Origin of the sequence: Dielma fastidiosa (genome assembly GCF_003475485.1) — a bacterium.
GTDB lineage: Bacteria > Bacillota_I > Bacilli_A > Erysipelotrichales > Erysipelotrichaceae > Dielma > Dielma fastidiosa.
In genome coordinates this window covers 56186-145427 of the sequence record NZ_QRQL01000010.1, presented here as the reverse complement: position 1 = coordinate 145427, position 89242 = coordinate 56186, and the positions used below count along the sequence as shown (strand labels likewise).

The following is an 89242-nucleotide window of genomic DNA, read 5'->3' as shown; positions in this document are numbered from 1 at the left end:
CCTCCCCAGGTATTGAAAGAATGTCTTAAAAGGTATACTTTATACCACACTGAAGGAGATACAAAAAACAACTGTGAAAGTGCATAAAAAAGCCTGCGAGCCTTTACAAATGACTCAAAAATGCCTATAATGAAGGAGAAATATAGTGTCTCAAAAGGTATACTTTTCGAGACAGTAATACAAGATGTCGAATATTATCAAACCAAGTACAGTCTGGCTGTACTTTTTTAATGTTAGGCTGTTTTACTAAAATTCACACAAAAAAGCATAACCTTTAGAACCCTATTTCCGGTACTTTAGGTTATGCAATATATCCTCTTAATTAACGTCTTACAATATGCTCAGGCAGCACAACACAGCCGCTTTTGCCATGCTTAACCGCCTCGATCAATACCCCATGCGGATGTTCCTTATTTTCATCCCGAATCAGCTGCATGGTCTTCATTTCTAATTCAACTTTTCTTAAACCGCATAATAAATCCGTTAACCGGTCACAGCGGTGAACCAAATAAAATCTGCCGTTCTCTTTCAGACATTGACTCACTTTCGCCGCCAATGTTTCAAAATCCAAATTTGTTTCATGACGCGCGATTCGCTTGGCCAATGACTCATTCAGCTGATCTTCATGTGTAACCCTGAAATAAGGCGGATTACAGACAACAACATCACAGGGTTCACATTCAAACGCCGCCGCATCCGCACAGCAGATCATTGAATTAGTCAGTTTATGATATGCCAAATTCTTTTCCGCAAGCTCACAAGCTTCCTTTTGAATATCAACACCGATCAGCTTACCCTTGGTATATTGTGAAGCATAGAGTAACAAAGCCCCGTTATTGCAGCCAATATCAAGCACTGTATCATTCTCTTTGACACGCATAAAATGACCCAGCAAGGCAGTATCCGTATTCATCCTGAACATATCCCGGCGCTGATATAAATAAATATCAGTACCCGGCAAATAATCAAAACTAAGCAGGTTGTCCATTCACCCAAACTTCCTTACTAATATGATAATCAATCAAATCATGCAGCAGTTTGATCGACGCGTTTAATTCACGTTCATTCATTACTGTTACTGTCTCAAAGGTTTTCTTCATAATACTTGCAGACACATCATATTCATTACTCAGATACTGAGCCCACTGATCACTTGATTCCAGCTGCTTGCTGTTTAAAATACCTTCTACGATTACAATAGACACAATCTCACCATTCACAACCACAGGAATCGCCACTTTAATAATACCGGCATGACAAGAATAAATATATTCTTTTTTAGTTTTCAATATAATATCAATTGCTTCTGCCGCGCATTCTTCACATAGCTTCACTGCCTTTGTTGAAATCTTCAAACATTTACAAAAATAATTCTTTTCTGAAGGACTATTCAAATCTTCTTTATTCAATACCATGTAACTTCTTAAACCAGTAATTTTTTGATAATCATTCATTGCGTTCTGAATACTTTTGTTAATTTCCATATGAGCCCCCTTGCATTTAAGCTGTTTTTTTCCATCTCTTTTTATTCTATCAAATAAAGCGTCGTTTCTCAATGGCAATAGTATCTTTTATAAATCTAATTTTTAAGCTATAATAGCTTGTATAACTGAAAGAAGGTAAAATATGCAAAGCTTGATACAGCGTTATTTTGGTCCCAAAGATTTTTATCAGCGAACCGCGAGAGTAGCTATTCCGCTGGCTCTGCAGCAATTGCTTTCATCAGCCATGGGAATCGTCGATACCTTGATGGTATCCTGGATTGGCATGGTTACCGCCGTAGGGACTGCCGCTCAGATTGATACTTTATGCAGTATGATTGCCTATGGTTCAATTGGCGGTACCGGTATGTTTTCATCACAATTCTATGGAGCCAAAGACTATCGAAATTTAAAACGTGTTTTTGGTTTCTCCATTGTACTTGGTATGATCAATGCATTATTCTGGCTGGTGGTTTCCATGTTCTTTGGTGAATTTATCTTAAGATTCTACATGGATGATCCGCAAATTATTCAGAATGGACTTCTATATCTGAATATCGCCATGTTTTCATTTGTACCCAGCTGCATCAGTTTTGCATTCAGCTATATTTACCGCAGTATCCAAAAAGCATCAATTCCATTAAAGGTCAGTATTGTATCTATGCTTGTCAATGCCGGATTAAACTATGCCTTAATTTTCGGTGTCGGTCCGTTCCCGGAGATGGGTGTCCAAGGCGCGGCTTTAGGTACAGTTCTGGCACAATGCTTTGCGGTAGCTGTTTATACGATTCACGGCTTTATTACTAAACAGCCCTTTCTTGGTTCATTCACTGAAATGTTTAGCTTTGACCGCAGCTTTGTAATGCCTATTTTACGCAAAATTGCGCCGCTTATTTTTAATGAAACTTTATTTGGTTTTGGTTCCACTTTATTTGTCAAGGCCTTTGGCGTATTAGGCACACAAGCCATGGATGCCTATTATGTCGGCAATCAAATCAGCAATGTTTTTCTATTTGTAGTCTATGGCTATGGCAATGCGATTTCAGTTTTATTAGGCGGTATTCTCGGTCAGGGCAAGATTGAAGAAGCGCGCCGTGAGGGTGATTATTATTGTGGTCTGTCAGCGATACTGGCTGTAGTGCTCGTAACCGCGATGATTGTCTTCGCCGGTCCGATGGTTTCGATTTTCCAGCTTCAGGACCCGGTGGTTATTGGATATGCCGAAGCCTTGGTAATGGTATTCGCGGTTAAAATATCAATGCGGCTTTTTAATTTCATGATTTTCTCAGTGCTGCGCTCCGGCGGTGATTCAAAGATTATTTCCGTTCTGGACAGCGGCATCATGTGGGTAATCGGCATTCCTTTAGCGTTTATCTGTGTTCATCTCTTTAAGATGCAGGATATCGCCTTAGTATTCCTCGTTGTTCAATTAGAACAGCTTGTACGTCTGGTCATTGGCATGAAACGCTTTAACAGCGGCTTATGGGCCAATGATTTAACCTCCCTAATAGCATCATAGGTGATACCGATTGGCACCACCTATTTTTAAATTATTCAAATTGTCCTATAATGACGTTTACCCGCAGCAAATCAGCGGGTTTTATTTTAAGCGTCAGCCTCTCATTGCCGGTACCGCCAAAGACAAAATCATGCTTTAAAAGCTTTTTATCAAAAATACAATCAAGCCCTAAGCCTGCCAACGGAATCGTGCCAATATCATAACCGGTTTCTTCTTTAATCACTTTTCGATCAGCTAGTTTTAATTGTATAAAACCAAATTGACGCTTTAATTCATCAAAGTTCAGTTTACCATGCTGAAAAGACACAATACAGCCAAGCAAGCCCTTTTCACTTTGCAAGACCAACATTGGCGCGGCCTTTTCAATTGGATAATACTGCTTGGCATCAGCTGCTGAAAAAATCGGTTTATCTTGGGCGATCAATTCATAACAGCACTTATGCAGATCAAGAATCTGCTGGATTTCACCGATATTCATTAGTTAATTTGATTATATAATTCTTCAAAGCTGCCCTGCCACTTAACCTTGATTTCTTTGCCATGCTTATTAATCAGACAATCCGTAGTCAGATAACAGGGTACGCCTAATGTCTCAATGACACCGTCTTCATCAAGGTCATTGCCAATCATGATACAGTCTTCCGCCTGCAGCTGAAAACGATCCATGATTTCTTTAAAATAAGCAGGATTGGGCTTGCTGAAAGAACTGTTTTCATAGGTTGTAATCCATTCAAAATCCTCTGGATCACAGCCCGCCCAGCGAATCCGCTGTTGTGTCGCAATCCTTGGAAATAACGGATTGGTTGCCAGAATGACCTGATAACCCAAGGCTTTGCATTTCTTCACCATCGCGTCAGCTAATGGATTCTTGGCAGCTAAAGAAGCGCAGTTTTCAAATTCATGGGTATAAAATGACAAAAAGTCTTCTTCGACATCAGCGAGCTGATAATTGGAATATTGTGTAAACACATGCCAGAATACTTCCTCATTGGTTGCTGAACCATTATTTTTTATCATGGCTTCTAAACCAGCGCCTAAGCCCTTCATGACCCGCTCTACATCATAGCCCTTCTGTCCGAAGGTCTTACCTAAAAGCTTAAAATATGCTTTCACAAATTCATCGATATCCATATGCAGCAATGTGCCGTCTAAATCAAATAATACTGTTTTCATGCTGTTCCTCATTTCTTTTTAAAAAGATTATAACATAAAATCAGTCACTGTAAGCTGATCAATTCGATCAAATGCAGTTTTCATCTTATCAATTCCTAAGGTCATCGCAAAGCGTACAAAGCCTTCTCCGCTCTTACCGCTGTCATCTCCCGGCAGAACAAGAATATGTGCTTTCTTTAAAAGCCGCTCACAGAATTGCTTGCTGGTGCAGCCTGTTTGACGCACATCTACAAATAGATAAATACTTCCCTGCGGTTTTATGGCAGATAAATATGAACAGGCATTGATCCGCTCATATGCATAGCGGCAGCGCTTTTCAAATTCAGCTTTAAGCAAGGGCTGAATCTTATCCCGCAGCTGTAAGGCATGAATCGCAGCCCATTGCGAAGGTGCCGGTGCTGAATATACAATGGCATCATTGATCTTTCTGACAATCTGAATCAATGATTGATCCGCCGCGATATAGCCAATACGCCAGCCAGTCATGCAATAATCCTTGGAAAAAGAAGACACCGTAATAGTACGCTCCCGCATTCCTTGATAACTCATGATTGGCGTAAAGGCTGTTTCATATGAATAAAGCGTATAGATATCATCGGCAATCACAATCAGATCGTGCTGGATAGCAAAATCAGCCAGCTGCTGCATTTCATCATTAGAAAGGCACACACCGCTAGGATTGCATGGTGTATTCAATATCAAAGCCTTTGTTTTTTCACTGACACAGGCGGCAAGCTGCTGAATATCCAATCTGAAGCCCTTGTCTGGATCACTTGGACAGCTTACAACACGGCCGCCAGCCAGCTCCACCTGTTCCTTATATAATGAAAAATACGGCTCTAACAATAGTACCTCATCACCAGGATCTAAAATAGCCATTAAAGCCAATACCATCGCATGACAGCCGCTGGTGGTAATCATAATTTCCTCAGGTGTCACCTTTAAATTATAGGCTTCCGCATAAAACTCACCCAATAATTCTCTAAGCTGTAAAAGTCCCTGTGAATCTGTATAATGAGTCGCACCTGCTTTCACATCCTGAAAAGTTTGTTCAATGATTTCCTGATCGGTATTAAAATCCGGATCACCGATACTGAAGTTAATCAGATCTGCCATATGATCTGCCCCCTTGATCGCTTCAGCAATTACACTGCCTTCACAATTTTCTTGAAATCGTTTCGCAAAATGATATTTCTCCATAGTTCTGCCTCCAAAATACAACAAAAGCCCATCAAATTCCGATGGACTTCATTGTCTCATTGCTAATAATATAGCACAACCAATCATGCTTGTACAAGTTCTAATATTGACAATTATACGCATAAATGCTATATTTTACCCATAAATCATAAAATATGATTGAAAAACTGAAAGGATATAGCCCTTGGACATACACGAGCGATACGAAAAAAGAATCCTTTAAAGAAATCATGCGGAGCATGAATTTTTGTTTATTTCAGTTTTACATTTAATATAGGAGGATGATTATTCATCATGGAAGATGTACCCTTATCGAGTTTACTCATTGTTTTAATTCTCTGCGTTTTGTTTTCAGGTTTCTTCTCAGCAACTGAGACAGCCTATTCAACCTGCAACAAGATTCGTCTGCGTCAGATGGCTAACCGCGGAAATAAACGAGCAGAATCCGTTCTTGAATTCTGTGAGACTTATGATAAACTGATATCGACTATTCTCGTTGGCAACAACTTTGTCAACATTCTTGCTACTACTGTAGCAACCGTATTATTTACAGCTTTATTTTTAAATAATGGGCCATCCATTTCAACAGCTGTAATGACTATTGTAATTTTATTATTTGGTGAGATTACACCAAAAACCATCGCTAAAGAATATGCCGATGAGTTCGCAATGTTTGCTTATCCGCTGCTTAAATTTATCTTTGTGATTCTTACACCGTTTACCTTTATTTTTAATTTATGGCAGAAGCTTGTTATGCTGCTGTTTAAATCAAGTGACAAGCAGGGTATGACCGGTGAAGAATTAATTACGATGATTGAAGAAGTTGAAAAAGACGGCAACATTGAAAAAGAAGAAAGTGAATTGATTCGTTCCGCGATTGAATTCAGCGATGTTGACATTGAAGATATTTATACACCAAGAGTAGATGTTATCGCGGTTGATATTGATGATACATTAGATGAAATCACAGAAAAATTTGAAGAAAATCATTTTTCAAGACTGCCGGTTTATAAAGATACAATCGATAATATTATCGGTTTTATCCATCAGCGTGATTTCTATGAATTAGATAAAGAACATGAAGCACTGACCTCAATCATTCAGACACCATTATACTTGCCGCTTACAACACCGATTTCTGATGCCTTAAAACAGCTTCAAAAAAGCAAGGTGCATCTAGCGGTTGTCTGTGATGAATTTGGCGGTACAGCCGGGATTATTACCTTAGAGGATATTATTGAAGAGCTGGTTGGTGAAATCTGGGATGAACATGATGAAGTCGTCGATGAGATCATTCAGCTTGATGAAAAGACTTATAAGATTGCCGGTACAGCTAATATAGATGATATCTTTGACTTATTTCATCTTTATGAAGAAGATATTTATACTTCCAATACGCTGAGCGGATGGATTATTGAGTTTTTTGAAAAGATGCCGTCGGTGGGTGAAGAGTTTGATTTTAAAACAATGCATATTAAAATTCTTGAAGCTGATGACCGCAAGATTAAGTGGGTTCAGATCAATGAGCAGGAATCATTGGATGAAAGTGAAAAGAATGAAAAAGACTAAAAGCGCCGAAAAGCGCTTTTTATTTTGTGTTATTGATTATAAATATTTAACTTATTCAGCGTTCAATTTGCCGGCTTTCTTTCATCGCGTACATTTGGGCATCGGCCTTATTCAATAGCTCTTCATAGCGGCAGGCATCCTGCGGATAATCGGCACAGCCATAAGAAACGCCAAGAAATTTCAGCTTTCGCTTTTTAAATAGCGGCCATTCATAAACAGCTAAACGTTCCAGAATTTCAGTCTTATCACTTAATTGTCCAAGATAGATAAACTCATCCCCAGAGATGCGGTATATATTCTCTGAACCGCCAAACAGTCTTGATAGCTCTTCGCTGAATAGCTTCAGATACTGATCACCCTGAAGATGGCCATAGGTATCATTAATCTCTTTAAAGCGGTCAAGATCCATGAAAAGCAGGAAGAAAGCCGTATCCTCATGCAGACGCCTGTCTAGTTCAATTAAAAGACTGTTTCGGTTGCCAAGCTCAGTCAACGCGTCCCGCATCGCCAGTTTCTGCAGGGAGCCCACTGTTTCATAATTACGAACGGTATCATAAAGCAGAATATAGGTACGGTAACTGTTAACTAACAGAATTATCATAATCAGAAAATTAAATACGCCGCCAGCTTGCATAACTAAAGAGAAATTAACCATGACCGCGGTTAAAAACCAACTGATGCTTAATGATCGTAAAGAGCGGTATGTCTCCGCCGAGGTATGATGCAGGATATAAAGAAATTTATCCTGAACCAACCGCCAAAAGCGTCTGACCGTAAAAAGATAAATTACGGACTGCAAAGTAAGGGCTATGATTTCAAAATAGGCTTCATCAAACATCTTAGCGAAATTAACACTGATAGAAAAACAAAACATCGTATAAATCCATGAGGTACAAATTACAATAAGGATATAATCAATGGATTCTTCAAATACCCAGCCAGCGGGAATCAGGTATAAGAAACCAAAAAGCACAAACAAACCATTCCCATTGCCATAGATACCTAATGCCTTGATAATAAAAATCGCTGAAGATATTACCAAAAAGCTCCATAATACAAAAACAGCTATGACAATAGGTCTTGTCTTCTTACGTGTGCAGCACTTTCCGGTTGTAATCATATTGATGCAGATCATCTCTATAACCACCAGCATTTGCAAAATAAATTGTACCATGTGCATCAGCTCCCCTATTTACTTTAACTTATTTATTAAAATTCACCCGCCGGCATTCGGCAGTGTTTTTAGGCTTGCCAACAATTTTATCAAAATTCTTATGAGTATTTTTCTTTTTTGCCTGACGTACCTGTTCAAGCAATTCCTTAGCACTTTTCTTTTCCATTCTTTCACCTCCTATAATAAATATGGCAGAAACATGGTTGCCAGTCCCAGAAAGAAGAAGAAGCCGAGAACATCCGTTACCGTTGTCACAAAGACCGCGGAAGCTAATGCCGGATCAACATGCATCTTCTTTAATAAAAGCGGAACAAAATATCCAGCCATTGTAGCAGCAACCATGTTTAAAAACATCGCGACACCGCAAACTAAGCCAAAAATCATTTTCCCCTGAAAAATCAAACCAATAATACACATCAATAAACCAATCACAACACCGGTTATAAGACCGACACCCAGCTCTTTAAATAAGATGCGCCGGGCATTATCACCGGTCAGCTCACCCAACGCGATACCACGCACGATAATGGTCAAAGACTGGGTTCCGGCATTGCCGCCCATTCCCGTTACAATCGGCATGATGGTCGCTAAGGCGACAACCTGAGAGATCGTGCCTTCAAAAGCGCCGACCACAGAGGCCGCTAAAATGGCAGTCAGAAGATTTACCATCAGCCATGGCAGACGGGAACGAATTGACTCCGCCAGTGTGCCATCGACACGCTCTTCACCAGAGACACCACCTAATTGGTGAATATCTTCGGTATTCTCATCCTGAATGATCTGAACGATATCATCAACGGTAACGATACCCAGCATTTTATTTGTTTCATCAACAACCGGCATCGTCACAAAACCGTATTTTTCAAATTTATGGGCTACTTCTTCCTGATCCATATTCACATCAATCGATATGACATGGGGATTCGTAATTTCTGAAATTAACGTATCAAAGGGTGTTGATACAAGCTCTCTTAAGGAGATAACGCCCTTAAGAATAAAATTCCGGTCAGTAACAAATAAGTAATAGGAGGATTCCATCTCCTCTTTGATAGACTGCAGATATTCCAAGGTTTTCTTTACTGTCTTATTCTCCCAGATAGCAATAAATTCAGTAGCCATAATACCACCAGCGGTATCTGGATCATAAGCGAGCAGCTGTTTGACATCTTCCCTGTCCTCATCGCTCATCTTATTTAAAACATCGTCTAATTCTTCATCTTCCAAGGAACCGACTAAATCGGTTAATTCATCGGAAGACATTTCTTTTAATACTTCACTTTGCTGATAATCAGATAATACTTTTAAAATTTCATACTTTTCTTCTTCATCTTCCTCATCAATCAAGTCAGCCACAAAGGATTCCGGCAGCCGCTTTAAGATGGTTTCAAAATTAGCGTCATCATCCTCATGCAGAATTTCAAGAATATCAGCCGGATGGATGTGCTCCAATTCATGATTTAATTCTTCGCTGCTCCCCTTCAGCAACAATTCGCGAAGCAGATTTTTACTTTCTTCAGGTGTCACGTTTCCCTCTCCTATCTGAGTGTCCAGACCGTGATTTAACACCGGCTGGGTTTGCTCGTACTTAATTCATCTGGTTCAATTTGCAATCGCTCGGGTACTGACGCATCCATACCGGCCACCTCTTTTCCTTATCAACTTTTTTATTATAACACTTTTTGCTTTCGCTGAGAGTTTAAATTGCAGCTCCCCGCAGTCTTCTTAATTCTGAACTAAGCGCAAGCAGTCTTTTTTCTTCATAGTCCTGAGCCTTTAAATACAGAAAGGCTTCCATCAATGTATCATTCAATTTTTTAAGATTCTCTACCTTTGATGGATCAGCAGATTCACAGTTTTTCATTTCTTCCCGCAATTCATCAATAGCTTTAAAAAGACGATGATCTTTCATTACTTCATCAAAGAAATCAATGAAATACCAGTTGCGGTTATGTTCAGTCAGCATTGCCATTACGCCGCTGAAGCGGAAATGCTTTTTCAATTCATCGGCGAACTGATCTACCTCCGCATCACTCAGATTGGCAAACAAAAGCAGCTCCTCATCAAAATCTGATTCTGCCACCGGCCGATCCTCATATGGAAAATCAGGCAATTGCGCAACAGCGCCGATTTTCTGATTCAAAAGCCTTTCATTTAGTTTGACAATTGCGATATTTTGTTTTGCAAGCAGGCTTTCAATTACCTGTTCATGCTCCTTGCTTAAGTTATAGACACAAACTATTTTCTTCATATTCCTTTTCTCCTTCCCACCAGATGATTACCTCAACATCAAGCGCCATGCGAACCGCCCTTGCGGCTGCCGCTGTTTGTTTGCTGCAATGCGTTAACAGCAAGCAGGAAGCCGTTTTGTTAAACCGGCTGATCAGCTGTTTAGCTGCCTTGATGAAAGCCGCCTCATCGATTGGATCATTAATCTTACACTGACAATATTCTGCGCTGAATGCCGCCGGATATGCAGCCTCAGCAAAGCTTTGACCATAAGCGCTCATGGAAAGCACCGCGATACCTAATGTCATAAAGTCAACCAAGCTTGGTTCATGGTCACGATCAACCTTAAACGGGTGATTGTGATTCCCATCCGCTTCTATCAGCATCAGATCACAAAGCGGATAAAGCTGCCTTAAACATTCCTTTGTAAAGCCTGTAACACCACGCCGAGAGTCATGCACACAGGCAATGACATTTTCATGCATTAATGCCCTTTGAACTTGATTAATATCTTCCTTTTCAACAATCATGCAAGCCGGCCGCTCCATATGTACCGTTGTTGATACAAAGACTTTGCGATCCTTATATTTATCCATCAGCAGCCTGATCAGTGACGTTTTGCCGCCTGCCCCGATTACGCAGATACACTGACGTTTAATCATCAAAGTCGCAGCTCATCAATAGTTCCAGCTGAGCATCGGCATCCTTCAGCACCCGTTTAGACTGCTTGAGAATAGCCGCCTCCACACTGTTGCGCGCCAGCCGCCCATTGCCGCCGTCCCGGCCTTTTTCAAGCTGAACCGCCGCATAACGCTTCGCGAGCAATTCACACGCTTCATCATCGATAACATATCCTTTGCCTTTCGCAATGGAACAGGCGATTTGCACAAGCTCCTCACCAGTATAATCATTAAATTCAAGGATATTGGGAAATCTTGATTTCAAGCCGCTGTTTGCCTGCAGGAATTCATTCATCTCTTTCGTATAACCAGCCAAGATAACAACCAGATTATCGCGGTGATCTTCCATTTCTTTAACTAATGTATCAATCGCTTCATGACCGAAGCTGTCATCTTTACCCCTGACTAACGCATACGCTTCATCAATAAACAACACGCCGCCTAAGGCTGACTGAATAATTTCACGCGTCAGCGGAGCCGTATGTCCGACATATTTGCCAACCAGATCAGCCCTTGTCACCTCGACCAGCTGACCGCCGTTTAATACACCGATCGCTTTCAGATAACGGGCACAGATGCGCGCAATCGTCGTTTTACCTGTACCTGGATTGCCGGTAAAAATCATATGCATGCTTAACGGTGAGGTTTTTAAACCCTTGCTGCTGCGCAGCCGCTGTACATTCACATGATCTTCAATCGCATAAATATATTCCTTCACATTATCCAAGCCGACAATGCCGCTCAATTCTTCTTTAACTGAGCGCAGTTCTTCATCATTATCCATAGCTTTTATAAGCTCAATCACATCATCGCCGATGACCGCTTTTAAATCAGGCTCCGCTTTTAAAGTAACGGTTCCTATCTTTTCCGGATTCAGTAAAGCGAACTGTGACAAGGCCTTGTATACATCATCAAGCAGCTGCTGCAAAGAAGGCACACCTAAAGCAATACGATAATAAGTGGCTGCCGCCTGCATAAAGCTGTCTTCAAAGATTAAATCAAAACGCAGATATTTCATAGCCTTATGCTTTAATGCTAAACATAACTGAGCCAGTATCTGTTCAATGTCTGCCGCATCTAAAGCTTTAGTCACACATATATCATTCACGGAAGCCATAAATTCTCTGCCTAAGATAGAACCCAGCGATTCCGGCTTCTGTTCAGTGATAAATACTAAATATTTATCCTTAGCACTAAAACTTGATACCGCGCTTTTCACTAAAGCATTACCTGCTTCAACAAGAGAATCCTTTTGAATCGCATAACGCTTATTCAAAGGCGCACTGCCGCTGAAGGCCAATGATGCCAGCAGCTTTAAATAACCTGGATAGGCTTGTTCTAAATGTTCAAAGGCAATGATTGAGCCTTCCTTTTTTAAAGCCGTATACAAATCCTGAAGAAACAGCTTTTCTTCATTGCTGGTCGGATATTTACTCAAATCGATAAACGCGACTTCATCAACACTTAACAGCCGCTGTTTTTTCATCCCCTGAGCCATCAGCTTCAAGGCTGTATGCCGGCCGCTGCCTTTTAATGATCCGATAATAATATTATTTTTAACCTTGCCCTCACCCATGACTAAAGGCCGTTTAAAGGCTAAAATCAGCGCGTCAATAAAAGCGTCCTGACCAATCAAGGCATTCTTTAGCTCAGCTGCGATGCTTTGAAAACGCTCTAGCTCATTCACCGGCAGCGAATCCTCACTCACTAAACCAAAATCACGTTCAATTTCTTTATTGATCCGATCAAGATCCGCATCCAAAGTATGCAGCTTTAACGCTTCAATCTGCTCCTCATTGGATCGTATCAGCGCCTCTTTTTCTTTTTGTATCGTTTCCAGATATTGCTTGGCCTTAGAAGGTGTCGCAGCCGAAGCCGAACCTCTGATGTCCGCTAAAATATCATCAAAATCTTTTTTCATAATTTCACCAGCCTGTCGCTAAAATTGTATCACAATTCAATGGTTAAAACCACCGGTAAGCCATTCAATCATTGATTGATGCAAGCTTAAATGCTACACTTAAAGCTAGGTGATAAAGAATGAAAAATTGGGTTGGTTTCTTATTAAAGCACTATCGATTAAAGCTTAATTTCTCACAAAGCGGAGTCTGTAAGGGGATTTGTACGGTTTCTTATCTCAGCAAGATAGAAAATGGTACGGCCCAGCCCAGTGAGGAAGTCATTGAACAGCTGTTTAAGGCTTTAGGCATCAAATCATGCTGGAATGAAGCTGTTTTAAAACAAGGCGAGAAACTGCTTACCGCTTATTTTGATCAAGTCTTTCATAATGAAGATACAAGTGAAAGCTCTGAAGCGATAAGAGCTTGTCTGAAAGAAGCGGAAATCAATCCGCTGTATCTTGCTTTTAAGTTATTTGAAATACAGGAAGCCCAGCTTCAGCTCAATGTTGAAGCAATGAAAGAACAGCTGAATCAGCTGCAGCCCTTTATTGGCTTCATGGATGAAAAAATGCTTTTTGTTTATGAACTGCTGGTTGGCAAAGCGTTCAATGAAGAAGCGGAAAGCGCCTATTTGAAAGCGGATCAATTAAATCCATGCAGTATCTCCAAATTAAAGATAGCCTCATTGTATTATGAAAAAGGACAATTTCAAAAAGCTCTGCAATATTGTAAGAAAGCGTATGATCTGGCAGCTTATGAAGGAAATATATCTGTGATGAGTGAGGTCAGCATCATTGAGGGCGGCTGTTACTGTAATTTATATCAATTTGATCTTATGATTCAGACCTATGAGCGCTGTTTAAACCTTAATCGTGATAATTCTCATCTGCGCAGTGATATTAAGTATAATATCGGTGCGACTTATTTAGAAACTGGCTGTTATGAAAAAGCATATGAATATTTAATTGAGGCTGAGCCAGGACGGCTTGATCCGTTAAGCAAGTTTCTTACTTATCATAAATTATCCCTCGTTTTATATTATCTGAACCGGCACTCAGAAAGTTTGGATTATATTGAAAAAGCGGAAGCGGTTCTGAATGAAGAGCAGATTCAAGATCACTGTGAAGATATCTATGCGAAAATGATTCAGGTGGTCAGGATGATGTCGGAGGGTAAAATGAATGAGGAATATTTAAAGCTTTTGGAAGAAGTATATGAAGACTGCGGCAAGCGAATCATCTTTGGCTTCCAGCAATTTCATGGCCATATGCTGATTGATGCCTATAAGGCAAATCGGCGTTATAAAGAAGCCCTGCAGCTGGCGATGCAGATGCAGGAAATGCTGATGAATTTATAATTTTCCTAAAAATATAATTTTAAGTGTTTTAAGCACTATTTTATAAGCGCTATTTTCTCAAATATGCGCTATTTTTAATTACTTAAATGAATGCTATACTTTTCTTGCATAGAAAAGAGGGCATTTATGAAAAAGACTTTATGGACTAAAAATTTTACGATTATTACAATTGGTACGATTATCAGCTGTGTGGGCGGTGTCGCGATGAATCTGGCATTGGGTTTAGTCGTTTTTGACAATACAAGCTCAGCCCTGCTTACTGGACTTTATCAGGCATCGATCATGATACCTTCGATTTTACTGCCGATTTTAGTTGCCCCGTATATGGATTCACATAAGCGTAAACCCTTTATATTTGGCTTAGACGCATTGATGGGCAGTATCTATTTATTATTTGCCTTCTATTTGATGAAGCATGATTTCTCTTATCTGCTGTATATGCTGTTTGGCTTTGTGACTAACGGCATCAGTTCGATCTATTCTACGGCTTATAATGCATTCTATCCCGATTTGATCAGTGAAGGGTTTATGCAGAAAGGTTATTCTGTATCTTCTCTGATTTATCCAACGGTTACTGTCGTTACCGCGCCGCTCTCTACGATGATCTATGTGCAGCTGGGAATTCCTTTTCTGTTTTGTATTGTCGGCGGCTTATTGCTGCTGGCATCAGCTTTTGAATCACAGATCCGTATTGAAGAGAAGCAGGCCAGTGCGCAAAAATTTAACTTTAAAGCGTACCGGCATCAAATCAGTGAAGGGTTCAGCTATATGAAACAGGAAAAGGGACTGCGGAATATTTATTCTTACATGGCTATTACCAATGCCTGCGGCAATGGTACTGAGCTGATGACGATGACCTATTTCCAAACCGCGCCGGGGCTGACAACAACGATGTATGCGCTGCTGACCAGTGCGGTGACCTTTGGCCGAATGATCGGCGGCTTTATCCACTATGCGATCAAGATTCCCCAGCCGCTGCGTTATCCGATGACAGTATTTGTATATCGTATTTATCAATTCATTGACGGCATCGTTCTCTTTCTGCCCTATCCGCTCATGCTTGCCTTAAGAGCCTTATGCGGCTTCCTTGGTGTAAATTCCGCAACCCTGCGGGAAACCGCGGTGCAGTCGTATCTGCCTACGGAAATGCGCGCCAGAGTGAATTCCCTATTGAATGTCGCAATCAGTTTAATGGTATTGATTATGCAGCTGATTGTTGGTGTATTAGGTGAATTCCTGCCTTATCGCTTAGTCGCCGTCTTCTGTGCTGTCTTTGGCTTCATTTGCATCCAATTATTTGTTGTCAGAAACCGTAAGGATATTGAACCATTGTATGCTAATTCATAAATGGTTTGGCATTAAAAGATGAATCATTAAGAATTCCCGACATGCTTCAAATCACCAATTTTTAATGCCAAAGCAAAAAGGTGGTGTGCCAAATAGCACACCACTTTATTATTCGATATCTTATAAAAATGAAAGGCTCGCTTATTCTAATTCATTTTCATTAGAATCAATCACTGAATCATTCCCTGTATTATCCACATCTTGTTCAGTTGATTCATTTTCACTAGAATCGTTATTAGTTCCATTTTCAGGATTATTGTTATCTACATCCTGATCTGCCCCTGAAGATTCTTCTTTTTCTGATTCATCAGGTTGTGAAGGAATAACCGTTTCCTTAATTGCCACATTCTTAACGATTAAGCCAGTTTCTGGAACACGGTAAAACCACATATATCTTGCTGTTGTACAATCAGCTGTTTTTACCTCTGAATTATTTATCGTGAATTTAATGTTATTAAATTTGCCAATTTCAGTTCCATCTTCGGTTGTTACTACAAAAGTACCGGTTAAGTTTTCACCGCTGCCATCAATAATCCAACGAAGTGTATAGAAACCACTTTGAGAGATTTCAATAGTTCCTTCATGTTCAAAGCCAATAGAAGCAGTGAGCGTTCCTTCTTTAGACCAAATAAAGTCAACACACAATTCCGTATAGTAATTGCCATCTTTGTCATTTATACCAACTGAGACGCCAAATGATTCTCCTACCCCATATTGTGATGGATCAACTTTGACAGTAACAGCTTCATTAATAGTTCCTCCATCTACAATTGTTGAATGTAAATCCTTAGTCATAGGGCCTGTATATCCATTATTACTATCGGACCAATTACCCTTTGCAAACAAATAGTTTCCATCTTCTTGTTTTTCAATCGTGCTGCCATCCCATGCTTCCCATTCATAAGTCTTAACTTCAGGAAGTGTTGGCTTTGTTGTACTGCCGCCGCTTGAAGATCCGCCGCCAGTTGAGCCACCAGTTGAAGGTTTGTTTTCTTTTGGTGCTTCAGTTACATCTTTACCTGTTTCTACATCTTTGATTACTGTATCCTTACCAGCTTCTACACCATCAACATTGGCTTCTACCTTGTTGACAGTTCCTTTTCCATCGATGCTTACTGGTGCGTCAGCTGTCAATGTGCCTACCGTACTGCCCTTTGATACTTCAATGGCTGTATCCTTTGCACTTTCTGTTACTACAACATTCTTAACATCGGCATTTACCTTGATTTGAGTATCTGTTTTTACTTCAAGACTTTCTACCGGCGCTTGGATATCCACACTCGCATATGTCCGTGTAGTTACTTCCTGTGCCGGGACTTCAATCACGATTTCATCTTTGGTTGTTGACTGTACTTCAATCTTCTCTACTTCCCCTTTGAAGCTCTTATCAGGTGTTACCGCTGCTGTTTCTTCCAATACGATCGTCTTAACTTCTGTTTCGCCGCTTAATACGACTTCTGTATTTCTTGTCTGTGTGCTGATGGATTCGATTTTTGAATCAGTGATCGTTAATTTCCCGGCTGTCTTGTTGTCACCAATAACAACTAATTTACCTTTTACAGTTACACCTTTTAATTCTAATGCTTTCGCTGTTGTTACATCAACATACAGGTTGCCTTCAATGACTTCACCTTCTATTGCTTCTGGATCTGTTAATACTACGGATTTTGATTCAGCTAATGGAATAGCTTTGCCATCTTCAGTCAATTCATAACCGTCTTTGACATAATCTTTTGCCATAACACCGGTACCTTTAATATAATAGCGGGCACCGTTATCTTCTACCCAAGCATCTGCCTGCATGACACCGGATTCACCCATGAAATACCAATGTTCATTGGAAGCAATCCAGCCAGTACGCATTGCACCGTTATCATCGAAAGCATACCAGCAGTCATTGTCTTTGATCCAACCCTTAGCTATACTGCCATCTTCCTTAACATAAGACCATGTGCCGTTGTTATTGACCCATTGAGCCTCTGCTGCTCTGATTGGCATTGCTGCTGAACAGAGCATTGCAGCTACGACTAAAGCAGTCATCGCTGACTTTGTTTTGTTTGATTTCATTTTAATTACCTCCCCAGGTACTTTATTGAACCAGTGTCTCATAAAGTATACCTTATGCAACAGAATTACAGAAGCAAAAACAAGTTATAAAATGTCATAATTAGGCTGAAATCTGTTTACAATATATCAAAAACAACCTATAATGAAAGAGAAATCAGGTGTCTCATAAAGTATACTTTATGAGAAAATTCACACCTTCGCACAAATGATTAATATTGTATTTTTCTAAAATAAAAAGTACCTCTTATTACTAATTTGATAAGAGGTACTTTTATCTACCATTATATGAGCAGCTTTAATTATTATCCTTCACCTTTTTTATTCTTACGCAAGATATCCTGCAGTAAATGATAGAGATAATTCACATCCAGCGGTTTTGGGATAAAGCCATTCATACCGGCTGCCATTGCCGCTTCCACATCTTCTTTAAAGGTATTGGCGGTCATGGCCACAATAGGTATAACGGCCGCGTCTTTACGCGCCAGCGAACGAATCGCGCGGGATGCCGCTAAGCCATTCATTTCCGGCATCTGGATATCCATGAGGATCAGCTGATATGTATTTGGCTCACTGCCGCTAAATTCATCAAGCGCCTGTTTGCCATTGACACAGCGATGCACCTCAGCGCCTTGAATTTCAAGCAGCTGCACAGCAATATCAGCATTTAAATCATTATCTTCAGCCAATAAAATATTTACACCAGCCAGCACATTATTATTCAAATATTCATCCGCGTTGCTGCTTTGCTCTACCTCTGCACTCAGCGGCAGGATAATGGTGAAATAGAATTCACTGCCCTCATGCGGCTGACTGCTGACCTTCAGCTCACCGCCCATCATGGCAACAATACTGCTGCTGATCGGCAAGCCTAGTCCAGTTCCCTGACTTTTAGTGAAGCTGGCGCCTACCTGTTCAAAGCTTTCAAAGATTCGTTTCTGATCCTCTGAAGAAATGCCGATGCCGGTATCAGTTACCCTGAATGTAAATGCTGCTTCATTTTCAGATTGAGCGTCTTCACTGACACTCAGCGTCACAGAACCGCCTAATGGTGTAAACTTAAAGGCATTAGAAAGCAGATTTGTTAATACTTGCCGCAAGCGGAGAACATCACCAGTGAGATTGTTATGAACGACATCTTGTTTTAAAACATACGTTAAGCCCAAACGCTGAGCTTCAGTTTCCATCATTGTATTGATTTCACTTAACATGCGCTTTAAAGAGAAAGTTTCCTTTTCAAGTGTCAGCTTGCCGCTGTTAATCCGGCTCATATCGAGAATATCATTAATCAGATCCAGCATGTAATGTGAAGAGGCCCTCAGCTTTTCCAGATTGCGCTTCACATCATCCGGTACACCTTCCATCATATTAGTAAGATCAGTAAGCCCAAGCACCGCGTTCATCGGTGTACGAAGCTCATGGCTCATATGAGACAGGAATTCTCCCTTCGCTTTGCTTTCAGCTTCCGCCTGTTCTAAGCTGCTCTGCATCAGCGCCGCCCGCGTCCGTGCCCGGTTTACACCTAAAACTGCCGCTACCAGCACTAACAGAAATAATGAAAGCACCGCGATAAAGGTCATCGGATTGGCATAAATAATTTCCGTTAAAGACATTTGCGTATTACCGATAGAAATCATGTTTTGATCCAGAATCAACGATTTATCCTTTTCTGAAATACTGTTGATAGCTTTATTGATAATTGAAAGCAGATCAATATCAGCCGGCCGTTTCAGCGCAAAATTAAGATTGCTGCGATCATTCACTAAAGTCACCGGCACCACATTCGTAAAATGATTTCTTTGAATATCCTGTTCCAGACGCACCGCTAAACCATAGACAAAATCCGCACTGCCATTATTTACGGCCTTAAGTGCCTCCGTGATGGTTGGATAAGTCTGAACCTTGGCAGCAGTAATATCTGAAGGCAGTGACTGCCCTTCCACAATCGCACAAATTAAATCATTATCAGGGTAGGTAGAAGCCTTATTGCGCACCACGATGCTGTTCATATTTACATAGGGTGATGTCAAAGCCAGACCCGTATCAATGGACTCAGCTTCAGTGCCTAAGTAAAAGCCTAGCATATCAGCATTCCCCTGCTGAACCAGCTCAACCGCCTCAATATAAGTATCAGTATATACAAAATTAAATGTTAAACCTGTAAAATCAGCTATTTTCTCAAGAATATCAGGAATGATACCATTGTGAAGATCATCTTCCGATTCAAGACAGATCAGCGGATGAAACTTCCTCGGCAAAGCAACATTAACAGGTTCACGGTTTTGAATGTAGCTGCGTTCCTGCTCATTCAGTACAATATCAATCGATGATACAGTTGGAAAATGCTCTAAATAACAATTCTCACTAAAATTAGGATCAGAATCCAAAATTTTTGCCATTGCCATATTCAAGCCATCAAGAACTTCCTGATCACCCACTTGGGTTACGATATAAAACGGCTGTGAATCAAAAGCAGCCACAGTACGGAAACCATCCGGATCTTCAAAGCCATTGCCAAGCAGCAGATCAACCTCACCGCTTGCTAAATATGGATATAAATTACCGTCAATTGAAAGCTCCTCATAGCTGTATGCATGGAGTTCACATTCCAGATCATTGATTGTGAGAAACTCCTTCAATCGGCGGATATTTTCGGCTGCCCGCTCATATACACCAATCGTCTTGCCATTTAAACTGCGCAGATCAAAGCCATTGATTTGCTTGTCATCATAACGTGCAATAAGCACTGATTTGCTGTATCCTATATTAAAATCAGGATAAGCAAAATATTTCTCAAATCCCGGTGAATAATAAGTACCGCCCATTAAATCATATTTGCCTTCTAAGAATTCATCAACCATGTAATCGCCGTCAGTATCAATATATTCATATTCCCAGCCGGTATATTTGGCAATCTCATTCAGATAATCAACAACCAACCCCTGACGGCTGCCGTCTTCCGCGATTTCCGTAATCCCTTTTACCGGTGAAAAAGCAACCTTCAGCACCCTTGGCTGAGCCGCCGTTGGTACTGCATTGAATAATATAACTACGGTTACTGTCAGAAGTACAGCAATACCCCGTTTAATACGAATCCATTTGCCCATAGCGGTGTACACTCCTTTGGAAAAGACATCCAGCCACTGCAGATTCCTTTTTTTGACATTTAGCAGCCGCTTTTATCTATAATATAAATGATTAACCCCCATGTGTCAAGGTTTGCACAAGCTGCGCCAATGCTGAAAAAGTATGAATTATCCGCTGAAATAAAGATAATAAGACAAAACAAAAAAAGAGCTCATCATTGCTGATGAACTCTTTCAATAATCAATTTATTTAGCGTAAGCTGCCGCGTTTGCACCCGCAATACGTCCGAATACAACGATATCAGCAACTGCGTTGCCGCCTAAACGGTTGCCGCCGTGAACACCGCCAGTTACTTCACCAGCAGCGAATAAACCAGGAATGACATTGCCGTCTTTATCCAATACTTCTGCAGATGTGTCAATCTTCACACCACCCATAGTATGGTGAATACCAGGAGCAATCATAACTGCATAATAAGGTGCAGTATCAAGGTGATATTTAACTTCCGCTAAATCATCACGGCCAAATTCTGCATCTGTCTGCGCAGCGATATCAGCTGCCCAAGCATCCATAGTTTCCTGAAGCACAGCCGCGTCAACATTCATAACTTTAGCCAGATCCTCAATCGTATCAGCTTTAGTCATATAGCCTTTATTTACATAGCCCTGAATAACTGTAGAATCCTGATACATCGCATCATCAACGATCAGCCATGCAGTTGAACCAGGCTGAGCAATAACATTTGCTGATACAACATCACGAGTAAGAATTTCATTAGTGAAACGCTTGCCTTCATTGTTAATCAAAATTGCACCGTCACCGCGTAAGCTTTCGGTAATTAATGCACCGTTAGACTGTACAACGGTTGGGTGAATCTGAATTTGATCCATATCAACAAAATCAGCACCTGCTGCTTCCAGCATCTTGATGCCGTCACCGGTAATTGTCGGTGCATTCGTTGTTACATAACCTTTTAATTCAGGCTTATATTCAACAACCATATCTAAGTTGCCGCCGAAACCGCCAGTTGTAATGATCACTGATTTCGCGTTTACTGTCAGATTAGCAGTTTTAGATTCAGCTTTAACACCGACAGCCTGACCATCTTTCATGATGATTTCAGTTGCTTCTGTTTCAAGCATGATTTCTACGCCCTTATCCGCGCATGCTTTTTCCATAATTGGTACTAAATAGCTGCCTACAGATAAGATTTTACCATTTTCATCTAATGGACGATGAGAACGGCTCACACTGGCACCGCCAGCCTTACCAACGTCATTTAAGTGAGCGCCGATTGAATCCAGCCAGTCAATCGCTGAAGCTGAATTTTCAGCTAATGTACGAACTAATTCTTCATTATTCAAATTATGTCCGCCTGTCATTGTATCTTCTACAAATAGGTCCACTGAATCCTCAATACCAGCTTCCTTCTGATATTTTGTTTCAGCAGCGTTCATACCGCCGGTTGCTCTTGAAGTATTACCGCCAACCATCGGCGCTTTTTCAATAAGCAATACCTTTTTGCCTTCTTCAGCAGCTGTGATAGCCGCACTCATACCAGCACCGCCGGCACCAACGATAACAACGTCAACATCCATTGTTTTATCTTCTTTTTCTACTGGGCCGCTGACAACTGGCTTCAGGCTGGCAACATCAACACCCGCTGCCTCCAATGCCATTGTAACAGCCGCTTTAATCGCTTCTGAGCTTACCGTTGCGCCAGAAACAGAATCAACGTCTACTGACTGAGCGTCAACGATAGCCTGCGGCAATGTTTCAACCGCCTTGCTGCCGATACCTTCAGTTTCACTGTTTTCAGTAACCGTTACGGAATCGATCGCTTCATCGCTTAAAACAACCTCAACTTTTAAATCACCGCCAAAACCAGCAGCACTGCCTTCATAAGTACCAGCTTTGAAAGTAGCTCCATCACCAGTACCGCCGCCTGTTGAGCAGCCAGCAATAAGCATTGCTGAAACAGCTAAAGCGGCAAGTTTTTTGAACTTCATGTTCTATACCTCCCTATGTTAAAAATGTTTATCCACTTTTTAACAATCTCATTATATATAACCCTTCTTTAAATTTCAACTGCTTTTGATATATAAAATTGATATCCTGCCATAAATCAAAACAATACCAGATTTTAATAGAATAATGCCGTAAACATCACTGTCTACGGCATTCGTTCATTTGTTAACTATTGTCAGCTAACCGCGAACATGCGGCTACAAACCGTTCAACCTCAGCGGTAGTTTTAAAGCGGGCTAATACGACTACATCACCCATTGCCTCTGCCAGCACGGACGGCAGACGCCGGATATCCAAAACCGCTTCCTTAAATTCATCGCGGATATCCTGCAGCGAATATTGATAGCTTAAACAATCCTTGCGGCCCATAAAGACAGCTGAATATGGCCGCTCACTAGTCATGGATGTCTGATTGGTGACAATCATATCTGCCCATAGCTGATAGATATTAAAATCATTGGCATAATTAATCAGATCCAGCAAGAAACCACCCGGCGGACGCATGTTTACCTCCAAGCCTAAAACATCGCCCTGATTGCCAACCCCCGGCTGATCCTCACTTAACACAAAAAATTCAAAATGAAAGAAACGGCTGCGGGTATTAAAAGCGGCAACCGTTTTACGGCCAGCCTGCTTCAGCTCATCAGGCAGCGAAAGCCGTGAGTAACAGCCAATTCCCTGATGCTCATTCACCGCATCCATAATAGAAGCGGTATAGACATGAGAGGTCTCAAAAAGGATCTCTCCCCGCTCATTGACAATACCATCATAGGAAGTCACATCTCCCTTGATAAATTCCTCAAAAATCATCGCTTCATTAAAACCGGCAGCCACTAGGCTTCTCAGCTCATCCATCGAATTAATCTTATGCGTATTCCCGGCGCCTACACCAATATTGGGTTTCGCAATCAATGGGAAGCCTACCTGATTCGCAAAGGCCTCCAACTCTTCCAGATTCTCAGACAAACACCAGCGGGCAGTTTTCACACCCGCCTTCGCGTAATATTCCTTCATCCGCGACTTGCACTGATAGCCGTCAATGGCTTCCAGCTGTATGCCGGTTTGAATATTAAACTCCCGGCGCAGACGGGCATCCTGACGCAGCCAATATTCATTATTTGATTCAAGCCAATCAATCTTTCCATAACGATAAGTGAAATAACCGATAGCTTTTATCATCTCATCATAATTAGACAATGAGTCAACCCGATAGTATTCATTTAGGTTCTGTTTCAATTCTTCACTCAATGTTTCATACGGCGCGTCTCCGATACCGCACACATTGACCCCTAACCTTTTTAAGCCCTGACAAAACAGCCAGTAATTATCTGGAAAATTAGGAGAAATAAATACAAAATTCATGATTAATGCCTCCTTTGATGCAAATACAAATAATTCATGAAGCATGGGATTTCCTTTTCCCAGCTGGCTTCATTATGTTCACCCTCTACTTTAAGATTCAAATAAACCTGGCCTGGATGGATGTTTGCGATATTGATTAAAGCAGCGCTGTATTGGGCAAGGGATTGTTTAGAACGGCATTCTTTAGCACCCCAGCTGATATAAATCCTGGTATCATCCTGCAGCGTTTTGTTTACTTCTCGATCAAGGGCATCATTCATGCCAAAGATATGCGGAGAAACAGCGGCTGACAAAGCAAATACATCATTGTGATGCAGCACCGTATACAAAGCCATCAAGCCGCCCATTGAACTGCCGCCGACAGCTGTGTGCGCACGATCCGGCAAAGTTGGCAGCTCCTGATCAATCAATGGTTTTAATTCCTCACAGACCCATTTCATAAGCTGTTTGCCTTTACCCTTGATTCTGCTTTTCCGATAAGTGAAATCATAAGGTGAAAATTCTGAAAGCCGCTCATTGCCTTCATGATTGCATTCAATACCGACAATGATTAAATTCATTTTATTTTCATCCAGCCACTCCTTCAATCCCCAGCTTTTGCCATAGGTTGCTTCCTCATCATCAAACAGATTATGACCGTCAAACATATACATTACCGGATAACGCTTTTTACTGCGAAAAGCACCATCAGGCACATAGATATGCAGCATGCGGTTCAGATTAAAGGGGGTTATCAGCACTTCTTTCTTAATGATCATACACATTCCTCCAGCCATTTTATTTTAATTATTATAGCACGTTCAACCTCAATCAAAAGAAAAAATCCACTTTTAATAGCGGATTTCCCATCGATCATAATTTTCTTTATAATTATTCAGCACATATTCAATCCAGCGCTGATAAGTTTCTCCCTTGCAATACTGCTGCCATAAAGCATATGCCGGATCTGCCAGCATCGCATCCCGCACTTGATAGATTTCACCCTGCGCATAGGCCAGATAAAATTGTTCCATAAAAGTCTGCATCGCTTGAATATCCAGATCATCAAGCTGCTTAGAAGCAAGTGCTGTGCTGCCCATGCCGGCCGCTTTCGCCGCGCACAAATCGTATGAATACGTTTTAAAATTCAATAGCTTTTCATCTTGGCTTGCCTGCTTCACCGCCCACGCGGAAACATCAAGCTCTTTGCCTTCATAAGTAATTGTACGATCGGTACTAAAATCTAAAACGCCATAAATGTTAGGATAGTTTAAAAGCATATCACTGACAATTTCAGTGATTTCAGCATGCCCTAATGTCTTAGTCTGAATACTGCGGCCATGACGATGCCCGCTCAGATAAAGCGGTACGCCATAACGCAGCAGCAAATTAGCCAGCTCATCTGCCTTATCAATCATAAAGCTATTTTCAGTTCCCTGCATAGAATGACGCAGCAGATTATGATGAGAGATTCCCAATACATAAGCATTTGCCTGTTCAGCTTCTTTCAGCACCTTCTCGACCCACATTAAAGTATTATCACTTAAGTGTCCATAAGCCATTTGTTCCTCATTGGTATCCAAGGCCAAAAGCCAGCAGTCATCATTGATTTTAACAGCGTAGCTCAAGGAATCACGATCTCTTGAAAAAGCCTGATTAAAACCAAAGTCAGCATATATTTTTTCAAAATCAGCCGCTGAAGACTGCTGAAGATCATGATTGCCGGGCACAACATAAACATCAACACCCGCTGCCTTGATACGTGCCAGTTTTGCCGCCATCCGCTCATGATCGGCATAAGCGCCGACATTGCTTAAATCGCCAAGCAATATTAAAGCCTCAGGCTGATTTTCAATCGCTGTTTCACATAAGGCATCAGCAATCTCATCATTATAGACCATCTGGCCGACAATTGAGGCACTGACAGAACTCAGCTCCTTTTGATAATGCAGATCACTGGCAATCATCAGCTTAAGCTCATGCGCGGGCGCGGCGCTTTCGACAGCATTAATACTCCCGCAGCCGCATAATATACATAACAAACCAAGACATAACTTTTTCATACGATCCCTCTTTGGCATAAGCATACCATAGACCACATATTTTAGGTGCTGTTTTGCCCAGCATAATCTTTACGGTAAAGAAAAAGAAGCATTGCTGCTTCTTTAGTGCTTATTCTGCTTTCATACTCCGGATTGGATGCCGGATAACGGTTTTCAGCTTATCTGAAACACACTTACGCGGATCACTGAGATAGATCTCATGATGCCAGCGTGTTTCATTAATATCAGTACAATAGCCATTAGCCTCAAGGTACGCGTTCATTTTCGCTAAGGTTGCCGGTTCATCATCATAGGAACCCAAATGCATGCATTGCACACAGAGTCCTTCCTCATAAACCTTATAAAATAATTTACTGACATCAAGCTTGGGTTTCTTTGCATGAAGCATTTCGACAGCCTGATCAAATGCCTGTGCATCGATAAATTCAGGCAGACGGATCATCGAAACCCAGACAAACTGTTGTTTATCGATAGCATCATTCAATTCACCGCCATTCTCCCATAAGCCCTCCAGCGGCGGCACGACATAATCAAAATAACCGGCAAATAAGTGATCTGAGCGCTTGCTCATCTTAATCGTATACAAAAGACCATAAAGCAATTCTAAGGCATCTTTATAAGCCTTGGATGTATTAGGATCACCAGAGCCCTTCACCGCCGCATAAGCGATAGGCGGCAATGTAATAAGCGAAGGCTCGGTTTTAGGCAGATAAATGTCTTTACAGCTTTTCTTATAATCGACAATCATTTCAAAGCCCATCGCTTCAAGGTTGGAAAATATGCCTTCATTGAAGCTCTTGCCTGTTCTTCTGTTATAGTTGGATCAGCCTCAACACAGAATGGCACACATTGTTCAATCATCTCATCCATTGTGCACTGAGTAGTGAATTCACCATCCGCATAACAATACTCACAATAATCTTCACTCAATGTCCCATCCTTTTCCTTACCATAATTAGCGCCTTCCATCGGCATACCGCAGCATTGACAAAATTTCATTTTCATATCCTCACTTTCTTTCATGCCCTTATTATAAGTGATGACTGTGACACCCCTGTGTCATATTTTATTTTTTTGTTTTACTTTGATAAAGCTTTTCAATGCGCCGAATCAGCAGCGTATATCCGCGCAGGATAAAAGGAATCGCCGCCAGCAGCACGGCCAGCAAAATAAAGGATGTTAATCGCATCGGTGTTTCAATGATGTATGGCAGTGATAAAATCGACAAGCCAACAAATAAAGAGGCCATGACAGCTAAAAGGATTTTACGCATCTGACTTAACGGCAGACATGTAACCAGCAAAACCAACAAACCGCATGTGCCGGCGCTGACCATACAGATATATGAGGTATGGTCACTGGGAATTCCCATGATCATGCTCGCGCACACCGCCGCGATAATAATTGTGACATTGGTTAAACCACCCGGCAGCGCCCTAAGCAGCACGGTTTCCATAAACTTTCCGCGCACGCGGCTGGTAGAAGGCTCAAACGCTAAAATGAAGGAAGGAATACCGATGGTCAGCGAACTGATCAGCGTCAGCTGAATCGGTGTAAATGGATATGGGAAAGCAAAAAACATCAGTAAGACTGCGACTAAAAAGGAATAAATATTCTTAACCAGAAATAAAGAAGCAGAGCGCTGAATGTTATTGATAACCCTTCTTCCCTCTTCCAGAATCTTCGGCATTACCGTAAAATCAGAATCAAGCAAAACAAGCTGAGCCGCATGGGATGCCGCTTCACTGCCGCTGGCCATCGCAACCGAACAATCGGCTTCCTTCATGGCTAAAATATCATTGACGCCATCACCAGTCATCGCTACTGTATGTCCATTCTGCTTCAACGTCTGAATCAGCAGTTTTTTCTGTTTCGGAGAAACACGGCCGAATACAACGGTATCCTCAGCCGCCTGAATCAAGGCTTCATCATCAAGTTTAGAAGCATCTGCCATCCGATGCGCATCTTTAATACCGGCACGGCTGGCAATCTGCCTTACGGCAATCGGATTATCACCGGAGATTACCTTTAAGGTAACACCCTGCTGTTCAAAATAACTTAATGTCTCATTAGCATGATCACGAATCTTATCTGAGAAAAGCAGAAAGGCCAAAGGCTCATTCTCCTTCGCAAGCAGTAAAACCCGCTGTCCTTCTTCAAGATAACGATTGATTTCAGCTGTATAATTTGAAGCCAGTGAAGGAATTACATATTCAAAAGCTCCCAGTACAAAACGTCCATGCTCTTCAAAAGTCAGTGAGCTTAATTTGCGCTGTGAAGAAAAGGGCTGTTCATCAATCTTAACCCAGTCACTGGTATCATGCTTAAAAAATTCTTTGATAGCCTGCGCGGTCGCGTTATTATCCGAGGTATTGTGCGCCATGGCATTTAATATTTCTAAAATCTGCTTCTCTGGATGATGATCCAAAGCGATAATTTTTTCTAACAATAAACTGCCTTCTGTAATCGTACCCGTTTTATCAAGACAAAGCACATCAACCCGTGCCAGTGTTTCTATGCAGTACAGCTCATGAACCACAGTCTGACGTTTCGCCAAGCGCAGAATTGAAAGAGCCAGCGCCACACTGGTCAGCAGCACCAAGCCTTCGGGAATCATTCCAATCAGTGCCGCTACAACTGAAACCGCGGATTGCGAAAAGTCCTGATGCAGCAGCCAAGTCTGCTTAAGAAACATCAGTACGCCAATTGGAATAATCGCGATACCAATTCCCTTAACAAGCTTTCTCAGCGATGTCATCATCTCTGACTGAACGACTTTACTTTTACTGGCTTCTTTAATTAACCGTGATGCATAGGCATCAGCGCCGACACGAATCAAACGGGCACTACATTGACCGCTGATCACAAAACTGCCGCTCAAAAGCTCATCGCCGGCCTTTTTAACCAGCGCGTCTGCCTCACCAGTCAGCAAGCTTTCATTTACTTCAAGCTGTCCCTCCACAATTTGGGCATCCGCATAAATCTGATTTCCTGCCTCAAACACCACCAGATCATCAAGCACCAGCGCATGCGCATTGATTTCCTGTAATTCACCATCACGGATCACATGGGCCTTAGGCGCTGAAACGAGCCGCAGGGCATCTAAGGTTTTCTTGGCTCGAATTTCCTGAATAATACCAATGGATGTGTTAATGACAACCACAAACATAAACAGCATATTATGAAAAGACCTGGCAGCAATTAATATCAAGGCCAGTATACAAAAGATCAGATTAAAATATGTAAAGATATTATCCTTGCAGATATCCTTGATCGTTTTTGATTCCGGACGGATTTCCACATTGACCTTATTTTCATTTTCCCGCTGTGTAACTTCAGCCGCTGATAAACCTGTGAATCTAAATTTCTCTGTGTTCATTCAAATCCCTGCGCTTTCTATTTTTATTATAGCCCATTTTATAGCTTGCAAATGTTAAGAATTTCAAAAGATTTGTTTAAAAAAAAAAGTAATGCTGTTGCTTAATAATAAAAAAGCGTGATGTAAATCAACGCTTTTCATTTTACAGCTTCTCACCATTCGAGGCAATCACCTGCTTATACCACTCAAAACTTTTTTTCTTAGAGCGAGCCAGTGTGCCATGCCCTTCATCATCACGGTCAACATAGATAAAGCCATATCGTTTTTTCATTTCACCTGTGCCGGCAGAGATTAAATCGATGCAGCCCCAAGGCGTATAACCCATCAGCTCAACACCATCTTCATCAACAGCTTTTATCATCTCTTTAATATGCTCTCTTAAATATTCAATGCGGTAATCATCACAAATAGAACCATCGGCTTCAATTCGATCCATTGCGCCTAGGCCATTTTCCACAATAAACAACGGCAGCTGATAACGGTCATAGAGGTTGTTTAAGGTTAAGCGCAAGCCAACAGGATCGATCTGCCAGCCCCATTCACTGGCTTTCAGATATGGATTTTTAATTCCTTTCAGCATATTGCCGCCGCTCACTTGTTTATTCAAATCCGCTGACGCGACCATGCTCATATAATAACTGAAGCCAATATAATCGACCTTACCCTCACGAAGAATCGCATCATCTTCAGGTTCAGCAGCTAATTTGACACCCAATGCCTGCTGCATCTTCTTAGCCTTAGAGCTGTAATATCCACGCACCTGAACATCGCTGTAATAATACTGCATATCCATTGCCTGCATCTGTTTCAGCGCGTCAAGCGGATTGCATGTTTCCGCGTAAGTCTGCGGATAAAGCATCATCATGCCGATTTTAAAATCCGGATTGATTGCATGTCCCAGCTTGACGGCTTTTGCTGAAGCCACAAACATATGATGGGCAGCCTGCAGTGTTACTTGATGGAAGTTTTCATCAGTGCCAATACGAATACCAGCCGGTATTGCAGGATGCAAAGAGATGCAGTTAATTTCATTAAAGGTCATCCAATATTTTACTTTATCTTTATAACGATTAAAAATCGCTTCACAGAAACGCGTATAGAAATCAATCATTGAACGGCTGCGCCAAGAGCCGTATTTTTTCACCAAGCCATAGGGTGTTTCATAATGGCTGATTGTAACTACTGGTTCAATGCCATATTTCAGACATTCATCAAAAACCCGGTCATAGAACTGCAGTCCCAGCTCATTCGGTTCTTTTTCATCGCCTTGCGGAAAAATGCGCGTCCAGGCAATCGAAGTTCTGAAGCATTTGAATCCCATTTCCGCAAACATGGCGATATCTTCTTGATAATGATGATAGAAATCAATGCCCTCATGGTTGGGATAATAAACACCCTCCTGAATGCCGTCAGTGTAGATTCTTTCCTTATCCACAGCCCCGGCGCTCATGCAGTCCGCTGTACTGATTCCCTTGCCATCAACATTCCAAGCACCTTCAAGCTGATTGGCGGCTACTGCGCCGCCCCATAAAAAGTTTTCCGGTAATCGGCTCATCTTACATGTTCCCTTTCATTTTCTTATATACATCGATAAACTCTTGAGCTAAAATGCCAAAAGCTTCCGCGCTCATCAGCTGATCCTCAGCATGCATCAGCAATAAAGCAAATTCAGTTTTTTCACCATTCGCCTCATTTTGAATCAGCTGAGCATGCGCGTGATGTCCCTGAACAAAAAGCTCCTGTCCTTCCTCCAACAGCTTTGCCGCCTCATCAAAACGCTCTGCCTTGGCTGCCTGAATAGCTTCAATATACATTGAGCGGGCAGTGCCGACCGCGCTGATAATTTGAAAACTGATTAATTCAATACCTTCCATTTCAATCACCCAGCACTTCTTTGACCCGGCGGATCACCTTGGCACCGTCCATCGCGCCATAAGCAGCCATATCAATAGCTTCTACCGGACAGTTAGGACACTGTTCCTTTACCTTAGCCAGATTAAAACGAACCTGCGGCCCCAGTAAAACAATATCCGCCTCAGCGCCGTATTGCTTTGCTTCCGATACGGCATGAGCATCGATCTCACAGTCATACCCTTCACTTTCCGCATATTTTTTCATCTTTGTTACCAGCATGCTGGTACTCATACCGGCCGCGCATAATAATACGATTTTTCTCATTTTATTGTCCTCTAAATTAAGTTTCTTTCTCTTAAAAATGCTTCCATCTGTTTCAATGTATCCTCGTAACAGAATTTATTATCATTCTTGTCATAATTAAAAAAGCCATGCTCTTCGCCCTGATACAGCACCAAATGACAGTCATTGCCTGATTCCAATGCTTTTTGATGAAACAGAATCACACCCAAATAAGCGATTGGATCATTGCTGCCCTGCAGAATCAATGTTGGCGGAATTACGGCATCATCCAGCTTATGATAAGCTGAAAAATGCTGCGGATAAAGCTTGAATTCTTCACCCCATGCCTGCTTATAGGTTTCAACCTTATTTAACCCTGCCGCTTCCCCGTTGATCTGAACCATGATTTCCTTAGGCGAAATCTTCTTGATGTTTTGTTCACCAAAAAATAAGACCGGATTAAACAATACCTGAGCACATGGGATTGATGAATTTAATGAACACCAGCAGGCTAATGTGCCGCCGGCTGAACCGCCGCAGACAACGATTTTATGTCGGTCAATGCCTAATTGTTCCGCCTTCTCAGCCACCTCATTCAATACAGCCTGCGCGTCAGCAAAACAAACAGCTAAGCCATCACCTTCGTTTGCCAAATGATAATCAGCAAGAATACAAATGACACCCAAATTTCTAAAATATTCAGCCTGGCGTTTAAAATGCTTCAAATTGCGCTTTACAAAGCCGCCGCCAAAGTAAAAGATTATACAAGGCCGCAAATCACTGACAGACCCATCGTCAGGCTTAAGCATTTCCATAGTCAACATGCCCAGCTCACTTTGAACATTAATCGCTGTCATTTTGTCTGCCCCGCTTTTTTATAAGCTTTTATTTTTTCCATATCCATCTCAACCATGGCATCATCAACAAGTTTCTGTGAACGGCTGTATGCCCTCAGTTTTTTCACTAACTCATGAATGATTGGCTGATATTCTGGATCATTGATTCGATTAACCTGTTCCATAGGATCTTTAAGACGATCTATGAAACAAATATCCTCATCCGCTTCACTGACAAATTCACCATCCATCATGCTGTTCATGTCCAGCCGAAAGCGGGTTGTACGAATGCAGACACGCTGCGGCCAGCCATGATTCATTGACCATGCTCCCTAATTTTTATTTGGAAATGCTTTGCTGGTGCGTTTGCCGTAGCCAACCATTGAATAAACTTCTTCCTGTGTCTTTTCAAAGAGATTGATACCCATAAAAGACTTAGGCACCGCGATACCATTCATCGCCAGCAGGGTAGGTCCCAAATCAAGATTACTGCAGATATCATGACGGCGTTCTTTACAATTATTATTGCTGATCAGCAGCGGAATCCGATGACAGGAAGGCTGGAATGTCTGCTTCGCCAAGGCACCGTTTTCACCGCGGTTTGCGCCATGATCGGCGGTAAATACAAGCATCGTATCATCCATCAGATGATGATCCTTTAACGCCTGCATAATTCTGCCGACCTGTTCATCAATCCACAGCACCATCGCATAGTAATACTTACGCATCCGTTTGACATCTTGAGCGCTCATCCGTTGAATGTCACAGATTTCACCAAAACGCTTTTCAAATTCACTGGTTGAATAATACGTCAGTGAATCATCAAACTCAATGTCGTTTAGACGTTGGACATACTTTTCAGGTACAACGATAGGTGTATGCGGCTGCAGGTAGCTGAAACGGACAAAGAAGGGCTGACGCTGGTTAAGCATCCATTCGATGCCGTGATCCGTAACCTGCTCTGGCCAAAATCTTTTATCAGCCGGATAATCAGCCGCTAACACAGACTGAAACTGACCGGGCAGCTTCATAATCTGACTTGCTTCTTCCTTAATATTGATTCCCAGATTCATTTCACCGCCCATTTCATCATTCACATCAAAAACAGGTGTCTGCACCGCGGGAATATGTGTCTTGCCAAAACTGGCTGTGCAATAGCCCGCATCCTTTAAAACCTGAGGAAATGTGATAAAATCATGATCCAGCTTAAAGGCAGGCATTGCCGCCTCATTATGATAAACACCGGTTTGTGTTGGCGGCAGGCTGGTTAAGGTTGAATAACGGGAAGGCACACAGACCGGAGAGGCACAGTAGCATTCATCAAACATGACGCTGTGGGCGGCCAATTCATCGATGTTTTCCGTCTTAATGCCATAAGGGCTGCCGTAACAGCTTAACGCATCACAGCGCAGCTCATCGCAGTATATCATCACAATATTTTTCATCAGCATTTCCCCCGCACCGGCTTTAATTTATTATAAACACGTTCCTGAAACTGCCAGGAAGTCACAAGCGGATTCATCACCTTGAAAGTCTTATTCACCGTATGCACATGCAGCGTCCACAAACTGGTTTCAACACGGACAATATCGGCTATCGGCACCAATTCTTCTCTGATTTGAATCGCCTGCTCACCAATCAGAATGACCCGTTTGCTTTCAAAATAAAGCACGATTAAATCAAGCAAAGCAATCAGGCTGATAAAGATGCTGCCTGCCTTAAGTGAAGAAAACAAACACGCTGCCGTAATCGCTCCTACGCTGCCAATCTCAATAATGCTGATAAAATCAGCACTGAAATGCAGTGTCGGCTCCTTTTTGCGGTTGTGTGACAGATTGGTGATAAAATGAAACAGCAGATAAATAATTGCGCCTTTTAGTATCAAGAGTATCATCCAGCTCATAAGCATCCTCCTTTTCAGACCTTTAGTTTATGCGGACTGCTCCTCATTCACCAACAGTTCATGATCATATTTTTTAAGCCATGGAATAAAAATCAATACATTAACGACTAATAATACAACATATAGAATGACAGCCCTAAAATCCATTGTACTTAAGAAGGCTTTGAAAATCGCCGGTACTGTATATGGGATATTCACAAAGGAACGATTGATTAAACCCGCTGAAGTTGCCAGATAAGGAACCGCTGCATCTAAGGCGAAACAAAGCAGATAAGGCACCAAAATCTTAAAATTCATAACAATTGGCAGACCGAAAGTAATCGGCTCACCGATATTAAATAACGCCGGTGCAATGGCTACTTTAGAAATAGCTTTCAGCTGTTTTGATTTGCAGACAATCAGCATTGCGATGACAATCGCTAAAACACCCATAACTGTCCATGTCTGGACAAACATCTGCGTGAAGATATACAGCATTGCTTCATTATTCACAAAAGCTGTCGCGTTTTCAATTAAGGTTACAGATAAAATCGGTGTCATCACCGCGCCGGCAATATTGCCGCCATGCAGACCGAAGAACCAAAGCAGACGCACGATAACCGAATATAATACAACCGCTAATAAGGAATCACTGGCAACAAACAACGGCGCAAACAGTGAATTAATAACCGCCGGCAATAAAGCACCGCCGCTGAGTGCGCCCACAATTAACCGCACCGCAACTACAGCCGCAATAACCACAATATTTACGATCAGCGCGTTTAACGGCTCCGCGACAAAAGGCGGCACTGCTTCCGGCAGATTGATTTTAAAACCATGCTTCATCAGCCAGCAGCTCAATTCCACAACAAAGTAACCAACTAGCAGCGCTGTAACCAAGCCCTTAGCGCCAAGGAAGCCAATGGCCATATTGCCTTCAACTAAATTAGCGGAAAGAATCAGGAAAGAAGCGCAGCTGATTACCACCATATTCGTCGGTCTGACATCATTCATATTGGAAACAACAACTGCCATACCGATCAGTGCATATAAGCCGACAAATTCAAGCGTTACCTGATACCCTAAACCAAGCCATGAAGCATTGGCCGCTGACCAAGCCCGCCAAGCGTCAATAAAGACATTGCTGACATCGGCAGGAAACGGCGGATTCATCATGATCATGAAAATAGAACCGACAACCGTAGCGCCTAAACCAGCTGTTACGGCTGCCTGCATGGCTCTGACAAACTTAAACTGTGCAAATTTTGTAACTGCAGGTATAACCTTATTATTTAGAAAGTCACTCATATATTTCTCCCTTTACTTTAATCCAAGACGGATATATTGAGCTTCATCAGCTTCTGATTCTGCCAGCCCTTTTTTCAGCAGTTCAATCATATGCTGTTCCAGCTCTTCATTTTTAATTGGATGACATTGATTATAATCATTTTTAATATCAAACAGCAGATTTCCATAAACATAAGAATTCACAAAAGTACCGCCCGGCAGCTTCAGCACCGGCAGATCGTCTAAAAACTTAAATCCCTTATACAATTCCGCTTGTGATAAACACCGCTTCGGCAGAAAACCGCGCATGCTGGTCGGCATCAGCGTATACATATACAATGGCTGATTCACTTCATTGCTGGCACGCATATACAAGGTATCTTTAGTTATCACATTCACATGACCGCCATAAGTTCCATATAAGCCAGCCTCACGGATTTCACATTGTGAGGACAAGGCGTTAATCAATGATTTCCCCTGCATGCTTGCTGGGATTTCACAGCCAAAATAATCTAACAGCGTAGGCGCGATATCAATCGTCTGCGCCAATAAATCCGTGCGTTTAGGCGCAAGCTTTGGCACATGGAGATAAAATGGCAGATGGGCAATTTCTAAATACTGAGGCTGAACGTTTTTACCCCACCAGTTATGCTCACCCATCAGGAAGCCATGATCGGTATTGACAATCAGCATTGTATCCTGCCAGAGATCATAACGGTCAAAGGCATCAAGCACCTTGCCCAAATATTCATCACACATGGCAATTAACGCGGCATAGCGTTTCACCAGATGATCGCATTCCGCTTCAGTCTCACTGACCTGCTTATAAGCCGGCCAATCAAAATAATCACCCTTATAAGTATCCTTTACTTGATCAAGGAAACGCTGCGGTACGACAAACGGCTCATGCGGATCAAAGCTTTCAATCTGTAAAAACCAATTATCCTGATCATGATAATGATCAAGAAAGGACAGACCAGCCTGCATCGTCTTGACGCTGGACATTTCCGCCTCTTCACTTTGCTGAAGACGATTCGCATAGTTGTGATAAAGTGAATCTGATACTTTCGATGCAGCCGCCAGCTTTGGAATCTTTAATTCATCCTTATTTAAGGCCGGCATCCAGCGATCCCCTTCCTGACCTCTAAAGCCCTCCCAGGAACTGTACCGAGTCAGATAAGTAGCGCCGCCATCCTCCCAATAATGTGAATGGTCAGTGACGATATGCGTGTAGATTCCCTTCGCCTTCGTCATTTCAATTGAAGATACGTCAAAGGGTTCAATCGGGCCCCAGCCGCGGTGCAGAAAATTGTATCGTCCGGTATGCAGCTCACGGCGAGCCGGCATGCATGGCAGTGAACCACAATAAAATTGATCAAAAACCACACAATGCTCTTCAAGTCTTTTAAAATTAGGTGTCAAAACCCAGTCATTGCCATAGGTAGACAAATAACGTCTGGATAATGTATCAAACATGACAAGTACTGCTTTCATTCAATACCCCCTCTCGATTAGTTGAAACGTTTCACAATATTATAATAGCATAAATGTAAGCGTTGTCAACCATCAATTTGAAACGTTTCAACAAATAATTGACCAAATAAAAAGCTGATTAAGAATCAGCCTTGTTTTTACGTCGGTCGATAACCGTTTCCCGTTCCGCGATTTGCATATTCACCGGCATATCTGAAAGTGCTTGAATCTGCTTCTGAACATCCGCCCCTTCAATCAGCGCAACCAATGCGTCGATAATCATTGGAAAGGCATCACTGGAATAATTTGAACCTACGGAGGTCAGCTTCGGTGATACATATTCAGCCAAGGGTGAATTGTTGCTGCCAAGAATTGAAACATCCTCAGGAATGTTAATCTGATGCTTTTTCAGACATTCCATACCGCCGATCGCGATTTCATCATTGCTGTATATGATTGCATCCAGTTCACTGATATGCGGAATGATCTTCTCAGTAATCCGATAACCATCCATGCGATCACTGCCATTCGCATCAAAAATCAGCGTTTCATCAATCGGCAGACCATGATCGCGCAAACCAGCTAAATAGCCTTTAAATTTACGCTGAGTACCTAATGAATAAGGGGAGCCTTTCACAAACGCAATGTGCTGATGACCTTTTTCAATCAAATAGTTAACCCCCTCAGACTGCACATCATTGGGCTTTTGAAAGCTGTATACATGCTCTGAGCAGATTTTGCGGCCTAAGATAAAGATCGGAAATGACTCCGAGGCATTTTCAATAATAAACTCTTCTGAGATTGTCGATGTATAAACAATCACCGCATCTGCGCGCCGTTCCTTGATGTAACGCTTTGCCGTCTCATCATGTCCTTCAAAGGTTGTAGCAATCAAAAAATCATAACCGTGACGGGCAACCTCCCGCTGAATCCGGTTAATCGTTTCCGCAAAGAAAGTACGCGCCGGATCATTAACAACCAATAAAATCAGATTGGTTTTACCCTTCTGCAAATCAACCGCCGCGGTATTCTTCACATATTTTAACTCTTTAGCTTTTTTCAGCACTAATTCTCTAGTTGCCTTAGAAATGCGGGGATTCCCATTCAATGCCATTGACACGGTTGAAACCCCCAGATTCAATTCACGCGAAATATCCTTTATAGTAGCCACTTCAATCCCTCTTTTTTTCTTATTATAACAGATTTATGATAAAACTCAAAAAAGCATTGACGATAGGGTCAATGCTCATTTATTAACACGCTGGGTCAAGCTGTTCCCTGATGGGCTGATTCATTTTATTGATCAGCTTCCTAAAGGAAATCGTAAACATCGTAACAGTGACGGAAACAGCAATGAAATCAGCGATTGGTTCAGCCATAAAGACAGCCATGGTCTGATCGCTCATAAACATCGGCAGCACAAAAATTAATGGAATCAGCAGCAATACCTTACGAAGCAGTGCCAAAAAGATTGAAGCCTTGGCATTGCCTAAGGCAATAAATGTCTGCTGACAGGCAATCTGCGCGCCAAACATTAGCGATACCGCCATATAAACCCGCATCGCTTTTTCACTGAATACCATCAGCTGCGCGTCATTGGTAAAGATACCGATAAATACCTGCGGCAAGAAGATTGCGATTGCCCAAAGCGCCGTAGAATAAACAAGACAGCTGACCAGCAAAAGCTTAAATGCCTTTTTCACACGATCCGCGTTGCCAGCCCCGTAGTTAAAGCTGATAATCGGCTGCGCACCCTGAGTCAGACCTTGCAGCGGCAGCATTGAAAACTGCATGACACTGGTTAAGATTGTCATCGCGCCGACCGCAATATCACCGCCATATTTTAATAAAGACGTATTAAAGCAGACGGAAATAACACTCTCAGTAAACTGCATGATAAATGGTGATAAGCCAAGGGCGAGACATGGCAGTACAACCCGTGCAGATAATTTAAAATACTTAGGCTTGATTCTTAGAAAGCTCTTTTCTGAGAAAAGGAATTTTAACACCCAGATTGAAGAAACCGCCTGTGAGAGAATGGTCGCCCATGCGGCACCGGCAACTCCCATATCAAAAACAAAGATGAAAATCGGGTCTAAAATAATGTTGCAGCAAGCACCGATCAATACTGTCATCATACTTGTTTTCGCATAACCCTGTGAAGTGATAAATGCGTTTAAGCCCAAAGAAATCTGTACAAATAAAGTACCCAATGTGTAAATGCGCATATAATCCCAAGCAAAGCCGATGGTCGTATCACTGGCGCCAAACAGCATTAGAATTGATTTTCCATACAGCATAAATACAATGGTTAAAATCAATGCTAAGGCAAAAAGCAGAATTGTACAGTTGCCAAGAATCTGTTCCGCGTGTTCCTTATCATTTTTACCCATCATAATGGATGAGCGCGGCGCACCGCCCATACTGACTAAAGCCGCAAAAGCCGAAATAGCCATGATGACCGGCATCGTTACCCCAACGCCGGTCAATGCGCTGGCACCAACATTAGGAATATGACCGATATACATCCTATCAACCATATTATACATAACATTGATCAGCTGCGCGACAATGGCCGGCAGAGACAGCTTAAACAGCAGCTTCCCGACACTCTCGCTGCCTAGATTTGCTTCATTTTTCATCCTCTATCATCCTTACTTTCCTTAAATAGTTTACTAATGAACATTATTTATAGTAGCTTCTCAGCTACCTTTTGTCAAGGCAGAGCTTTTTATCACAAATATTATTTCGCATCCAGCTTGACACACATGACAGGAATGGTTATACTAAAATTAAATAAAGATTAGCCTTAGCTAACTAATTGGAGGTGAACCAATGTCTGGATTAGGTATAATTATCATCATTAGTTTAATGATGATTGGTTTAAATAGATTAAAAGAATGGATACGGCGTCACACGAATAGCTGCTTTCCCATCTAATAATAAACATCATGAGTAAACCTCATGATGTTTATTAATTATCATTTAATTAAGGGATAGGAGTTAATAGTTTCAGGAAGCTTAGGGTAAGCTGGGGGCTTGCTTCCTGATAAAATGAAATCGATTCTTTATTATAATTACTAGTTTACCATCATCTCCTTTCAATCCGCATCGGATGTTTATCTTTAATGATAACTGCATTATAGATGCTGATTGTGAACATTTGCTGAACAATGGGTGAAAGCTTTCTGATTTATATGAGCATTCAAATTGACGCATTCCCTTTGATACTCTATAATGAACATTGTTCATATTAACGAAAGGGGTTCATTATGAAAAAATCTAAAAATTTATTAATTAATACAGCTTTCACCTATGCGCTGCTGGCAATGGCTGGCGGTGTATTCTATCGCGAGTTTACTAAATTCAATGCTTTCAGCGGTGTAACAGCCTTAGGTGTCGTACACACTCACCTGTTTCTGTTAGGTATGGTTTTCTTCCTGCTGGCAGCATTATTTCAAATGAATGTGAATTTACTCGGACATAAAAATTTCAAGAAATTCTATCTGATTTACAATCTAGGTGTTGCAATCATGGTAATTATGCTGATCGTGCGCGGTGTTACGCAAGTTCAAGGTATCGCATTAAGCCGCGGTTTTGATGCCGCAATCTCCGGCATTGCGGGTATTGGACACATCTTAGTCGGCATCGGTATGATTTTATATTTCCTGATGCTGAAAAAGCTGACGGCTGAAAAACAATAAAACCTTGCATTATAGAGTATTTTGAAATACAATAAAGGCAAGAAAGATGAGGTGATCGTTATGAAAAATGGAAAACAAAGCTTCAGAATTATGACGAACACTCATCATTGCCAATGATTTCCATCGGTGTGTTTGTCTGACCTTCTGAGAAGGTCTTTTTTTTGATGGAAAGAAAGGAAACTATGAAATTATCACTCAATGAATACTTAAAAAATGCCGGCTTTACTGAGGCGATGCTGCAGACGCTGGACACGCTTGAGCTAATGGATGAGGCTTATTTAACTCATCTGTTTTATATGCATAAGGATGCTTTATTTCAGCATTTTGAGCAATATGATGAATTATTAAAATACCAGCTGTATTTAAAATTCTATACCCATTTATTCTATCAGCGCTATTTAAAAGCCAAAACAAATCAGGAAGCAGCTCTATGTCTTGATGGCTGCAAGGATCTGTATGAATGGGCAATACTTTGTCATCACTATTTTAATGTGTACGGCATTCTCCCGATGATGTGGATGTTTCTTGACCGCTTGATTGAAGGTAAAATCACGCGTCTGGGAAGGCTTGAATTTGAACCGAAAGCGATTGATTGTGAGATACAATTACCAGAAATTTATCTTCCTAAAAACAGCGTTTTACTGAATGTCCATGTGCCTGCCGGACCACGTTTGACAAGTGCGGATATAACTGACGCGTATCAGCAAGCGCTTCATTACTTTAATGGCATTGTCCCAATCTTTCATTGTTCCAGCTGGCTGCTCTCCCCTCAGCTAGATGAATGCCTTGATGAAAGCACTCGTATCATGCAGTTTAAAAAGGATTATTTAATCTATTCGCTTGAAGATAACGCTGATCAATTCATTGAACGGGTATGGCCCGACAGAGAAAATGAAGCCAGCGATTATGTGAATTATGAAGAAAATACAACACTTCAAAAAAATGCCAAGCTGCTTTTATTATCCGGCAGAATACTGCAGAAAGCTAACGGCATCTGTATCAAATACTATCATCCGGAAAGTGACAATGTGTGACACCAAGACAGCGCTGAGCTTTTTTAGTGTATAATAGGCGGTGAGAGGATGTGCTGTATGAAAAAAGCCCTTTATCGATTAGAAACCTATTATAAACAGAAAGCTACCGCCAGTGAGCGTGATGTTTTGGTTTACTTATTGAATCAAACACGCGAAGCTACGGCGATCGATATTCATACCTTGGCTAAAAAATGCTATTGTTCACCGGCTACGATTGTCCGTATCTGCAAAAAGAATGGCTTCAAGGGCTTTAAAGAACTGAAGCTTGCCCTGCTGAATGACCTTGATTTTTCCAGAGAGCTGGAACAGGCAAATATTCAAAACAGCAGCGGTCAAAATCTGCAGACAATCATTATCAACGCGCTGAATGAAAACATTCATGCCATTCAAAATACTTTCAGTCTGCTTGATTTTCAGGAATTAAATACCATTGTTGATCTGCTCTCAGCATGCCGTTATGTCTATCTGTTTGGTATCGGCGCCAGCTTTTTAGTTGCCCGTGATTTACAGCAAAAGCTTGAGCGTATTAACAAAAAAACAATTTTATATGAAGATATTCACTTACAGCTTGTTTCATCGACCAACATCGAACAGGGTGAAGTTGCCATTATTTTCTCCTACTCCGGCTTAACGAAGGAAATTATCGAAATGGCCCGCAATATCAAGCAGCGCGGCGGCATTATCATAGCGGTAACTAAATATGGCAGCAGCAAGCTGATCTCACTGAGTGATTATAATTTATATGTACCTCAGATTGAAGCGCCGCTGAGAATCAGTGCCGGATCAAGCCGTATTTCACAGCTGAGCGTAGTTGATATTCTCTATCAGGCATATCTTGCCAGTGTACACTCACAATCTATGGATAAGATTATCGCCACTAATAAATTACTTGAGAAAAAGGAAGAGGAATAGCACTGGTTCGCCAGTGTTTTTCTTCGCTTGAGATTGAAATTTTAACATTTATAGGCACAAGAAAATGCCAATATATGAAACAATGTTTCACATTATTTTTAATCTATTGCAAATGAAAGCGCTTTTGTTTATTGTGTAGTCATGGAGGTAATTCAATGATAGATTTAAGTAAAATGACAACTGAGCAGGTGAATCCCAACACCGTTCACCTGAGTGCCATGAGTATTCGCGAGGCCATCACAACAATGAATCAAGAAGACTACAATGCTGTAAAATGTATTGAAAGTCAGATTGACATGATTGAAAAGGTGATAACGATAACCAGTGATGCCCTTGAAAACGGCGGCCGAATTATTTATATCGGCGCAGGTACAAGCGGCCGTTTGGGACTTTTGGACGCGGTTGAATGCCCGCCTACCTTTGGGGTTGATTATAACACAGTGGTCGGTCTGATTGCCGGCGGTGACAACGCGTTTGTGAAAGCAGTAGAAGGCGCGGAGGATTCAAAGCAGTTTGCGGTTGATGACTTAAAAAAGATCGGCTTAAATGAAAAAGATGTCGTAATCGGTGTAGCTGCCAGCGGACGCACCCCTTATGTCATCGGCGGTCTTGAATATGCAGCAAGCATCAATGCCTTCACCTGCGGTCTGGTTTGTAACCGCAGCAGTGAAATTGAAGCAATGTGCGAGCATACGATTGTCGTTGAACCAGGGCCTGAAGTTTTAACCGGCTCTACCCGTTTAAAGGCCGGTACCGCAACCAAGCTGGTGCTGAATATGATTTCAACAATCAGCATGATCCGCATCGGCAAGGTCTACAACAATTATATGGTAGATGTGAAAATGTCAAACCAGAAGCTGATTACCAGAGGCATAAACATCATATGCTCGGTAACTGACTGCAGTCAAGAAACTGCGCAGGCAACCCTGGAAAAAGCAGATGGATCAGTGAAAACAGCAATTGTCATGGTGTTGCTTGATTGTGATAAGGACAGTGCTGAAAAAGCTTTATGCAAAGCAAAGGGACGTATTCAGGAAATCATGGATACAAAGGAGGATTAACATGACCAATCTTGAATTAGCCAAGCAGATCGTATCATTACTTGGCGGTAAAGAAAATGTTGTAAAGGCGGCTAACTGCATGACACGCCTGCGTGTGACTTGCAGAAATACAGAGCTTGTTGATAAGGATCAGATCAAAGCGCTTGAAGGTGTTTTGGGTCTTGTCAATGAGGGTGATTATTATCAGATTATCTTAGGGCCAGGCAAGGCTAAAAAAGTAACCGATATCTGTGTTGAAGAATTAGGCTTGCCAAGAGATGCGGTATCGACCGATTGGCAGGAAAACAAGGCTGAAATCAAAGGTCAGCAGAAACAAAGTAAATTAAAAGACGGCATGAAGCTGATTGCTGAAATCTTTATTCCATTGATTCCTGCTGTTATCGCAGCCGGCTTATTTAATGGCTTTGGTTCTTTGATCGGTCAATTAATGAGCGATGGTGTTATTGCCGGACAGGCATGGACAATGATTCAATTGTTATTCAGTCTGACAGGCGGCGCCTTCTTAAGCTACTTCGCAATCTATACTGGAATTCGTTCAGCTGAAGTATTCGGCGCTACCCCTGCTTTAGGCGGTATGATCGGTGCTATCAGCATTGGCGGCAATATTGTAGAAATCTCAAAAATGATCGGTTTATACAATGAAGCAATACCTCTTGAATCAATCCTAACCACTGGCAAAGGCGGTATCATCGGTGTCATTTTCGGTGTTTGGGTACTTTCCAAAATTGAAAAGAATATCCGTAAACGTGTACCTGATGTTTTAGATCTGATCGTTACACCATTTACAAGTTTATTAATCGGCGGTCTTTTATTTATCTTTATCATTATGCCGATTGCCGGTTTCATCAGTGATGGCTTAGTTTCTGTATTAACTATTATCATTAATTCCACAAACCCAGTCATCCGGGTAATCAGCGGCTTTGTCCTATCCGCTTTATTCCTGCCAATGGTATTGCTCGGTTTACACCATGGTTTAATTCCGATTTATGCTGTACAGCTTGAAACCTTTGGCGGTGTCTCTTTATTCCCAGTTCTGGCAATGGCCGGTGCGGGTCAGGTAGGAGCTGCAATCGCGATTTACTTAGTTGCTAAAAAAGTAAAAAACAGACGTTTACAAGGCGTTATCACCGGTGCGCTGCCGGCTGGCTTCTTAGGCGTTGGTGAGCCATTGATTTATGGTGTTACATTACCGATGGGCAAACCGTTTATCACAGCTGGATTAGGTGCTGGCTTTGGCGGTGCTTATGTAATGCTGACCCAAGTAATGGCTAACGCATGGGGACCAAGCGGTTTAGTTGCTATTCCGCTGATGCAGGGTACTTCCGGCATGATGAATTTCTTTATCGGTTTAGTAATTTCTTATATCGCAGGCTTCTGTATTACTAAAATTGTGATTAAGGATGAAGATGTTATAAATGTCTAAGCTTGGTTTCTCTGTTTATTGTTCAACATTTAAGGAAATTGAAACAAGACTTCCCTCTTATGCACAGGAGGGTTCTCTTGTTTTTACCTCTTTGCATATCGCGGAGGAAATGAATGCAGCCTATTTTGATGATGTTGAACATATGCTGAAGGCACTTAAAAAAATGGGCTTTCAGATTGTCTGCGACGTTTCCAGAAAAACTTTAGAAATGTTTAACTATACCGATATCCTTCAGTTTAAGAATGACTTTGGCATCGACGCGTTGAGAATTGATTATGGCTTCAGCTTTGAAGAATGTAAAGCGCTGGCTCAAACAACGGCTATCTGTCTGAATGCTTCTACAATCAGTGAAAAAGAATGTGAAGAATTGCTGGCAGTCAATCCTGATATTCTTTTTATCCATAATTTCTATCCGCGCCCGGAAACCGGTCTTGATGATGAAACCTTTGATGCCATGAACGCGATGCTGCTGGCACATCATGCCAAGATTATGGCTTTTATCAATGGGAATGAAGTGCTGCGCGGGCCGCTGTATGAGGGCTTGGTGACACTTGAAAAGCACCGTCATCAAAATCCTTATGTGAATTACCTTGATCTATGTTTAAATCATGGCATTGAAAATATTTTAGTCGGTGATTCACTGATTGATTCAATTAGCTTTGAGCGGATTTCCAAATTTAACAGCGAGGGAATCATTTCATTGCCCTGCCATCTGCATCATGGTTATGAACAATATTACAATCAGACCTTCACCATCCGTTCAGACAGTCCAAAGGGATTAAAAAGACTCGCGGAATCACGAGGCTATGCCGCTGCCGGTGAAAAAATTAAGCCGGATAACTGTATTTACCGCAAGCGCGGGTCTATTGTCATGGACAATGAACGCTATCAGCGTTATTCCGGTGAAATCATGATCCCTATTGATGACTATCCGCAGGATGATCGGGTTAATGTAATCGGTGAGCTTCATGAAGATTATATGGCTTTGCTTGATTGTATTAAAAACGGCAGTAAAATTATGTTTGTTAAATAAAACGTTCTAACCCGGAACGTTTTTTCTATCTTAATAAAAGCTGCAATCAGGTGTAATTAATGCCGCGGCGGCCGCTAACCCGCACTTAACAAGAGCATCACGCACATAATCAAGGACATGGCAGTAACAGTCTGCCAATGCTTCAGCAAATTGCTGAGCATCCTTTTCCTGCAGTGCCTCAATCGCCAGCCAGCTTCGTGAGGCAAGTGTCTGCTCGCTTGCCGGGCCCTGAGCGAAGAATGAATAATAATAGCCCCAATGCAGCAGCTGACTCACCTGCCGCAGTATTTCTTTTAAAGGCTGCAGCGGCTGATGGGCAATGACACATTCGCTAATCAAAGCCAAGGGTATCGCTCTCCCTTGCTTCACTTGCTGACTCAATGCTGCCTTTGTCTTCGCGTCAATCTGATCCCATGCGAGTCTGGCCGCCGGTTTAATCAAGATTGCCATGAGCTGCAGACCGCTCAGATAAAGCAGAGTATCACGGCGATACGTGTGATGCTGCATACAGCGATAAGTATCTGCCGTGTCTTGAAGAATCACCTTAGTTCCCTTCACATTCATCGTTTTCGCAAAACCTAATTCATTGAGCACTTTTAAAGCACTGCGGATCGTGGCGACTGAAACGCCGTAGAGCTTGGCCAGTTCTGCTTCCGGCGGCAGATAGTTATTTTCCTTATAATATCCAGTACCGATCTTATCAATCAAATCACGGACGATGCTTGTATAATACTGATCACGGCCGCGGTTGGCAGACCATTGATAGAGCTTAGTCTGACCTTGATGTTCATCATTTTCAATCTTTAAATCGATCATCGAGTCATTAATAGCGGCCGCCACTGAATCAAACATTGTTTGACTGCGTTCAATGATTACTGCCTGATCCTTCTTTGCAATCGGCGCTAATACCCAGCCGATATTATGAAATGCGTTATGCTTAAGAATGTAATCTAAAAAATGCGGCTGATTACGAAAAAAAGTAATATAAGTAAATATTTCCAAGCTGGCAAATAAATCACGTGATAAAAGATTATGCGAACGATCCAGCAGCCGATAGAATTCATATGAACATATCTGAGTCCGTGCCTCGATGGATTTATTTTTAAGCCTTGTCAATTTGTATATCAGTGCTTTTAAATCCTCATCATCATAAAACTGCACCGAAAAAGCCAGCAGCCGCGGTATCACAACAGCCAGTGTCTGATAAACCTCGCGGATATTATCCTGATTCGCTAAAATGGTATGCACGGCAGTTTCCTGATGCAGGGGATCGTTTTGACAATAAATCACAACTGCGGCTTTACGTTCCTCACTGACGATATACCCTTCATTTTTTAAACGGCTTAAAACATCGCGGACGGTACGGATGCCAACATGATAAAATTCACATAACTGGCTCATTGAAGGCAGCTTGGTTCCATAAGGACGCTGTCCGGATATGATTTGTTCACGCAGATGATGATATACATAATCATGCAGTGTCTGTTTTTCATGCATTGCTATCCCCTCTTTCAGCCTGTCATTATACTGTTAATCAGCTTAAAAATCAATTACTATATGCTTATGTACACAGATTTAATCTTGTTTGAAGGTCATAATGCTGATAGTATAAATTGGGAGTTGTTGATATGAATAATTGGAAATCACCGGTTCAAAAATATGTATTAACTTCAATCATCAGTTTAACATTACTCACAGCTGCCTTATTTTTGTTGATTTATCTTATGAATTGGCAATCCTTACCCATGATGCTGCTGATTGCTTATGTTAGCTGTATACTTATTAACCAAATGATCTTTAGTATCCTGTTTAAATACGCACACCAAAAACAGCTTGAGAAATATACGATCACTGATACTTTGACCGGCGGTCTGAATGAAACCGGCTTTGCCATGGCTTATAAGCATGCGGCAGCAGCGATTCAGCCAGACAGCTGTGCGGTCATTTTCATTCATATGCAGAATTTCAGACTGATTAATGAAAATTTCAGCATAAATACCGGCAATGAAATACTGAAACAAATCAGTCATGGTTTGAATCAGACAATCAGCGATGATGAATTTACAGCGCGTGTTAACGGTGATCAATTCTATTTATTCTTTCATGAAGGAAATCAGGCGCTTATTCATGCCAGATTACATCATCTTACTAAAACCCTCTTATCAATGATGCCCGCTTATATCCAATCTTATATTAAACTTGAAATCGGGGTCTGCGTAATTGACGATCCAGCGCTGCCCGTTGAGATCATACAGGCCCGAGCCCATGCCGCCTGTAAATTTAATCAAGGTGCAGAATGTGCCTTTTATGATGCCGTGATATTGAAACAGATGAACCATGAACAGGAATTGAATCTGCTTTTTGATAAAGCTATCAAGAACCATGATTTTCTCGTTTATCTGCAGCCCAAAATCAATCTGGCAAAGCAGCAGCTTGGCGGTGCGGAAGCGCTCATACGTTGGCAAATACCTCAAGCGGGACTGCTCTCCCCCGCTGAATTCATGCCGCTGTTTGAACGTAATGGCAAAATTCGTCAATTGGATTTATATATGTTTGAACAGGTTTGTATCATAATGAGGAAATGGATTCTTCAGGGGAAAGAGCTGATTCCCATTTCCGTTAACCTGTCCAGGCAGCATTTTTATGAAACTGATTTCTTGTACACATTTGACGCAATAGCCGAAAAATATCAGATACCCGTAATTTTCTTGAATTTGAATTAACAGAATCAATCTTTTTGAATCCGGATCAAATACATCTTGTCAAAAACGGTATCTTAAAGATGCATGAGCTTGGGTTCAAATGCTCTTTAGATGATTTTGGTTCAGGCTACTCTTCCTTAGGTTTATTAAAAGAATTCGAAGTTGATGCTTTAAAGCTTGACCGAATCTTTTTCTTGGATATAGAAAATAAGAAAGCTAAAGATGTCATTGGCTGTCTGATTGATCTTGCAAAAAAACTTCATGTTGCAATTGTTGCGGAAGGCATTGAAGACATTCAGCAGGCAGACTATCTGAAGCAGCTTCACTGTGATTTCATACAGGGATATGTATATTCTAAACCCCTTCCCGTTGATGAATTTGAACAGTGGGCAAGTGCCTGGCAGGCAAACCATGCGGCCAGTGAAGTACATATTGATTAAACATTTAATAAAGAATATTTCGTTAATAAAAGCTCCCTTGTCATTCCATGAGGGAGCAATTTCTATTTAGCAAGAAAAAAAATCGGACTTCTAATTACTTAGAAATCCGATATTTCTTTACATGGCGCCTAAAACAGGACTCGAACCTGTGACCGTTCGGTTAACAGCCGAATGCTCTACCTACTGAGCTATTTAGGCAACTTGCTTAATTATAATAGCATAGTCCATGTTTTGTTTCAAGAGCTTTTTAAATTTTCTTTATGTCGATGAAATAACTTCCGCTTCCGGATGCTGAGCCAGGTTAACAACCCATTTTTCCTTTCGTACCAGATGAGTCGATACACATAGTTTCAGCAGGTCTGTCGACTGGCCGATCAGATACATCCAGAAGATATTGAGATTTGTGAAATAGGCCAGAATTGCCAATAAAGGGATATTCACAAGCCACATAAAACAGCTGTCTGTAATCAAGGTGTTTTTCGTATCGCCGCCGGCTCTTAAGATAAAATAGTTTTGACAATTCATCGTATAGATCCAGAAACAGAAAGATTGAATGATTATCTGCATGCGGGCTACATTGAGCGCTTCTTCACTGATTGAGTAAAGCTTAGGCACTAAAAACGCTGAACCAAACATCAGGACGCTGACAGCCAAAGCAATAGAAGTAGCGGTACCGACCATCTTGTAGCCGTTGACTCTCGCCTCCTTGAGCTTATTTGCCCCCAGCCGCTGCGATACCATGACGGTGGTAGCAATTGCCATGCCTTGAAAAAGCGTAAAAAACAAATCGGTGGTTGTATTAGCCACAGAGTAGCCTGACAGTACCTCAGGGCCGCGCGTGCCGTACAGCTTAAAGATCGTAGCCATTCCAGATGCCCAAAGCACTTCATTTAATGCCAGCGGGGCTGCCTTGATTGCGATGCGCTTCGCCAATGCGCCGCTGATATGAAACAGCTCTTTAATTTTAGTCGTGAAATCAAAATCGAAATGATAAACAATGAATAACAGCAATGACATTTCAACTAAACGAGCGATTAATGTCGCGATGGCCGCTCCCACAACGCCCAGCATCGGAAAACCAAAATTACCGAAAATCAGGCAGTAATTTAAAAAGGTATTCGTAAATACGGTTGCGATGCTGACATAAAGCGGCAGCCTTGATTCACCGACTGACCGCAGGGCGCCGGTAATCGCCAATGACAGGCCGGTCGGCAGAAAAGAGAAACAGGCCATTTTCACATAATCTAGCCCCAGCGCAATAACCTCTGGTTCATTAGTGAAGAAGCCAACGATTTGCTCAGGAAACACGTAGGCTAGCATGAAGATCGGCAGCGTAATCGCATAAGCGGAAAGAATGGAAAAGCGGAAAGACTGCTGCATATGCTCCTTATCCCGCGCGCCGAAAAACTGAGCGATAAAAATACCCGCCGCGGTAATCATGCCATTGGTACCAAACATCCCAATCATATAGAATCGGTTAACCGCCGCGACACCGCCGATGGCCGCATCACCCAGCTGTCCCACCATCAAATTATCTACCAAATTGATCGATGTGGTAATCAGGCTTTGCAGCATTAAGGGAACAGCGACAATCAGCACTTCTTTGTAGAAATGCCGGTCACCAAAATATTTTGTCATAAATTTTTTCATAAACCACCTCTGCAATACCGTTAATATATCGTAAAGCCTTCCGAAAGGCAAGATGTTTTACTTCCCTTTATGTTAAGAAAGCATGAATTCGTAGTATAATAGAACCAAAGGAAGAAGGGATAAATTGGAAACTAAAATCAAGAGCACAGCTATTTTTAACGGTAAAGTCATTCGTGTCACAAAGGATGAGGTAAAGACCGATAACGGTATAACGGCAGTTCGGGAATGTGTTTATGCCAACGGCGGTGTAGCGATTCTGGCCTTTATTGAAAAGAAGCTGCTGCTGGTCAAGCAATATCGCTATGTTGTCGGTGAGGAAACTATTGAAATTCCAGCCGGCAAGATTGAATTAGGCGAAGATCTTAAGCTTTGCGCGTTAAGAGAGCTGGAAGAAGAAACTGGCTATGGGGCTAAACAAATTAAAAAAATAATCTCTTTTTATCCTACACCTGGCTTCTGCGGAGAAGAACTGCATATCTTTTTAGCCCAGCAATTATATAAGCTGCCGCATCCTAAAGCGATGGATGAAGATGAATGCATTGAAGTCATGCTGATTGATCCTAATGAAGCCTATCAAATGATTCAGCAGGGAATCATTAAAGACAGCAAAACAATTATTGCCATTCAGCAGGCATTGCTGGAACAATGGAAGGGAGAGGCATCATGCTGAAAGATTTAATTATAAAGAATCGAAGCTATCGGCGGTTTGATCCAACGGTACATGTGACAATGGATGAACTAAGTGAAATGTGTGAGGCGGCAAGACTGTCAGGATATGGAATGAATATTCAGTCAACCAAGTATATTCTGATTAACGATTCCAAGACTTGTAAATTGATTACTGAAAATTGTGTCTGGGCCGGCTATCTTACCGATTGGCAGGGACCGGCGGAAAATGAACAGCCGAGTGCTTATATCATGCTTTTATTTGATAAAACCTTAAAGAAACAAAGTCAGCACAGTGAGGGCATCGCAGCACAGTCCATCCTATTAACGGCGGTTGAGATGGGTTATGGCGGCTGTATTATCGGCAGCTGTAAACGTCAGGCGCTGATGGAAGCTCTGGCAATTGATGCTGAACGCTATGAGATTGCTTTTGTGATTGCCCTTGGCAAGCCGGCTGAAACAGTCATACTTGAAGAAAGTGCTGATGATATCAAATATTATCGGGATGAAAATGGCTGTCATCATGTACCAAAGCGGCCGCTGAATGAATTAATTATCAGAAAGATAGGTGAATAGAATGTTTTTTAAGAAACAGATCAAGCGATTGAAAAAAGCTGGCAGTGTGCTTGCTTTAGGCGGTGCGGTTTATTGTGCCTATCATGTGGGCTGCCATGTGACAAAGGCTAAATTAAAAACATCTAATGAAAGAAAGCTTAATTTCCAGCATGAACGTACAGTGATTCCTGCCGTGCTTTCCATGCCGGTCAATATGAAACGGCTGCGCACATATCCTTATGTGCTGATTCTTACCGATGCTGATTATCCGCAGGAAAACAGCCGTAAAATTGCTGAGGCTCTGGCTTCTAAAGGCATTATCAGTCTGCGTTATCCATTAACAGCCGATCTCAGTGACGAACAGCGCTTAGATATTGCCCAATCGGCCATGCGGCAGCTTAAATACTTACTGCATGTCAATCAGAAACAGATGGGTGTAATCGGTATCGGCAAAGGCTGCCGGGAAGCGATGGCTGTAAGCGGCAAACACGCTCCCCTTGCCCGCTGCTTATGGAATCTGGATATAGCTGAACCGACGGCTTTAAGTGAGGGTTCCCTGCTATGCGTTAATGCGAGTGAAGATAGTGCTGACAGCCGCAATCATGCTAAAACGCTTGTCAATTCAAGTCATGATGCCGCTTATCTGCTGATTAAAGACAGCCGTCAGCTGCTGGCAGGCAAGGGTTTAGATGATGCTGTCCTGCATACTTGCGCGTTCATGAAACGGCATTTAATATAAACTGATTTTTTTTAGATTTTTTTAATTTTATTGTTGACAATCATAAATCTCCATGGTAATATATACAAGCATTCGATGAGTATGGGCCTGTAGCTCAGGTGGTTAGAGCGCACCCCTGATAAGGGTGAGGTCGTTGGTTCGAGTCCATTCAGGCCCACCATCGAATTTAATATACATGGGGTTTTAGCTCAGCTGGGAGAGCGCCTGCCTTGCACGCAGGAGGTCAACGGTTCGATCCCGTTAAGCTCCACCAATTAAAAGATAAACACTTGTTCGCAAGTGTTTTTTTATATACTAAAAAAGTTTGCTTGCATTGCGCAGAAACAGACAGGCAGAAAGATTTTGACTTTGTTATAATGATGAAGAAAGGAAGCAAAAAATGAGTACATTATCCGCAATTGAAAACGCCGTGTGCTATATTGAGGATCATTTGGCAGATGCCTTGTCAATCAGTGATCTGGCAAAACAGAGCGGTTATTCTGAATTTTATTTCCAACGCTTATTTTCAGCTGTCTGTGAAGTTTCACTCGGTGAATATATCCGCTGCCGCCGCATGAGCATCGCAGCCGCAGAGCTATTAAACAGTGATCTTCGAATTACTGAGCTGGCTTATAAATACGGTTATGAAACACCGGAAAGCTTTACGAAGGCATTTCACCGTTTTCACGGCGCGTCCCCCTCTGAAATCAGACAGCAAAAACAGCCTGCCAAACGCTTTGCGCGAATCATTGTCAGCCATAGCACCGCACCGCTTGCATTTCATGTCAGCAAACGTCAGCTGCCTGGCTTCACACTTATTGGCACAAGCTGCCGTTTTCCGATTTCAGAATCCATCTACCGTGATGATATCCCTCAATTTTGGAAGCAATGCCAAAAGGATCAGACGCTTCAAACGCTGATCGATTCAAGCGCCGATGCCCTCTTCAAAGGAATTGCTGCCTGCTGCTTAGCAGCCGATCAGAGTCATTTAAATTATCTGATAGGCACCGCCAGTAATACTTGCCCCATTCATTCAGCAAGCATTGAAATCCCAGCGTGTACCTGGCTTTGTTTTAAGGGCAGCGGCCGGCTTCCGCAAGTGATCCAGCAAGCGTGGCATCAAATATATACCGATTATTTTCCAGCCAGCAATTTTGAGCCGCTGGGCAATTACGATTTAGAAATCTACCCTGATAAGCAAATGGATCAATCCGCTTATCCCTTTGAAATATGGGTAGCAATTAAAGAAAGCAGGAACATATAAAATGAAAAAACCTTTTTGTACATTATTTATGCTGATGTCAGCCGATGGTAAAATATGCACCGGTGATAATGACCATCTTGACGTAGATCGTGATTTTCCTAAAGTTAAAGGGGTTCGTGAAGGTCTGCATCAGTATTATGAAATCGAACAATGTCAGGATCTCTGGTCACTGAATACCGGGCGGGTAATGGCGAAAATCGGCATGAATGAAGCAGCGCTGGATCTTGCCAAGACACCGGTGTCCTTCGTCATCATTGATAATCAGCCGCATCTGAACGCCCATGGCGTCAAGGCCTTATGCCAAAAACTGAAACAGCTGATCCTTGTCACAACCAATCCCAAGCACCCAGCCTATGATTTATCCATCAGCAATCTGCATATTATTTCACAGCCAGTCCTCGATCTGCCGAAGTTAATGGATTGCTTAGCTGTCAATTATCAGATTGAACGCATTACGATTCAATCCGGCGGTACTTTGAACGGTTTATTCTTAAGAGAACATTTGCTGGATCAGATTGATCTGGTCATCGCCCCGGTTTTAGTCGGCGGCAAGAATGTCGCAACCTTGATTGACGGTGAAGCCATTCATGATCCCGAGCAATTGGATCAGCTTGGCGTGCTGAAGCTTGAAGCCTGCACCGTACTTGAAGATTCATATCTCAGATTGCAATATAAAGTAATTCATGAATCATGATGCAAAAAATAAAATACCCCTTTTCTTTTTTACGATTAGTGCTATAATTGTAAAAGTAATGGGGTTTTAGCTCAGATGGTAGAGCGCCTGGTTCGCAATCAGGAGGTCAGGGGTTCGATCCCCCTAAGCTCCACCATTATACAAATAAGCGCCTGTTTATGGGCGTTTTTTTATTATGCAAAAAGCCGGCGAACCAGCTTTATTCATAACTCAATTCCTTAAAGTAATTCAGCGTACCCGCGAAAATCAGATTAGCCACCTTATCTTGATAATCTGCTTGCGAAAGCTGTTCCCTTTCCTGAGCATTGGAGAGAAAACCGCACTCAATTAATACTGCGGGAATCCGGGAATTATTCAATAAATAATAATCACCCGGTTTAGGCGACATCCGGCTGTCAATCGCTAAAAATTGTACCTGAATACAGCTTGCCAATAATTCACTGGATAAGCTATCCTTTGGATAAAAGGTCTGCGCTCCTTTCACTGAAGAATCACTATAACTATTCAGATGGATGCTAAGCAGCAAATCATTCTTTTCATCATTGATAATATCAATACGGTTCTTCATATCCTCACGCTTATGATTGGCTGCTGTTGGCGAGGAGAGATCATTTTCATCCTTACGTGTTAATACAACCGTAGCCCCCGCGTCTTCAAACAGCGCCTGCAGCTTTGTGACAATAGCCATATTAATGGCTTTTTCAGTAACCCCCTCAGCCATCGCCCCCTCATCCTTACCGCCATGACCGGCATCCAAAACAATCACCGCTCCTGATAACGGTGCGTAAATCACATCCTGAACGGCCGCAACAAAATGCTCACTGATAAAAAAGCAAGCCGCAGCCACCACGCAGATGATTAATAGTTTCATTTGTTTCATAAGCTTCACCCTGCTTTACTATATGAATACACCCAAATAAAAAGACCGTCAGACGGTCTATAATTTACGTTTATAATAGTTATATGAGAGAATATAACCCGCTAATAACACGCTCATATTCAACAACAATAACTGAATCAGACGTTCATCAATCATGATACTGCCAATCAGGGCTGTCACATAAAATGAGATAATCATTATCAATGCTGCACTGCGGAAAGCACGGCTGCTGATTTCCATATTGCGTTCATCAGAATTATTCAAACGGGCCGCTTTCAGCTTCTCCTCACTGCTTAAGGTCATCTGTGTCTTAATAATCAGCACAACCCCAGCCAAAATTAAACCAGTCCCCATGCCCGCAAATGTACCATGCAGATGCTCATTGAATTCAATGCCATTAGCTGATGCGAAATAAGTGATTGCCAAGGTAATGACACCAACCATAATTATCAGCACATAATAAATACGTTTCTTAGCCAACTCCTGACGATACTCCTCATTCGTCACTGCTTTTGTGGCACATAAGATTCCTTTCATAGATTTTCCTCCTTTAAATCAAAGATAAAGATTTCCTCGATCGTTACACCAAAAAATTGAGCTAGTTTATGTGCAAGGATCAGCGATGCTTTATATTTGCCATTTTCCAGCGATATAATTGTCTGACGGGTCACATTAACCGCATCAGCCAACTCACTCTGTGTTACCTTCTTTGCTTTACGCAATTCCTGTATTCGTGTCTGCAAGCAATCACACCCTTTCAAGTATAGTTAACTTTACATTGATAGTATAGTTTACTTTACATAAAATGTCAAGTGTACTATACAAAAAAAACTGCTACTGCAGTTCTTTTAAATAATCGATCAAGTCATGCCAATGCTTAATATGCAGGCATTCCCTATCCGTTTGCTCCCATTTTTCACTGGCACCGGTATACCAAATCGGCATTAGCCCGGCATTACGGCTGCCATCGACATCGTTGATTAAGCTGTCACCCGCATACCATACATCATCCGCCTGTAAATCAGCCTTCATCAGCAGCAGCTCATAGATATGCCGATTGGGTTTACGGAATAAATAGTCCTTTGTCGATAAGATAAATTCAAAATGATGATTTGGCAGAATGCGGTTGATACGGCTGCTCAGTGCCTTCTGTCCATACGCATTATTACTTAAAACCGCGGTTCTGATGCCATTATCATGAAGATATGCCAGCAATTCCTCAATCCCCGGTGCCGCTTTCCCCCAGGCAGCGCTGTCCCAGAAAATCAATTCAGCTTCTTCATAGGAAATTGACAATTCAATACCCTGTGATTCATACAAAAATGCCTGAAAAGCTAAATTACTGATCTCACCATAATCACCGAAGTCAAGACCCGGTTTAAAATTACCGAGTTCTTTTTTTAATTGTGCCGATATGCTTTGAATTTCTTCAGGTGTTTTATTGAACTTATTAACCGCCGCATATTTCATAACCTCGGCAGTCCCCCTGACAAAATCTACCGGATGCTCATCAATAATTGTCTGCCCATAATCAAATGCTATCATAACTGGTTTTTTCATCGTATCGCTCCCTATTAGTAATCAATATGTATCACTATTGATTTTATCATATTTATTCATCATTTAAAGGATGAACAATCATTTAATTTCCTATATAATAAAAAATCCTCTATGATAAATCATAAAGGACTTTACTTAACCTTGCTGACCGTTTGCCTGCCGTTCCATATTTTCTATTACGACATCATAAATCTCACCTAAAGACGCCGCATATTCAAGCACCTGCCATGGCTCATTGGTATGAAAATGAATTTTGATTAATTCATCATCACCTACCGCCAGCAGACAATCACCTTTAAAATGTTCCGTTATATAATCATTAATTGCATCTTCTGAAAGATTTTTTCCTTCGATTAAAAGCTGAGTATCAAATTTAAATTCAAGCATATTATTCCTCACTTTCGCTGTATTTATTATGGCACACCTAAATCAGAAAAACAACAATCCGCCTTTAAGACAACAATGAAATCATAATCTGATTAAACTGCTCCGCATCACTCCATTGCGGAAAGTGACAGCTTTTTTCAAAAAGATAAAGCTGCTTCAAACTTGTCAGCTGATTATAAAAATCAACGGCCAGCCCACTGTCAACATGATGATCATGTTTTCCTTCTATCAATACAATTTTTACTTGCAGTTCATGGATATCCTTAAAGCTTACTGACATTAATTCAGGCCATAAGGCTTGAATGCTTTGCAGGGAACCCTTTTGCCGATTGATCAGATCCTTTAAACAATAAGAACTTGAAAAAATGAAATCCTTGATCATCGGATTATAGCTTTGATGACCATAATAGGACCCTTTATACTTTACCACCGTTTTAGTGACCAGCATTAAATCATTAAACCAATTTGTTCCCTGATATGATGGATCAACCGTTGTCAATCGCTTTCTCGTTTTAGGGTCTGCAGCCTGCATCGCATATTCCCATGCCCGCTTTGAGCCTTCGGCCATATCAATTACCTGACCGCAGCCGACATAACATTGCAGAAGATGCGGAACCATAAGAGCGATCTTCATCCCCAGTACACTGCCCCATGAATGGCCTACAAGGGTCAGCTTCTTTTGCTGATAACGTTTTAGCAGATATTCAATCAGGAGTTGAAGATCTTCCACATAGGTGTCAATCGTTACTGCTTCAGTAAACGGATAATAAGACTTACCAGCTCCCCGCTGTTCCCAGACAACCAGTGTATAATGTTCAGCAAGCACACCATTGTATTTCAGCACTAAAGGCAAGGCCGCATCACCCGGGCCGCCGTGAACATACAGCAGCAGCGGATTGCCCGCATGCTTTGCACGTACTGCGATAAATTGTTTAACCCCGTTAATTTCAATCATTTCATTCACATTAATTTCCATAACCTTCTCCATTTTCCTGTCCAGCCGTCAGCTGATTGATAAATTTTATTATTAATTCATTAAAATAAGGCGCATTATCATAATTTGAATTATGGCCGGCATCTGGGATAATGCAAAGTTGATAACCTGTTGCCTGACTCCACATCTGATTATATTTTGGCACATAGCCAACCTGATCATGATCACCAAGACAAAGCAGAACCGGACATTGAAATTTTACCTCATCATATTTTTTAAAATCACGGTAGACACTGCGTACTGCCTTCAGCATATCCGCCTTTCCCAAGCGCAGCAATGATTCATAGAAAGCTTCTCTGGCTGTTTTATGCAAAGCCGCATTATTTGCGCTCAGCCGGCAATAGCAGCGATAAGGCAGCAAGGCCGCAAAAGCATCATAATGATCAGTCCAAAAAGTTTCTGAACGCTTATAATAATGACTGCCAAGCGGCGTAGAATCGATAGCGATAAAGCCCTTAAGAAGATGAGGGTATAAGTGTGCAAACACCTGAACCGCATAACCGCCCGCTGACTGACCAGCCATAACTAGTGAATCAATCCCTTCCTGATCAAGAATTTGTTTCATATCCTGGGCAGCATGAATAAATGAAAAATCATTATACGGCCGTGATTCGCCATGCAGCGGCATATCCCATGTGATAATGCGTATATCATTCAATGCGTCAAGCTGCAGATCAAATAATGAATGATCAGCTGTTAAGCCATGTGTCAGCATCAATGTTGTTTTATAAACCGAAGGCTGATTCAGCCAGTAATAGACACGGCCGCGGCCAGTATCAATATATTTTTTTATCATAGGGCCCCTCGTAATTGTTAGCTCTATTGTATCATAATATCGCAATCATCGTTCACTTGGTTGATTTTATATCGGTAATTCACTACAATAAAGAGTATAGAAAGCGGGGCTGAAAAATGAAAAAAATCCTGATTATTGATGATGATGTCTATATTGGCGATCTGCTTCAGGAGCTGCTTAGCCGCAATAATTATCAGATTTACCGCTGTTACTCAGGAACCGAAGCCCTATTATTCTTAGATACTATGACACCTGATCTGATTCTGCTTGATCTGATGCTGCCGGGTATGTCAGGGGAGGCTGTCCTGGCTAAGATCAAAGCCATTCCCGTAATTGTATTGAGCGCCAAAGCGGATATTAATGATAAGGTAGAATTATTATATCTGGGGGCCGCTGATTACATGACAAAACCCTTTGATACCCGCGAGCTGTTAGCCCGCGTTGCAGTTCAGCTAAGAAATGAACCGCCTGGCCCTAACGCGGCCTTGGTTTTTAAGGATTTGACGCTTGATCCGCATACCTATCAGGTGCATATAAGAAATCAGCCGGTGCGCTTAACCAAAACCGAATATGCAATCTTAAAGCTTTTGATGACCCACCCATCTCAGGTCAATTCCAAATCAACAATTTTAGATCGGATTGGCGAAGAGAATGACTGCATGGAAAGCTCCTTAAAGGTACATATCAGCAATCTTAGAAGAAAGCTGCGTGAGTTCAGCAATGAGGAATACATTGAAGCAGTTTGGGGAATTGGTTTTAAAATGAAAGAAGATTAGATTCTTTACTAAATCTTAACCCTTTTCTTTACCGCCTGCTTAACTTCTCTTTGATAAACTGTACCGTGTAAAGAAAAGGAGTGAATTATATGGACACTATTTTAACGACAGAGTCATTGTCCAAGCATTATGGAAAATTTAAAGCTCTGGATAATGTCTCAATGCATATTCCTAAGGGTGCCATTTATGGCTTTGTCGGCAGAAACGGGGCTGGTAAAACAACGCTGATCCGTTTAATCTGCGGTTTACAGGAGCCAGACAGCGGCACTTACACGATTTATGGCACCGCTAATGACGATAAAGCGATCAGCAAGCAGCGGGCACGTATGGGAGCGGTTATTGAAACACCCTCTATTTATATGGAAATGAGTGCTGAGGAAAACTTGAAACAGCAGGCCCGCATTCTTGGTCTTCCTTCTTTTGATGGTATTGATGAACTATTAAAATTAATTGGTCTCGAACAGACGGGAAATAAAAAAGCAAAACATTTCTCATTGGGCATGCGTCAGCGTTTAGGTATCGGCATCGCATTAGTCAATGATCCTGATTTTTTAGTGCTTGATGAGCCAACCAATGGACTTGATCCGCAAGGCATCATACAAATCAGAGAACTGATCTTAAAGCTGAATCAAAACCGCCAGATCACCCTTTTGATTTCTTCGCATATCCTTGATGAATTATCTAAATTAGCAACCCATTTTGGTTTTATTGACAATGGCCGCATCGTTAAGGAAATCAGTGCTGAACAGCTTGAAATGATGTCACGGCAATGCCTGCGGCTTGAGGTTGATAATATTCAGGCATTAATTAGGGTGTTAGACAGCATGAAGCTGAATTATAAGCTGATTAACGAAAATACGGCGGAAATCTATGGCAAGCCATCAATTACCCATCTGATTCAGGAACTTGCGGATCAGCATTGTGAGGTACAATCCATTCAGGAACAGGATGAAAGCTTAGAAAGCTATTTCATTAATCTTGTAGGAGGGTCGCATGAATAAATTACTAAATGCCGATTTACACCGCATGATTAAAAACCGCTGTTTCCAGGTTTGTCTGACATTCATGTGTCTGCTGGGACTGCTCATACCGTTTATGCAGTTTAGAAATATGCAGGCCTATGGCACATCTGCTGTATTGGAAAGTACCTTTTTTGCCTATCCGCTGTTTGTCAATATTCTGCTTGCTGTATTCTGCTCGCTGTTTACCGGCACTGAATATAGTGATGGAACAATCCGCAATAAACTGATTATCGGACACAGCCGCTCAGCGATTTATCTGTCTAATCTGATTGTCTGCTTATTTTGCGGCCTGATAATGTGTCTTGGCTTTATTATTTGTTACTGCCTGGCAGGCATCCCTTTGCTTGGTTTCTTTACCGTTGATCTTAGAATCATACTGATTTTGATTTTCTGTTCAATCCTGTGTGCCGCGGCCAGCAGTGCCTGCTGCGTGATGGTTGCCATGCTTTGTCAAAATAAAGCGCTGAGCGCGATTATCTGTGTATTGGGAGCCTTTGTGTTATTGATTGGCGCCACCTATGTACACAGTCAGCTGAATCAGCCTGAAACCTATGCAACTTATGAGCTCACTAACAATGGCGATGAACCAGGTGTAAGCAAAACAGTGCCTAATCCACGCTATCTGACAGGCGCAAAGCGAACCGTCTATGAATTTATTTATGATTTTGTACCCCCATGTCAGGCAGTTCAGCTGGCAAATATGGGCGTCGCTCATCCATGGCGGCTGCCGCTATACTCGCTGACGATCCTGATTACAACCACGCTGGCAGGTATCGGCCTGCTTAAAAAGAAAGACATTAATTAAACTATGGAAATCGTAACCGTAAGCCTGTTTGGCATCCTCATTCTGATAATCATATACCTGCTGATCCGCCTGACTTTAATACGAAAGGGAGCGGATGAAATCAAGCAGGCTTTTCATGAACGGCTGAATCAGGATACCAATACCTTGATTACGATTTCCACCCATGATGCGCATATGCGTCAGCTGGCAGCCGATATTAACACGGAGCTGAAACAGCTTCGCAGGCTGAGACATCATTATGAACAGGGAGATCTGCAGCTTAAAGCGGCAGTGACAAACATTTCTCATGATCTGCGTACACCCTTAACTGCCATGTGCGGCTATCTCGATCTGCTTGAACAAGCTGAAATGAGTGAGGAAGATAAACGGATGCTGGCAATCATCAAAGGCCGCTGTGATGTTCTAAAGCAGCTGATTGAAGAGCTGTTTGCTTATACCTCAGGTACGGCGCTGTTAATCACTCATCCCCAGCTTGAAGCCGTAAATCTCAATCGCTTCTTAGAGGAATGTTTAGCTTCCTATTACGCGGCATTCAAAAAGCGTCAAATAACGCCAAAGATTACCATCACCAAGCAGCCAATTACCCGCTGCCTCGATAAACAAGCACTCAGCCGTGTTATTGAAAATATTCTTGGCAATGCTTTAAAATACAGCAGCGGTGATTTACTAATCAGCCTGTCAGATAACGGCGTGATCAGTTTCACCAATCATACCGAAATCTTGGATGCGGTTATGATCAATCAGCTCTTTGACCGCTTTTATACAGTACAAACCGGCGGTGATTCAATGGGATTAGGTCTATCCATCGCAAAAGAACTGGTAAAACAGATGCAAGGTACGATTGACGCTGTCTGTGAAAAACAAATGTTAACGATTCGTATTCAGTTTCCAGTATAACCAAAAGGGCAGTCCAAGCTGCCTTTTTTAATATTCATCGCTTCAGCCGGCTTATTATCAAGCCAGCTGTTCTTTATTATATTCGCTTACCAACCACGGCTGCCGCCGCCACCGCTGCCGCCGCCGCTTGAGCCGCCCGATGAAAAACCACCGTCACCGCCTGAATAACCAAAATCATTCGATGAATCAAAGCTGCTATGGGCTCTGGCTTTGGAAGCAAGCTCAATTTCTTTTTCAATGTCATGAACTATAAAATCGAAATCCTTTGCTGACCAAGCTTCTTCACCAACATACCAAGTCGGCGGCGGAATGGTCAGATCTTTAAATTTATTGATCCAAATCTTACTAACATGCAACACCTGCGCATAAGGAAGCACATGATAATAGTATTCCGGATCTTCCTCTAACAGCATTTCTAATCGGTCTTTTTCGGCTGCTTTAATAAACTCCTTAAAACCAAGCAAAGGAACTAATAATTCATTGCGATACTCACTATTTTTATGAATGCCGCTGGCAATAATCAAAAGAGCCATGCAGCTAAACAGACTAATCAGAAGCTCTATACTCAGCGATACTTCTGTTATCAAAATACAAATATAAATCAGCAGCAGTCCCATCAGGAAACCAAAACCAAGATATACCTTATTATTACGGCCTTCCTTTTGCCTGAAATACATTGTGAGCATTCTATTCGCAGCCAAAAGCATCGGCACAAGCATTACACATAAGATAACCAAATTAAAGCTATCTCGATATATTTCATAATTATTTAAAAGCAGAAAGATAAGCAAAGGTAAAAGTGAAAGATTTATAAACAGCTTACGCATAACATCAGCACTCTTTAATGTCAGCGATTTATCTCTTGTATACTTTCTCTCAATGCTCTTTTTCGCATCTCTCAGATCATAATAAAAAGCTCTGAGCATGGCATGGCTAACAAAGCCATCACTACTATATCGAAACATCGCATTAAATAGGCGCTGTTCATAGTCAGCCATCAATGAATCGGCATTTTTGATTTTTTCAAAGCTGCATTCCCCGTCAATAAAGTGGATTTTTAAATATCCGCGGTCTGCCCAGTTAAAAATCAATGAAGTAACATCACTGTCACTGAGCTTGAGATCGATGACATAACCCGCTTCCGCACTGTTCATTCCCTTCGGCGGATAGAAGTTCACTGGTATCGTCAGCGATTTCTTTCGATATACAAGAAAGCGCAGCGCGCATACAATCATCACTAATAAACCGCCTAAACCCGCTGCCAGCCTTGGATAAAAGCCTGAATCACGCTGATAATCGGCAGCATTGATCGGCAGAGTGAGCTTAAAAATTTCCGCAGCTTCAATCGGCTGGGTTGTCTCAAGCATGATTGTATTATCCGCTTGGGTTATCTGATAGCGATCCGTATTTGTAGCGGCGTCATACCGCTGCAGATAGACATTAAGTTCAGGAATGCTCGGCATGGTCAGAGTAAGGGTGAAATGTTTAATCTGTGTATCCTCATCAGGATCATTCAATACAAAGGATATATCTTGATCCAATAAATAATATGGATGTATGATATAGCTTACCACAACGCTGCCTTGTTCCTTCTCAGGCTGAAGTCTGAACGCATTGCCAGAAACTCTCACCTCGCCGTCACCAACAGCTTCAAAATCATCAATGCGATAATTTGAAGCATCCCAGCCGGCACTGATAAAAGGAATTGAAATACCGAGATAACGGTTCTCAGTTTGATAATCAATGGTCTGCGTAACATGCAGATCCTGGTTCTTATCGATTTCAATCTGACAGTCACTGTTTTCTAAAACATAAGGATATGGATACGAAGGCGCTGATGAAAAAACACCTTCCGTAAAACGCATCTGCACAGTGACACCAACCTTAGCGGGAAGCGTATCATCGGCCTCGATCATCAGCCGGTCATCCGCCATCATCTCATTGACATAATTGTTCCATGTACTGCCGCGAGTGCCAGAGGTTACCTTATAATTGATCAATTCATCAGCAAACGGGAAAATGACCTCCGCATGAAAATGTTTAATTTCAGCATCATAATCCGTGCCCAAAACATTCACATAAGCATAATCATATTCATGATCATAATCCTGATAATGCGTCAGCGTATATTCCAGGGTAATTTCCTGTATACCGCTTACTGTCACATCTGGATCACCAATACGAACAACCGCATTTTCATGCTCTTCCGATACTGAAAAAGGCATGCCGGATACATCAATATTCTTGATTCGAACCTTTTCCGTATCACTCTTTAACGGAATATTACGGATAATCCCATGCATTTCATTTTCAAAATCGACAACCATCGTTTCAGTCACATGATATTCTCTTTTATCATTGATTTCTACCTTTACATTCAAATCTTCATAAACATAACCAACATCTTCTGCCAGTATTTCATGCCCTGAAAGCAAAACCAAAATCATGGTTAAAACCATAATGATCCCACGCTGTATTTTTTTCATCGCAATCCCCTTTGATGTTTTCATCATAATTAAAGATGATTCTATCATAAGAGTTTCGTCATGCTTTTTCAAGCCATTAGGCAATAAAAGCCAGCTAATGACAAGATTCAGCTCAAGAAAAAGGACAGGCGAACCTGTCCATAAACATTAAGCGATACTCGCTTGATAAATTGAATCAATAGAAGTCTTAAGCAGCTGATCAAATTCAGCCGGTGTCTGGTTAACGTTTAAGCCCTGTGACAAAGCTCTTGAGAAGCTGGCAATCAGTCCTGGATTACGGGAAAGCCTTTCATTTGCTTCATCACGGCTGTAACCGCCGGACAAGGCAACAACCCGTACAACATGCTGATCCTCCATAAGATCAGAATAGAAACCGTCAGCACTTGGGATAGAGAGCTTAAACATCACTCTGACATCATCCTCTAACAGTGATAAATGACGCTTAATTTCACGTTTCAAAATTGCTTCGCTCTTTTCCTTATCAGCAGCAAAAATATCAACCTCAGGTTCAAGAATCGGTACAAAGCCTGCCGCATAAATACGCAGTCCTACTTCGAATTGCTGATCCACGATAGCCTTGATTCCTTCTTCATCAGCCTGTTTAATCACTGAACGCATTTTAGTACCGAAGATATGCCTTTCTTTGGCACGCTTCAGCAAATCATCAAGATCAGGAATCGGCTTCATCAGCTGAACACCATGGGCCAGCTCAGCAAGCCCCTTATCCACCTTCAGAATCGGCAGGATTCCTTTCTTAAGCCATAAATAATCCGCCGTGTATTCACCCTCTACTTTTCGATCCATCGTATTTTCAAATAAAATTGCCGCAAGGATATGCTCAGAAGTAAAAGCCGGACTTGTCATGATTCGAGTCCGCATTTCATGAACTAAATCAAACATTTCATCATCATTATGATACTGTGATTCATCGATACCATACAATTTCAGTGCCTTAGGGGTACTGCCGCCGCTTTGATCAAGCGCCGCGATAAATCCCTTGCCCGTGTGCATACGTACTAATTGTTCATTCATCATCGATGCCTCCTTTGTCAAGGCTGAACCAACAGCCCTTTGATAATTTTATATTAACACTTTTCGATTTAAAATACCATTCAGAGTATTCAAATAAGAAAAAGCGGGCGCTGACCCACTTTGATTAGATAGAATTAATAATCGCTCTTGAAAGCAATGGCACGATTTGATTCTTACGGGAAAGAATATCCTCCTGGAAGCTGTGTTCCTCTCCCTCATGATCCGGGAATGCTTCCTTGACCGCTTTTGCTAACTCACCCGCCGCATAAAACACTGAACCATTTTCAAGAATACTCGTAAATGCCAGAACCAGCAGATCGAGCTCCTTATCTGACGCATACTCATTCATTACTTCTGCTATTTCTTTTTCAATCTCTCTGGCTTCTGAAACCTGATAGGCAATGACCTGAGCGATAGCAACCTTCTTGCCGTCAATATCAAACTGCTTGATGTCTTGATTCAGCAATTCATTGACCGGTTTGCCCATAATATTGCTGCTGACCTTAAACATTTCCTTAGCGAACTGTTCAATATCCAATTCAGCAATTTCCGCCAGAACCTTGGCCATTCCCATATCCTTTTCCGTTGTTGTCGGCGATTTGAACTTCAATGTATCGGATAGGATTGCCCCCAGCAATAAACCGGCCAGCTGCTTAGGTATATTCATCTGGTTTTCCATATAGATGGAAGTAATGATCGCTGCTGTACTGCCGATAATCTCGTTGCGGAAAAAGATCGGCCGGTGGGTAGCGATATCACTGACCCGATGATGATCGATGACTTCAAGCAAATCGGCTTTTTCAATAGATTTAACCGATTGAGAATATTCATTGTGATCAACAAGAATTACCTGCTTATTATGCTGATTTAAAATATGATAACGTGATACATAGCCGCATAAACGATTATCATCATCAACCACTGGATAGCAGCGAAATCTTGACTTCATTAATTTCTTACCGACTTCTTCTACAAATTCATTAATATTGAAGCTGATTAAATCGGTTTTCATAATCAATTTTACCGGCGGTGCAAAGAACAGATAACGTGTTGTATTCATTGTTCCATGTCCGGATTTGATAATTGGACAATGTGATATTTTTGCCATTTCCAATACTTCCTCAGCAACTTCATCCGTCCACACAACAACCAACATCCCCGCGCCTTTCGCAATCGCGGTGATCTGAGCATCCTGATCATTGCCGACAATTACCATACGATCCTTTAATTCATAATTGCGCAGTCTTGTTTCCGCGATGGCAATGATACTTACCTTTCCGTTAAAATGACGGTCTTCATCATCATACAGCACCTGACCGCTGATCGTTTTTGCGATAAATTCAGTCGGTGTTTCTTTCAGCAGACGGATTGATAAGGCGGTATCACCCAAGCCGATATTCGCTAAGTCTGACTTTGTCACCATCCCCATCAGCTTCCCCTGATCGGTTACAACACTCAGTGACTGCTTATTCTGATCGCTCATCATCTGCAATGCTTCCATCATTGTTGTCATCGGTGAAATAGTGATGGGTTCATCAATTTCAATTTCATCAAGCGTCGCTCTGGCGTCCTCAAAAAGCATCGGCGCTTCTACATTAAAGCGATTCAGCAAATATTTTGTCTCTGCATTCATCTCACCTAAACGGCAGGGAACAGCATGAAATCCTTTTCTTTCCTTAAATTGTGCATAGGCAATCGCCGATACGATAGAATCGGTATCTGGGTGGCGGTGGCCTGTGATATAAATTGTTTTTTTATCCATGGAATCTTCCTCTTTATCGTCTTAATTATATCGAAGACTGTGAAAAATGCAATCCTATTAACCAAGGTTTCTTGAAAGCTGTGATTATTTTCTGCCTAAAAGAAAACCGGCCGCGATTGCAGCCGTTCTTTCTATTCTTGATTAAACCATTCATGACCCTGTTTGGCAAGCAAGGCAGCCGCTTCATCAGGCCCCTCACTGCCAGGCTGATACACATGGATTGGCAGAAACTCATTGACAGCCCGCTGTTTCAGCTGATCGACATATTCCCAGCTTGTTTCAATCTGATCCCATTGTGAGAACCACGAAGCATCCCCTAAAGCTACTGCCATTAATAATCGCTCATAGGCTTCAGGCGTGTTAATGCGGTTGATTTCCTGACAGCTTTGACAGAAATCCATGCTGGCGTGAACGATCTCCTCGCTATTTCCCGGTTTTTTAATATTAAAGCGTACATATACCCCTTCAGTTGGCTGTATCTTGATGATCAGAATATTGGGATCAGCAGTTGGCAGCGGCCGTTTAAAAGTAATGATGATTTCCATTTCCCTGCGATCAAGCTTCTTGCCGGTACGAATATAAAAAGGCGTTCCCTGCCAGCGCTCATTATCGATAAACAAACGTAAGGCGGCATAGGTTTCAGTCTTAGAATCAGCGGCTACATCCTTCTCCTTCAAATAACCGTCATATTGTGCGAGAATCAATGTATCTTCCAGCTTTAAGGCGGATGCTTTCCGCAAATGCTTCAGCGCGTCAAGCTGACAGCGATGCATCTCTTCACGGCTGTTATCCCGCATAGGTTCCATCGCTACAATGCTTAGAATCTGAAAGAGATGATTTTGTACCATATCCTTTAATGCTCCGCTTTGATCATAATATGAGCCGCGGGTTTCAACACCGACTTCCTCCATTGCAGAGATTTGAATATTTTCGATATAATCATGATTCCAGATATTCGCAAAGATGGGATTCATGAAACGAATTGTCTGAATATTGCGCACCATTTCTTTGCCGAGATAATGATCTATATGATAAATTTGATCCGGTGCGAAAAAGGCTTCCAGCTGAGCATTTAATTCACGGGCTGAGGCCAGATCCTTGCCGAAAGGCTTCTCAATGACAACCCGGCCCTGCCTTGCGTCAGGCACATGCGTCAAACCTTTGGCAATGAGTTCAAAAAAACGCGGCGCTACGGCAAAGTAAAAGATATGTTCATGCATATTATGCGCTGAATAAAAGGCATGCAGATCTGCATAAGCCGCTTCCTGAGTGAAATCCATCTGATAATAATACAGGTGCTCACAAAACTCTCTGAATGAGTTATCATTATATGGCAGTCTTACAAATTGTCTGATCCAGCCATTTGCGATTTCACAATACTCATCATGCTGATAATTGCGGCGGCCGATAATTACGATTTGAAATGCAATCAGCTGTTTAGAGACAAAAAGATTATATAAAGCCGGCAGCAGCTTACGATAAGTTAAGTCACCGGTACCGCCGAAGATGGTAAATGTATAGCTGTGGTTTTTAGTTAATGCTTCCATTTTTCAAGTCCTCTTTTCTTAATTTTATGATAACGCGGATGCTGCTTATTGAATACTCATATGCCTGACTTTTATGTTTCGATACTTATTATGTGAAGCGATAAGCCGTTTATGATGCTTTACTGGTTAATAAAGCGTGAACTAAGCCCACCGGCAGATAGAAAATCAATGAAAGCAGCAGGGTAATTTCATAGCCCAGCGAGCTGCGGCTGTCAATTCCTTTATGGGTGATTCTTCCCTTTAATGAACCAAAGGCTATGCCGTAAACATTACCTGCCATGATAACATGAATCGCATGCATGATGGCATCCGCTTTGACTTTTCCATATGTCTGATAGATGATGACCTGTGCCTTAGGCGATGGTTTGCCCCGACTGTCCGCATAATGCTGAGCAAACAAAATAGCTGCCGCTTCATCCTCTGGGACATGATGCATAACGCCTGTTAACAGTCCGCTGATTTCTTCACTGCTTAAGCCAGCCTCTAAGGCCATCTGGGTATGCGCATAAGAACACATCGCACAGCCATTAACTTCGGTCACAGCCAGCATAATTCGCTCTTTAAACGCCTGATCCAGCACACCGGCGGATGCTTCCTTTTTCAATTTAGGCATGGCGCGGATTGCGTCCACAAGAATGCCATAGGCTTCCTTTAAATTATAACGCTGCTTTTGTGTCATGATTTCACCGGCTGATCACACAGATCCCTTTCAGCCCATTATAGAAGCGGCATCATAAAAACGTCAAACACAATGCACCAGAAAAGAAAAAGGTACCGTGAAGTACCTTTCATTCATTATTTCTTTAAGACCAGCAGATAACGATGTTCGCTGCCGCGAATGCAGCCATGCTCCGCAAGCTCTTGAGCTAATGTACATAATTGATCAAAATGTGACTCAACCTGAAAGCCGCCAAATTCCCATTCGATAATATGAGCAAAATAGACAAAAGCACCAACATCATAAAATTCAATCGGGGTAAATGCTTCATAGCCCAATTCAATATTGAATGACGCCTGCAACGCAAAGTGCATCGCATTTTGTAAATCAAAAGTCTTAGGATCAGGAAGCTCTTTTACACAGCCAAGCTTTGCGACTAAATCATCATCATTCTTGCCGCCGACCTGCTGTGTAATAAAAGTACCGCCGGGCTTTAATATGCGGTATACTTCCTTAAAATCATAAGCCTCATGACGGTTAATAACAAGATCAAAAGAAGCATCAGGATAAGGAATATGAAGCGGATTTTCAATCTTACGCACCGTAATTCCTAACGGTTCAAGCCGTTCTTTACATAATTGCACATTGGGTTCATAACCCTCTGTGACACTGCATTGTGAATATGGATGATTAAGCGACAGCAGAAACTCGCCGCCGCCGGTTCCCATATCCAATAGCTGATGTTCACAGCTTAAATAGCGGCGCAGTAATTGTTCATAATCCCATGGCAGCTGTTCATCCATCCATCTGCCTCTAATATGTGAAAAATCCCAGCCCTTGAAGCTTGCCTGTTCCTCAGCAAGCCATTGTTTTTTTAATTCAGTAAAATCCATTGGTAACTCCACCTTTCTTATAATTTAAAAGAATCAGTGCAGTTGACACGCCAATGCAAGTTTAGTTATCCGCAAACTCAGCGCAATCTGCCTGGCGGTTTTGAAACTGCACTGAGTTGTTATCTCGTAGAAGGTACATATTGAATCCTCGCTTTATGAATTTATTATAACATAGTCCTAACGATATTTATTCAGTAAATAAAAATTAACCGCCAGTGATAAAATAATGATTATAAGTAAGCTAATCAGCCAGAATGCTTTAAATATTATTAGACCAATCAGACATAAAATCAGTATCAGCAGATTGGTAATTAAATTGATCTGCAGTGTTTTCTTACGCTTTATCTTAGGCATTGATGATAGAACATACTTGTTTTGCTTTTCAATAATTTTCTGAGTTCGCTGCTGAGCGATATTCAGCTGTTCCTTTAGTGGGTTCATGCGATCACCTCCTTTTGAGCTGCCAGTACACCTTTCGCATAGTTCGATAAAAGCACGGCCATTAAACAGGCAAAGAGTACGATCCATGCGGAATGTGAAGCGAAGTATTCAAAACACAGACCATATAATGCCTGACCGGCAGGAATGGCACACATTGTCAGTGTCATTACATAGCTGCTTACTTTACCCAGTAAATGAGTTGGCGTCTGTTCCTGCATGAAGGCCTGCGCTATAACATTAAATACAGCAATGAAGCTCATGCCAGCCAGCAATGACAATACAATCAGCCCATAGGCCAGATAAGCGTTAATCTCGGTTAAGATGCCTAATCCGATAGGAACCATTGCCAGACTGCCCAGCAATAAGTATTTATGTGAGATTTGAATCTTAAGTTTACCGGCATTATTGGCTGCATAGAGGCTGCCAACGATCATCCCGATAGCCAATGAGCTTTCCGCAAAACCATAAAGCTGTGAGCTTAAGCCTAGCTGAATCTTGATAATATAAGGCAAACCGACCTGCAGCATAGCAGTCAGAAACATATTCAAACCGGAAAGCAGGATCAAGAGCTTAAAAATAGCTGGATTATCATGAAGAATAAAACTGATTGCCTCTTTAAAATCTGCCTTTACTGTCCGAAAAATGGAGGCTGCGCGCGGCTGGCGGGTATATGGTATATGCAGAAACAGTTCAAGAATTGACGAACAGAAGAAACAGAAAGCACTGAGCAGGGCGATGACCTGAATCGGAAAGAAGCCATAAAGCAAGCCGCCTAAAATGGGACCTAACAGATTAGCAAGCGCATTGATCTGATAGACCACACTATTGGCAGCTACCAGATTATCCTTATCCGTAATTGAGGGAATGCTGGCTTGGACCGAGGGCTGATAGAAGGATTGAATCAGTGATAACAAAACCATAAATACCGCTATCACCACTACTATATAAGAGCTGCCCAGACTGCAGACAAAAAGCAAAATCAGCAAAGCCGTGGCGAAGTCTAAAATCACCATGATATATTTACGGCTTAGCCGGTCAGAGACCATGCCGCCAATCGGTGATAATAAAATAGTCGGCAGCATGGATATTGCCAGAATACCGGCAAAGATACTGGCAGAACCAGTAAGATCTAAAACATATAAAGAGATCGCAAAGCGTAAAATTGAATTGCCAAAAATAGAAATGATTTGACCGATGACCATCATCGTAAAATCCTTGTGGAATAGTTTTTTATTCATAAAGTCCCTTTCTTTAAATACCGACTGTCGGTATGTATTTGATTAAAATTGAACTGCCCCTATTTAGGCAGTATATTCTTATAATATTCAATCATTGTCTGTTTTACTTCTTCATCGATAACCGGTAAGCCTAGCGTATCCAGTATCTTACCAATAGTTTTAACTTTATAAGCAAATTGTTCTTCACTCATCTCCCAAAACAGCGGGTTTGCCCAGACATTGGCTAATACCATGAAAATCTCAGCTGTCATCTGTACATCCTCTACCTGAGATGAGCCATCCTGTTTGGATTCTTCAATCATTGGAATCAGCATAGGAACACTATGCGTTATGGTATCCTGAATCATTTTCATCATGAAATTTGGTTCAACGGCTAATGGGGCTGTGAAGCGGTCAACCTCCTGCTTCTCAGTGTTGGAGAATTCATTCATCAATACCCAGCGCAGCTTCTGTAAGCCATTTAGTTGCTTCAGCTCATAGACATCCACAAAGCTGTTACGCTTCATAAAGCTGTAAGTAGATACCGCGTCCACCAGTTCTTCCTTTGATTTAAAATGGTGATAAATCGCTCCCTTAGACATGCCGAGTGCATTCACAATATCCTGCATCGTAGTTTTTTCATACCCTTTCTCAGAAAAGAGCTTCAGCGATACTTCCAGGATTTTCTCAACAGTCTGTTCGGGATATTTATTTCGAGCCATATTCCACCTCCGAACCATATACATACCGTTGGTATGTATAGATACTATCATGGTTCTCCTACCCTGTCAACCTTATTTAAATATCTTCTTTTATATCAAAACCTACATCGGTTTCAAATTCTTTGCCAGCCGATCAAGCATCCACTCAAGACGGCGCTTCCTGCCAGCTTCCGTTTTAGCGTCAAAATAGGCTCGGGCATACGTTTTCTTAACAGATTGCGGCATTTTAATAAAATTATGATAAGCCGCTGTATTTTCTTTAAGCTGCTTTGCGACTTCATCAAGCTGTTCATCAGAGATGGGCATTGGCGCATGATCCTGATCCCATTGACCGTTTTGTTTAGCTTCTTCTATCTTTAAAAAACCAAAAGAACTCATCAAACCTTCTTTTATCAATTTCTCACACAACGCTTTATTTTTAGCTGACCATTTGCTGTTTTTACGGCGCAAGGCGAAATATTTTATGTATGAATGTTCATCAAGACTTTTCATCTGTCCGTCAATCCAACCAAAGCATAGTGCTTCTTCCAGCGCTTCACTCGCTTTTAATGTTTTAATCTGCGCTGATTTACCAAACCGCAGCCAGACACCAGCTTCTGAAGAGTGATGCTTTGACAGCCAATCCCTGAATGCCTGCCGTGTTTCAAAGGTTAATATTATCATACCAACGTCTTCTCCATTTTCAATTTTTTTTGACATTCACTGCATTCTTTGTCATGAATTGAAATAATACCACCGCATTTAGGGCATGAATACAGCTGTTTCTGCCACGCCATAAATGCTGATAAACCATTTATTCTCACAAATTCACTATTACTTAAAAGACTTGTCTGATAACGCTGACGATAGCTCCGCTCCAAATTTTTTATCTGCAAACAAGGATATTTTCCACATTCATAGCAATAACTAATACCCCTCTCTCTGACGCAGTCTTTTATTTTACATTTACGGCAATGCTCAGGCTTATTTTGTTCATGATTCAAACAGCCGGCACATGGCTTTTTATGATAACAATGCTTATAACAAACCATGCAATTCATCCCACAGGGCGCAAACATATTTGTATCGATATCCGTATCAGGCATTTTCATAGCAAACTCCTTTCCTCTATCCTCAGTGTATCATAAAGCTTTGCTAAATCAAAAAAATGATTTCCTTCATCAATCAAATCATGCCATTGGACCTTTGATGCTTGAAAACGAAAGTTCCTATAATAATAAAAAGTCCTGATTGGACTTCTTAATTCACATAATAAAGTAATGAACCGCACTGATAACCGTCCCTAAAATCACTGACATAATAACCATTGGAATCGCTGATTTTTTATCTTCCTTCATAACCATAATGATGGTCGGCAAAGCCAGTGCCAATCCGATGATGCCGCCCTTAAGCCACCATGCTATACCATATAAATCGATATTAATGATCACAAAAGGCAAAACAAAATAGAATACAAAAGCAGAACTGATAGAAAATTTATCCAATTTCATTTTGATCATCGGCAGAATATCAATCAGCCCGACAACGATACCCAGCAATGCGGTTAATAAAATTTCTTGAAACATAATTTCCTCCTTATTGTCGATATTTTTCAACCCTACATATAATTAGACAATAAGAAAGCTATATTGTGACAACAAATAATGCTTTTTTAATCAAAACGTTCAATCTTTACCGTTGCAATCGCTGATTGTCCTGCTTCACCGCTGATCAAATCCTGCATCGCCGGCACAAGCATCATGAAACCGTCCTGTCCATAGCGTTTATCATAGCCCCTTGCATATGCTTCCTCAACGAATATATGCTGAACTTGACCGACAACCATAGCAGTAATCTGAGCGCCGCTTAAATCCATTACCTCTTTTAAAGTACATTCCATGTTTAGAAAAGCTTCCTTAATAATTGGTGCATGAATTGTTTCAGCGTGTTCCAAAGTAAAATTCCCAACTTGAAATTCATCAGCTTCATCCTCATTTTGATTAATTGTCGCAATCAGCTGATCATAATAACGGATTGGCAGAAAGTTGATACAAAAGCATTTGTCCCGCATAATATTCGCATAAGTATGCGTTTTTTGATACAAGCCGCCCATCACCGCAAAAAAGGCGGTTCTATCGCCATGAAAACAGCTCCAAGCATGAAAGCAGACATTAGGTTCACCATTTGCTTTCCAAGTAGTGATGGCAAATAAAACTGATGGAATCGCCGATGTTGTTTCAAGATGTGAAAACAAAACAAATTCTTCAGGATATGCAGATTTAAAATATTGTGGAAAAGCCGTGCCAATTTCAATTTTCATTTTGAGTTTCCCTTTCCTGATCAGCGCATAATCAGATAAGCTTTATGACAGCCGTCATGTTTTACCTTATAAATTAATAATAACACAATAATGCCCTTCACATGATTAAATCCGGATCGTGTGACCCGGATTCTCTGGTTAAAGGATATATTCAGCTTAGGAGGCAGTCAGTGTTTGATTTTTCTGATGCATCCAGCCTATGTTTATAGAATGTCTGAACAACCTTATTTAATATTTTCTTCATAGCACTTTTTGAGCGCTTTGCACATTCCCTGCAGCTGCTCATAATGACAGGCAATATTCATGCGCATAAAGCCTTCATTGCCAGGGCCGAATTCTGAGCCTGATGAATAAACAATGCTGTATTTTCTAAGCAATTCCGCAAGCTGATCACAATTCATATGCCAATCATTGAAGTCCAGCCAGAATAAGTAAGAGGCTTCCGGTTTAGTTAAAACAATATCCATGCTGTTTTCTTTAAAGAATTTGACGGCATAATCTTTATTGCGCTGTAAATACTGCTGAAGCTCGCTGATATAATCATCACAAAGATTGAGGCCGGCTGCCATTCCCACCAAGGCTAGATCGATGATTTCAACGCGGGCATTCATCGCGGCTGCCTCATATTGTGCTTTTAAGCGCGGATTAGGGATGACGGTAACTGCGGTTTTTAAGCCGGGGATACTAAATACCTTACCGCTGCTGGTTAAAAGAATGCAGTTATGCTTTGCTTCATCGCTAACGCTTAATATTGACACGTGCTTTCTGCCATCATAATACACATCAGAATGAACCTCATCACTCAACACAAGAACATCATGAGCATTGCATAATTCATACATCCGCTGCATTTCCTCACGCGTATAGCCACGGGATGTCGGATTGCCTGGATTACATATAACCAGCATTTTGACTCTTGGGTTTTCAACCATTGCTTCTAATTGCGAGAAGTTGATCGTCCATTCACCCTTTTTACGATCATACAGCAAACGATTTTCAAAAATCATCCGGCCGTTATTTTTAGGTACGTTATATAAGTGTCCAAAGGTTGGCGTTTGAATGATCACACCGTCACCCGGCGCCGTAAACGCGTCAAGCAAGACCTTATAAACAGCCATTAATGATGTGCCTGGAAATACTTCTTCAGGTTCGATGCCAAGACCATAATGGCGGTTTTGGTAGTTTGCGAAAGCTTCTAAGAAATAGCTTTTATCTGCGCAGTAAGATAAGATACCCTGATCAATTTTGTCATGCAGCGCTTTTTGCACCTCAAATGGCATTTTGAAATCAGTATCCGCCGTACCCATAGGAAAATCAACCCCAAAGCCTTCCCCATCCCACTTCCAAGTATTTGTATTTCTGCGATTCAAAGGCGTATCAAAATTGTTCATCTTTTTCACACTTTCTTTATTGTTTAATACTTATTCAGTTACTTTGGCTTTAACCGGTGTCAGATCGACGAAACGTTTGCCGTTTTTAAAACCGATGCCAAAGATTGACAGTCCGATAGCAGCTGCGGCACAGCCCCAGCTAAATACATTATAAGGCAGTGCGTCAAGTGTTGAAACACCGCTGAGCGCAGCCAGAAAGATTGCCGTATCACACCAAGGAATGCAGGTTAAGAACTGTGTACTTGCGGTTGCGCAGCTTGATACCAGATCCATGCTGTCCATTCCCTCTTTTTCAAATTTTTCAATAAATAAATCTTTTGACATCATGGTTGCTAAAAAGGAGCTTGATGTCATTGCCACTACTAATCCAGAAACAAAGATTGAGGAAGTAACCAGCATTGGGCGGCTCTTTACCTTACCGAAGATTGATACGGCAATAACATCGATAGCCTTTGTTTCAAGTAAGATCGTGCCATACATCGTAGCGACAATAACCAGCAATGCCGCATTGATCATACTCATCGCGCCGCCGCGGTTAACTAGATTTAGGAAAATATCATTAAAGCCATTTTCCGCAATGCCCACGGTACCGGTTAAATTAAAGCCATTATATAACGCGTCCAAGCCATTCACAAAAGAGAAGCCATTGAAAATCATGCCAAAAATCAAACCAATCAGTGAGGTCAAGGTTAAGGTCATCAGGATCGGCTTCTTTTTAAATGTCAGAAAGAAGACAAATACCATCGGCAGGATAACCAACGGATTAACATTAAAAACAGCTGCTATTTCCTGACGGATCAGTGCCGCCGATTCAAGATTGCCGCCAACCGCAGTATTGGCAAAACCAAGAATCGCATAAACAACAGATGCGATAATGATCACCGGTATTGCATAGTGCGCCATTCGTTTAATCATCGTTACTGTATCCACATCTGCCAAACTGGCTGATACATTGGAAGTATCACTCATTGGTGAGAGAATCTGTCCGACATGTGAGCCAGAAGCAACGGCGCCTGCCACAATGGCCATCGGCACTCCCATGCTTTGGGCAATTGAAAGCATAACGACCCCCACCGTGCCGGCTGTACCCCATGATGTTCCGATGATGCATGATACAACCGCGGTTATTATAAAGGACAAAACCACCATTAAGTTTGGTGAAATGATATTGATTAAATAATAAATGATTGTCGGAATGGTGCCGGAATATATCATTGAGGCAACAAACATACCAATTGCTAGGATAATCAAAAAGATTTCTACAACACCGCGCTGACGGTCCAAAATCGGTTTCATAATTTCATCCCAGCTATAACCGCATTTAACAGCAATCGCCATAGACCATACAATCGCAATCACCAGTGCTGGAATGATAGAAATATCTGCCTGAACAGCTAAAATAATCATTCCTAACAAAACTACTATCATCGAAAGTGCTTCCAGCAAACTTGGTCTATTTTTCTCTCTTACTTTCTTTTCTTTTTCCATCTCACTAATCCCTTTCTTCTTGTATATTAACTTTTTCTTTGAATTGATCTGATCATGCCAGCATCTGTACAGCATGTTTCATAGCTATTATTTGTTAAAACACGCTTATTCATCCAACTTCACACAGAACCTTAAAGCCTTCACTGGAATGCTAACCTTTAATTCAGCATAATTGTTCCAAGCAATGACAAGCCTATTGATTTCACTGCTTAGTATAAAGAAATGACGGCCTTGTTAACACCGCCGGTAATTCAATAACAAATCAGCTATCACCTGTAAATATGGGTGACAGCTGATAATTTATCGCATCTTGAAATTATCTCCCATTTAATTCATTTCTGAAATGCTTACCCGTCTTTATTATAGTAATAAATCTTGCTTAGTCAACGATTTAGCATTGAAATAATTTCATGTATATCAACAAATTGCCAGCCCATCGATCCACGGCTTCAATCCTTTTTCATAAATTATTACTTCCTTACTAAATTTGATTATTAAGCACCTGAATCATTAAATGCTGATGAATGCAAAAATCTAAAACGTTGATCATATCCTAAAGAAATTAAAGATTTACCAAAAACGGCTTGATAGCAATGCTGACTGCTGCTGCCTATAATAAAGTCATACAAGGAGGTAAGGGATATGCAATTTGAAGTTCTATATCTAAGCAGTGTATTTTTGGCAGGATTATTCTCCTTTTTCTCACCCTGCATCGTACCGTTATTACCCGTTTATTTTTCCGTTTTTGCTTCGAGTGACGGTTTGATGCTTCAAGATGGTTTACTTCGAAAAAAGCAGATCATGATCAAGAGCTTATTGTTTGTTTTAGGCATATCGGCTTGTTTCATCCTGCTGGGCTTTGGCGCCGGTATCCTCGGTTCTTGGATCAGCAGCCGCTGGTTTCGCACAGCCATGGGTATTATCATCATTCTGTTAGGTCTGCATCAAACGGGTTTGATTCACTTTCCATTGCTCTATCGTGAAAGAAAAATTGAGTTAAAGACAGCAATCAAAAATACTTACTTAAAAACTTTTTTATTAGGCTTGACTTTCAGTTTTGGCTGGACACCTTGTATCGGCCCGATACTAGGCGCTATTCTCAGCTTGTCAGCCGCCGGGGGCAAAGTGACCTACAGTATCTTTTTGATGATGGTTTACGCATTGGGACTGCTGATTCCTTTTTTGATTCTCGCTGTGTTTTCAGATACCTTATTGATTAAACTTAAAATTCTGAACCGGCATCTGGAAACCATTAAGATCATCGGCGGTGTAATTTTAATTTTAATGGGTCTTATCTTTTTAAGCGGGCAGTTTAACCGACTCGCCGCGTTATTTTATTAAGGAGCAAAATTATGAAAAAATATCGATTTATATTAGCACTTACATGCCTTGCCTTAACCGGCTGTCAAAAGGCAGCAGTGATGAATATCACAGAAGATTCAGCATTGTATGATTTGCTTGATCTCAATGAGCAAAAGGTGATGCTGAGTGATCTGCAAGGCAAAAAGGTTTATATCAAATTTTGGGCAACATGGTGTCCGATCTGTCTTGGCGGTTTAGAAGATGTTCAAGCTTTAGCATTAGAAGATCATGATTTCGAAGTCGTAACAATAGTTACGCCAAATGCGAATGGTGAAAAAGATACTGATGCTTTCATTGATTGGTTTCAGGGACTGGGAATGGACCAGCTGCCGGTATTGCTTGATGAAAATGGAAATCTGGCAGAAGCATTAAATGTTCGCGGCTTCCCTACTTCTGCCTTTTTCGATGCCGGCGGAAATTTGATTAAAGTTCAGCCTGGTCATCTGGATAAAGATGCGATTACGTCATTTATGGATTTGATTGAATAGTCAAAAAGGAGGTTATTGTGATGAAAAAGAGTTATACTATTTTTAACCGATTAAGTATTTGCTTACTGCTGATTGTCAGCGGCTGCACGGCAAAAGCTGTTCCGTCTGACATCCAAAGAAATGAAACGATGGAGGAAACAAAAATGAATGTAAAAGAAGAAGATAAGCGAACCATTTATTTAGCCGGCGGCTGTTTTTGGGGAGTTGAAGCCTTTATGAAGCAGCTGCCTGGCATTTATGATACGGAAGTAGGTTATGCGAACGGGATTACGGAAGAGCCGACTTATCAGCAAGTATGTACCGGAACTACCGGACATGCAGAAACCGTTAAAATTTCTTATGATCAATCTAAAATCACAACCGAAGAGGTTTTAAAGGGTTATTTCAAAATCATTGATCCAACCCTTGAAAATCGTCAGGGAAATGATTTTGGCGCCCAATACCGCACCGGGATTTATTATCTTAATGATGACGACAAAATAATCATTGATCAGGTTATTGAAGATCAGCAGACACATTACAGCAAACCAATCGTCACTGAAGTGAAACCATTAGAAAACTATTATCCCGCGGAAGAATATCATCAAGATTATTTGGATAAAAACCCTAATGGCTATTGCCACATTGATTTAAGTAAAGCTGGTAAATTTATCGAAGAGGAACAGCTGAACAGAAAAAATGTTGATTTGGCTTCACAAATCAAGGCAGAAAATTATCCGATTCCTTCAAAAGAGGAATTATTAAAAACATTAACACCTATACAATATGCCGTTACGCAAAATAATGATACCGAAAGACCTTATACTAATGAATATACTGATAACTTTGAAGAAGGTATCTATGTTGATATTGTCAGCGGCGAACCGCTCTTTTCATCAGCCGATAAATTTCAATCAGGCTGCGGATGGCCGAGCTTTACCAAGCCGATCATCGATGAAGTGATTACTGAGCAGCAGGATAATTCCTTTAATATGAATCGAACTGAAGTTAGAAGCCGGGCAGCTGATATTCACCTAGGCCATGTCTTTGATGATGGGCCAAAGGATAAAGGCGGACTGCGTTATTGTATTAATAGCGCGTCAATCCGTTTTATTCCTAAAAAAGATCTAAAAAAAGAAGGCTATGACTATTTGAATGTCCTGTTTAAGTAATTAATGGGTGTAGGAATGAAGCAATTGTCTCCTGCACCCTTTTGCTATACAATGAGAATGAAGGTGATCATAATGTATACACTGCTTGTAGTAGATGATGAAAAAATCATCCGTCAAGGAATTGCCAGATTAATCAACCTAAGACAGATCGGCATTGATACCATCTATGAGGCTGACAATGGCAAAATGGCCCTTGCGCTTATGGCAAAGCATCCGATTGATATAATATTAGCTGATATAAATATGCCGATAATGAATGGACTCGAATTTTCAAAAATAGTAAAACAAAACTATCCCGCATGTAGGATTGCATTGATTACTGGCTACGACTATCTTGACTATGCCATCCAAGCGGTAAAAATCGGTGTAGATGATTACATTCTCAAGCCTGCCTCTAAGGATGATATTCAAGCTTTACTGATGCATATGGCAGAAAATCTTCAGAAAAATAAAAAGGCCCATGAATTAGAGCGGACAGTCGAAAAGCTGCAGGGAGCTTTCAGTCATCAAGGAAGCAAATCAATCAAAGATCAACTGATGGATGTTATCCGTGAAAACCTTGAAAATCAAGACTTTTCCCTGCAGCAGCTCGCTTTTGACATGGGTTATAACATCAGCTATCTAAGTTCAATCTTCAAACAATATTTTGGGATGAGCTTCCGTGATTATCTATTGGAACAGCGATTGGAAAAGGCAAGACTGCTGATGCTGACAACCCAGATGAAAAATTATGAAGTGGCGGAAGTGGTTGGTATTAAAGACGCTAATTATTTCAGCACCTGCTTTAAAAGAAAATATCATGTTACTGTGACTGAATTCAGAAATGGCAGGCTTTTATAATGAAGAAGCTAAAAAAACTGATTCATCGCTTTGATTTCCAAATAAACGCTTTTTATTTTAGTGCCGCGGTACTCATTATTGCTTTGATCAGTATACCAATCTATTATTCAGTTTCCCAGCTGCTGATTAATGAAAGTGTCGTATCTACACAAAATGTATTAGAAATGAGCAGTATGAATATTGAAACCTATATTGATAAAACAAAAGCTGAAGCATCAGTATTTGCTGAAAATCTGGCATTGCAGGCTTATCTGCAAAACCAGACAGATGATTTGTCCGATATAGAAAATTACATTCAGTCTATATTAAATCATGATGATTATATTCGTTCAGTGATCATTGTCGCCAAGGATGGAAGAATCATTTCCAATGAACAAGATATGGGCATGACAACCTCAGCGGATATGATGGAAGAAGATTGGTATAAGAACGCGATTCATAATACGATGCCGATTCTTACGGGTGCAAGAATGCAGTCATTCTCATCCGATATGAATGATATTGTAATCTCAACAAGCACAGAGATTAAAGATGCTGAAGGGAATAATCTTGGTGTGCTTTTAATTGATATGGATTATCATGTGATTGCCCATTATCTGCAGGCTGTTGAAATGGGAGACGGCGGTTATGTGTACATCATCAATCAAAATGGACAGCTTGTTTATCATAAAGATCCTGATTATATAAAAGATCTCTCGAAGCAAAAGGAGCTGCAGGCTCTGCTCTCTAAAGGCAGCTGTTTCGATGAAAAAAACAATCTGCTGATCCATCAGACAAAGATAGACCATACAGATTGGACACTTGTTGGTGTTCTGCCGATGAATACGTTAAGTATCTTAAAGCGTCAGTTAATGGAACATGTAATTTTCATTATTATCATCATTTTCTTAGTGGTGGTTCTGATTGGCCGAACTTTTCTTGGCCGTCTGTCTTCTCCAATGAAAAAGCTGGAAAAGGGTATGCTTGAGATTGAACAGCTCTCTGAAATACAGCTGCCGGATCGAAGTTATTATGAAGTAGAGGCTTTCACGAACAGCTATAATTTAATGATTCGTAAGATTAAGAACTTAATGCGTGAATTAACGGCAAATGAAGAACGCTTAAAAGAAGCAGAAATCAGTGCGCTGATTGCGCAGATTAATCCACATTTTCTATATAACACATTAGATACGATTATATGGATGGCAGAATTCAGGGATTATGAAAAAGTAATCTCATTGACAAAATCATTAGCTGCCTTTTTCCGGCTTTCTTTAGCCAATGGAAAAGAATTGGTTTCATTGAAAGATGAGCTGGAACATGTAAAGCAGTATTTATTGATTCAGCAGGAACGCTATGGGGAAAAACTGACTTTCGCCATTAAAGTAGATAAAGCAATTCAGGATATTCTTATACCTAAAATTACTTTACAGCCAATTGTTGAAAACAGCATTGATCATGGTATTAAAAATTCTGAACGCAGCGGTCACATTGAAATCTGTGCTGAATATACTGATGAAGAAGTCAACCTGTTGGTAAAGGATGATGGTGTTGGCTTTGATCCAGCCATTCTGACAGCAAAGACTAAGGGTGTAGGCATACATAATGTTGAACAGCGCATTAAGTTGTATTATGGAGAAAATTATGGCTTGACAATAAGCAGTAAACCGCAGGCAGGCTGTACAGTAATCATTCATATTCATCGTTTCTTAAAAATGCGATAAAAGAATTAGCAAATGAAAAAACGCACTGACTATAAGATCGGTGCGTTCTTTTATATGCAGAAAATAACCACTTTAATTTCTAATGGTTTGATCATATAGAATTGACATATCTTTCCCTCAAACGATTCCACTCAAATACATTAACCAATGCTTTTTGCCAATAATCCCAGTCATGATTCCCCGCTTCTTCAACATAAGTATATGCGATGTTATTTTGATTTAATATTGAAACAAACTTGCGGTTTATATCAATCAAAAAGTCATCCTTACCACAGCTTAAATAATACTGCTGTTTGGATTGATTGGAGAGAAGCGGTACTAGACCATATTCGCTTATCAGCTGTGCCTTGGGCTTGTTTAAATAATCAGGCAGCTTTGCATCTAAATAGCGTACAAATGTAATACCATAAGAAAGATCTAAGGCACCGGACAAACTGAATACAGCGCCAAAAATATCAGGACGTTTCATACCATTATATAATGCCCCGTAACCACCCATGCTGTTACCGCCGATGAGCGTATGTTCACGATTTAGTGAGAGCGCGTATTCTTTTTGGATATACTTAACCAGCTCATTGCATAGAAATTCATGGGCTGCATCGACATAAAAGCCATTACCCATAGCAGGCAGTATGACAGCTGTCTGATAATGATCCGCCAGCTCACTCAATGTTGATTTTGATAAAAGTACAGAAGGCTCCTCCATCGCTCCATGCAATAAGTAAATCGTATCCATATCAGCAGTGATGCAATCAGGAAGCAGAACATAAACACTGATATCTGCTTTTAATGATGCTGATGGAACATTAAATTGACTCAAAATCACAGGATCATAACCCTAATTCCTTGGGATTCCAGACAGGTTTTCCGCTATAAGTTTTCACTGCTTCGCTCCCATTTAATACCCGAATCGCACCAGCCGCCATTGCTTCCATTTCAAATTCACCCGGGTACGCGCTGACAGGCGCAATCCATGAACAGCTTTGACGAATCGATTCAACAAGTTCTTGGCTATGAACGATACCGCCGCTAAGCAGAATACCGTCAGCTTTACCTTGTAAAACGGCAGCCATAGCGCCAATTTCCTTAATGATTTGATATTTGAATGCATCCCAGACAAGCACCGCGTATTGATTGCCTTCTTCGGCCAGTCTGACTACCTCTCTGGCATCACTTGTATTAAGATGGCTTACGAACCCGCCAGTTTTCGTACAAAGTGCTTTGGCTTCTTTTTGGCTGATGCCTGAAAAACACAGATCGATGATTTCTGATGCAGGAACATTCCCGCAGCGTGTCGGTGCCATAGGTCCTTCTCCGCCGACAATATCATTGCCATCGATCATTTTTCCATAACGATGAGCTGAAACTGAAACACCACCGCCAATATGGCAAACAATAAAATTGCATTCTTCAACCTTTTTATGCATGGCAGCAGCATGCCGAATCGCTGTTTCTTTTAAATTTAACGCATGTAAATGAACATTGCGGTAAACACCCTTAATCCCGGTAAGCCTTGCGACAGCTGTCAGCTCATCGGTATCCGGTGGATTCACCACATATGCCGGAATGCCATATTCCTTTGCGATATCATTCGCTAATAAGGAACCCAATTGGGCTGGATGAACAACCCCATTAGCACCCTTTTCAGCATGCGACAGCAAAAGATCATCAATGATATAAACACCGCCTTCAACCGCTAACAAACCGCCGCCGCGGCCGACCACCGCTGATAATGATGACAAATCAATGCCATTCTCTTGAAGCGCTTCTAAAATCAACGCCGCCCGATATGGTTTCTGCTGCGTCAGCTGTGTAAATGCCGCCAAATCTTCTGCAGCATGAACAATATTTTTTGAAAAGACTTCTGTTTCATCATCAAATACGGCCACCTTAGTAGAAGTTGATCCAGGATTGATCGTTAGAACCCGATACTTAGCCATGATGTTTAGCCCCCGCCGCTCTCAATGCAGAAATCACGATATTGCCTTTGATTTCAGCAACTGGTGCACCGCGCGAACAGTCACAGACAACCTTATTAAAGCCCTGCAGCATCGGCCCATAAGCATTGGCTTTGCCAAATGTTTGAATTAATTTTACCGCAACATTGCCGACATCTAAATTGCTCCAAACAAGAATGTTTGCCTTGCCTGCAACCTTTGATGCCTTTTTTACTTTCTTGGCTGCTACTTCCGGCTTTATAGCAGCATCGAGCTGAAACTCGCCGTCGATGGCTAAATCAGGCCGTTTTTCATTGGCAATCTTCACCGCCTGAGCTACCTTATCCACCAATTCACCTTGTCCTGAACCTAATGTTGAATAAGAAATCATCGCACACCGCGGTTCCCAATCCAAGAGTGCTTCCATTGTATCACACGCTGAAATAGCAATATTAGCTAATTCTTCAGCGGTTGGATTGGTTGCGACAGCACTGTCAGTAATAGCAAGCAATGACCCCTCACTGCCTTCATAATTCGGTATGTCACATAATCCAATCGATGAAATATTTGATATTCCGGGCTTCATGCCAATAATTTGCTGAGCACTAAACAGCACATCGCCGGTTGTAGTATCAATACCGGCAAAAGTTGCCGCTGCCTCATCAACGGCCTCCATCACCAAGGCAAAGTTTAACGGATCGCACAGTCGGCGGCGAAGTGCCTTCTCTTTCAACAAAGTATTGGGCAGTGAAACATATTTCTGAATGAGTTCATTTTGATAAGCTTCATCCTGCAAATCGACAAAGGTAAATACCGAAGCATCATAGCCTCTTTCAATTGCCAGCTGCTTTAGCTCTTCACGATTGCCTACCAGCACGGGAATAATTGTACCTTCTTTTCCGCATTCATAGGCTGCCTGCATAATTTTTTCATTTGTTCCTTCAGGAAATGCTACCTTCTGCGGATTTAATTTTGCTTTATTATTTAGTATTTCTAAAACTGACATAATGCCTCCTTAATTTAAGAAAGGCATCTCTACGATACCTTTCTTAATATTTACAGTTCTGCTTCTACCTTATCCACTAAATCTTTAACGGTTTTGCAGGTCGCAACCGTAGGCAGCGGAATTAAAACATCTAACTCATTTTCAATCAATGAAGCTAAGCCTACCATTAAAATCGATGCACCGCCTAAATCAGCTTTAAAATCAGTATTTACTGACAGCTCATCAATTGTTTTACGAAAGGTAACGGCTACACACTCCAGCACTTTATTTTCTAACGCTTCTCTTGTCATAGTATCCTCCTTACTGCTGCGCTTTCTTTTTCGCTAATTCTTCTTGATCTAATTCAAAAATAACGGTTTTGTACGTACTGCCTGGCTGGCCTCTTTCAATAATTTTGGCTTTTACCGGTACTGGCATTAATGCCCATAATTCTTCGGCATTTTCTTTAGTAACCCCTTGGACGATAGCATTCTGAGATGATCCATCCATAGTGACGCTGGTTAATGCATATGGCATCAAATCCGCATTCTCAGGTTTGGCATTAAGAATCGCCGGCAGAATAATAGTCTCAATGGTACCTTTGCCTGACATTTCAACCCATTCCATTTCATCACAGCCGCATTCGTTGCAAGCATAATGAGGCGGCCATTCTATATGTCCGCAGGCCTTGCATTTTCTGCCATAAATCTTTCCTGCTTCTAAACCTTCATAATATTTCTTAACCGCCATCTCTAATTTGATTGGTGAATCTGTTACCACAGCCGCCTGATCGTCTTTTCTTAATGCCTCATCAGTGCGTAAAATGATGGCTGCCAGATTCTGACCGCCGCCAAAGCCGCGTAGCAATGTCGTCTTCGGGAGCTTCTTCACTTGTCTTTCACCGGCTAAACCGCGCATTTGCAGGACAGCTTCATAAATATCGGCTAAACCGCTGGCAGCATGAGCGTGTCCAAATGAGGTACGTCCGCCATTGGTATTGATTGGTTTATCACCATCGTAGGCCGTTCTGCCCTCAACAAAATATTTCCAGCCTTCACCTCTTGGCATATAACCGCTGGCTTCCGCCGCAATCAGCTGACTTGAAATGATAAAGTCATTCGCATATAACAAATCAATTTCTTCAGGCTTTACACCCGTCAAATCATAAACTTGGCGGATTGCTTCTTCTGTACCGCGGATTTCAAGATGCGGTGTATTTCCTTCACAGGCAGCACTTCCGATACCCAGCACCTCAATCGGTGTATGCGGCAAATTATGTTTGACTGCCCATTCAGTTGAAGCAACGATAACCGCTGCGGCGCCATCACATTTTAGCTCCATGCCAGATACACGCAGCATATGGCCCATCTTAGGATTGAATTGAGATCTCATGAATGTCTGTACATCCATTCCCATTTGCTTAGCCATTTCCTCATAAGGTACCTGATTCACGGCTAATGGATTTTTTGAAGCGTTTTTACGGCTTGCCAATGCCATACCGATCATTGCGCTGTCCATTTCTTCCTCAGTTAATCCATACTGTCTTTGATAAGTTACTGCCGGATCATCAAAGCAAATAACAGGCCCTGACAGCATCTGACGGGTATAAGCGCGATCATAAATCCAAGCGGTAGTCTCTAATAATTTATCCATCGTGAATTTTT

At 41.5% G+C, this 89242-nt stretch carries 86 protein-coding genes and 4 tRNA genes (1 of these 90 only partly in view); 29 read left to right on the top strand and 61 right to left on the bottom strand.

Features of this window, described 5'->3' with window-relative positions; all coding sequences use genetic code 11:
• Positions 1–322: 322 nt before the first annotated feature.
• Both DWZ33_RS16070 and DWZ33_RS16065 read right to left on the bottom strand, forming a co-directional pair.
• On the bottom strand, positions 323–988 hold the full coding sequence (locus tag DWZ33_RS16070; protein ID WP_118455876.1) for a tRNA1(Val) (adenine(37)-N6)-methyltransferase: 666 nt from the start codon (positions 986–988) through the stop codon (positions 323–325).
• Positions 972–1484: a PocR ligand-binding domain-containing protein gene (locus DWZ33_RS16065; protein ID WP_022936469.1), complete on the bottom strand. Its 513-nt coding sequence runs from the start codon at positions 1482–1484 to the stop codon at positions 972–974. The genes DWZ33_RS16070 and DWZ33_RS16065 overlap by 17 nt, the downstream gene beginning before the upstream one ends.
• Before the next feature lie 142 nt (positions 1485–1626).
• On the opposite strand from DWZ33_RS16065, the gene DWZ33_RS16060 reads away from it, so the two are divergent.
• Positions 1627–3000, top strand: coding sequence for an MATE family efflux transporter (locus DWZ33_RS16060; protein ID WP_118455874.1), 1374 nt, complete (start codon positions 1627–1629; stop codon positions 2998–3000).
• 31 nt (positions 3001–3031) lie between these two features.
• Here the strand turns inward: DWZ33_RS16060 and DWZ33_RS16055 are convergent, their stop codons facing one another.
• The 3 genes from DWZ33_RS16055 to DWZ33_RS16045 are packed head-to-tail and all read right to left on the bottom strand — an operon-like array spanning position 3032 to position 5373.
• Entirely contained in the window at positions 3032–3478 is a 447-nt protein-coding gene (locus DWZ33_RS16055; protein ID WP_118455872.1) for an aminoacyl-tRNA deacylase, read from the bottom strand.
• On the bottom strand, positions 3478–4173 hold the full coding sequence (locus DWZ33_RS16050; protein ID WP_182425787.1) for an HAD family hydrolase: 696 nt from the start codon (positions 4171–4173) through the stop codon (positions 3478–3480). The genes DWZ33_RS16055 and DWZ33_RS16050 overlap by 1 nt, the downstream gene beginning before the upstream one ends.
• A gap of 27 nt (positions 4174–4200) precedes the next feature.
• Complete coding sequence (locus DWZ33_RS16045) at positions 4201–5373, bottom strand: aminotransferase class I/II-fold pyridoxal phosphate-dependent enzyme (RefSeq protein ID WP_022936465.1); 1173 nt, start codon at positions 5371–5373, stop codon at positions 4201–4203.
• A 294-nt stretch (positions 5374–5667) separates the two neighbouring features.
• Here DWZ33_RS16045 and DWZ33_RS16040 point away from each other — a divergent pair, with 294 nt between their 5' ends.
• The gene (locus DWZ33_RS16040; RefSeq protein WP_022936464.1) at positions 5668–6942 is read left to right on the top strand and encodes an HlyC/CorC family transporter; all 1275 of its coding nucleotides are present in this window, start codon (positions 5668–5670) and stop codon (positions 6940–6942) included.
• 55 nt (positions 6943–6997) lie between these two features.
• Here DWZ33_RS16040 and DWZ33_RS16035 read toward each other — a convergent pair whose 3' ends face one another.
• The 6 genes from DWZ33_RS16035 to DWZ33_RS16015 form a co-directional block, all read right to left on the bottom strand.
• Entirely contained in the window at positions 6998–8116 is a 1119-nt protein-coding gene (locus DWZ33_RS16035) for a GGDEF domain-containing protein (RefSeq protein WP_182425785.1), read from the bottom strand.
• A 28-nt stretch (positions 8117–8144) separates the two neighbouring features.
• On the bottom strand, positions 8145–8282 hold the full coding sequence (locus DWZ33_RS18045; protein WP_164468318.1) for a hypothetical protein: 138 nt from the start codon (positions 8280–8282) through the stop codon (positions 8145–8147).
• Between the two features lie 11 nt (positions 8283–8293).
• Positions 8294–9640 (bottom strand): magnesium transporter, encoded by a 1347-nt coding sequence (gene mgtE, locus DWZ33_RS16030; protein WP_022936461.1) that lies wholly within the window; start codon positions 9638–9640, stop codon positions 8294–8296.
• Positions 9641–9812: 172 nt separating this feature from the next.
• Positions 9813–10364 (bottom strand): DUF3783 domain-containing protein, encoded by a 552-nt coding sequence (locus tag DWZ33_RS16025; protein ID WP_118455867.1) that lies wholly within the window; start codon positions 10362–10364, stop codon positions 9813–9815.
• Positions 10339–11004: a selenium cofactor biosynthesis protein YqeC gene (yqeC, locus tag DWZ33_RS16020; RefSeq protein WP_118455865.1), complete on the bottom strand. Its 666-nt coding sequence runs from the start codon at positions 11002–11004 to the stop codon at positions 10339–10341. Before yqeC ends, DWZ33_RS16025 begins: the two co-directional genes overlap by 26 nt.
• Complete coding sequence (locus tag DWZ33_RS16015; protein WP_118455863.1) at positions 10997–12943, bottom strand: AAA family ATPase; 1947 nt, start codon at positions 12941–12943, stop codon at positions 10997–10999. Before DWZ33_RS16015 ends, yqeC begins: the two co-directional genes overlap by 8 nt.
• Positions 12944–13062: 119 nt before the next feature.
• On the opposite strand from DWZ33_RS16015, the gene DWZ33_RS16010 reads away from it, so the two are divergent.
• Together DWZ33_RS16010 and DWZ33_RS16005 are read left to right on the top strand one after the other, a co-directional pair.
• Positions 13063–14280 (top strand): helix-turn-helix domain-containing protein, encoded by a 1218-nt coding sequence (locus tag DWZ33_RS16010; RefSeq protein WP_118455861.1) that lies wholly within the window; start codon positions 13063–13065, stop codon positions 14278–14280.
• 126 nt (positions 14281–14406) lie between these two features.
• Positions 14407–15627, top strand: coding sequence for an MFS transporter (locus tag DWZ33_RS16005; RefSeq protein WP_022936456.1), 1221 nt, complete (start codon positions 14407–14409; stop codon positions 15625–15627).
• Positions 15628–15768: 141 nt separating this feature from the next.
• Here DWZ33_RS16005 and DWZ33_RS16000 read toward each other — a convergent pair whose 3' ends face one another.
• The 20 genes from DWZ33_RS16000 to DWZ33_RS15905 form a co-directional block, all read right to left on the bottom strand.
• Complete coding sequence (locus tag DWZ33_RS16000) at positions 15769–17694, bottom strand: N-acetylmuramoyl-L-alanine amidase family protein (RefSeq protein ID WP_182425783.1); 1926 nt, start codon at positions 17692–17694, stop codon at positions 15769–15771.
• 302 nt (positions 17695–17996) lie between these two features.
• Entirely contained in the window at positions 17997–20798 is a 2802-nt protein-coding gene (locus DWZ33_RS15995; protein ID WP_118455857.1) for an ATP-binding protein, read from the bottom strand.
• Between the two features lie 225 nt (positions 20799–21023).
• Positions 21024–22787 (bottom strand): flavocytochrome c, encoded by a 1764-nt coding sequence (locus DWZ33_RS15990; RefSeq protein WP_022936454.1) that lies wholly within the window; start codon positions 22785–22787, stop codon positions 21024–21026.
• Positions 22788–22971: 184 nt separating this feature from the next.
• Positions 22972–24168, bottom strand: a complete 1197-nt coding sequence (locus DWZ33_RS15985) for an ATP-grasp domain-containing protein (RefSeq protein ID WP_118455883.1) — start codon at positions 24166–24168, stop codon at positions 22972–22974.
• Between the two features lie 2 nt (positions 24169–24170).
• A complete protein-coding gene (locus DWZ33_RS15980; protein ID WP_022936452.1) occupies positions 24171–24926 on the bottom strand; it encodes an alpha/beta hydrolase in 756 nt (251 codons plus the stop codon).
• Positions 24927–24998: 72 nt separating this feature from the next.
• On the bottom strand, positions 24999–26210 hold the full coding sequence (locus DWZ33_RS15975; protein WP_182425781.1) for a metallophosphoesterase: 1212 nt from the start codon (positions 26208–26210) through the stop codon (positions 24999–25001).
• A gap of 109 nt (positions 26211–26319) precedes the next feature.
• A complete protein-coding gene (locus DWZ33_RS15970; RefSeq protein WP_118455881.1) occupies positions 26320–26958 on the bottom strand; it encodes a GyrI-like domain-containing protein in 639 nt (212 codons plus the stop codon).
• A complete protein-coding gene (locus DWZ33_RS15965; protein ID WP_022936449.1) occupies positions 26955–27209 on the bottom strand; it encodes a zinc ribbon domain-containing protein in 255 nt (84 codons plus the stop codon). Before DWZ33_RS15965 ends, DWZ33_RS15970 begins: the two co-directional genes overlap by 4 nt.
• Before the next feature lie 67 nt (positions 27210–27276).
• A complete protein-coding gene (locus tag DWZ33_RS15960) occupies positions 27277–29589 on the bottom strand; it encodes an HAD-IC family P-type ATPase (RefSeq protein WP_118455853.1) in 2313 nt (770 codons plus the stop codon).
• A gap of 142 nt (positions 29590–29731) precedes the next feature.
• Entirely contained in the window at positions 29732–31144 is a 1413-nt protein-coding gene (locus DWZ33_RS15955; protein WP_118455851.1) for a 6-phospho-beta-glucosidase, read from the bottom strand.
• A gap of 1 nt (position 31145) precedes the next feature.
• Entirely contained in the window at positions 31146–31463 is a 318-nt protein-coding gene (locus DWZ33_RS15950) for a PTS sugar transporter subunit IIA (protein WP_118455849.1), read from the bottom strand.
• Between the two features lies 1 nt (position 31464).
• Positions 31465–31767, bottom strand: a complete 303-nt coding sequence (locus DWZ33_RS15945) for a PTS sugar transporter subunit IIB (RefSeq protein WP_118455847.1) — start codon at positions 31765–31767, stop codon at positions 31465–31467.
• Between the two features lie 11 nt (positions 31768–31778).
• Positions 31779–32582 carry an alpha/beta hydrolase gene (locus DWZ33_RS15940; RefSeq protein WP_118455845.1) on the bottom strand — a complete coding sequence of 268 codons (804 nt, stop codon included), beginning with the start codon at positions 32580–32582 and terminating at the stop codon, positions 31779–31781.
• Positions 32579–32881, bottom strand: a complete 303-nt coding sequence (locus DWZ33_RS15935) for a hypothetical protein (RefSeq protein ID WP_118455843.1) — start codon at positions 32879–32881, stop codon at positions 32579–32581. Before DWZ33_RS15935 ends, DWZ33_RS15940 begins: the two co-directional genes overlap by 4 nt.
• Before the next feature lie 12 nt (positions 32882–32893).
• Positions 32894–34006: a sulfatase-like hydrolase/transferase gene (locus DWZ33_RS15930; protein ID WP_182425780.1), complete on the bottom strand. Its 1113-nt coding sequence runs from the start codon at positions 34004–34006 to the stop codon at positions 32894–32896.
• A complete protein-coding gene (locus DWZ33_RS15925; RefSeq protein ID WP_118455839.1) occupies positions 34006–34464 on the bottom strand; it encodes a hypothetical protein in 459 nt (152 codons plus the stop codon). Before DWZ33_RS15925 ends, DWZ33_RS15930 begins: the two co-directional genes overlap by 1 nt.
• Positions 34465–34491: 27 nt before the next feature.
• Positions 34492–35751 (bottom strand): PTS sugar transporter subunit IIC, encoded by a 1260-nt coding sequence (locus DWZ33_RS15920; RefSeq protein ID WP_118455837.1) that lies wholly within the window; start codon positions 35749–35751, stop codon positions 34492–34494.
• Positions 35752–35763: 12 nt separating this feature from the next.
• Positions 35764–37224 carry a sulfatase gene (locus DWZ33_RS15915; protein WP_118455835.1) on the bottom strand — a complete coding sequence of 487 codons (1461 nt, stop codon included), beginning with the start codon at positions 37222–37224 and terminating at the stop codon, positions 35764–35766.
• A 118-nt stretch (positions 37225–37342) separates the two neighbouring features.
• Positions 37343–38374: a LacI family DNA-binding transcriptional regulator gene (locus DWZ33_RS15910; RefSeq protein ID WP_118455833.1), complete on the bottom strand. Its 1032-nt coding sequence runs from the start codon at positions 38372–38374 to the stop codon at positions 37343–37345.
• Between the two features lie 82 nt (positions 38375–38456).
• Positions 38457–39845: an MATE family efflux transporter gene (locus DWZ33_RS15905; RefSeq protein ID WP_118455831.1), complete on the bottom strand. Its 1389-nt coding sequence runs from the start codon at positions 39843–39845 to the stop codon at positions 38457–38459.
• A 630-nt stretch (positions 39846–40475) separates the two neighbouring features.
• Between DWZ33_RS15905 and DWZ33_RS15900 the strand changes: the two genes are divergently transcribed.
• From DWZ33_RS15900 to DWZ33_RS15875, 6 genes are all read left to right on the top strand, one after another.
• Positions 40476–40907: a DUF2871 domain-containing protein gene (locus tag DWZ33_RS15900; protein WP_022936437.1), complete on the top strand. Its 432-nt coding sequence runs from the start codon at positions 40476–40478 to the stop codon at positions 40905–40907.
• Between the two features lie 164 nt (positions 40908–41071).
• A complete protein-coding gene (locus DWZ33_RS15895; protein ID WP_118455830.1) occupies positions 41072–41941 on the top strand; it encodes a hypothetical protein in 870 nt (289 codons plus the stop codon).
• 57 nt (positions 41942–41998) lie between these two features.
• Positions 41999–42853 carry a MurR/RpiR family transcriptional regulator gene (locus tag DWZ33_RS15890; protein WP_022936435.1) on the top strand — a complete coding sequence of 285 codons (855 nt, stop codon included), beginning with the start codon at positions 41999–42001 and terminating at the stop codon, positions 42851–42853.
• A 155-nt stretch (positions 42854–43008) separates the two neighbouring features.
• Entirely contained in the window at positions 43009–43914 is a 906-nt protein-coding gene (gene murQ / locus DWZ33_RS15885; protein ID WP_022936434.1) for an N-acetylmuramic acid 6-phosphate etherase, read from the top strand.
• A 1-nt stretch (position 43915) separates the two neighbouring features.
• Positions 43916–45337, top strand: coding sequence for a PTS transporter subunit EIIC (locus DWZ33_RS15880; protein ID WP_022936433.1), 1422 nt, complete (start codon positions 43916–43918; stop codon positions 45335–45337).
• Positions 45330–46370 (top strand): MupG family TIM beta-alpha barrel fold protein, encoded by a 1041-nt coding sequence (locus DWZ33_RS15875; protein ID WP_022936432.1) that lies wholly within the window; start codon positions 45330–45332, stop codon positions 46368–46370. Before DWZ33_RS15880 ends, DWZ33_RS15875 begins: the two co-directional genes overlap by 8 nt.
• 30 nt (positions 46371–46400) lie before the next feature.
• Here DWZ33_RS15875 and DWZ33_RS15870 read toward each other — a convergent pair whose 3' ends face one another.
• Complete coding sequence (locus DWZ33_RS15870) at positions 46401–47867, bottom strand: GntR family transcriptional regulator (RefSeq protein ID WP_118455828.1); 1467 nt, start codon at positions 47865–47867, stop codon at positions 46401–46403.
• 131 nt (positions 47868–47998) lie between these two features.
• Between DWZ33_RS15870 and DWZ33_RS18465 the strand changes: the two genes are divergently transcribed.
• Together DWZ33_RS18465 and DWZ33_RS18460 are read left to right on the top strand one after the other, a co-directional pair.
• Complete coding sequence (locus tag DWZ33_RS18465) at positions 47999–49093, top strand: GGDEF domain-containing phosphodiesterase (protein ID WP_118455826.1); 1095 nt, start codon at positions 47999–48001, stop codon at positions 49091–49093.
• Between the two features lie 14 nt (positions 49094–49107).
• Positions 49108–49512: an EAL domain-containing protein gene (locus DWZ33_RS18460; RefSeq protein ID WP_182425778.1), complete on the top strand. Its 405-nt coding sequence runs from the start codon at positions 49108–49110 to the stop codon at positions 49510–49512.
• Between the two features lie 122 nt (positions 49513–49634).
• On the opposite strand, the gene DWZ33_RS15855 is transcribed toward DWZ33_RS18460, so the two are convergent.
• Both DWZ33_RS15855 and DWZ33_RS15850 read right to left on the bottom strand, forming a co-directional pair.
• Positions 49635–49710, bottom strand: a tRNA-Asn gene (locus tag DWZ33_RS15855).
• A gap of 60 nt (positions 49711–49770) precedes the next feature.
• Positions 49771–51162, bottom strand: coding sequence for an MATE family efflux transporter (locus DWZ33_RS15850; RefSeq protein ID WP_118455822.1), 1392 nt, complete (start codon positions 51160–51162; stop codon positions 49771–49773).
• Between the two features lie 124 nt (positions 51163–51286).
• Between DWZ33_RS15850 and DWZ33_RS15845 the strand changes: the two genes are divergently transcribed.
• The 8 genes from DWZ33_RS15845 (at position 51287) to DWZ33_RS15810 (ending at position 55195) form a co-directional block, all read left to right on the top strand.
• On the top strand, positions 51287–51832 hold the full coding sequence (locus DWZ33_RS15845; RefSeq protein ID WP_118455820.1) for an NUDIX hydrolase: 546 nt from the start codon (positions 51287–51289) through the stop codon (positions 51830–51832).
• Positions 51826–52404 carry a nitroreductase family protein gene (locus tag DWZ33_RS15840; protein WP_118455818.1) on the top strand — a complete coding sequence of 193 codons (579 nt, stop codon included), beginning with the start codon at positions 51826–51828 and terminating at the stop codon, positions 52402–52404. The genes DWZ33_RS15845 and DWZ33_RS15840 overlap by 7 nt, the downstream gene beginning before the upstream one ends.
• 1 nt (position 52405) lies before the next feature.
• Entirely contained in the window at positions 52406–53122 is a 717-nt protein-coding gene (locus DWZ33_RS15835) for a hypothetical protein (RefSeq protein WP_118455816.1), read from the top strand.
• A gap of 83 nt (positions 53123–53205) precedes the next feature.
• Positions 53206–53282 (top strand) — tRNA-Ile (locus DWZ33_RS15830).
• A gap of 17 nt (positions 53283–53299) precedes the next feature.
• A tRNA-Ala gene (locus tag DWZ33_RS15825) sits at positions 53300–53375 on the top strand.
• Positions 53376–53501: 126 nt separating this feature from the next.
• Positions 53502–54365 (top strand): AraC family transcriptional regulator, encoded by an 864-nt coding sequence (locus tag DWZ33_RS15820; protein WP_118455814.1) that lies wholly within the window; start codon positions 53502–53504, stop codon positions 54363–54365.
• A gap of 1 nt (position 54366) precedes the next feature.
• Positions 54367–55059, top strand: a complete 693-nt coding sequence (locus DWZ33_RS15815; RefSeq protein ID WP_118455812.1) for a dihydrofolate reductase family protein — start codon at positions 54367–54369, stop codon at positions 55057–55059.
• 60 nt (positions 55060–55119) lie between these two features.
• Positions 55120–55195 (top strand) — tRNA-Ala (locus tag DWZ33_RS15810).
• A 63-nt stretch (positions 55196–55258) separates the two neighbouring features.
• Here DWZ33_RS15810 and DWZ33_RS15805 read toward each other — a convergent pair.
• The 7 genes from DWZ33_RS15805 to DWZ33_RS15775 form a co-directional block, all read right to left on the bottom strand.
• On the bottom strand, positions 55259–55939 hold the full coding sequence (locus tag DWZ33_RS15805; RefSeq protein ID WP_022936423.1) for an N-acetylmuramoyl-L-alanine amidase: 681 nt from the start codon (positions 55937–55939) through the stop codon (positions 55259–55261).
• Between the two features lie 57 nt (positions 55940–55996).
• On the bottom strand, positions 55997–56476 hold the full coding sequence (locus tag DWZ33_RS15800; protein WP_022936422.1) for a hypothetical protein: 480 nt from the start codon (positions 56474–56476) through the stop codon (positions 55997–55999).
• Entirely contained in the window at positions 56473–56682 is a 210-nt protein-coding gene (locus DWZ33_RS15795) for a helix-turn-helix transcriptional regulator (protein WP_022936421.1), read from the bottom strand. The genes DWZ33_RS15800 and DWZ33_RS15795 overlap by 4 nt, the downstream gene beginning before the upstream one ends.
• 91 nt (positions 56683–56773) lie before the next feature.
• A complete protein-coding gene (locus DWZ33_RS15790) occupies positions 56774–57499 on the bottom strand; it encodes an HAD family hydrolase (RefSeq protein ID WP_118455811.1) in 726 nt (241 codons plus the stop codon).
• Positions 57500–57634: 135 nt separating this feature from the next.
• Positions 57635–57886, bottom strand: a complete 252-nt coding sequence (locus DWZ33_RS15785; protein WP_022936419.1) for a hypothetical protein — start codon at positions 57884–57886, stop codon at positions 57635–57637.
• 64 nt (positions 57887–57950) lie between these two features.
• Positions 57951–58862, bottom strand: a complete 912-nt coding sequence (locus DWZ33_RS15780; RefSeq protein WP_118455809.1) for an alpha/beta fold hydrolase — start codon at positions 58860–58862, stop codon at positions 57951–57953.
• The gene (locus tag DWZ33_RS15775) at positions 58852–59676 is read right to left on the bottom strand and encodes an alpha/beta fold hydrolase (RefSeq protein ID WP_118455807.1); all 825 of its coding nucleotides are present in this window, start codon (positions 59674–59676) and stop codon (positions 58852–58854) included. Before DWZ33_RS15775 ends, DWZ33_RS15780 begins: the two co-directional genes overlap by 11 nt.
• 116 nt (positions 59677–59792) lie before the next feature.
• Between DWZ33_RS15775 and DWZ33_RS15770 the strand changes: the two genes are divergently transcribed.
• From DWZ33_RS15770 to DWZ33_RS15755, 4 genes are all read left to right on the top strand, one after another.
• On the top strand, positions 59793–60452 hold the full coding sequence (locus DWZ33_RS15770; RefSeq protein ID WP_118455805.1) for a response regulator transcription factor: 660 nt from the start codon (positions 59793–59795) through the stop codon (positions 60450–60452).
• An 89-nt stretch (positions 60453–60541) separates the two neighbouring features.
• Positions 60542–61453 carry an ABC transporter ATP-binding protein gene (locus DWZ33_RS15765; protein WP_118455803.1) on the top strand — a complete coding sequence of 304 codons (912 nt, stop codon included), beginning with the start codon at positions 60542–60544 and terminating at the stop codon, positions 61451–61453.
• Positions 61446–62279 carry an ABC transporter permease gene (locus DWZ33_RS15760; protein ID WP_118455801.1) on the top strand — a complete coding sequence of 278 codons (834 nt, stop codon included), beginning with the start codon at positions 61446–61448 and terminating at the stop codon, positions 62277–62279. The genes DWZ33_RS15765 and DWZ33_RS15760 overlap by 8 nt, the downstream gene beginning before the upstream one ends.
• 3 nt (positions 62280–62282) lie before the next feature.
• Positions 62283–63176, top strand: a complete 894-nt coding sequence (locus DWZ33_RS15755; protein ID WP_118455799.1) for a sensor histidine kinase — start codon at positions 62283–62285, stop codon at positions 63174–63176.
• Between the two features lie 86 nt (positions 63177–63262).
• Here the strand turns inward: DWZ33_RS15755 and DWZ33_RS15750 are convergent, their stop codons facing one another.
• From DWZ33_RS15750 to DWZ33_RS15680, 15 genes are all read right to left on the bottom strand, one after another.
• A complete protein-coding gene (locus DWZ33_RS15750) occupies positions 63263–65662 on the bottom strand; it encodes a DUF2207 domain-containing protein (protein WP_182425776.1) in 2400 nt (799 codons plus the stop codon).
• Between the two features lie 147 nt (positions 65663–65809).
• Positions 65810–66694 (bottom strand): fructose bisphosphate aldolase, encoded by an 885-nt coding sequence (locus DWZ33_RS15745; RefSeq protein WP_476728658.1) that lies wholly within the window; start codon positions 66692–66694, stop codon positions 65810–65812.
• Between the two features lie 124 nt (positions 66695–66818).
• A complete protein-coding gene (locus tag DWZ33_RS15740; RefSeq protein ID WP_118455793.1) occupies positions 66819–68456 on the bottom strand; it encodes a putative manganese-dependent inorganic diphosphatase in 1638 nt (545 codons plus the stop codon).
• Positions 68457–68587: 131 nt separating this feature from the next.
• Positions 68588–70003 carry a glucose-6-phosphate dehydrogenase gene (zwf, locus tag DWZ33_RS15735; protein ID WP_118455791.1) on the bottom strand — a complete coding sequence of 472 codons (1416 nt, stop codon included), beginning with the start codon at positions 70001–70003 and terminating at the stop codon, positions 68588–68590.
• A gap of 109 nt (positions 70004–70112) precedes the next feature.
• Positions 70113–70682, bottom strand: a complete 570-nt coding sequence (locus tag DWZ33_RS15730) for a carboxymuconolactone decarboxylase family protein (protein ID WP_118455789.1) — start codon at positions 70680–70682, stop codon at positions 70113–70115.
• Positions 70683–70798: 116 nt separating this feature from the next.
• The gene (locus DWZ33_RS15725; protein ID WP_118455787.1) at positions 70799–71554 is read right to left on the bottom strand and encodes a class I SAM-dependent methyltransferase; all 756 of its coding nucleotides are present in this window, start codon (positions 71552–71554) and stop codon (positions 70799–70801) included.
• Positions 71555–71731: 177 nt separating this feature from the next.
• On the bottom strand, positions 71732–71995 hold the full coding sequence (locus DWZ33_RS15720) for a hypothetical protein (RefSeq protein WP_118455785.1): 264 nt from the start codon (positions 71993–71995) through the stop codon (positions 71732–71734).
• Complete coding sequence (locus DWZ33_RS15715) at positions 71992–73233, bottom strand: MFS transporter (protein WP_118455783.1); 1242 nt, start codon at positions 73231–73233, stop codon at positions 71992–71994. Before DWZ33_RS15715 ends, DWZ33_RS15720 begins: the two co-directional genes overlap by 4 nt.
• A 59-nt stretch (positions 73234–73292) precedes the next feature.
• A complete protein-coding gene (locus DWZ33_RS15710) occupies positions 73293–73934 on the bottom strand; it encodes a TetR/AcrR family transcriptional regulator (RefSeq protein WP_182425774.1) in 642 nt (213 codons plus the stop codon).
• 102 nt (positions 73935–74036) lie between these two features.
• On the bottom strand, positions 74037–74633 hold the full coding sequence (locus tag DWZ33_RS15705; RefSeq protein WP_244925888.1) for a YdeI/OmpD-associated family protein: 597 nt from the start codon (positions 74631–74633) through the stop codon (positions 74037–74039).
• A complete protein-coding gene (locus tag DWZ33_RS15700) occupies positions 74594–75025 on the bottom strand; it encodes a DUF3795 domain-containing protein (RefSeq protein ID WP_118455778.1) in 432 nt (143 codons plus the stop codon). The genes DWZ33_RS15705 and DWZ33_RS15700 overlap by 40 nt, the downstream gene beginning before the upstream one ends.
• Positions 75026–75178: 153 nt before the next feature.
• The gene (locus DWZ33_RS15695) at positions 75179–75499 is read right to left on the bottom strand and encodes a hypothetical protein (protein WP_022936399.1); all 321 of its coding nucleotides are present in this window, start codon (positions 75497–75499) and stop codon (positions 75179–75181) included.
• An 86-nt stretch (positions 75500–75585) separates the two neighbouring features.
• A complete protein-coding gene (locus DWZ33_RS15690) occupies positions 75586–76233 on the bottom strand; it encodes a flavin reductase family protein (protein ID WP_022936398.1) in 648 nt (215 codons plus the stop codon).
• A 224-nt stretch (positions 76234–76457) separates the two neighbouring features.
• Positions 76458–77624, bottom strand: a complete 1167-nt coding sequence (locus DWZ33_RS15685; protein ID WP_118455776.1) for a MalY/PatB family protein — start codon at positions 77622–77624, stop codon at positions 76458–76460.
• A gap of 30 nt (positions 77625–77654) precedes the next feature.
• The gene (locus DWZ33_RS15680) at positions 77655–79187 is read right to left on the bottom strand and encodes a Na+/H+ antiporter NhaC family protein (protein ID WP_118455774.1); all 1533 of its coding nucleotides are present in this window, start codon (positions 79185–79187) and stop codon (positions 77655–77657) included.
• 567 nt (positions 79188–79754) lie between these two features.
• Between DWZ33_RS15680 and DWZ33_RS15675 the strand changes: the two genes are divergently transcribed.
• The 5 genes from DWZ33_RS15675 (at position 79755) to DWZ33_RS15655 (ending at position 84656) form a co-directional block, all read left to right on the top strand.
• On the top strand, positions 79755–80453 hold the full coding sequence (locus DWZ33_RS15675) for a cytochrome c biogenesis CcdA family protein (RefSeq protein ID WP_022936395.1): 699 nt from the start codon (positions 79755–79757) through the stop codon (positions 80451–80453).
• 11 nt (positions 80454–80464) lie between these two features.
• Positions 80465–80962 carry a TlpA family protein disulfide reductase gene (locus tag DWZ33_RS15670; RefSeq protein ID WP_118455772.1) on the top strand — a complete coding sequence of 166 codons (498 nt, stop codon included), beginning with the start codon at positions 80465–80467 and terminating at the stop codon, positions 80960–80962.
• A 20-nt stretch (positions 80963–80982) separates the two neighbouring features.
• A complete protein-coding gene (gene msrB / locus DWZ33_RS18560) occupies positions 80983–82113 on the top strand; it encodes a peptide-methionine (R)-S-oxide reductase MsrB (protein ID WP_118455770.1) in 1131 nt (376 codons plus the stop codon).
• A gap of 72 nt (positions 82114–82185) precedes the next feature.
• A complete protein-coding gene (locus DWZ33_RS15660) occupies positions 82186–82953 on the top strand; it encodes a response regulator transcription factor (RefSeq protein ID WP_118455768.1) in 768 nt (255 codons plus the stop codon).
• Positions 82953–84656, top strand: coding sequence for a sensor histidine kinase (locus DWZ33_RS15655; RefSeq protein WP_118455766.1), 1704 nt, complete (start codon positions 82953–82955; stop codon positions 84654–84656). The genes DWZ33_RS15660 and DWZ33_RS15655 overlap by 1 nt, the downstream gene beginning before the upstream one ends.
• Positions 84657–84747: 91 nt before the next feature.
• On the opposite strand, the gene DWZ33_RS15650 is transcribed toward DWZ33_RS15655, so the two are convergent.
• The 5 genes in view from DWZ33_RS15650 to DWZ33_RS15625 are tightly spaced (at most 50 nt apart) and all read right to left on the bottom strand, a layout consistent with a single transcriptional unit that may run on beyond the window.
• Positions 84748–85476, bottom strand: a complete 729-nt coding sequence (locus tag DWZ33_RS15650; RefSeq protein WP_182425770.1) for an alpha/beta hydrolase — start codon at positions 85474–85476, stop codon at positions 84748–84750.
• A gap of 10 nt (positions 85477–85486) precedes the next feature.
• Complete coding sequence (gene buk, locus DWZ33_RS15645) at positions 85487–86596, bottom strand: butyrate kinase (protein WP_182425768.1); 1110 nt, start codon at positions 86594–86596, stop codon at positions 85487–85489.
• Complete coding sequence (locus DWZ33_RS15640) at positions 86589–87599, bottom strand: phosphate acyltransferase (protein ID WP_118455761.1); 1011 nt, start codon at positions 87597–87599, stop codon at positions 86589–86591. The genes buk and DWZ33_RS15640 overlap by 8 nt, the downstream gene beginning before the upstream one ends.
• A gap of 50 nt (positions 87600–87649) precedes the next feature.
• Positions 87650–87889: an acyl carrier protein gene (locus DWZ33_RS15635; protein ID WP_118455759.1), complete on the bottom strand. Its 240-nt coding sequence runs from the start codon at positions 87887–87889 to the stop codon at positions 87650–87652.
• 10 nt (positions 87890–87899) lie between these two features.
• Positions 87900–89242, bottom strand: partial view of a thiolase C-terminal domain-containing protein gene (locus tag DWZ33_RS15625; RefSeq protein WP_220452458.1) — the 3' portion only. 448 nt of this gene lie beyond the right edge of the window; the window shows 1343 of its 1791 coding nt (coding positions 449–1791); its start codon lies beyond the right edge, outside the window — the gene reads right to left on this strand; the stop codon is at positions 87900–87902.

Coding starts and splice junctions, on each gene's coding strand:
- DWZ33_RS15965 (WP_022936449.1), bottom strand. CDS start 27,209: ATGAAATTTTGTCAATGCTGCGGTATGCCGATGGAAGGCGCTAATTAT.
- DWZ33_RS15750 (WP_182425776.1), bottom strand. CDS start 65,662: ATGAAAAAAATACAGCGTGGGATCATTATGGTTTTAACCATGATTTTG.
- DWZ33_RS15840 (WP_118455818.1), top strand. CDS start 51,826: ATGCTGAAAGATTTAATTATAAAGAATCGAAGCTATCGGCGGTTTGAT.
- DWZ33_RS15695 (WP_022936399.1), bottom strand. CDS start 75,499: ATGTTTCAAGAAATTTTATTAACCGCATTGCTGGGTATCGTTGTCGGG.
- DWZ33_RS15985 (WP_118455883.1), bottom strand. CDS start 24,168: ATGAATTTTGTATTTATTTCTCCTAATTTTCCAGATAATTACTGGCTG.
- DWZ33_RS15920 (WP_118455837.1), bottom strand. CDS start 35,751: ATGAGTGACTTTCTAAATAATAAGGTTATACCTGCAGTTACAAAATTT.
- DWZ33_RS15760 (WP_118455801.1), top strand. CDS start 61,446: ATGAATAAATTACTAAATGCCGATTTACACCGCATGATTAAAAACCGC.
- DWZ33_RS15800 (WP_022936422.1), bottom strand. CDS start 56,476: ATGAAAGGAATCTTATGTGCCACAAAAGCAGTGACGAATGAGGAGTAT.
- DWZ33_RS15835 (WP_118455816.1), top strand. CDS start 52,406: ATGTTTTTTAAGAAACAGATCAAGCGATTGAAAAAAGCTGGCAGTGTG.
- DWZ33_RS18465 (WP_118455826.1), top strand. CDS start 47,999: ATGAATAATTGGAAATCACCGGTTCAAAAATATGTATTAACTTCAATC.
- DWZ33_RS15970 (WP_118455881.1), bottom strand. CDS start 26,958: ATGATTGTCGATTATAAGAAAAGCTGTAAAGACATTTATCTGCCTAAA.
- DWZ33_RS15635 (WP_118455759.1), bottom strand. CDS start 87,889: ATGACAAGAGAAGCGTTAGAAAATAAAGTGCTGGAGTGTGTAGCCGTT.
- DWZ33_RS15990 (WP_022936454.1), bottom strand. CDS start 22,787: ATGAAGTTCAAAAAACTTGCCGCTTTAGCTGTTTCAGCAATGCTTATT.
- DWZ33_RS16005 (WP_022936456.1), top strand. CDS start 14,407: ATGAAAAAGACTTTATGGACTAAAAATTTTACGATTATTACAATTGGT.
- DWZ33_RS16000 (WP_182425783.1), bottom strand. CDS start 17,694: ATGAAATCAAACAAAACAAAGTCAGCGATGACTGCTTTAGTCGTAGCT.
- DWZ33_RS16070 (WP_118455876.1), bottom strand. CDS start 988: ATGGACAACCTGCTTAGTTTTGATTATTTGCCGGGTACTGATATTTAT.
- DWZ33_RS16025 (WP_118455867.1), bottom strand. CDS start 10,364: ATGAAGAAAATAGTTTGTGTCTATAACTTAAGCAAGGAGCATGAACAG.
- DWZ33_RS15715 (WP_118455783.1), bottom strand. CDS start 73,233: ATGAATAAAAAACTATTCCACAAGGATTTTACGATGATGGTCATCGGT.
- DWZ33_RS16045 (WP_022936465.1), bottom strand. CDS start 5,373: ATGGAGAAATATCATTTTGCGAAACGATTTCAAGAAAATTGTGAAGGC.
- DWZ33_RS18045 (WP_164468318.1), bottom strand. CDS start 8,282: ATGGAAAAGAAAAGTGCTAAGGAATTGCTTGAACAGGTACGTCAGGCA.
- DWZ33_RS15935 (WP_118455843.1), bottom strand. CDS start 32,881: ATGAATCATGGCTGGCCGCAGCGTGTCTGCATTCGTACAACCCGCTTT.
- DWZ33_RS15660 (WP_118455768.1), top strand. CDS start 82,186: ATGTATACACTGCTTGTAGTAGATGATGAAAAAATCATCCGTCAAGGA.
- DWZ33_RS16040 (WP_022936464.1), top strand. CDS start 5,668: ATGGAAGATGTACCCTTATCGAGTTTACTCATTGTTTTAATTCTCTGC.
- DWZ33_RS15720 (WP_118455785.1), bottom strand. CDS start 71,995: ATGAACCCACTAAAGGAACAGCTGAATATCGCTCAGCAGCGAACTCAG.
- DWZ33_RS15995 (WP_118455857.1), bottom strand. CDS start 20,798: ATGGGCAAATGGATTCGTATTAAACGGGGTATTGCTGTACTTCTGACA.
- DWZ33_RS15730 (WP_118455789.1), bottom strand. CDS start 70,682: ATGACACAAAAGCAGCGTTATAATTTAAAGGAAGCCTATGGCATTCTT.
- DWZ33_RS15915 (WP_118455835.1), bottom strand. CDS start 37,224: ATGAAAGCAGTACTTGTCATGTTTGATACATTATCCAGACGTTATTTG.
- DWZ33_RS15955 (WP_118455851.1), bottom strand. CDS start 31,144: ATGAGCCGATTACCGGAAAACTTTTTATGGGGCGGCGCAGTAGCCGCC.
- DWZ33_RS15640 (WP_118455761.1), bottom strand. CDS start 87,599: ATGTCAGTTTTAGAAATACTAAATAATAAAGCAAAATTAAATCCGCAG.
- DWZ33_RS15710 (WP_182425774.1), bottom strand. CDS start 73,934: ATGGCTCGAAATAAATATCCCGAACAGACTGTTGAGAAAATCCTGGAA.
- DWZ33_RS15675 (WP_022936395.1), top strand. CDS start 79,755: ATGCAATTTGAAGTTCTATATCTAAGCAGTGTATTTTTGGCAGGATTA.
- DWZ33_RS16050 (WP_182425787.1), bottom strand. CDS start 4,173: ATGAAAACAGTATTATTTGATTTAGACGGCACATTGCTGCATATGGAT.
- DWZ33_RS15655 (WP_118455766.1), top strand. CDS start 82,953: ATGAAGAAGCTAAAAAAACTGATTCATCGCTTTGATTTCCAAATAAAC.
- DWZ33_RS15785 (WP_022936419.1), bottom strand. CDS start 57,886: ATGCTTGAATTTAAATTTGATACTCAGCTTTTAATCGAAGGAAAAAAT.
- murQ (WP_022936434.1), top strand. CDS start 43,009: ATGATAGATTTAAGTAAAATGACAACTGAGCAGGTGAATCCCAACACC.
- DWZ33_RS15950 (WP_118455849.1), bottom strand. CDS start 31,463: ATGGAAGGTATTGAATTAATCAGTTTTCAAATTATCAGCGCGGTCGGC.
- msrB (WP_118455770.1), top strand. CDS start 80,983: ATGAAAAAGAGTTATACTATTTTTAACCGATTAAGTATTTGCTTACTG.
- DWZ33_RS16015 (WP_118455863.1), bottom strand. CDS start 12,943: ATGAAAAAAGATTTTGATGATATTTTAGCGGACATCAGAGGTTCGGCT.
- DWZ33_RS15880 (WP_022936433.1), top strand. CDS start 43,916: ATGACCAATCTTGAATTAGCCAAGCAGATCGTATCATTACTTGGCGGT.
- DWZ33_RS15820 (WP_118455814.1), top strand. CDS start 53,502: ATGAGTACATTATCCGCAATTGAAAACGCCGTGTGCTATATTGAGGAT.
- DWZ33_RS15740 (WP_118455793.1), bottom strand. CDS start 68,456: ATGGATAAAAAAACAATTTATATCACAGGCCACCGCCACCCAGATACC.
- DWZ33_RS15685 (WP_118455776.1), bottom strand. CDS start 77,624: ATGAACAATTTTGATACGCCTTTGAATCGCAGAAATACAAATACTTGG.
- zwf (WP_118455791.1), bottom strand. CDS start 70,003: ATGGAAGCATTAACTAAAAACCACAGCTATACATTTACCATCTTCGGC.
- DWZ33_RS15815 (WP_118455812.1), top strand. CDS start 54,367: ATGAAAAAACCTTTTTGTACATTATTTATGCTGATGTCAGCCGATGGT.
- DWZ33_RS15790 (WP_118455811.1), bottom strand. CDS start 57,499: ATGAAAAAACCAGTTATGATAGCATTTGATTATGGGCAGACAATTATT.
- DWZ33_RS16060 (WP_118455874.1), top strand. CDS start 1,627: ATGCAAAGCTTGATACAGCGTTATTTTGGTCCCAAAGATTTTTATCAG.
- DWZ33_RS16010 (WP_118455861.1), top strand. CDS start 13,063: ATGAAAAATTGGGTTGGTTTCTTATTAAAGCACTATCGATTAAAGCTT.
- DWZ33_RS15930 (WP_182425780.1), bottom strand. CDS start 34,006: ATGAAAAATATTGTGATGATATACTGCGATGAGCTGCGCTGTGATGCG.
- DWZ33_RS15775 (WP_118455807.1), bottom strand. CDS start 59,676: ATGATAAAAAAATATATTGATACTGGCCGCGGCCGTGTCTATTACTGG.
- DWZ33_RS15680 (WP_118455774.1), bottom strand. CDS start 79,187: ATGCTGTACAGATGCTGGCATGATCAGATCAATTCAAAGAAAAAGTTA.
- DWZ33_RS15765 (WP_118455803.1), top strand. CDS start 60,542: ATGGACACTATTTTAACGACAGAGTCATTGTCCAAGCATTATGGAAAA.
- DWZ33_RS15780 (WP_118455809.1), bottom strand. CDS start 58,862: ATGGAAATTAATGTGAATGAAATGATTGAAATTAACGGGGTTAAACAA.
- DWZ33_RS15905 (WP_118455831.1), bottom strand. CDS start 39,845: ATGAAAAATGAAGCAAATCTAGGCAGCGAGAGTGTCGGGAAGCTGCTG.
- DWZ33_RS15945 (WP_118455847.1), bottom strand. CDS start 31,767: ATGAGAAAAATCGTATTATTATGCGCGGCCGGTATGAGTACCAGCATG.
- DWZ33_RS15975 (WP_182425781.1), bottom strand. CDS start 26,210: ATGAAAAAGTTATGTCTTGGTTTGTTATGTATATTATGCGGCTGCGGG.
- DWZ33_RS16035 (WP_182425785.1), bottom strand. CDS start 8,116: ATGGTACAATTTATTTTGCAAATGCTGGTGGTTATAGAGATGATCTGC.
- DWZ33_RS15705 (WP_244925888.1), bottom strand. CDS start 74,633: ATGTCAAAAAAAATTGAAAATGGAGAAGACGTTGGTATGATAATATTA.
- buk (WP_182425768.1), bottom strand. CDS start 86,596: ATGGCTAAGTATCGGGTTCTAACGATCAATCCTGGATCAACTTCTACT.
- DWZ33_RS15870 (WP_118455828.1), bottom strand. CDS start 47,867: ATGCATGAAAAACAGACACTGCATGATTATGTATATCATCATCTGCGT.
- DWZ33_RS15875 (WP_022936432.1), top strand. CDS start 45,330: ATGTCTAAGCTTGGTTTCTCTGTTTATTGTTCAACATTTAAGGAAATT.
- DWZ33_RS15770 (WP_118455805.1), top strand. CDS start 59,793: ATGAAAAAAATCCTGATTATTGATGATGATGTCTATATTGGCGATCTG.
- DWZ33_RS15895 (WP_118455830.1), top strand. CDS start 41,072: ATGGAAAGAAAGGAAACTATGAAATTATCACTCAATGAATACTTAAAA.
- DWZ33_RS15755 (WP_118455799.1), top strand. CDS start 62,283: ATGGAAATCGTAACCGTAAGCCTGTTTGGCATCCTCATTCTGATAATC.
- DWZ33_RS15925 (WP_118455839.1), bottom strand. CDS start 34,464: ATGAGCTGGATGATACTCTTGATACTAAAAGGCGCAATTATTTATCTG.
- DWZ33_RS15805 (WP_022936423.1), bottom strand. CDS start 55,939: ATGAAACAAATGAAACTATTAATCATCTGCGTGGTGGCTGCGGCTTGC.
- DWZ33_RS16055 (WP_118455872.1), bottom strand. CDS start 3,478: ATGAATATCGGTGAAATCCAGCAGATTCTTGATCTGCATAAGTGCTGT.
- DWZ33_RS15850 (WP_118455822.1), bottom strand. CDS start 51,162: ATGAAAAAATTTATGACAAAATATTTTGGTGACCGGCATTTCTACAAA.
- DWZ33_RS15890 (WP_022936435.1), top strand. CDS start 41,999: ATGAAAAAAGCCCTTTATCGATTAGAAACCTATTATAAACAGAAAGCT.
- DWZ33_RS15745 (WP_476728658.1), bottom strand. CDS start 66,694: ATGAATGAACAATTAGTACGTATGCACACGGGCAAGGGATTTATCGCG.
- DWZ33_RS15700 (WP_118455778.1), bottom strand. CDS start 75,025: ATGAAAATGCCTGATACGGATATCGATACAAATATGTTTGCGCCCTGT.
- DWZ33_RS16065 (WP_022936469.1), bottom strand. CDS start 1,484: ATGGAAATTAACAAAAGTATTCAGAACGCAATGAATGATTATCAAAAA.
- DWZ33_RS15960 (WP_118455853.1), bottom strand. CDS start 29,589: ATGAACACAGAGAAATTTAGATTCACAGGTTTATCAGCGGCTGAAGTT.
- DWZ33_RS15725 (WP_118455787.1), bottom strand. CDS start 71,554: ATGGATTTTACTGAATTAAAAAAACAATGGCTTGCTGAGGAACAGGCA.
- DWZ33_RS15690 (WP_022936398.1), bottom strand. CDS start 76,233: ATGAAAATTGAAATTGGCACGGCTTTTCCACAATATTTTAAATCTGCA.
- DWZ33_RS15670 (WP_118455772.1), top strand. CDS start 80,465: ATGAAAAAATATCGATTTATATTAGCACTTACATGCCTTGCCTTAACC.
- DWZ33_RS15940 (WP_118455845.1), bottom strand. CDS start 32,582: ATGACAGCGATTAATGTTCAAAGTGAGCTGGGCATGTTGACTATGGAA.
- yqeC (WP_118455865.1), bottom strand. CDS start 11,004: ATGATTAAACGTCAGTGTATCTGCGTAATCGGGGCAGGCGGCAAAACG.
- DWZ33_RS15980 (WP_022936452.1), bottom strand. CDS start 24,926: ATGATCATTAAGAAAGAAGTGCTGATAACCCCCTTTAATCTGAACCGC.
- DWZ33_RS15900 (WP_022936437.1), top strand. CDS start 40,476: ATGAAAAAATCTAAAAATTTATTAATTAATACAGCTTTCACCTATGCG.